Annotated in this window: 111 protein-coding genes and 1 pseudogene (2 of these 112 cut by a window edge); 87 read left to right on the forward strand and 25 right to left on the reverse strand. The window is 28.9% G+C overall.

Translation table 11 applies throughout. The features are described from left to right. The 4 genes from U881_RS0107920 to U881_RS0107935 all read left to right on the forward strand — a co-directional run. Positions 1-780 carry the 3' portion of a BMP family ABC transporter substrate-binding protein gene (locus U881_RS0107920; protein ID WP_024653891.1) on the forward strand. Its footprint begins 249 nt before the window's first position, so 780 of the gene's 1,029 nt are visible here — the last part of the coding sequence; its start codon lies off the left edge, out of view; it ends in the stop codon at positions 778-780. 279 nt (positions 781-1,059) lie between these two features. Then, a complete protein-coding gene (locus U881_RS0107925) occupies positions 1,060-2,484 on the forward strand; it encodes an MGH1-like glycoside hydrolase domain-containing protein (RefSeq protein WP_024653892.1) in 1,425 nt (474 codons plus the stop codon). Positions 2,485-2,536: 52 nt separating this feature from the next. Next, positions 2,537-3,898: a magnesium transporter gene (gene mgtE / locus U881_RS0107930; RefSeq protein ID WP_024653893.1), complete on the forward strand. Its 1,362-nt coding sequence runs from the start codon at positions 2,537-2,539 to the stop codon at positions 3,896-3,898. 61 nt (positions 3,899-3,959) lie between these two features. Further along, positions 3,960-4,379: an HIT family protein gene (locus tag U881_RS0107935; RefSeq protein WP_024653894.1), complete on the forward strand. Its 420-nt coding sequence runs from the start codon at positions 3,960-3,962 to the stop codon at positions 4,377-4,379. 72 nt (positions 4,380-4,451) lie between these two features. Here U881_RS0107935 and U881_RS0107940 read toward each other — a convergent pair whose 3' ends face one another. Genes U881_RS0107940 through U881_RS0107955 form a run of 4 tightly spaced genes read right to left on the reverse strand, consistent with a single transcriptional unit; the run spans position 4,452 to position 7,978 of the window. Then, on the reverse strand, positions 4,452-4,925 hold the full coding sequence (locus tag U881_RS0107940) for an S-ribosylhomocysteine lyase (protein WP_024653895.1): 474 nt from the start codon (positions 4,923-4,925) through the stop codon (positions 4,452-4,454). Continuing rightward, positions 4,922-6,091, reverse strand: coding sequence for a methionine adenosyltransferase (metK, locus tag U881_RS0107945; RefSeq protein ID WP_024653896.1), 1,170 nt, complete (start codon positions 6,089-6,091; stop codon positions 4,922-4,924). The genes U881_RS0107940 and metK overlap by 4 nt, the downstream gene beginning before the upstream one ends. Positions 6,092-6,107: 16 nt before the next feature. Beyond that, complete coding sequence (locus U881_RS0107950) at positions 6,108-6,821, reverse strand: 5'-methylthioadenosine/adenosylhomocysteine nucleosidase (protein WP_024653897.1); 714 nt, start codon at positions 6,819-6,821, stop codon at positions 6,108-6,110. An 11-nt stretch (positions 6,822-6,832) separates the two neighbouring features. Then, positions 6,833-7,978: an HD-GYP domain-containing protein gene (locus tag U881_RS0107955; protein ID WP_024653898.1), complete on the reverse strand. Its 1,146-nt coding sequence runs from the start codon at positions 7,976-7,978 to the stop codon at positions 6,833-6,835. Positions 7,979-8,113: 135 nt separating this feature from the next. Between U881_RS0107955 and U881_RS0107960 the strand changes: the two genes are divergently transcribed. From U881_RS0107960 to U881_RS0107985, 6 genes are read left to right on the forward strand one after another with little or no spacing between them, the layout of a single operon-like run. Further along, positions 8,114-8,893 carry a hypothetical protein gene (locus U881_RS0107960; protein ID WP_024653899.1) on the forward strand — a complete coding sequence of 260 codons (780 nt, stop codon included), beginning with the start codon at positions 8,114-8,116 and terminating at the stop codon, positions 8,891-8,893. Then, positions 8,862-10,394, forward strand: coding sequence for a glutamate--tRNA ligase (gene gltX, locus U881_RS0107965; RefSeq protein ID WP_152520714.1), 1,533 nt, complete (start codon positions 8,862-8,864; stop codon positions 10,392-10,394). The genes U881_RS0107960 and gltX overlap by 32 nt, the downstream gene beginning before the upstream one ends. 9 nt (positions 10,395-10,403) lie before the next feature. Continuing rightward, positions 10,404-11,741 carry a glycine--tRNA ligase gene (locus tag U881_RS0107970; protein ID WP_024653901.1) on the forward strand — a complete coding sequence of 446 codons (1,338 nt, stop codon included), beginning with the start codon at positions 10,404-10,406 and terminating at the stop codon, positions 11,739-11,741. Beyond that, a complete protein-coding gene (gene tyrS / locus U881_RS0107975) occupies positions 11,738-12,958 on the forward strand; it encodes a tyrosine--tRNA ligase (RefSeq protein WP_024653902.1) in 1,221 nt (406 codons plus the stop codon). Before U881_RS0107970 ends, tyrS begins: the two co-directional genes overlap by 4 nt. Positions 12,959-12,968: 10 nt before the next feature. Further along, a complete protein-coding gene (locus U881_RS0107980) occupies positions 12,969-15,257 on the forward strand; it encodes an AAA family ATPase (protein ID WP_024653903.1) in 2,289 nt (762 codons plus the stop codon). Positions 15,258-15,281: 24 nt separating this feature from the next. Next, the gene (locus U881_RS0107985) at positions 15,282-16,334 is read left to right on the forward strand and encodes an NAD(P)H-dependent glycerol-3-phosphate dehydrogenase (protein WP_024653904.1); all 1,053 of its coding nucleotides are present in this window, start codon (positions 15,282-15,284) and stop codon (positions 16,332-16,334) included. A gap of 20 nt (positions 16,335-16,354) precedes the next feature. Here the strand turns inward: U881_RS0107985 and U881_RS0107990 are convergent, their stop codons facing one another. The 5 genes from U881_RS0107990 to U881_RS0108010 form a co-directional block, all read right to left on the reverse strand. Continuing rightward, positions 16,355-16,618 carry a PTS transporter subunit EIIB gene (locus U881_RS0107990; protein ID WP_024653905.1) on the reverse strand — a complete coding sequence of 88 codons (264 nt, stop codon included), beginning with the start codon at positions 16,616-16,618 and terminating at the stop codon, positions 16,355-16,357. 4 nt (positions 16,619-16,622) lie between these two features. After that, positions 16,623-17,996, reverse strand: a complete 1,374-nt coding sequence (locus U881_RS0107995) for an aminopeptidase (RefSeq protein WP_024653906.1) — start codon at positions 17,994-17,996, stop codon at positions 16,623-16,625. A 129-nt stretch (positions 17,997-18,125) separates the two neighbouring features. After that, entirely contained in the window at positions 18,126-20,123 is a 1,998-nt protein-coding gene (locus U881_RS0108000; protein ID WP_024653907.1) for an EAL domain-containing protein, read from the reverse strand. A 37-nt stretch (positions 20,124-20,160) separates the two neighbouring features. Then, positions 20,161-21,135 (reverse strand): prolipoprotein diacylglyceryl transferase, encoded by a 975-nt coding sequence (gene lgt / locus U881_RS0108005; RefSeq protein WP_024653908.1) that lies wholly within the window; start codon positions 21,133-21,135, stop codon positions 20,161-20,163. Between the two features lie 9 nt (positions 21,136-21,144). Then, entirely contained in the window at positions 21,145-22,278 is a 1,134-nt protein-coding gene (locus U881_RS0108010; protein ID WP_024653909.1) for a P-loop NTPase, read from the reverse strand. Positions 22,279-22,773: 495 nt separating this feature from the next. Here U881_RS0108010 and U881_RS0108015 point away from each other — a divergent pair, with 495 nt between their 5' ends. Genes U881_RS0108015 through U881_RS0108040 form a run of 6 tightly spaced genes read left to right on the forward strand, consistent with a single transcriptional unit; the run spans position 22,774 to position 28,893 of the window. Continuing rightward, positions 22,774-24,240: a S41 family peptidase gene (locus tag U881_RS0108015; RefSeq protein ID WP_024653910.1), complete on the forward strand. Its 1,467-nt coding sequence runs from the start codon at positions 22,774-22,776 to the stop codon at positions 24,238-24,240. Positions 24,241-24,243: 3 nt separating this feature from the next. After that, positions 24,244-24,972, forward strand: coding sequence for a 16S rRNA (uracil(1498)-N(3))-methyltransferase (locus U881_RS0108020; protein ID WP_024653911.1), 729 nt, complete (start codon positions 24,244-24,246; stop codon positions 24,970-24,972). Continuing rightward, a complete protein-coding gene (locus U881_RS0108025) occupies positions 24,965-25,558 on the forward strand; it encodes a hypothetical protein (protein ID WP_024653912.1) in 594 nt (197 codons plus the stop codon). The genes U881_RS0108020 and U881_RS0108025 overlap by 8 nt, the downstream gene beginning before the upstream one ends. Before the next feature lie 42 nt (positions 25,559-25,600). Beyond that, complete coding sequence (locus tag U881_RS0108030; protein ID WP_024653913.1) at positions 25,601-26,086, forward strand: CarD family transcriptional regulator; 486 nt, start codon at positions 25,601-25,603, stop codon at positions 26,084-26,086. Positions 26,087-26,112: 26 nt separating this feature from the next. Then, positions 26,113-27,054 carry a hypothetical protein gene (locus U881_RS0108035; protein WP_024653914.1) on the forward strand — a complete coding sequence of 314 codons (942 nt, stop codon included), beginning with the start codon at positions 26,113-26,115 and terminating at the stop codon, positions 27,052-27,054. Between the two features lie 15 nt (positions 27,055-27,069). Continuing rightward, on the forward strand, positions 27,070-28,893 hold the full coding sequence (locus U881_RS0108040) for a hypothetical protein (RefSeq protein WP_235048164.1): 1,824 nt from the start codon (positions 27,070-27,072) through the stop codon (positions 28,891-28,893). Here U881_RS0108040 and U881_RS0108045 read toward each other — a convergent pair. Beyond that, positions 28,866-30,002 carry a hypothetical protein gene (locus U881_RS0108045; RefSeq protein ID WP_024653916.1) on the reverse strand — a complete coding sequence of 379 codons (1,137 nt, stop codon included), beginning with the start codon at positions 30,000-30,002 and terminating at the stop codon, positions 28,866-28,868. The genes U881_RS0108040 and U881_RS0108045 overlap by 28 nt on opposite strands. A 100-nt stretch (positions 30,003-30,102) precedes the next feature. On the opposite strand from U881_RS0108045, the gene U881_RS0108050 reads away from it, so the two are divergent. Together U881_RS0108050 and rpmB are read left to right on the forward strand one after the other, a co-directional pair. After that, positions 30,103-31,689 carry a hypothetical protein gene (locus U881_RS0108050; RefSeq protein ID WP_038364128.1) on the forward strand — a complete coding sequence of 529 codons (1,587 nt, stop codon included), beginning with the start codon at positions 30,103-30,105 and terminating at the stop codon, positions 31,687-31,689. 10 nt (positions 31,690-31,699) lie between these two features. Beyond that, positions 31,700-31,978, forward strand: coding sequence for a 50S ribosomal protein L28 (gene rpmB, locus U881_RS0108055; protein ID WP_024653918.1), 279 nt, complete (start codon positions 31,700-31,702; stop codon positions 31,976-31,978). Between the two features lie 19 nt (positions 31,979-31,997). Here rpmB and amrB read toward each other — a convergent pair whose 3' ends face one another. The 3 genes from amrB to U881_RS0108070 form a co-directional block, all read right to left on the reverse strand. Then, a complete protein-coding gene (gene amrB / locus U881_RS0108060; RefSeq protein WP_024653919.1) occupies positions 31,998-32,738 on the reverse strand; it encodes an AmmeMemoRadiSam system protein B in 741 nt (246 codons plus the stop codon). A gap of 17 nt (positions 32,739-32,755) precedes the next feature. Continuing rightward, positions 32,756-34,189 carry a pyruvate kinase gene (gene pyk, locus U881_RS0108065; protein ID WP_024653920.1) on the reverse strand — a complete coding sequence of 478 codons (1,434 nt, stop codon included), beginning with the start codon at positions 34,187-34,189 and terminating at the stop codon, positions 32,756-32,758. Positions 34,190-34,303: 114 nt separating this feature from the next. Continuing rightward, positions 34,304-35,713: an NFACT RNA binding domain-containing protein gene (locus U881_RS0108070; protein WP_024653921.1), complete on the reverse strand. Its 1,410-nt coding sequence runs from the start codon at positions 35,711-35,713 to the stop codon at positions 34,304-34,306. Positions 35,714-35,873: 160 nt separating this feature from the next. Here U881_RS0108070 and U881_RS0108075 point away from each other — a divergent pair, with 160 nt between their 5' ends. The 9 genes from U881_RS0108075 (at position 35,874) to rpsI (ending at position 44,759) form a co-directional block, all read left to right on the forward strand. Beyond that, complete coding sequence (locus tag U881_RS0108075; protein ID WP_024653922.1) at positions 35,874-36,530, forward strand: LolA family protein; 657 nt, start codon at positions 35,874-35,876, stop codon at positions 36,528-36,530. A 10-nt stretch (positions 36,531-36,540) separates the two neighbouring features. Next, on the forward strand, positions 36,541-37,743 hold the full coding sequence (locus U881_RS0108080) for a helix-turn-helix domain-containing protein (protein WP_024653923.1): 1,203 nt from the start codon (positions 36,541-36,543) through the stop codon (positions 37,741-37,743). Further along, positions 37,743-39,836, forward strand: a complete 2,094-nt coding sequence (locus U881_RS0108085; RefSeq protein ID WP_024653924.1) for an ATP-dependent helicase — start codon at positions 37,743-37,745, stop codon at positions 39,834-39,836. Before U881_RS0108080 ends, U881_RS0108085 begins: the two co-directional genes overlap by 1 nt. Before the next feature lie 9 nt (positions 39,837-39,845). Next, positions 39,846-40,121: an Asp-tRNA(Asn)/Glu-tRNA(Gln) amidotransferase subunit GatC gene (gene gatC, locus U881_RS0108090; protein ID WP_024653925.1), complete on the forward strand. Its 276-nt coding sequence runs from the start codon at positions 39,846-39,848 to the stop codon at positions 40,119-40,121. An 11-nt stretch (positions 40,122-40,132) separates the two neighbouring features. Next, complete coding sequence (gene gatA, locus U881_RS0108095) at positions 40,133-41,578, forward strand: Asp-tRNA(Asn)/Glu-tRNA(Gln) amidotransferase subunit GatA (protein ID WP_024653926.1); 1,446 nt, start codon at positions 40,133-40,135, stop codon at positions 41,576-41,578. Next, the gene (gene gatB, locus U881_RS0108100; protein WP_024653927.1) at positions 41,568-43,025 is read left to right on the forward strand and encodes an Asp-tRNA(Asn)/Glu-tRNA(Gln) amidotransferase subunit GatB; all 1,458 of its coding nucleotides are present in this window, start codon (positions 41,568-41,570) and stop codon (positions 43,023-43,025) included. The genes gatA and gatB overlap by 11 nt, the downstream gene beginning before the upstream one ends. Further along, entirely contained in the window at positions 43,018-43,803 is a 786-nt protein-coding gene (locus tag U881_RS0108105) for a hypothetical protein (RefSeq protein ID WP_024653928.1), read from the forward strand. The genes gatB and U881_RS0108105 overlap by 8 nt, the downstream gene beginning before the upstream one ends. A 79-nt stretch (positions 43,804-43,882) precedes the next feature. Next, the gene (gene rplM, locus U881_RS0108110; protein WP_024653929.1) at positions 43,883-44,332 is read left to right on the forward strand and encodes a 50S ribosomal protein L13; all 450 of its coding nucleotides are present in this window, start codon (positions 43,883-43,885) and stop codon (positions 44,330-44,332) included. A 10-nt stretch (positions 44,333-44,342) separates the two neighbouring features. Continuing rightward, positions 44,343-44,759 carry a 30S ribosomal protein S9 gene (gene rpsI / locus U881_RS0108115; protein ID WP_024653930.1) on the forward strand — a complete coding sequence of 139 codons (417 nt, stop codon included), beginning with the start codon at positions 44,343-44,345 and terminating at the stop codon, positions 44,757-44,759. A 66-nt stretch (positions 44,760-44,825) separates the two neighbouring features. Here rpsI and eno read toward each other — a convergent pair whose 3' ends face one another. Further along, positions 44,826-46,124, reverse strand: a complete 1,299-nt coding sequence (gene eno, locus U881_RS0108120; protein WP_024653931.1) for a phosphopyruvate hydratase — start codon at positions 46,122-46,124, stop codon at positions 44,826-44,828. A 127-nt stretch (positions 46,125-46,251) separates the two neighbouring features. Here eno and U881_RS0108125 point away from each other — a divergent pair, with 127 nt between their 5' ends. Continuing rightward, on the forward strand, positions 46,252-47,007 hold the full coding sequence (locus U881_RS0108125; protein WP_024653932.1) for a hypothetical protein: 756 nt from the start codon (positions 46,252-46,254) through the stop codon (positions 47,005-47,007). A 74-nt stretch (positions 47,008-47,081) separates the two neighbouring features. On the opposite strand, the gene U881_RS0108130 is transcribed toward U881_RS0108125, so the two are convergent. The 6 genes from U881_RS0108130 to U881_RS0108160 all read right to left on the reverse strand — a co-directional run bounded on the left by U881_RS0108130 (position 47,082) and on the right by U881_RS0108160 (position 54,950). Next, on the reverse strand, positions 47,082-48,065 hold the full coding sequence (locus U881_RS0108130) for an ABC transporter ATP-binding protein (protein WP_024653933.1): 984 nt from the start codon (positions 48,063-48,065) through the stop codon (positions 47,082-47,084). 17 nt (positions 48,066-48,082) lie between these two features. After that, positions 48,083-48,940: an ABC transporter ATP-binding protein gene (locus tag U881_RS0108135; protein WP_024653934.1), complete on the reverse strand. Its 858-nt coding sequence runs from the start codon at positions 48,938-48,940 to the stop codon at positions 48,083-48,085. 10 nt (positions 48,941-48,950) lie between these two features. Beyond that, a complete protein-coding gene (locus U881_RS0108140) occupies positions 48,951-50,009 on the reverse strand; it encodes an ABC transporter permease (protein WP_024653935.1) in 1,059 nt (352 codons plus the stop codon). Between the two features lie 9 nt (positions 50,010-50,018). Further along, positions 50,019-50,939 carry an ABC transporter permease gene (locus U881_RS0108145; RefSeq protein ID WP_024653936.1) on the reverse strand — a complete coding sequence of 307 codons (921 nt, stop codon included), beginning with the start codon at positions 50,937-50,939 and terminating at the stop codon, positions 50,019-50,021. Between the two features lie 452 nt (positions 50,940-51,391). Further along, the gene (locus tag U881_RS0108150) at positions 51,392-52,975 is read right to left on the reverse strand and encodes a peptide ABC transporter substrate-binding protein (protein ID WP_024653937.1); all 1,584 of its coding nucleotides are present in this window, start codon (positions 52,973-52,975) and stop codon (positions 51,392-51,394) included. 385 nt (positions 52,976-53,360) lie between these two features. Further along, on the reverse strand, positions 53,361-54,950 hold the full coding sequence (locus U881_RS0108160; RefSeq protein WP_024653938.1) for a peptide ABC transporter substrate-binding protein: 1,590 nt from the start codon (positions 54,948-54,950) through the stop codon (positions 53,361-53,363). A 188-nt stretch (positions 54,951-55,138) separates the two neighbouring features. Here U881_RS0108160 and U881_RS0108165 point away from each other — a divergent pair, with 188 nt between their 5' ends. The 3 genes from U881_RS0108165 (at position 55,139) to U881_RS0108175 (ending at position 60,095) form a co-directional block, all read left to right on the forward strand. Then, positions 55,139-56,032 (forward strand): 1-acyl-sn-glycerol-3-phosphate acyltransferase, encoded by an 894-nt coding sequence (locus U881_RS0108165; RefSeq protein ID WP_024653939.1) that lies wholly within the window; start codon positions 55,139-55,141, stop codon positions 56,030-56,032. Positions 56,033-56,047: 15 nt separating this feature from the next. After that, on the forward strand, positions 56,048-58,912 hold the full coding sequence (gene flcA, locus U881_RS0108170) for a periplasmic flagellar collar protein FlcA (protein ID WP_024653940.1): 2,865 nt from the start codon (positions 56,048-56,050) through the stop codon (positions 58,910-58,912). Between the two features lie 67 nt (positions 58,913-58,979). Next, complete coding sequence (locus U881_RS0108175) at positions 58,980-60,095, forward strand: VWA domain-containing protein (RefSeq protein ID WP_024653941.1); 1,116 nt, start codon at positions 58,980-58,982, stop codon at positions 60,093-60,095. A 9-nt stretch (positions 60,096-60,104) separates the two neighbouring features. Here the strand turns inward: U881_RS0108175 and U881_RS0108180 are convergent, their stop codons facing one another. Both U881_RS0108180 and U881_RS0108185 read right to left on the reverse strand, forming a co-directional pair. Beyond that, positions 60,105-60,488: an outer membrane protein assembly factor BamD gene (locus U881_RS0108180; RefSeq protein WP_024653942.1), complete on the reverse strand. Its 384-nt coding sequence runs from the start codon at positions 60,486-60,488 to the stop codon at positions 60,105-60,107. A gap of 93 nt (positions 60,489-60,581) precedes the next feature. Continuing rightward, positions 60,582-61,703 (reverse strand): LysM peptidoglycan-binding domain-containing protein, encoded by a 1,122-nt coding sequence (locus U881_RS0108185; protein ID WP_024653943.1) that lies wholly within the window; start codon positions 61,701-61,703, stop codon positions 60,582-60,584. Between the two features lie 591 nt (positions 61,704-62,294). Between U881_RS0108185 and U881_RS0108195 the strand changes: the two genes are divergently transcribed. The 5 genes from U881_RS0108195 (at position 62,295) to U881_RS0108215 (ending at position 67,872) form a co-directional block, all read left to right on the forward strand. Continuing rightward, entirely contained in the window at positions 62,295-63,302 is a 1,008-nt protein-coding gene (locus U881_RS0108195; protein ID WP_051374065.1) for a hypothetical protein, read from the forward strand. A 332-nt stretch (positions 63,303-63,634) separates the two neighbouring features. Then, on the forward strand, positions 63,635-64,675 hold the full coding sequence (locus U881_RS0108200; protein WP_024653945.1) for a BMP family ABC transporter substrate-binding protein: 1,041 nt from the start codon (positions 63,635-63,637) through the stop codon (positions 64,673-64,675). Between the two features lie 3 nt (positions 64,676-64,678). Beyond that, positions 64,679-66,136 (forward strand): ATP-binding cassette domain-containing protein, encoded by a 1,458-nt coding sequence (locus tag U881_RS0108205; protein WP_024653946.1) that lies wholly within the window; start codon positions 64,679-64,681, stop codon positions 66,134-66,136. Then, on the forward strand, positions 66,133-67,065 hold the full coding sequence (locus U881_RS0108210; RefSeq protein WP_024653947.1) for an ABC transporter permease: 933 nt from the start codon (positions 66,133-66,135) through the stop codon (positions 67,063-67,065). The genes U881_RS0108205 and U881_RS0108210 overlap by 4 nt, the downstream gene beginning before the upstream one ends. Beyond that, on the forward strand, positions 67,066-67,872 hold the full coding sequence (locus tag U881_RS0108215; RefSeq protein ID WP_024653948.1) for a membrane protein: 807 nt from the start codon (positions 67,066-67,068) through the stop codon (positions 67,870-67,872). Here U881_RS0108215 and U881_RS0108220 read toward each other — a convergent pair. Both U881_RS0108220 and U881_RS0108225 read right to left on the reverse strand, forming a co-directional pair. Then, positions 67,804-68,541: a tetratricopeptide repeat protein gene (locus U881_RS0108220; protein WP_024653949.1), complete on the reverse strand. Its 738-nt coding sequence runs from the start codon at positions 68,539-68,541 to the stop codon at positions 67,804-67,806. The two genes, U881_RS0108215 and U881_RS0108220, sit on opposite strands and share 69 nt — an antisense overlap. Continuing rightward, complete coding sequence (locus U881_RS0108225; RefSeq protein ID WP_024653950.1) at positions 68,538-69,584, reverse strand: polyprenyl synthetase family protein; 1,047 nt, start codon at positions 69,582-69,584, stop codon at positions 68,538-68,540. The genes U881_RS0108220 and U881_RS0108225 overlap by 4 nt, the downstream gene beginning before the upstream one ends. Before the next feature lie 53 nt (positions 69,585-69,637). On the opposite strand from U881_RS0108225, the gene U881_RS0108230 reads away from it, so the two are divergent. From U881_RS0108230 to U881_RS0108475, 50 genes and pseudogenes are all read left to right on the forward strand, one after another. After that, a complete protein-coding gene (locus tag U881_RS0108230; protein WP_024653951.1) occupies positions 69,638-70,219 on the forward strand; it encodes an SAM-dependent methyltransferase in 582 nt (193 codons plus the stop codon). 32 nt (positions 70,220-70,251) lie between these two features. Next, complete coding sequence (locus U881_RS0108235) at positions 70,252-70,779, forward strand: chemotaxis protein CheW (RefSeq protein ID WP_024653952.1); 528 nt, start codon at positions 70,252-70,254, stop codon at positions 70,777-70,779. After that, the gene (locus U881_RS0108240) at positions 70,769-71,608 is read left to right on the forward strand and encodes an NAD(+)/NADH kinase (protein WP_024653953.1); all 840 of its coding nucleotides are present in this window, start codon (positions 70,769-70,771) and stop codon (positions 71,606-71,608) included. The genes U881_RS0108235 and U881_RS0108240 overlap by 11 nt, the downstream gene beginning before the upstream one ends. A gap of 46 nt (positions 71,609-71,654) precedes the next feature. Then, on the forward strand, positions 71,655-73,319 hold the full coding sequence (locus U881_RS0108245) for a DNA repair protein RecN (RefSeq protein WP_024653954.1): 1,665 nt from the start codon (positions 71,655-71,657) through the stop codon (positions 73,317-73,319). Between the two features lie 18 nt (positions 73,320-73,337). Next, positions 73,338-74,096 (forward strand): hypothetical protein, encoded by a 759-nt coding sequence (locus U881_RS0108250; RefSeq protein ID WP_024653955.1) that lies wholly within the window; start codon positions 73,338-73,340, stop codon positions 74,094-74,096. Positions 74,097-74,125: 29 nt separating this feature from the next. Then, on the forward strand, positions 74,126-75,196 hold the full coding sequence (locus tag U881_RS0108255; RefSeq protein ID WP_024653956.1) for a hypothetical protein: 1,071 nt from the start codon (positions 74,126-74,128) through the stop codon (positions 75,194-75,196). 4 nt (positions 75,197-75,200) lie between these two features. Beyond that, a complete protein-coding gene (locus tag U881_RS0108260) occupies positions 75,201-76,031 on the forward strand; it encodes a hypothetical protein (RefSeq protein WP_051374064.1) in 831 nt (276 codons plus the stop codon). Then, on the forward strand, positions 76,024-76,917 hold the full coding sequence (rsmH, locus tag U881_RS0108265; protein ID WP_024653958.1) for a 16S rRNA (cytosine(1402)-N(4))-methyltransferase RsmH: 894 nt from the start codon (positions 76,024-76,026) through the stop codon (positions 76,915-76,917). The genes U881_RS0108260 and rsmH overlap by 8 nt, the downstream gene beginning before the upstream one ends. Beyond that, positions 76,910-77,188 carry a hypothetical protein gene (locus tag U881_RS0108270; protein WP_024653959.1) on the forward strand — a complete coding sequence of 93 codons (279 nt, stop codon included), beginning with the start codon at positions 76,910-76,912 and terminating at the stop codon, positions 77,186-77,188. The genes rsmH and U881_RS0108270 overlap by 8 nt, the downstream gene beginning before the upstream one ends. 22 nt (positions 77,189-77,210) lie before the next feature. Further along, positions 77,211-78,602: a UDP-N-acetylmuramoyl-tripeptide--D-alanyl-D-alanine ligase gene (gene murF, locus U881_RS0108275; protein ID WP_024653960.1), complete on the forward strand. Its 1,392-nt coding sequence runs from the start codon at positions 77,211-77,213 to the stop codon at positions 78,600-78,602. A gap of 14 nt (positions 78,603-78,616) precedes the next feature. Then, positions 78,617-79,672, forward strand: a complete 1,056-nt coding sequence (gene mraY / locus U881_RS0108280) for a phospho-N-acetylmuramoyl-pentapeptide-transferase (protein WP_024653961.1) — start codon at positions 78,617-78,619, stop codon at positions 79,670-79,672. Positions 79,673-79,690: 18 nt separating this feature from the next. Continuing rightward, the gene (gene ftsW, locus U881_RS0108285) at positions 79,691-80,785 is read left to right on the forward strand and encodes a putative lipid II flippase FtsW (protein WP_038364135.1); all 1,095 of its coding nucleotides are present in this window, start codon (positions 79,691-79,693) and stop codon (positions 80,783-80,785) included. A gap of 30 nt (positions 80,786-80,815) precedes the next feature. After that, on the forward strand, positions 80,816-81,559 hold the full coding sequence (locus U881_RS0108290; RefSeq protein ID WP_024653963.1) for a cell division protein FtsQ/DivIB: 744 nt from the start codon (positions 80,816-80,818) through the stop codon (positions 81,557-81,559). Next, positions 81,559-82,800, forward strand: a complete 1,242-nt coding sequence (ftsA, locus tag U881_RS0108295) for a cell division protein FtsA (RefSeq protein WP_024653964.1) — start codon at positions 81,559-81,561, stop codon at positions 82,798-82,800. Before U881_RS0108290 ends, ftsA begins: the two co-directional genes overlap by 1 nt. Before the next feature lie 20 nt (positions 82,801-82,820). After that, complete coding sequence (gene ftsZ / locus U881_RS0108300; RefSeq protein WP_024653965.1) at positions 82,821-84,005, forward strand: cell division protein FtsZ; 1,185 nt, start codon at positions 82,821-82,823, stop codon at positions 84,003-84,005. Further along, a complete protein-coding gene (locus tag U881_RS0108305) occupies positions 84,006-84,695 on the forward strand; it encodes a hypothetical protein (protein WP_024653966.1) in 690 nt (229 codons plus the stop codon). 5 nt (positions 84,696-84,700) lie between these two features. Further along, entirely contained in the window at positions 84,701-85,645 is a 945-nt protein-coding gene (dprA, locus tag U881_RS0108310; RefSeq protein WP_024653967.1) for a DNA-processing protein DprA, read from the forward strand. A 9-nt stretch (positions 85,646-85,654) separates the two neighbouring features. Next, positions 85,655-86,197: an ATP-dependent protease subunit HslV gene (gene hslV, locus U881_RS0108315; protein WP_024653968.1), complete on the forward strand. Its 543-nt coding sequence runs from the start codon at positions 85,655-85,657 to the stop codon at positions 86,195-86,197. Next, a complete protein-coding gene (gene hslU / locus U881_RS0108320) occupies positions 86,197-87,549 on the forward strand; it encodes an HslU--HslV peptidase ATPase subunit (RefSeq protein WP_024653969.1) in 1,353 nt (450 codons plus the stop codon). Before hslV ends, hslU begins: the two co-directional genes overlap by 1 nt. A gap of 33 nt (positions 87,550-87,582) precedes the next feature. Then, positions 87,583-87,990, forward strand: a complete 408-nt coding sequence (gene flgB, locus U881_RS0108325) for a flagellar basal body rod protein FlgB (protein WP_024653970.1) — start codon at positions 87,583-87,585, stop codon at positions 87,988-87,990. Between the two features lie 26 nt (positions 87,991-88,016). Then, positions 88,017-88,475 (forward strand): flagellar basal body rod protein FlgC, encoded by a 459-nt coding sequence (flgC, locus tag U881_RS0108330; RefSeq protein WP_024653971.1) that lies wholly within the window; start codon positions 88,017-88,019, stop codon positions 88,473-88,475. A 15-nt stretch (positions 88,476-88,490) separates the two neighbouring features. Then, positions 88,491-88,820, forward strand: a complete 330-nt coding sequence (gene fliE / locus U881_RS0108335; RefSeq protein WP_024653972.1) for a flagellar hook-basal body complex protein FliE — start codon at positions 88,491-88,493, stop codon at positions 88,818-88,820. Between the two features lie 13 nt (positions 88,821-88,833). Continuing rightward, entirely contained in the window at positions 88,834-90,540 is a 1,707-nt protein-coding gene (gene fliF, locus U881_RS0108340; protein WP_024653973.1) for a flagellar basal-body MS-ring/collar protein FliF, read from the forward strand. Between the two features lie 15 nt (positions 90,541-90,555). Further along, positions 90,556-91,590: a flagellar motor switch protein FliG gene (gene fliG / locus U881_RS0108345; RefSeq protein ID WP_024653974.1), complete on the forward strand. Its 1,035-nt coding sequence runs from the start codon at positions 90,556-90,558 to the stop codon at positions 91,588-91,590. Between the two features lie 14 nt (positions 91,591-91,604). Beyond that, complete coding sequence (fliH, locus tag U881_RS0108350) at positions 91,605-92,525, forward strand: flagellar assembly protein FliH (protein ID WP_024653975.1); 921 nt, start codon at positions 91,605-91,607, stop codon at positions 92,523-92,525. Between the two features lie 17 nt (positions 92,526-92,542). Next, complete coding sequence (locus U881_RS0108355) at positions 92,543-93,850, forward strand: FliI/YscN family ATPase (protein ID WP_024653976.1); 1,308 nt, start codon at positions 92,543-92,545, stop codon at positions 93,848-93,850. Beyond that, positions 93,847-94,278: a hypothetical protein gene (locus U881_RS0108360; protein WP_024653977.1), complete on the forward strand. Its 432-nt coding sequence runs from the start codon at positions 93,847-93,849 to the stop codon at positions 94,276-94,278. Before U881_RS0108355 ends, U881_RS0108360 begins: the two co-directional genes overlap by 4 nt. Continuing rightward, positions 94,271-94,885 carry a periplasmic-type flagellar collar protein FlbB gene (locus tag U881_RS0108365; RefSeq protein ID WP_024653978.1) on the forward strand — a complete coding sequence of 205 codons (615 nt, stop codon included), beginning with the start codon at positions 94,271-94,273 and terminating at the stop codon, positions 94,883-94,885. Before U881_RS0108360 ends, U881_RS0108365 begins: the two co-directional genes overlap by 8 nt. 3 nt (positions 94,886-94,888) lie before the next feature. Further along, positions 94,889-96,049 carry a flagellar hook-length control protein FliK gene (locus U881_RS0108370; RefSeq protein ID WP_024653979.1) on the forward strand — a complete coding sequence of 387 codons (1,161 nt, stop codon included), beginning with the start codon at positions 94,889-94,891 and terminating at the stop codon, positions 96,047-96,049. Positions 96,050-96,061: 12 nt separating this feature from the next. Continuing rightward, entirely contained in the window at positions 96,062-96,496 is a 435-nt protein-coding gene (gene flgD / locus U881_RS0108375; RefSeq protein ID WP_024653980.1) for a flagellar hook assembly protein FlgD, read from the forward strand. Positions 96,497-96,500: 4 nt separating this feature from the next. After that, complete coding sequence (gene flgE, locus U881_RS0108380) at positions 96,501-97,829, forward strand: flagellar hook protein FlgE (protein ID WP_024653981.1); 1,329 nt, start codon at positions 96,501-96,503, stop codon at positions 97,827-97,829. 17 nt (positions 97,830-97,846) lie between these two features. After that, positions 97,847-98,068: a flagellar FlbD family protein gene (locus U881_RS0108385; RefSeq protein WP_024653982.1), complete on the forward strand. Its 222-nt coding sequence runs from the start codon at positions 97,847-97,849 to the stop codon at positions 98,066-98,068. Next, a complete protein-coding gene (locus U881_RS0108390) occupies positions 98,065-98,850 on the forward strand; it encodes a motility protein A (protein WP_024653983.1) in 786 nt (261 codons plus the stop codon). Before U881_RS0108385 ends, U881_RS0108390 begins: the two co-directional genes overlap by 4 nt. Next, entirely contained in the window at positions 98,850-99,638 is a 789-nt protein-coding gene (gene motB, locus U881_RS0108395) for a flagellar motor protein MotB (RefSeq protein WP_024653984.1), read from the forward strand. Before U881_RS0108390 ends, motB begins: the two co-directional genes overlap by 1 nt. Before the next feature lie 43 nt (positions 99,639-99,681). Then, positions 99,682-100,215, forward strand: a complete 534-nt coding sequence (fliL, locus tag U881_RS0108400) for a flagellar basal body-associated protein FliL (RefSeq protein WP_024653985.1) — start codon at positions 99,682-99,684, stop codon at positions 100,213-100,215. Positions 100,216-100,244: 29 nt separating this feature from the next. Further along, on the forward strand, positions 100,245-101,303 hold the full coding sequence (gene fliM, locus U881_RS0108405) for a flagellar motor switch protein FliM (protein ID WP_024653986.1): 1,059 nt from the start codon (positions 100,245-100,247) through the stop codon (positions 101,301-101,303). A gap of 46 nt (positions 101,304-101,349) precedes the next feature. Continuing rightward, positions 101,350-101,694 (forward strand): flagellar motor switch protein FliN, encoded by a 345-nt coding sequence (fliN, locus tag U881_RS0108410; RefSeq protein ID WP_024653987.1) that lies wholly within the window; start codon positions 101,350-101,352, stop codon positions 101,692-101,694. Further along, a complete protein-coding gene (locus U881_RS0108415; protein WP_024653988.1) occupies positions 101,687-102,319 on the forward strand; it encodes a flagellar biosynthesis protein FliZ in 633 nt (210 codons plus the stop codon). The genes fliN and U881_RS0108415 overlap by 8 nt, the downstream gene beginning before the upstream one ends. Before the next feature lie 9 nt (positions 102,320-102,328). Continuing rightward, positions 102,329-103,093: a flagellar type III secretion system pore protein FliP gene (fliP, locus tag U881_RS0108420; RefSeq protein ID WP_024653989.1), complete on the forward strand. Its 765-nt coding sequence runs from the start codon at positions 102,329-102,331 to the stop codon at positions 103,091-103,093. Positions 103,094-103,100: 7 nt separating this feature from the next. Beyond that, a complete protein-coding gene (gene fliQ, locus U881_RS0108425; protein WP_024653990.1) occupies positions 103,101-103,364 on the forward strand; it encodes a flagellar biosynthesis protein FliQ in 264 nt (87 codons plus the stop codon). A 15-nt stretch (positions 103,365-103,379) separates the two neighbouring features. After that, the gene (fliR, locus tag U881_RS0108430; protein ID WP_024653991.1) at positions 103,380-104,168 is read left to right on the forward strand and encodes a flagellar biosynthetic protein FliR; all 789 of its coding nucleotides are present in this window, start codon (positions 103,380-103,382) and stop codon (positions 104,166-104,168) included. Next, entirely contained in the window at positions 104,165-105,286 is a 1,122-nt protein-coding gene (gene flhB / locus U881_RS0108435; protein ID WP_024653992.1) for a flagellar biosynthesis protein FlhB, read from the forward strand. The genes fliR and flhB overlap by 4 nt, the downstream gene beginning before the upstream one ends. 11 nt (positions 105,287-105,297) lie before the next feature. After that, complete coding sequence (flhA, locus tag U881_RS0108440; protein ID WP_024653993.1) at positions 105,298-107,385, forward strand: flagellar biosynthesis protein FlhA; 2,088 nt, start codon at positions 105,298-105,300, stop codon at positions 107,383-107,385. Positions 107,386-107,389: 4 nt separating this feature from the next. Next, entirely contained in the window at positions 107,390-108,556 is a 1,167-nt protein-coding gene (gene flhF / locus U881_RS0108445) for a flagellar biosynthesis protein FlhF (RefSeq protein ID WP_024653994.1), read from the forward strand. 12 nt (positions 108,557-108,568) lie between these two features. Then, positions 108,569-109,456 (forward strand): MinD/ParA family protein, encoded by an 888-nt coding sequence (locus tag U881_RS0108450; RefSeq protein WP_024653995.1) that lies wholly within the window; start codon positions 108,569-108,571, stop codon positions 109,454-109,456. 7 nt (positions 109,457-109,463) lie between these two features. Next, positions 109,464-109,955 (forward strand): hypothetical protein, encoded by a 492-nt coding sequence (locus tag U881_RS0108455; protein WP_024653996.1) that lies wholly within the window; start codon positions 109,464-109,466, stop codon positions 109,953-109,955. 2 nt (positions 109,956-109,957) lie between these two features. Beyond that, positions 109,958-111,856 (forward strand): FapA family protein, encoded by a 1,899-nt coding sequence (locus U881_RS0108460; RefSeq protein ID WP_024653997.1) that lies wholly within the window; start codon positions 109,958-109,960, stop codon positions 111,854-111,856. Positions 111,857-111,879: 23 nt separating this feature from the next. Next, a complete protein-coding gene (locus U881_RS0108465; protein WP_024653998.1) occupies positions 111,880-112,191 on the forward strand; it encodes a hypothetical protein in 312 nt (103 codons plus the stop codon). Positions 112,192-112,212: 21 nt separating this feature from the next. After that, positions 112,213-112,768 (forward strand): annotated as a pseudogene (locus U881_RS11200) (DUF6115 domain-containing protein). Next, positions 112,710-114,215, forward strand: coding sequence for an Hsp70 family protein (locus tag U881_RS0108475; protein ID WP_024653999.1), 1,506 nt, complete (start codon positions 112,710-112,712; stop codon positions 114,213-114,215). The pseudogene U881_RS11200 and the gene U881_RS0108475 overlap by 59 nt, the downstream one beginning before the upstream one ends. A 39-nt stretch (positions 114,216-114,254) precedes the next feature. Here U881_RS0108475 and lepB read toward each other — a convergent pair whose 3' ends face one another. After that, entirely contained in the window at positions 114,255-114,758 is a 504-nt protein-coding gene (gene lepB / locus U881_RS11205; protein ID WP_038364145.1) for a signal peptidase I, read from the reverse strand. A gap of 69 nt (positions 114,759-114,827) precedes the next feature. On the opposite strand from lepB, the gene U881_RS0108485 reads away from it, so the two are divergent. After that, positions 114,828-115,343: the beginning of a peptidoglycan DD-metalloendopeptidase family protein gene (locus tag U881_RS0108485; RefSeq protein WP_024654001.1), read on the forward strand. The gene runs 753 nt beyond the window's last position; only the first 516 of its 1,269 coding nucleotides appear in the window; the start codon lies at positions 114,828-114,830; the stop codon falls past the right edge of the window.

A 115,343-nucleotide genomic window follows, 5' to 3' on the forward strand; every position in this document is an offset into this window, starting at 1 on the left:
ATCTGGTTAATTGGATATAGGTTTAGTGATGTGGCTGTTAGTGTTGCTTTGGAAAATCCAGGAATTAAATATGTGGTTATTGATCCTGTATATAATACTGATTTAAGCATTCCTAAAAATTTGTCGGCCATAACTTTTAGATCAGAGGAAGGAGCATTTTTAGTAGGTTATATTGCTGCTAAAATATCTAATACGGGTAAGATTGGGTTTTTAGGTGGAATGGATGATGTAATTATTAATGCATTTAGGTATGGATACGAGGCTGGTGTTATTTATGCTAATCGTAATATTAGTATTGATAATAGATATATTGGCAGTTTTGTTGATGCTAAGCGTGGAGAGATACTGGCAAATGAGATGTATGTGGGTGGCGTAGACATTATTTATCATGCTTCTGGTTTATCTGGACTTGGGGTTATTGAGGCTGCAAAGAAATTTGGAGATGGACATTATGTTATTGGAGTTGATCAGGATCAGTCGCATCTTGCACCTGAACATGTTATTACATCTTCTATTAAAGATATTGGAAGAATCATAAGTATTCTTATGTCTAATTATTTGAAAACTAGAGCTTTTGAAGGAGGACGATTATTAAATTATGGGTTAAAAGAGGGTTTGATAGATTTTGTTAAAAACCCTAAAAAAATTTCTTTTAAGCTTGAAAAGGAATTAGATGAAATTTCTGAAAAGATCATTAATGGTAAAATTGTGGTTCCAAATAATAAAGATACTTATCATAGATTTCAAAAATATTTTTTAATTAATACGAATTTTGATTGATTATTAAAGAATTTATTTGAATATTTTTACAGTAACCCATCAATTTGGGTGTATGTTTTTAGTGACTAAATTTTTTTGTCTTAAATGTATCAATTTGTTTTTTGCAATTTTAATTATTGTAATTTATTTAACGAGTAGTAACTTGTTTTAATTAGATATTGCTTAACTTTTAATTTATGTTTAACACTAAAATTTTTGGTTTTAAATCTCATTTTATTATTATAATTAATGTATAATAGATAGGAGTCGATTGATATATGTTTTTCAGAGGTTTTAGCATTGAATAAGAGTGTATTTCCCAAAATTTATTATTACGATCAGGATTTTATTGATATTTACAATAAGAGTCTTTCTTGGATTCGAGACAAAATTGTTTTTTCACAATCTTTGGAAAAAGGTAAAAAGGATAAAAACTATTTTTCTGAAAATCTTGAGTTTATAGATCAACTGCAAGCTTGTCTTTCAAGCTTTTTTCTTGTTTACAGTAATGGGGAATATTCTCCCACATCTACTATTGATAAATTTTATGAACTTCAAGAATCGTCTGGTGCAATTAGATCGCGTTATGATCACAATAATAATATTGTTCATTTGGATGGTAATGATGATGGTATTGGATTCCCAATTTTTGCTTGGGTTGAGTATAATTTATATCATAAAACAGGCAATAAAAGGCGTATTTATGATGTTTTGCCAGTTCTTGATAAGTACTATAAATGGATAGAAAAAAAGTTTTTAAAATCAAACGGTCTTTATTCAATTGATGTGAATAAAATTTTTTATAAAAATTCTCCGAGAACTAATGTATGTTATCCTATAGATTTCAATTCATTTCAGGTGCATAGTGCATATTGTATTGCCAAGTTAGCAGATATACTAAATGATAAGAGTTTGTCATTGGAATATAAGAAAAGGTTTTTTTCTCTTAAGGCTAAGATTAATTCGTTGATGTGGGATGAGAGAGATGGTTTTTATTATGATCTAGATAGTAATGAAAATATTATTAGACTTAAGACAATAGTAGGATTTTTGCCACTTCTCTCTGAGATTCCAAGTGAAGATAGAATTGAGAGAATGGTTTTATATCTAAAGAGTCATGAACACTTTGGAACGCCGAATCCTTTTCCTACTCTTTCAGTTAATGAGCCTAACTTTAATTTGGATGGAAATGGGTATTATGGTTCTGTTTATACTTATATGAATTTTTTTGTAATTAAGGGACTTGAATATTGCAGACGTGCAAATATAGCAAGAGAGTTTACCATAAGACATTTGTATTATATCTTAGATACTTTATTACCAGATGGTAAAGTTAAGGGACATGTTTGGGAAGCATATAAGCCAATGAAAGAGGGGCCTGCATATGTTGATATTGAAAAAAAAATTCTTCCAGAAAAAGATGTTATTTGTTATCTTGCGATTTTTAGTATTAGCCTTATGATAGAAAATATTATTGGACTTACAATTAGTTTGCCAGATAAGACGGTTTATTGGAATATTCCTGCTCTTGAAGTTATGGGAATAGAGAGTTTGTCACTTAAGAAAAATCAGACCACAATTATATGTAATAAGGGAAAGAGAGGATGGGAGATCAAAATGGAATCTGAAAAGCTTTATTACTTTACAATAAACATATTAAACAAAAAGGAGAAGACTCTACCTATACCTTCAGGTAGATGTTCAATGCTTTTAGATAAACTTTAATTAATAGGTTAGGTAAACATTTACTTTAAATTGAAATCTTGGAGATATTGATATGATCGATGTTGTATTTTTAAAAACCTTGCTTAAAGAAAAGAAATATTCTGATATAAAGGAAGAGCTTTTAAAATACGATGCTTTTGATATTAGTGAAGCTTTAAAAGAGCTTAGTGGTTCTGATTTGATTTTAATTTATAGGTTTCTTCCCAAAAAAGTTGCCGTTGAGGCTTTTTCTAATTTTGATCAGGTTACAAAAAATAAATTGGCCAATTCTTTTACAAATAGAGAAATCAGAGAAATGGTGGATGAATTAAATCTTGATGATGTGATTGATCTCTTAGAAGAAGTACCGGCAAATGTTGTACAAAGATTTTTGGCAAGTTCTACTGAAGAGAATAGAGAGATCATTAATAAGTTTTTATCTTATAGTGATGATTCTGCTGGTTCAATTGTAACTATAGAATATATTGAGCTTAAAGATCATTTTCGTGTTAGAGAAGCTCTTGATTATATTAGAAAGGTTGCAAAAACCAAAGAAGATATTTATACCTACTATATTACAGATGAAGAGAAACGATTAAAGGGTGTTGTTAAGATTGAAGATTTGATGTTATCTAGTGATGATGTTGTTATTTCTGCAATAATGAAAAATAGTGGATTTTATATTGTAAAAGTTAGTGATGAAAAAGAAGATGTTGCTCTTCTTTTTCAAAATCATGATATCTCCAGTGTTCCTGTTGTTGATAATGAGGGGCGAATGATAGGAGTCATTATTATTGATGATATGCTTGAAGTAATTCAAAATTTAAATACCGAAGATTTTCAAATAATGGCTGCGGTTACGCCTTTGGGTAAATCTTATCTTGATACTTCTATTTTTGATATGACAAAAAATAGGATAATTTGGCTTTTAGTTCTTATGATATCTTCTACTCTTACTGCTACTATAATTACTAATTATCAAAATTTAGTTTTATCTTTAGTTATTCTAACTAGTTTTATTCCGCTCTTAATGGATACTTCTGGTAATGCTGGTTCTCAAGCATCTGTATTAATTATTCGTGAGCTTGCTCTTGGAACTCTTAAGGTAAGGGATTTTTTTAAAGTGTTATTTAAGGAAATATGTGTAAGTGTTTTAGTTGGTTTGATTCTTGCTAGTATTAATTTTTTAAGAATTGTATTTTTTGTAATTCCTGAACATAATGAAAGATTTAGAATAGCTTTTGTTGTCTCTGCATGTTTGATGATTGGTTTGATGGTGGCAAAAATATTGGGAGGTCTGTTGCCTATTTTAGCTAAGCTTGTAAAAATCGATCCGGCTTTGATGGCTGGGCCTTTAATTACTACTGTTGCCGATGTTGTGACCTTAATTGCTTATTTTAATATAGCAAAATTGGTATTGGCAAATCATTTTTAATAATAATTTTTAATAGTAATAGTTTAATGATCATTAAAATAAAATTAATTTGGAGGCAATTTTGAGTGATTGTATTTTTTGTAAAATAGTAAAAAATGAAGTGTCATGTTATAAGGTTTATGAGGACAATTTAATACTTGCTTTTCTTGATATTAATCCTTTAAATATTGGACATACTCTTGTTATTCCAAAACAACATAGCAATGATGCTTTGGATATGAGTGATGAAATTAATGGACGAATATTAGGAGTTTGTAAAAAAATAGCATGCTCTTTAAAAAAATTGGATTTAAGTATTTGTCAGGGAATTAATATTTACAGTGCTATTGGTTCTGATGCAGGACAAGTGATTTTTCATACTCATTTTCATGTAATTCCAAGATTTCAGGGTGATAATTTAGGTTTTAAAAGAAATAGCAGTATTGAGCTTTCAGGAGATGAATTTTTAGATTTGTCCAAAAAAATAGTTCAGAATATTTAAAATATTTTGTCATGTACTATGAGTTTTATAAATGATATGGCATTGTTGTTATAACATTAATGTTAAAATGTATTAAGGATAAATTAGATTTTCCTTTTTGATGTTTTCTAGTGTTTCTAAATACTTATTAGATTCATATTTTGCCATGTTTAAGTTGTGATCTTGGTAATTGCCACATTCTTTTTCAGTTGCACCTGTGACATTTCCTTGAAAACTTACTATTTCATGAAAAAGCCAAGATATTAAATCAATTAAATCTTTGCTTTCATAATCACCAAAAAGTATTAGATAAAAGCCAGTTCTACAACCCATTGGTCCAAAGTATATTATTTTATCTCCCCATACTTTATTGTTTCTCAGTAGCGTTGCTCCTATGTGTTCAATTGTATGAATTTCTGCATTGTTCATTACGGGTTCTTTATTGGGGGCTTTCATTCTAATATCTATGGTAGTTAGTGTTAAATTTTCAAATACATCTTTTCTTGAGATATATATGCCAGGTTGTAATTTTGTGTGGTCAATTGTAAAACTTGATATTTTATTCATATTTTGAACTCCTTTTTTATTATGTCTACGAAATCTAATTTTTCCCATTCTAACTCATTCTTTCCAAAATGTCCGTATGTGCATGTTTTAGAGTATATGGGTTCTCTTAAATTTAATTTTTTAATTATTCCACTAGGAGTTAGGTCAAAGTTATTTATTATAAAATCTAATATTTTCTTTTCATATTCATTATCATTAATTCCTGTAGTTATTTTAATAGATATTGGATTAGAGATTCCAATGGCATATGCAAGTTGCATTTCAAATTCTCGAGAAATACCTGCTGCTACCATGTTTTTGGCGATATATCTTGCCATATAAGCTGCTGATCTGTCAACCTTAGTAGCGTCTTTGCCGCTGTAAGCACCACCACCGTGTCTTGCAAATCCGCCATAGCTATCAGCAATAATTTTTCTTCCTGTAAGGCCCGTATCTCCAGTAGGGCCACCTATTACGAAATTGCCTGAAGGGTTGATATAATATTTGATATTAGTATCAAACATTGATCTGCTCTTTAAAACAGGTTTTATAATCTTTTCAACAATCGTCTGCTTTAAAAAATCGTAAGGAATGTCAGGATCATGTTGATGAGATACAACAATGTTATTGACTTTGATGGGATTTTTATTAGAGTCATATTCAATGGTTACTTGGGATTTTGCATCCGGTCGTAACCATTTAATTTCTTCTGATTTTCTAAGTTTACTTGCTTCTTTTAATATTAAATTAGACAATTCGTATGCTATGGGTAAAAAATTTTCAGTCTCATTGCATGCATAACCAAAAATTATCCCTTGATCCCCCGCTCCTATATCCTTTGTATTTTTTTTCTCGACTGCATTTGTAATATCAACTGATTGAGAACCAATAGCATCAATGATTGTGGCAGATTTGTAGTCAAGTCCATATTCGATATTTGTGTATCCAATATTTTTTATTGTTTGTTTTGCAATTTCTTTGATATCGATATCTTTTTTTGCTTTACTATTTATTTCGCCTGCTATGACTATTAAATTTTGTGATACTAAAGTTTCGCATGCTACTTTTGCCATTTTGTCTTTTTTAAGCATTTCATCAAGTATAGCATCAGAAATTTGATCGGCAATTTTATCAGGATGTCCTTCAGATACGGCTTCAGATGTTGATGTTAAATTGTTATTATTCATATTATTACCTTACATATTATATGCACTTAATTAGTTCTTTTACCATTTTAGCTGAATTTATTGATGCATTTTGTAGGAATTTATTGAAATCCATGTGATTATTTTTGTTGCTTGGAAAGTCAGATATTGCACGAGTGACAATAAATGGTATGTTGAATGTGTGTGCTACTTGGGCAATTGCTGCACCTTCCATTTCTACGGCCAAAGCATCTATAAAGTCATTTTTAATTTTTGCTAATTGTTGTTCATCTTCAATAAATTGATCTCCTGTAAGTATTAAACCAATATGTACATTAATATTTGTAAGCTTGTCTTTGATAATATTGACAACGCTTTTAAGTAAGGTTTCATCTGACTTGAATTTTTGTGGGAAGCCTGGTACTTGTCCTATTTTATGGCCAAATTGAGTCAAGTTGAAATCATGAAATGCTGTTTGTGATGATACTATGATATCTGATATTTTAATATTTGGAGATTCTTGCAGTCCTCCAGCAGTTCCTGAGTTGATTATGTGGGTAATTTTGTATTTTGCTATAATATAGCTATTCCACATGGTGGCGTTTACTTTTCCAATGCCGGTAGTTAAAGATATTATTTCTCGTCCTTCAATTTTTCCTTTATAAATTTTCTTCTTACCTATGTAATCATCTACTATAATTTCTTCTTTGTTTTCAATAATCTTATGTATTTCTCTTGCTTCTTCATCCATTGCAGATGTTATTAAAATCATGTTTTTCTCCTTTATATTTCTTTTAAACCATATTTTTTTATAATAAGTTCTATTTCATCTTGTCTTAGTATTTTTTTTATTCCCGTTTCTGTTTTGGGTATGGATTTAACATAGTTTTGATTGTCATCAGGAGGTATGATTTTTCCATCTTTGATTATGTATTTTATGTATGGAACATTAATATTAATTTCGTTAATTTTAATGATTTTAGCAATTGAATTGTCGTTAAGTTCGACTATGAAATCTAGGGGACATTGAGATAAAACTTTAATTATTAATTTTAAAACCCGTTTATCAAATTTTTTGTCAGCATCTTGTATGAGTTCAATAAGAGATGCACCAGAGCTTGAGGCGCTTTTATATATCCTATCTAAAAGGATTGCACTATATGCACTGGCAGTACCTATTATATTGGCTTCAATGTTAATTTGTTCGCTTTTAAGTTTATTGGGGTATCCTGATCCATCTAAATTTTCTTTATGTGTGAGTATTGCTAAACAGATAGATCGTGAAAAATTAGTGGTTGAAATTATTTTATGACTAAGTACGGGATATTTTTTTATTATTTCAAATTCTTTGTCACTTAGTTTTTCTTTCTTTTCACTTATGCTTGCTGGTATAAATAAAAAACCTATTTTATGGAGTAAAGCTGTTGTACAAAGCTCAACTGTTTTATGATTATTTAAATTCATTTCATTGCCAAGTGCTACAGTTAGTATTGCAGTATTGATTGAATGAACAATATGATAATCAGATAGGAGCTTAGGTATTTTCATATATTTGATAAATGTTTGTTGGGTTTTTTTGTAAAATTCCATTACTTTTTTTACAATGGGAATGACATCTTGATAATAAATTTTTTTATTTTTTTTGCAGGTTTCGTATATTTCTTCTAAATTGCTTATTAGTATATGATAATTGGCAATGCATTCTTCATCGTATTCTTCATTAGTTTTGATAAATTTTTTTGTTTCCTGCATTGATGATTCATTAAAGAAATTTCTTTCTGTTTTGAGTATATTTTTAAGTCCCCATTTTTCAATAAGTTCAGTGTTGATAGGTTGTAATAATGAATTTCTAGGCCATACTAGAAAATCTTTTTCTAGTATGTATGAGAAATTTTTTACGTCTTTTGCCAGATTGTCAAAGATTTGCATTTGTCTCCTTAAGCGTAAGATTTAATAATAAATATGTAAAGCACATTATTTATTAATTTTCTTATCTATTTAGTATAATAGTACTACATGTATACGTAATTTTAAAATTGAACTTCATTATAAGAGATTTTTTTGATGGTTGACAGAATACTTTTTATATTTAATGTTGTGTTTTTTTGTGCTTTTTTGTTTTTTCTTTATTTATTAGGAATTTTTAATTTTTTTAATCTTGTAGATTTTATTATTTTAAATAGATACTTTATTGCAACTTTTATTGTGTCTGTATGTGTTTTTAATCTTGTTTATTCTAAGTTTTTGTATTCAAGATTATATTCTATATTCAATAGTGTAGATAATACTTATACTTTTTTAAGACTTAAAGTAATTCGCAAGACACTTAAGAGTGTATTTGATATTTCTCTTCTTTTGAAAATTACTTTAATAAAGCAAGATAAAAAAAGTTTTGATGATATCTATCTTTATTTAAAAGATACTAAATTGAGTAGTAAGACAATAATAGAACTTTATGCTATGTGTGTTAGTTTTAGGGAACAAGAAAAAGCTTATAGTTTGATTATGAATCATGTACATAGTAAGAACAAATGGGTAAGATATTGCGTTGCACTGCATGCTATTGTTGATGAAGAGTATGAAAAATTGCGTAATGAAATAGATTTTTTAAAAAAATACCTTTTAAAAAGAGATTCTATTTTTAAAATTTATTTTTATTATCTTATTAAGAAATCAAATTTAGGGCATCATTTAATTGAAGAGAAACGACTTGAAATTAGAAATAAATATTTTAAACGTAAAGATAGACTTAATATTGAACATACAAAATTACTTGGTTCAAGTTTGTTTTTTATAGTTTTCTATTATATTTATGATATTTCAAAAAAGGACATTTTTTATTAAAAGAGGTTATGTTTTGAATGTAAGAGTTAGATATGCACCTTCTCCGACTGGCTTGCAACATATTGGGGGAATTAGAACAGCTTTATTTAATTATTTTTTTGCTAAGTCTTGTAATGGGAAGTTTTTGGTTAGAGTAGAGGATACTGACCAGACTAGATATTACAGGGAGGCAGAGGAAGATTTATATCAAAGTTTAGCGTGGCTTGGTATTGATTTTGATGAAGGTCCTATTTGTGGAGGTCCTTATGCTCCTTATGTTCAGTCGCAAAGGACTGCAATGTATCAAAAATATGCTAAAGAGTTGATTGAATCGGGCAATGCTTATTATTGTTATTGTTCTCCTGATCGATTAGAGAGAATCAGAAAAATTCAAACCATTAATAAGATGGCACCAGGTTATGATAGACATTGTAGGAATTTAAGCGAAAGTGAAATTAAAGATGCTTTGCGTTTAGGAATTAATCCCGTTATTAGATTTAAAATTCCTTTTGATGGCGAGACTTCTTTTAATGATATTTTGCTTGATAAAATTACATGGGCAAATAAAGATATTAGTCCTGATCCTGTGATTTTAAAATCTGATGGGCTTCCAACTTATCATCTTGCAAATGTTGTTGATGATCATTTAATGGAAATTTCACATGTACTTAGAGCTCAAGAATGGGTTTCTTCAGGGCCTTTGCATGTGCTTCTTTATAATGCTTTTGGATGGAATCCCCCTATTTATTGTCATCTTCCAATGGTAATGGGAAGTGATGGACAAAAATTGAGTAAGAGACATGGTGCTACTGCTTTAAAGCAATTTATTGATGATGGATATCTTCCTGAGGCTATTATTAATTATATTACCTTGCTTGGTTGGTCTTATGATGATAAGAGTGAGTTTTTTACAAAAGATGAACTTAAAAAATTGTTTTCTATTGATAGGATCAATAAATCATCCGCAGTTTTTGATTATAATAAATTGGATTTTTTTAATAGTCATTACATTAGAGAAAAGGAAGATCATGACTTAGCCGAACTCTTAATTCCTTTTTTGCAAAAAGCAGGTTATATTAAAGAGAATATAAGTACTTGTGACAGACAAGAATTGATGCTTTTAATTCCGCTAATAAAGCCAAGGATTAGAAAACTTAGTGAAGCTGTGGGGATGCTTAGATTTTTTTATGAAAATATTGAAACTTGGAATTTAGATGAGTTTTTGGGTAAGAAAAAAACAGCGGATGATATCTATTTATTATTAGAAAAAATTAAGCCAATATTAGAAGGATTTGAAACGAGAATATTGTCTGAAAATGAACAAATTTTTTATGATTTTGCTAGAGAGAATAATTTGAAGATAGGAGAGGTTCTTCTGCCAATTAGAATTGCAGTTCTTGGAAGTAAGGTATCACCACCTCTTTTTGATTCTTTGAAATTACTTGGCGAAGTTAAGGTTTTTGATAGAATAAATCAAGCACAGCAGTTTTTAAAAAATATTAATTGTAAACTAAGTTTGTAGGATGTTTATATGAATAAAATGGAAGATATTATTTCACTTGCTAAGAGGAAAGGTTTTGTATTCCAATCTTCAGAAGTTTATGGGGGTCTATCAGGTGTTTGGGATTATGGGCCTTTAGGTATTGAAATTAAGAAAAACATACAAGAAGAGTGGTGGAAAAGCATGGTTTACCTGCATGAAAATGTTGTGGGATTAGATAGTACTATATTGATGAGACCTGAAGTTTGGAAAGCCTCAGGACATGTTGATAATTTTGTGGAATTATTGGTTGACTGTAAAAATTGTAAAAGTAGATTTAGGACAGATTTGATTGATTTATCTAAGGAATGTCCCAAGTGTGGTTCTATGGGAACTTTTACTGCGCCACGAAGTTTTAATTTGATGTTTAAGACTAATATTGGAGCTGTTGAAGATAGTCTTAGTGAAATTTATTTAAGGCCAGAGACTGCTCAGGGTATTTTTGTTAATTTTCGTAATGTATTAGATTCTACAAGACTTAAGATTCCGTTTGGAATAGCGCAGGTTGGTAAGGCATTTAGGAATGAGATAATAGCAAAAAATTTTATATTTAGAGTTTGTGAATTTGAGCAGATGGAAATGCAGTTTTTTTTACATCCAGATCAGATGGATGAGTGGTATTTATATTGGCAACACAAGCGAATGCATTTTTTTACAGATATTCTTGGAATAAAATTTGATAATCTTAGACTTAAAGCTCATGATCATAATGAGCTTGCTCATTATGCTAAATCTGCAATTGATATTGAATATCAATTTCCATTTGGTTTTCAAGAAATTGAGGGAATTCATAATAGGGGTGATTATGATTTAAATCAGCATGCTAAATTTTGTGGTAAGCCTAAGTTGTTTGAATATCATGATTTGGTAACTGGTGATAGGTATGTTCCTTATGTAATTGAGACTTCTCTTGGGCTTACAAGAAGTGTATTGATGACTCTTTGTGATGCTTATTCTAATGAAGAACTTGATGGAGGAGATAGACGAATAGTTTTACGTTTGCATCCTAAAATTGCTCCTTATAAGGTTGCAATACTTCCTTTAGTAAAGAAAGATGGATTACCTGAACTTGCTAGAAAGGTATTTATGCAATTTCGTGATGATTTTTACATGATTTATGATGAGAATGGTACAATAGGTAAACGTTATAGACGCCAAGATGAAATTGGTACACCTTATTGTGTAACAATCGATTATGATACCATTAAAAATGGAACTGCAACTTTAAGGGATCGAGATACTATGACTCAAACAAGGATTCCTGTTGATGAATTGTATTCATATATTAAAACCGAAATCCTAAATTACAGGGGAGTTTCAAATAGATGAATATTGCCCTAAAAGTTTTAGCAAAGAGAGGGTTTTTAAAACAGTGTACCAATTTGGAAGCTTTAAGTACATTGATGGATAGAGAGAAGATAGTTTTTTATGTTGGGGTTGATGCTACTTCTACTTCTTTGCATATTGGACACTTGATTCCTTTTATGGCAATGGTGCACCTCCAAAAACAAGGTCATATTCCAATTGCTTTAATTGGTGGTGGAACTACAAAAATAGGAGATCCTTCGGGTAAGGATTCAATGCGTAAGATTTTGTCAAAAGAAGATATAGATGAAAATGTTAAGACAATAAGTTCTCAGTTATTTAGAATAATAGATTTTGGTGGTGGTGGAAGTATTCTTAATAATGCCGAGTGGCTTGATAATATTAATTATATTGAGTTTTTAAGAGAGATTGGTATTTACTTTTCTGTTAATCGTATGTTAAGTTTTGAAACTTACAAAAGAAGATTTAAAGATGGTCTTTCATTTATTGAGTTTAATTACCAGCTTTTACAGTCGTACGATTTTTATATGTTAAGTTGTATGAAAAATTGTAAATTGCAGATTGGGGGTGATGATCAGTGGGGAAATATTGTCTCAGGTGTTGATTTAGTTAAGAAAAAGTTGGGAACAGAGGTTTTTGGACTTACATTGCCACTTATTACAAGAAGTGATGGTAAGAAGATGGGTAAATCAGAAAAAGGGGCTGTTTATCTTGATTCAAAACTTTATAGTGTTTATGATTTTTATCAATATTTTAGAAATATTCCAGACTTGGATGTTAAGAAATTTTTATATTTATTTACTTTTTTAGAAGATGAAGAGATTGAACGTATATCAAGTTTTAAGGGGCATTTATTAAATGATGCAAAAGAAATTTTGGCATTTCAGATAACGAAGATTGTTCATGGTAAAGATGAGGCTTTAAAAGCATCCTCAGCAGCTAATGCGGCATTTAAAGGAGGTACAGGAAGAGTTGATATTCCTTTCTTTAAATTGCCATTGACTAACTTAGAAGGTGGTATTTTATTAATTGACTTGATGTTTTTATCAAAAATTGTGTCTAGTAAATCAGAGGCTAGGCGACTTATTGATTCTGGTGGAGTTTATATAGATAAGGTAAGGGTATTAGATCAAAGTTGTTACCTTAGTAAGAATGATTTTATCAATGGTGAAATTGAACTTAGAATTGGCAAGAAAAAGATTCTGAGAATTATTTTGTAGTTGGTGTTTCATGTATGACAGAAGAGCTTTAAATAATTTATTTTTTAAATCATTTCTGTTTTTTGTGGAACGTAAACATCTTTTTTTTACTGAAGAACATATTTTTTATAGCTTAATTAGTGGTGAGGAAATTAAAGAGTTACTTAGTTTGTGTGCACTTGATTTTTATAGTTTTAATAAAGTTTTAGAAGAGTTTTTTAAACGACTTCCTATAAGAAATTCTGGGCTTCATGATCATCTTTTTACAATGAATGATCTATATCAAGAAATAATCGATACAATTTTTTATTATAAAAAACCTTATAGATTACAAGAAAAAGATTTGTTATGGGTATTAATTAGGAAAAGAAAAAACACAATTTTAGATACTTTATTAAAGTCGGGCTTTAATTTGACTATCTTTGATAAGATAATGGAAGTTTATGACTACTTAGGTTCAAACTTGGATTTAAACTTTTTTGAAAATGATAGATTTGTTACAAATGATCTTTTTAATAAGGATATAGATAAGTATGGAGGTTTAAATATTTTTGAAGAAGATTATTGTAAATTAGAACAAGATGATGACTCATTGAATGATAACAATTTAGTTGATGATTTTTTAGTTAATGTTATTGATACTTTGGATCCAAATTTAGATGCAAATCCTTTGATTGGTCGTAAAAAAGAATTGTATACATTGATTCAAATAATGCTTCGTAAACATAAAAGTAATCCAATTGTATTTGGAGAGCCTGGAGTTGGAAAGACAATATTGCTTCAAGGACTTGCTTATATGATACGAGAAGGTCAGGTGCCTCAGGAATTGGTAAATTGTGAGGTTTATTCTCTTGATATTGGTAGGCTTATATCTGGGACTAGATATAGGGGAGATCTTGAAGATAGAGTTAATAAACTTTTAGATTTCTTGTATGTTAAGAAAAAAGTAATTCTTTTTATAGATGAGATTCATATGATAGTTGGTGCTGGTGCCACATCTTTTAGTAATATAGACGTTTCAAATTTATTGAAACCTATCTTGACTTTGGGGAAAGTAAAATTTATTGGAGCTACTACCAAAAAGGAATATAAAAAGTTTTTTTTAAAAGATAAAGCTTTGATAAGAAGATTTCATAGCATAGAACTTAGAGAACCAAGTTTAGAAGATACGTATCATATTTTAAAAGGTTCTAAGGAGAAATATGAAAGGCATCATGGTGTTGAGTATACAGATGAAGCTATATGGCTTGCAGTTACTATGTCTAAGTATATTAAAGATAGAGCCTTGCCCGATAAAGCTTTTGATCTCTTAGATGGTCTTGGTGCTAAATTTAAACTTGAAGATAATAGAAAAATTATAACGGGTGATGATGTTAGAGATTTTGTCAAGTCTATGATTGGGACTAATATTTTTAATTTTGATGATTATGATCAAAACTCACTTATGAATTTAGAGCATAAAATAAGGACAAGTATGATAATTGATGAGGATATTTTATCTGCATTGATTTTACATATCAAACTTTTAAGAATTAAGTTTTTCTTTAAAAATAATACTCTTGGTATGTTTATTTTAGTTGGTCCTTCTGATGTAGATAAGAATAAACTTGCGTGTATTTTATCAGAAGAACTTAATATTCCTAAATTGACTTTGGGAATGAGTGAATATGGTGATTTTGATGGTATTAATCGACTTATAGGACCAATATATGGTTCTGAATCTTATGATGAACCTACTAAATTTTTTAAATTTCTAAATAAGTCTTTAAGTTCAATTATTGTTTTGTCGGATTTTGATAAATCTTCTAAGAGAGTTATAGATTTTTTTTTTGAAGGGTTCAATACTGGTAGGCTTTTTGATAGTCTTGGTAGAAGTGTAAGTTTGGCACACAGCATAGTAATAATTGATATTAATATAGAATATAGAGAGCTTGATAGCATTGGATTTAAAAATGAAATAGTTGACAGCAAAAGTTTATTAGAAAAACGTTTTTCTACTCAGTTTTTGGATCTTGTAGATCATGTTTTTTTCTTTAGGCCTGTTAGTGAGGATGATTTTAAAAAAGTTATTCTTGAAGAAATGAATAATTTTGTTAAAATGCTAAAACATGAAAAAGTTGATCTTTTTTTTGAAGAAGAAGTTATATTGTATTTTCAAAGAAAAATCTATGAAAATGGGCTTGGTATTAAGAGTGTGCGTAAAATTGTAATTAAAGAGATTGGGAGTTTATTAGTTAATGATTTGATTCTAAAAAAATTTAAAGAAAATGCTAAGATCAGGATTTTTCTAGACGAGACAATAAAATATGAGTTATTATAGTTTTATGGTTATAAGGAGGTATGTATGAAAATATCCATAGTGGGAGCAGGAGCTTGGGGTACTGCGGTTGCTAGAGTTTTAGCGGATAAGTTTAAGGATACTGTTTTAATATGGTCTTTTGAAGAGGATGTTAAAGAAAGTATTAATAATAATCATGAAAATACTAAGTATTTAAAAGGTATTAAATTGCCAGATAATTTGGTTGCAAATTGTGATTTAATTGATGTTGCAAAAAAATCTGATTATATTTTTGTTGCAACACCTTCTATTTATACTTTAGATGTATTTAGCAAACTGAAGCATGTGTGTAGTATTAATAGGTTCAAATTGGCAGTACTTACAAAAGGCTTTATAACAATTGATAATAAGCCTTGTCCTATTATAGAAGTTGCAGAGAGTGTTTTAAGCGAATATAAGGGTAAAATCACTTATATTGCAGGACCAAGTCATGCTGAGGAAGTTGGACTTGGGGTTATTACGGGGCTTGTTGCTGCTAGTGAAAATAGAGACAATGCTTTTGAATTTATTAATTTATTTAGTGGTACTTGTATTTCGATGTTTTATAGTGATGACATTCTTGGTGTTCAAATAGCATCGGCTTTGAAAAATATATTTGCAATTGCATTTGGAATTTTGGATGAATTGAAGATTGAAAATCCTAATTTAATAGGTCAAAATACAGAATCTTTCTTATTTTCAGTTGCTTTAAATGATATGAAGGATATTGCACTTAAGCTTGGAGCTTGCAATGAGGGAACATTTTTATTTTTAGCTGGTTCTGGAGATTTAGATGTTACATGTAGAAGTATTTTTGGTAGAAACAGACGGTTTGGTCGTGAAATTGTTAGTAAAAATATTTTGGAGTGCTTTAGGGATGTGGATGATCTAATTAATAACATTAATAAAATTGGTTATTTGCCTGAAGGGATAATTGCTGCTAGAGAAATTGCTTTGCTTTCTAATTTTTTAGGCATTAGTTCGGATTATCAAAATTTGGTAAATGTGGTGTATAAAATTTTAAATAAAAAGTTACAACCGGAAGCAGTTGTTGATTATATCAAAAGTTTTAAAGTTTAGAGCCCAATTATTTGGGCTTATTATTTTTTGTTGTTTAGCATATACATTATGTTATTGTAAACATCATCAATGATTTCCGAATTCATTACAATTTCTGTAACTTCATTAGATTTAATTGCTCCTATGATATTTTTGTTTTCTGTTAGGTTTTTTCTATTAACTAAAGAATTACTGTCAACCAATATTTTTATTCTAGTTAGATCTTTAACTACCTGTTTGATATTTGCAGTTCCTCCAAAACATTCTAAAATGTGTTCTGCTATTTTTGTTGTTTTTTGATTCATTTTATCATCCTTTAAAGAACGCTTTATAGGCCATATAAGAAGTATATACGTCGAATTTAGATGTTATTTCAAATGGTGAGTGCATGCTAATAACACCAGGTCCCATATCTATTGTTCTAATTCCATAATGTGCTAAGAATTTTGCGACAGTTCCTCCCCCACCTTCGTCTACTTTTCCAAGTGTAGCTATTTGCCAAGCTATGTTATTTTCATCTAATAAATTTCTAATATAAGCTACAAGTTCAGCATCAGCATCACTTGCCATAATTTTACCTCCATGACCTGTATATTTTATTATAGGTATTCCATATCCTAGCTTTGGTGCGTTTTGTTCATCATGAACCTTAAATAGTGGATTTATTGCAGCGCAAACATCTGCAGATATGCTTTTTGAGTTCCATAATACTTTATGTACAAGAAGGTTATTATATGCTCCTTTTTCAAGTTTTGCTACTATGTCTGATACGAAATATGAAAGATATGTTGATTGCAAACCAGTTGATCCAGTTGAACCAATCTCTTCTTTATCTACTAAAAAGCATACAGCAGTTTTCTTTGGTGTTTCTTCTAAGTTTAGGATGGCTTTTAATGATGTGTATGCACAAACTCTATCGTCTTGTCCATAAGCTCCAATTAGTGCTCTGTCAAATCCTACATCTTTTGCTTCTCCTGCTGGTACTATTTCTATTTCTGCTGAGGTAAAGTCTTCTTCTTCTATATTGTATTTTTCTTTTATTAATTTAAGAGTTGCAAATTTTACTTTTTCTTTTTCTTTATTTTCAATAGGTAGACTTCCAATTATGATCTTTAGATTTTCTCCTTCAATGATCTCATCAGCTTTTTTGTCTCTTTGTACTTTTCTGTCAAGATGTGGTAGAATGTCGGGAATTACAAATACGGGATCGTCATTATTGTCGCCAATGTTAATTTCGACTTGAGTTTCATTTTTTAAACATATTATTCCCCTGATTGATAATGGAATAGAGAGCCATTGATATTTTTTAATGCCACCATAATAATTTGTTTTCATAATTGTAAGTTCATTTTCTTGGGTAATTGGTGATGGTTTGGCATCAAGTCTTGGGGAATCTGTGTGTGAAACAATAAAATGGATTCCATTTTCAATTGGTTCTTCTCCTATAAATACAAGAGCAACATTTTTGTTACGACATGTGTATAAAATTTTATCTCCAGCTTGAAGTCCTTGTTTTTGGGAAGCGCAGATAAAACCTTTTTCTTTTGCCTTTTGTATGGCATACTTGGTAGCTTCTCGTTCGGTTTTTACTGTACTTAAGAAGTTTTTGTATTTTTGAGCAAATTTGAAGATATTATTTTTCTTTTCTTCGTCTAAAGAAAGCCAAGGATTTTGTTTGGTCATAAGCTTTTTCCTCCTAATTACTTATTATAACATTCTAACATTTGTAAATTTATTTTGATTTAATTGTGTTGTCATACGAATGACATTTTGTGATGCAATTTGAGTTGTGCATAAAAATTTCGTGTATTTTTATATTGGTTCTGGTTTATGCCATAAGAATCCTTGACCATAATCTATTCCAATTTCACTTATTTTTTTAAAAATTTCTTCATTAGATACAAATTCAGCTATAATTTTTATTTGTTTTGTATCGGCAATTTCTTTTATTGATTTTATTATTACAAGATCTATTTGACTAGAATTTATTACTTGAATAAAAGAACCGTCTATTTTGATTATGTCTATTGGTAATATTTTGATGTATGAGAGGGATGTATATCCGCTCCCAAAATCATCAAGTGCAAGTTTGATACCAAAAGTTTTAAGTTCATTAAAATATGTTTTGATTAATTCAAAATCTTCTACAATGCCGGTTTCTGTTATCTCTAAGCATATATTTTCAAGTGGAACATGACTTTGGAGAAGTGTTTCTTTTAAAAATGTTCTAAAGTTTTTGGATTTGAGTGAATATGGGGAAATATTAATTGAAAAGACATGAACACCGTTTTTTGCTACAAAGTTTGTATATTCTCTTAATGCTTTGGTGACTACTAATTTATCTACTTCGACAGTTAAATTATATTTGTCTATTAAATTAAAGACATGATTGTTGGGGATAGGAGTTCCGGTGTAATCAAAGAGTCTTGTTAATATTTCAATTTTAGGTTTTAAATCTTTTTTAAGAGGGGTAATTTTTTGGTAGTACAAACTGAAAAAATCATTCTTTATTGCCTTGATTATGTATTCAAATATTTTATTTTGATTTTTAATAAGTATTGTTTCTGGCAATTCATCTTTATATAAAATAGGCATAGAATCTCTGTATTCATCAGATATTTTTGTTGCTATTTTTAATTTTGAAATTTTTGTTTCTATATTTTCTTTTAAGTTTACTTCTATTATGCCTATATTAAATTTACGTATTATGAAACCTTCTTTTTTAAGTTTGCTATAGATAGTTTTTTTCATTTCTTCTGCAATTGAAATTACTCTTTTTTCTCCTCCACTTGTAGATATAATAACTATTAAATTATTGTCTTTTAATTTAAATATGTATTCTGAATAGAATGACATTATTCTAGAAGTAATTTTTTTAAGTATTTTTGAGTCTAAGTTATTCCTATTCCCTTTATATTCGTATTCTGTATTTATATGTAGATCTAAGTCAAATAGATATGTCTTTTTGTGAGAGGAGTCAATTTGGTTTGTCAATAACTTTTTAAGTCCTTTAATATTATATAGGTCAGTTTGTTGATCGATTATTTCAAGATCTTGAATATTGTGTTTGGATTTTAAATCAGACATATCTTTTATTGTAATTAATTTATCAATGTTATTTTGAGCAATTGTACTTATAAATAAGTCTACGATTAATTTTTTGTTATTTTTGACTTTTAAGAGACAATCGGTTATCAATATATTTTTAAATTCAGGGATATCATTTATCTTATAACTTAAATCTATTTTAATTTCTGTTTCTAAATCTATGATATTTATATCACTTATTTTGTTTGTTTTTCCCATAATTTTGATTGGGAGTTCAAGTTCTTTGCTACCTTTTTCATTGATATAGATGATTTCATTCTCGATATTTGTAATGATTACGATTTCTTGAATAAGTTCAGATAAATTTAAGAAAAAATCAAGATTGGCATTTTTATTATCATAGTAAAATTTTTTTTGTTGTATTAGTGTGTTTTTGTCACTAAGTTCTTGTATGCTTTTTAATATTTCTATGTAATTTGGTCTATAAGTTGATTCGTCTATGTATTCGTTATTTATGATAATTGAATAGATATTATTGATGCTTTTTAAGTCATTTGCCATATTGATTGAGAAATCTATTGGTCTTTTATGATTATAAATGACTGCAAATTGAATATTGTTTTGCTTGATATAGCTGCTAGAGACATTTTTTCTGGATTTGATTATTTGTGATATTGTAAAAATAGATTTTATCTTTACAATATCATTATCACTTACAGTTTCTTCAGATATTACAATTGCATTTGGGTTTTTATTCCTCATCTTATTTAAACAAATTTATATTACTTTTTAGATAAATCTATGTTTTTTGTTTATTTATTTGGTTTTTCTGCGCTTGTTTTTTATGCCATATAAGCCAAATTATTCCTGATAATATCAAAATTAATGAAAATATTTGTCCCATTGATATATTTAGAAATGAAAAATCAGATATGCTTTCAAGTTTTCTGTAAGTTATAACAAATCCTATTTCTTTATCAGGTTCTCTTAAGTATTCAATCAAAAATCTAAATGTTCCATAAAGGATTATGTATACACCAAAGATAAATCCGTCATATTTTTTTATTTTTCTAAAGATAAACCATAATAGTAAAAAGATTACAGGTCCTTCAAATAGTCCTTCAATAAGTTGTGATGGAATTCTTGGTAGATTGATAAATAGATCGTGAGGTGATATTTCAAGTCCAACTGCTTCTGCAAATTCTTTGACACCATTTTGGCTTATTTTAAAAGGCTCTGCATTTGGGAATATGATACCACCTTTAATCGGTCTTCCATAAAGCTCTGCATTTGCAAAGTTGGCAAATCTTCCAAGTATGTATCCTGAAGAGAAAGCTATTGAGCCATAATCTGTTATTTTTTTAAAATATTTTTTCACATTTGTGTGTTTGAGTTTTGTATTTATCATTATTAATGGTGCAATGATAACTCCAAAAAATCCTCCGTGTATTGCCATTCCTCTAAATCCTGTAAAATTCCAGTTTTGGTCGAATGGTAGGAAAATCATCCATGGGTGTGTGTAATAAATGCCACTTTTGTCATAAATTAAAGTGGATGTTAGTCTTCCTCCAATTATTGCACCCAGTACAATTGCAAACATTAATTTTTCATAATCATTTTTATCTATATCAAGTTTGTCAGTTTTGATTTGGTACCAAATAAATTTGTAAGAAATGATTATAATGATAATATAAGATAGGCTATACCATGTAATTGGAATTCCTTTAATTATTTCAGGGTGTAACCAACTAGGATAATTTATATAATTTGGCATTTTTTTTCCTTAATCTTTGTTTAATTTGGCAAATAATTTCTTTTTAAACATCATATTTTGTTTTCTAAGTGTTGTAATTTCTTTTTGTTGTGATTTAATTATATCAATTATTGAATTGTTGTCTATTGTTTTATTCATCAATAATGATTCAAGATATGCATATTTTTCTAAATATTCATCTTGTGCTTCTTTCATTACAAAATGGTAGCTTTCATTTAAATCTTCTTCGCTTAAAAGTTCTACATCATTCATTACGGCTTCAAGTCCAATTAATTTTTTTGCTATTTTTTTCATGCTTTTAGAAGTTAGACTTCTTGGTTGATAAATGGTAATTGGTATTTTATGATTTAATGCTTGGTCGACAAGTTCATCTTTATAAATTGAGCCTATGCTTTGTAAATTTATATTTAGATAATCTTTTGCTGATTTTAGTATTCTTTCAGTTTTGATAATATCATCGGGTTTGTTTAACATGTTAAATATTATGAATGGACTGAATCGTGCAAGTGTTTGCATAAGTTTTTCATAATTTTCAGGATCGCATTCCTCTATTTTCAGTAGTAAGTTGGGTATGTATATTTTTTGTAAGTCGATAGAATCTTTTCTTATGTCTGATATTGTTTTGTATGCTTTTGTTTCTTTTTTAAATATTTTTGATATAATCCTAAAAATTGTGTTTTTTAAGAACAGATAGGCATTCATTGTTGCTGTTATTGTTGGAATTGTTACTATTATTCCTCGATTTGACATTAAGAAGAAATCTATTGTATTAAATGTTGTTCCTGCACCAAGGTCAATTATTAGATAATCGTAGTTTAAATTTTTCAAATTATTTATTATTTTTTGTTTTTGAAAGATGGCTATATTTGCAAGTTCTGGTATGTCTGAATCTCCTGCAATAAAACTTAAATTTTTTATTCCCGATTCAATAATAATATCTTTAAAGAGAGTTTTTGTTTTAAGAAATGTTCCAATACTTTTTTTTGGTATTATATTGAGCATGGCGTGTAAGTTTGAACCACCAAGATCAAGATCTACGAGTAATACTTTTTTTTCTTCGTGTGCAAGACAAATTGCGATATTTATTGAAAAAAAAGATTTGCCAACTCCTCCTTTTCCGCTAGCTATAGGAATTATAATCAATCTTTACTCCGTTATTTTATCCTTTAATTTAAGTAACATCAAAATTACTAAGTTAAATATGACGTAAGTGATTATTATTGTTGCTAAGAAAATAAGTAACCATGCTTGACTTATGTAAAATAAATTGAGGATTAACATCAATGTAATAAGCAAAATGTTCATTATTATTTGCAGGCTTTTTGTTATGTTAATTAAATTGTTTAGGATTTTAAACTGATCGTAGAGTACATAGTGTATTGTTAACATTGCTACACATAATTCTGGTGAAAATATAATAGATGCTATTAAAAATTTTATAGAAGAATTGTTTATAAATACTGTACTCTTAACAAGTTCATATAATGCTGTTAAGATTAACATGCTTGCAATTGTTTGCAGTGCAATAATGAGAGCCATAATTATTCTTTTTATTTTCAAGCTATTTATCTTTAACATAATCTTAAAATATTATATTATGAAGATAAAATCAAGTTTTATTTGTGTAGGAATTTGTCAATGAAGAAGAGATTTTTGGTATTTTTATACTTTGTATTAGCTTTAATTATTAGTTCTTCAGCTATTGGAGAGTCTATCTTTGCGCAATCTAATTTTTCTAAGAGTAAGTTGTCTGCGTCAAATTATGGGCAGATGATGATGGAAGCTTTTAACTTTATTAGTAAAAATTATGTTGAACCTGTCGATGAAGAGGCTGTTTTTGAAGGGGCTTTGCAGGGTATGTTTAAGGCATTAGATGATCCTTATTCTCAATATTTGACAAAAAAAGATTTAGTAGAGATTTCAAAGACTACTGAGGGGAATTATGTAGGAATTGGAGTTGTTATTTCAAAAAAGGAACTTTCTGCAAAATCTGGCAATACTGCTTCTAATGTTCCTTATATAATGATTGTTAATGTTTTTGAAGAGGGACCTGCTTATAAGGCTGGTGTTCGTCCTGGTGATTATATTATAGCTATTGATGGTAAGAGTACTGATTCAATGACAATGGAGCAAGTTAGTGATCTCTTAAAGGGCAAAGTGGGTACAAAAGTTAAAATTTCTGTTTTGAGAAATAAAAGTTTAGAACTTGAATATGAACTTGTTAGGGAAAAAATAGATATAGAGACAATTAAATATGATGTTATTAATGGTGATGTTGGGTATATTAGGATAATAAGTTTTAATCCCAGCACCAATATTTATTTTAAAAAAGCTTTTGAAAAACTTAAATTGCAAAATATCAAATCTTTAATTTTGGACTTAAGACTTAATCCTGGAGGTTATTTTAATGATGCAATAGAAATTGCAAATGATATTTTGACTGAAGGACTTATTGTTTCAACAAAGTCAAGAGATTTTAAGACACCTTTAGAATATGTAACTAGAGAGTATAGGGCTAATTCTTCACATGTAGTACCTTTAGATATGCCAATTGTTGCTTTGATTGATAGATATTCAGCATCAGCTTCAGAAGTTTTAGTTGGGGCTTTAAAAGATCATCAGAGGGCTTATGTTATAGGGGAAAAATCTTATGGTAAAGGGGTAATCCAGCGTATATTGCCTTTCCATACGGGAGGATTTAAGATTACACATTCAAAGTATTATACTCCTTCTGGTCAGAGCATTCATAGTGTTGGCATTAAACCTGATTTAGAGATTAAAGAAAAAGAATTATCTGAAGCTGAATTGGGAATATATGCTAAAATGATTAATGATAAAGCTGTAGAAAAGTTTTTAAATAGTAGTAAACGAAAAAGATCAATTTCTGAGAAAGAGATAGATATTTTTGTGGATAAATTTCTTAAAACTTCTTATGTAACGTCTGGTAATGATAGTGATAATATAGATAAAAAAGTTTTAGGGCGTTATTTATATTTGCAGGTTTATCAAGATATATACAATTATCAGCCACTTTATAATTTGCATTATGATGAGGTTTTAAAAACTGCTTATGAATATCTTGTAAAAAAAGGAACCTTAAATTAATTTGTGAAACAAATAGTCTTAGATTATAGTTGTCTATTTGATGATGATATCATTATTGATGATGTTGGGATCTATCACTATCTTGTTAATGTAAGGAGATTAAGAGTAGGTGATAGCTTAAATGTTCTCTTGGGGAGGAGAGAGGTCAGATTTGTTGAGGTTGTTAGTATAAAGAATAACCAAATTAGGCTCTCTACTTTAAGGGTAGAGGAGCTTCAGATGTGTCGTTTTGAAATAAGTATGTTCATATCAAATCTTAAGGGTAGAAAATTAGATTTAAGTTTAAGACAAATTGTTGAGATTGGTGTTAGCCAGATAAATATTGTTAATGCTGATAATTCTATTGCTAGGTTGGATATAGATAATTTGGAATTTAAAAGTTCAAGATTTTTGAAGATAATTGATGAAGCTTTAAAGCAAAGTGGAAATACTCAAATACCCAATGTTAACTTTTATAATGATTTTTTTAGTATTCCTTATTCTTCATCTGTTAATTATTACGTTGCTCACAGTAAGGGTGATTTGTTGCGTTGTGGCGATAATATCAGTGCTTTTGGCAAAATTGGAATTTTAATAGGTCCTGAGGGTTGTTTTTCAAATGCAGAGATTGATTTTTTTAAAAAAATGAATTTTAGATTTGTAAGATTTAATACTTCTATTTTAAGAGCAGATACGGCTATTGTTTATTCACTTGCTCATTTTAAATTATTATTAGAGGGTAGTAATGGCTAATTTAAAAGATATATATTCAAAACCAGATAGAATTTATTTTTTTGGAATGCCAATAGATGTTTTTAAAAATAATGATAAATTGATTAGCCGATTTGAATATCTTATATCTCATCCATATCATTCAATGGTGATTTTTATTGATTGTAAATCCTTATTAAAATTTTTGGTTTTTAAAAAGTATAGAAATCTTGTTAAAAATGCTTCTCTAGTTTTTTCAAATTCAAAATCGCTTAGATCATTTTGTAAATTTTTTAAAAGAACTGATATTGGTTGTTATGATTCAAATTCGATTTTACTTGTTTTAATGAGTGTATTGGAAAATACGTATAAAACATGTTATATTATTGATAAAGATAAAATAATTTCTAAAAAAAATTTTTTAAGATTAAAAGAGTCACATAAAGAAATTAATTTTATTGGTTATTATGACTTGAAAGCTGTTAAGAGAAACAAGGAAATGTTTTTTGCCAATATTAATAAACTTACTCCTAGTATGATAATAAGTTTTTGTAGTAGTAATTATCTTGAAACTTTGTTTTATATAAATAAATTTGGCATTAGAACAAATTTAAGTGTTTTTTTGTGATTGCTTTTATTTTAAGTACTATAAGTTATATGAGGTAAGGAAATGGCATTTGTATTAGATCAAGCTGTAGTTTATCCAATGCAGGGAGTGGGAAAAATCAAGAATATTCAAAATAAGGAATTTAATGGTGAGTTTATTGATTATTATGAAATATATTTTCCATTTAATGAAATGACTTTTATGGTTCCGGTAGCTAGGGCAGATGATCTTGGAATTAGGGCTTTGGTTAGCAAGGAAAAGGTGGAAGAAGTTTTTGGTGTTATTAAAGATTTTGAGGGTCAAATAGATCAAAAAAAGATAAAAGATGGTAGTCATGATTTTTATAAGCAGAGTGATATATTGAGTACTGCTAAGTTGTATAAATTCTTGTATACAAAATCTATGCAAAAAGAGTTGCCTTTTTATGAGAAGAGGATTTTAAATGATTTTGAATTAATTTTACAACATGAAATTAGTTTGGCCTTGCAAATTAGTTTTGAAGAAGCTAAAGAGAAGATTAGAGAAGTTATTTCTATGGGACAGTCTTAGATTGTTTATAACTTGTAGGAATCTATATGTTAAATGTTTTAAGGTTTATTTTTTTAATTTCTTGCAGATTTATTTTTATGTTTTTTTTCTTTTCGTTTATTTTTGTTTGTACATATTATTTGAAATATACTTTTTTGCATGTAGATTTTTCTTTTTTAAGTTTTGAACTTTATTATGATGCTTATCTTTATGCGTTTCCTTTATCTTTAGTTGCTACTTTTATAAGGATTGCTTATCCTTTTAATATAAGTACACTTAAAGTTTCTAGGACTTTATATGTTGTTGTCTTTATTTTTATATTGTTTTTATCTTATTTTGGATTTTTAGCTTCTGTTAATTTTAATACTATCTTTTTTGATTTGCATAGAAAGGGTGATAAGAACATTAAAGATGGGATTGTGCATTTTTTTGATGATCAAATAGTCTTTTATAGTAAGGATATTAAATCGTTTGGTTTTAAAGGTGTTTTAAAAGTCAAAGATAATGAGTTTGATGATGAGGATTTTAAATCTTTTTCATATCATTCAGGGTTTTCTGAATCTGATACCATGAATTTTAATGAAAATGCGTTTTTTACTCAAAAGCTTTATAGTGATTTGGTTAGTTATGTTTTTAATGATTTAGATATTTTAAATAATTTTTTACTTTCTTTAGAATTTCTCAGTTTGATGTTTAATATATTTGGATTTGTTTTGCTTTTATTTTCATTTTCTTATGTTTTTAATCTTATATTTTTAGATAGTTTATCTTTGTTTCTTTATCCCATTTTTATTATACTGTTTTTTAAGGTTTATAATATTTATGCGATTGAATTTCCTGAGAGTTTGGATTTGATTATAGGTGAGAATGTAATATCTGATTATCTTCCTTTTATTTTTTGTTCACTTACATTCTTTTCTACTTATTTGATTAGTTTTATTTTTGATTATATTAAAGTTAACGAAGGATTAGATAGTAGGTTACATTAAATTAGTTTGTTAGATATGAAAAATTTGTTAGATGTGAAAAGAGAATTGTATACATTTTTAAGTAATTTTATTGTTTTTTTGTTCTTATTTGTTGGTTTAGTTTTTGGTTATACATATTTTTTTGGAGTTGCCTATTTAGACAAACATGTATTGATAGCTACTTTTTTTGATACTGTTTTGAGTATATATCATTATTTTCATGGTTTTTTTATTTTTTTTGTTTTGATCTATTTTATTTTTTTGGCTAGACCTGAGACACGGTATTATTTAAGAGAGTATAAGGGGTATTTATTTAAAAAATTTTATCCTTTTATGTTCTTGTTTTTCGTAATAGGTATTGTTTTCGTATTAGTTTTCAACTCTATTCTTTATTATATTCTTGCTCAGAGGAGTGAATATAAGTATAACTATGAAAGATATCATCTTCTTGTAAATCAGGTAAATACAATAAATAATGAGGTTAAAAACATAGATATGAATTTGTCTTCAAATAATACATTAGATGTTGGTGAATTGGTAGAGATTTTAAAACATAAAAAAAAGTATCTCGAAGAATTACTTAGAATGTATGAAAAAATGAGACTTATTTCTGATAATGATGAACTTGCAATTAATTATTACTTGGTTAGATCTGAATATGATAGAATGCCTGTTTATGATGTTGATTTAGAAAAAGTTAGAAAAACGCTTAAAATGTATTTGATTAAAAATTTAACCAAAAAAGATTTTCAAGATATTGTTAATGGGTTTATTGATAAGGGTGATTATCCTACTGCTAATTATTTTGCTTATATGGGATTGGTTGCAACTAAAGATGATGAATTTTCTGCGCTTTTAAATTTAACTTTTAAAGCTATTAATGAGTATAAAAATAATGAACTTAAGAGAGAAGCTTCGATTTTTGGAGAGAAACAAAAAAATTTTTTATATCTGAATACGGAAAAATTTAAATCTGCATACTATGGTTTTTCAAGACTTCATAATTTATTTCCAAACGATAATGAAATTTTAAACTATAAGAATAAGTCTTTGGAGAAACTTAAACTTCAGTATTTCTTTTTTGATGAGATTGAAAAATATTATGAACATTATGGCATCAATGATATATTTTTATTGCAGGTCAATGCTGGTGATAACACATATGATTATATTTATATGCAAAAGGTTGTAAATACCATTTTTTCTGATGTAAAGATGATCAAAAATTTTGAGTTAATGAGGTTTAATAGATTAGGTAATGTTGTATTGCATATAAAAGTACCGTTTGCCACTATTAAGGGCAATACAGTTTATCGAAATGTCTTGGATAAGAAAAATGAGAATAGTGATATTACTGCTACTAGGGTTTTTGTGTTGCTTCAAGAGTTTGATTTAAATGATACAAAAATCATTGATCTAAGTAGTGATGTTGATAATTTACATTTATTTGCCAATTCTGTTAAAGGTAATATTTTTTTACCTATTCAAGTCTTAATAAGTGCGTTTAATCAAGTTAAAATGCTTAATTTAAGATTGATATCCATTTTTTCTTCAAGTCTTTTTTTAATGATGAGTCCTATTTTATTGGTTTTTTTTGGTGTTTTATTCATTGCTGTGGCTTCTAGAGTAAATTTTGAATTTGATCTAAAATTTATGGTATTTCTTGTATCTATAATAATAGCTATTTTTTCAGGTATTATGTCTATGTTAATAAATTATTTATTATTAATTTTAATAGCACTCTTCATTCAGATATTTGTTAATATATACGTGTCTTTCATTTTGATTTTTTCTTTTTTATTTATTATTGTGTTATATGTAATGCGAGTTAATTATAAGGAAGATAAATCGTTTGTATGAGAATTTGCATTATTTATGTTAGATAATAATAGTTGATTGAGCATTTTATTTTCTTTTTCTATTTGCTCTTGATTAAGTATGTATGAATCTTGATTTATATAATTTTCATCTATAATAAATAGAGGTATTTCTTTAATTACATGTTTTAATTTTAAGTTTAATCCTTTATATGGTGTAAATCCATTGGCAAATCCAAAATGTTCATTAAATTTTGCTTTATCTTTAAGTGTAATTAATGATTGTTGTATTTCTTGATTTAATATCCATCGAATAAATTTTGATATGGGTTGTGATATTTCTTTAACTCCCATAAAGCTGATATTACATATTGACGATTTTTTTTCTTTATTTATTAAATATGAAAAATTGAGTTTATTTTTAATATCTTGATTTAATTTATTGTAATATGCTAAGTTAGTTAAACCTGCAATTAAAATAGTTTTTTGTTGTAGCAGTATTTTTTCTAAATTTAAATATTTATATTTTTCTGTAAAGCTTTTGTGCAATGTAAGTTCATTTGCATTTATGAAAGATTTAAAGTGATTGATTATATCTAACATTTTTTGCTTATCGTATTCTGGTTTGTTGTTTTCAAAACGAATATTGATGTCGTTGATTTCAGATATTGTGTAAAGTAAGTTTTCAGAAATATAGGGAGAGATAAAAATTTTTTTCTTTTTGTTGAAATTTGTGTATATTTCTTTGATTGATTCTATATCAAGGTATTTTTGTATGTTATATTCATTTTTGTATATTAAGATTGGAATATCAAAACTTAGAGGCACAATTTTATATGCAAACTTTTCTGATATATTATTTAATATTGGATAGTCGGAATAATAATATTTTTGAATACTTTTAAAGTTTTTAGTTGTATTTATATTATCTATATTTTTTGCAATGATGATTTGGGCATTTTTTTCATTAATAGTTTGTGCATTAATATTTTCTTTGTATCTGATAATAAAGTTTGTTTTATTTTGAACATTAAATTGATTTATATATAGAGGAATAATTTTATTGTCAGTTAATATGGTGATGGTACTTTCTTTTGAACAACTAAAAATTAAAGTTAAAACTGTGATTAAAAATATTTTCTTTATATTCATAAAAAATAGTTTGTTATATTGACTTTCATTTTACACTAAATTATGTATAATTTTTATAGTTATTTTATAATTTTAGGTATATTTGATAACTTTGAATTTTATGTTAAAAAGGAGAGTTGTTAATTTGGGTTTGGTTGATTTTTTAGTTTCTATCTTTAGTCGAGAGCTTCTTCCTGAACAAATAAAACAAAGAAGGCTTAAAGAGGTAAAAACTAATCTAAGTAAGGTGAGTAACTTTTTTAATGCTTCTAAAATTCAGGCTTTACCTCAGTTTGCTAAATTTATTTATAATCTTTACAAAACTTTTGTGCCTTTTAAATTATTTGTACAAAGATATCGAACTTCAAATGAAGTGATTCACTTTGTGGTTGAAAAGTATTTAAATGATACTCAAAAGCAATCTTTAGAACATATTTATTCTTTTTCTGCTAATAATGTGGTTAATTTTACATCCGATATAAGTAAAAATTTGGATACTAATTTAAATTATCTATTGAAAAATATAACTCAAGAACAGGTCAGATTGATAGATGAAACTTGTGGGGCTTTGGAGATCTTTTTTGATTTAGTCTCGTATCAGTATTATTTGGTTCTTAAACATTTTGATGCTTTATTGCCTGAAGATGATTTTATATATAAACCTAGATTTGGTGCTGTTAGTTGTGGAGTAATTTTGGATGATATTAAAGATTTTTTGGAATGTATATATTCTATTAGAGATATTGCTATCTGGAGAAATCTTTATGATATTCTTTTAAAAATATATGGAGATGCAGACAACTTTCCTATGAGCCCAAATGTTTGGCTTAAAATGATAACATCTATAGTTGAAATAAATAGAAATAAAGAGATTTTATATCTTATAAAATATGTTAGTGGTGATCCTGATTATTTGCCCATGTCTGGTGTTCAAAAATCAAGAGCAAAAGCCAAGTCGTTTTTTAATGATCTCTCTAAACATGTTTCAAATGAGATATTAAAAATTAAAGTTTTGCAAAAAAATAACAAAGCTCATATTTTGGCAGAGAAGTTATTTCGAGGAATTACTTTTGTAACTCTGGATAATTATAATGAACAGGTGAGCTTGAAAATTATGTCTAAAGTTACAAGTACTACTGGATATGTTTATGCTGGTATTTTAGGTTATCTAAAAATGCATGCGATTAACTTTGTAAAAAAAGATTTGAATGATATTGTTAATATCCTTATTATTAAGGGACAGTGGAAAGATATGGAAATTGCTAGGTATGTTTCTAATGACATTCATTCCTTGGTTAGTATTTATTCTAATCTTGTTGATTTGGATAATAATCTCGGAGAACAGGGTATGTATGGAAAGAGAATAAATGCGCTTTTGCATAGGGTTTCTACTGGAAGAGACAAATCGTCAGAAAAATTGTTATTGAATATAATAGTAGACGTTAATAAAAAGGCCTTAGTTTTATTAAATGATTATTATTCAAAAATTCATTCTTTAATAAAACGCTTAAACGATTGTTTGGAAGATTATGTCAAGCCTTCTTCAGAGAAGGAGCTTATTTATAATTGGAAAGAACTTGATCTTGATCTTTTAAAAAGTTATGGCAATAACGTAAACTTTGGTAGTATAATTAAAAACATGGTTGATGGATTAAGTTTATTTTTGAGATTAATGGATTTATATTTAGATAAGGAAAATACAGTTTAGGAGATTTTAAATGGGAAGAGAATGTGAAATAACAGGTAAAAAGACAATGTTTGGAAACAATGTTCCAAGAAAGGGACTTGCAAAAAAAAAGGGTGGGGCAGGACAACATATTGGTGTTAAAACAAAGAGAACTTTTAAGGTGAATTTAATAAATAAGAAATTTTTTATTCCAGAACTTGGCAAAAATGTTAATATTAAAATTTCTGCCAGTGCTCTAAGAAGTATTTCAAAAATAGGTTTGAGTGTTTTTTTGAAAAAAAATAATAAAAAAATAGGCGATTTTATTTAAATCGTTAATTCTGATTAATTTAATTTATCAGTATATTTTCTATTATTCTATATTCATTGTTATTGTTGATGATTTCTTTGTTTATGAATTCAAATTTGTTGAAAAGTTTATGAATTATAATAATTGCTATTATATTTTCAGGAAATATTTTGCGTGATTTGTAATGTTCGAGTAAAATTGATGGACTTGAATAAGGCGTGTTTAATAATTGCTTTAATGTTGTTTCTGATTGAATAGCCTTATTTAGGTTTGTAGAGTGTGAAATAAAATGAGATAAAAAAATAAAAGAATTTTCTTCTTTTGTTTTTAATGGGTTTAAAAATGTACAAAATTCTTTAATAGTTTGGCTTTTAAAATCACCCAAAATGATAGGAATAATTTTGATATTTTGTTTTATATCTTTAATGAAATTTAATACAATTTCAATCTTATGATCACTTTCTATCATTTTGTTTTCTATGTTTGCAAATTTGAAATTTTTTATTGAGTTTATTATGTCTAAATTAACATCAATTGTTTTATTAAAAAATTTCCAAGCTGTGTGATTTGATATATTAAGCTTTGAGTTTTCTTTTGTGTGTGAAAATATAAACACGTTTTTTGTGTTGTAAGTTATTATTTTTTTAAATATAGCAATTTTATTCACGAAAAACTCATAAGTTCCATAACTAGTCAGGAGTGCTTTATGAGTCTTTCTTTTATATAGCTTAAATAATTTTGGTTTTAAAGTATTAGTTGAATAAAAGATGTTATCAACCAAACTATTTCTTATGTTATTTATAAATCATGTCCCTTAATTGCTTCTGCTACTGTATTTATTTCCATAAATTCTGTACCCTTATTGGTGTCTCTATTGGGATTTCCAGAAATAATTGCTATAATGTCTGAATCTTGAACTATGCCTTGTGTTTTGAGCATCTTAAGAGAAGTTGCTACAAATTCATTTGTTACTTTAAAATTATGATCAACAAGATTAGAATAAACACCATAAGATAGTGATAATTCTCTTGCTATTCTTTCATTATTTGTCGTAATAAATAAAGGTACGCTTGCTCTATATGTTGCCATTATTCTGGCAGTTCTTCCTTTAAGTGAATCAACAATAATAGCTTTAATAGGCATTATTTTAGTTGCATCAATTGTACATTTGATAATATAATTTCTTATTATCTTTTTGCTGCAGAAAATTTCATCTTGAAATAGTGTTTTTTCTCTATATTTTTCAACTTCTTTGGCAATTTTGGTCATCATTTTAACAGCTTCAATTGGATATTTGCCATAGGCTGTCTCCCCAGATAACATTATAGCGTCTGTGCCATTGAGAATTGCATTGGCAACGTCCGACACTTCTGCTCTTGTAGGTCTTGGGTTTTCAATCATTGTGTGTAACATTTGTGTTGCTGTAATTACTGGTATTCCATATTTTATGCAAGTTTTGGTTATTTTAATTTGTGCTAAAGGAACGTCTTCGGCAGGTATTTCAACTCCCATGTCGCCTCTTGCAACCATAATTCCGTATGAAGCTTTAGCAATTTCTTCTATATTATCAATTCCTTCTTGATTTTCAACTTTGGCAATGATTTTGACTTCTGGATTTCCTGCTGCATGTAATATGTCTTTAACGTCTTGAATATCTTGTGCATGTCTTACAAAAGAATGAGCAATAAAATCGATATTTTGTTTTGCTGCAAGCTCAATAAAGCCCTTATCCTTTTCAGTAACAGATTGTAATTTAAGTGAAATTCCTGGTGTATTTATTGATTTTTTGTTTTTAATTTGTCCAGAATTTTTCACTTGACAAACTAATTTGTCTTTAAATTTTTCAATGACAATCATTTCAAGTTCACCATCATCAATTAGGATTTTTGCTCCATTTGGAACTTCATTTACAAATCCATCATAATTGGTTTGCAATGTGTAAGGATTATTCATAGGTTCTGTTGAGATCGTTACTTTGTCTCCTATGTTAACAGTAATAGGCTCTTCAATATTAGCCGTTCTCACTTCTGGTCCTTTTGTATCAATCATTAATGCTATTTTATTTGAGACTTGTCTAACATTATCTATTACTTTTATTGCGTCTTCATGTGATTGATGAGCAGTGTTTAATCGTATTACATTTACACCTGCTTCATATAGCTCTTTTATATGATCTGGATCACATCTTAGGTCCGATATTGTTGCTACTATTTTTGTTAATTTTTGTATCATATTTATTTTTCTCCTACAAGTATTTAAATTTTATGCTTTTTAAACCCCAATAACAATATTTTTTGAAGCACTTGTCATTTAATTTTTGAGATTAAATTAAAATATATTATAAACCTAGTTTGTGTTTTTGAGTTTGTTTAATATATTGAGATCTAATTTGATATTTAAGTTTTTTTCTCTGTGAGGTATTACAAGTCCTTTTTTTTCTCCTTTAATTCTTCTTAGATGTTTGACATTAGTATAGTAAAGATCAGCTTTTCCCGATTGTTTTGCAGGTTTTGTATAAAATACACATAAATTGCCAGCGTCTATTAAAACGTCAAGAGGAGGTGTTTTTTCTTTTTTGTTTCTAATAAACACATAAGCACCAGGATAGTCTCTTGTGTGTAGCCAGTAATCATTGCCCTTTGCCCAATTTCTTAAGAGTTCATCATTTTCTTTTGCATCTCGGCCTACAACGATTTCAAATCCGCAAGATATAAAATGAAGACCGGTTGATGGTTTTTTTATGATTTTTTGTTTTGGTGTTTTTTCATTGGTTAGTATTATATGTTTTTTTTCGTCTGTATAAGCCATTTTTGATATTAATGCGTCGTATTGTGTTTGTGCATATTGTAATTGTTCTTGCAGATTCTTAAGAGAATTTTTGTTTTTTTTATATGCTTTAAAATATTTTAGAGCATTGTCTTGAGGGGACAATGTTTTTTCTAATTCTATTTTAATTTGTTTTCCATTGTCATTTTGTAAAATAATTTCACTCATTCCTTTTTGAATATTGTTTATATTTGATAAAATCATTTCACCTTTTTTTCTTTGAGTTTCTATTATTTCAATTGAATTTAGTTGCTTATTTAGAGAGTTTATTTTTCTCTCTAAGTTGGTTTTTTCTTGTTCATATTTTTTATTAAGCAATTCTATATTATGTGTTTTAGTTTCTTTTATTTCTAAATTGTAATAGTAATTTTCAATGAATTGTGAGTAGGGTAATTCATTATTGTATTCGTCCTTAAGTTTGACCTTTGTTTTATCATTGATATCATTATTTTCAATAATTTTTTTGACTTTTATAAATATTTTACCTGTGATTTCTTGTGATTTTGGTCTTCTGTAGTATGCATCAAGAATTTTAAGATTGCTGTCTGTTACAATTATATTGGGGGATGATGGCCATAATTTTATAAAGATGCAATAATGATTTTTATCTTTGTTTACTTTGATTAAAATTATTCTTTCATTTTTTATTTGGTATGCTTCAGATATTTTGCCATTTTGAACTTTTGATTTTAAAAATTCAAAGAATCTTAAAGGAGGTTTAATATTTTCAAATTTTTTGCTTGTTTTATGGATTCTTGTTTTTTGTGGGTCTAGCGATATTAATACACTAAAATTTTTTTCATCTATTGATTTATTATAAAGTTCCATAACTAGGTTTTTATGATTGGGTTGTTTTATCTTTCTTAAGAATGAATTTGTTAATGGCAATTCTTCAAGTAAAATGTTTATTTCGCTATAGTTTAATGACATTTTATCTCCTTTGATCTTTTGCTAAAGTATGTTTATTATTAGTTTGTAAAATGGTATATTATTATAAATAATAGCTTATTATAACAAGTTATACTATTGGTATAAATGTATCTGTTATTAACTTGAGCTTAAGTAGTGTATGAGTTTTATAATGAATAAAATGAAAAAGATAATACTAATTTTATTTCCTTATTTGCTTTTTGCCCAAATATCTGCCAATCAGTATTTTGAAGAGGTTTATTCAAAATATCAAAGTGTAAATGATATGCAGGCTAAGATTAGTCTTAACATCAAAGGTCTTAAACAAACAGGAACTTTGTTATATAAATCTCCCGATAAATTTATTATTAATTTAAGTTCAAATAATCAGGTTTTTGTAAGTGATGGTGAATTTTTAACCATTTATGTTCCGTCTCTTGGTACTTCTTTTAGACAACAGTTGACTTTGGGGAAAGCGGGAAGTGGTTTTATGAAAATTTTGAATACTGAGTATAGTGTATCTTATACTAATTCTCCCAATTTGGAACCTTTGGATGAATCTGTTGGAGTTGGAGGATTTGAAAATTTTATGAAACTGACTTTTTCAAGACGGCTTTATAAGGGTGCTGCTACAATTGATTCTTTTATGATTGCGTTTACACCAAATGGTGTAATTAGAAGGGTAATTGCTTATCCTACGGGTGGTGGTCGAGAAATAGTTATTGATCTTTTATCTGTCAAGTTTAATGTTGGAATTCCAGATAGTAAATTTCAATATGATTTACCCAAAAATGCAAATAAGGTGGATAATTTTTTATATGATGTTAAGAAAACCTGAGGTGTAAGATATGAACAGAAGTAATTTCATTAGATTTGGAGATTTTTTAAAGAAAACCCGAATTGATAAGGGTTTTACTCTGGAGATGATAGCTGATGATATTCGGATTTCCGTTAAATATCTTAAAGCACTTGAAGATTCTAATATTGAATTATTTCCAAATGAAGTTTTGGCTGTAGGTTTTTTAAGAACTTATAGTGAGTATTTGGGAGTTGATGTTTGGTATGTTTCATCTCTCTTTAAGGAATATAAGAGGAGACTTAATAGTAATTATATTGGTATTAAGCCTGATAATCAAAATGGCAATGTAGATTTTGTAAGTGAGAGTAAACTTGGAGATAAGTGTTTTGATATTACGAGAATGAATTTTTCTAAAATAACTAAAATATTGCTGGGAATAGTGAGCATTTTTTTGCTAGTTCTTTTGATTTTAAATATTAGTGAACTTAAGCAAGTTTTAGGAAAAATTTTTAAGGTAAATCATGTTTCAAAGAGATCACCAGAAGTTCATGAGGTTTTATTTGATAAAGAAAATTTTTGGAATGTTGCGCTTGTTGATGGTGATTTTTTATCTTTAATTGCTGGAAATGCTATTGAAAAATATAGGGTTTCTTTTATGAACGATGATTTGGTTATTACAAATGATTTAGAAAATGGACAATATGTTTTCAAGTTAGGTAATTTTCGGGAAATAGATTTGGGTGATAATATGAGAGTTAAGATTGTATATGATAATTATTCTCAAGGTAAAATTCGAAAGGCTCATTTAAGTTTAGAATCTTTTATGTTTAATGTTGAATATGTGCTTGAGACCAATCTTTCTAGTAGATTTAATATTTTAAATTGGGGATTTGAAGTTAATGGTCCTAAGAGTAGAGTTATTAGTGAATATCCTACAGTATATTCTTCTACAGATATTTCTAATATTGATTTAGTAGTTAATTTTTTAAATAATACGCTTTTAAGATATGTTGATGAAAATAATCTTTATGGTAAATCTTTGTTTGTATCTAAGGGCAGCGCTCCTTTGAATTTAAATTTTAAAAAGTCTTTAATTTTGTTTTTTTCAAGACTTTCTGATGTGAGTATTCTTGTTCAAGGCAAGGATATTACTTCGGTTTTAAAGAATTATGGAAGGGAAATAATGGCAATTCAATTTTTTTGGTTAAAAACACCGGGTGGTTTTGATCTTAAAGTTTCTGAAGTTTATTAATGAATAAGATACAAGAATTTCTTTTTAGTTTAAATTCTTATCAAAAACAAATTGTCTTAGATGACGCTAAAACTCCTATTCTTGTTTTAGCAGGTCCAGGTAGTGGTAAAACAAGAGTTATAACTGCTAAGATTGCACATTTGATAAATGAAGGTAAAGCAAAACCAGAAGAGATCCTTGCTTTGACGTTTACAAATAAAGCGGCAAGTGAGATGAATTTTAGATTAAATTCTCTTTTTAATTTTAATAGGGCTTTACATATTCAAACTTTTCATTCTTTTGGTGCTTGGCTTTTGAGACTTTACTTTAAAGAATATGATAAAAATTATGATTCAAATTTTACAATTTGGGATATTAATGATGTTGTTAAATTTGTCAAACAAATTGGACTTGCATCAAATGTTGAATGTGCAAAGTATGTAACATCATCGATATTAAAACATAAAGAAAATTATTCTTTGGGTAATAGCTTGGTTCTTGATGAAAAAACCTATGCTGAGATTGAATTTTATGAGCAAGAAAAATCTAGGAGTAATGCTTTTGATTTTGCTGATCTTGTTCTTAAATCTGTGTTGATGTTAAGAAATTGCGAAGATATTAAGATGAGGGTACAGAGGAGATTTAAGGCTATTTTTGTAGATGAATATCAAGATACCAATTATTCCCAATTTTTATTTTTAAGAGAACTTTATTGCAAAGATATGTATTTTATGGTAGTGGGAGATGAGGATCAGTCTATCTATTCTTTTAGGGGTGCTAGAGTTGAAAATATTCTTGAATTTGAAAAAACATTTGATGATGTGTCTAAATATTATTTGGTACAAAATTATCGTTCTAGTTTAAGTATTGTTAATGTTGCAAATGACGTTATTTCAAAAAATAAAAATCGGTATGATAAGGTGATAGTTACAGAAAACAAGATGGGTAAAAAGATAAAATTTTTTGTCTTTCAAAACCCTATAGAGGAAGCTGAATATTTTGCAAATTTTCTTCTTGAAAATAAGCTTGAAACAGCTGTTCTTTATAGGTTTAATCATCAATCTTTACAATTTGAAAAAGCTTTCTTTAAAAATAATATTCCACATAAAATATTAGGTTCAATTAGATTTTATGAAAGAGAAGAAATTAAGGATGTAATTTCTTTGTTAAGACTTTTTGTAAATAAAAGAGATAAAATTTCTTTTATAAGAATAATAAATAAGCCTGCAAGGGGTCTTGCTAAAACTACTACTGATAAGATAATTGCGGTATTAAATGATCCTGATGTTAATCTTGATTTAATTCTTGCAAGTAGAAAAGTTGTTGCAAATCTTAAGGGAAAGGCAAAAGATTCTCTTACTGCTTTTTTAAGTTTATATGATGAGTTAAAAGAAAACATACAAAAACATGTTTATGTAAATTTATCTGAATTTATTAAAGATGTTGCAATGGAATTTGGACTTTGGAATTATTATCAAAAATTTGATAAGGATGAAAAATCAAAAAATATTGATGAACTTATTAGTAGTGGAGTTGAATATTCTGGTAGTTTTGAGGGTCTTGTGATATTTCTTGAAAATTCATCCCTATCTCCTTTAGTTCATGGAGATTTTGCGTCTAGTGTGTTACTTTCTTCAATTCATGGAGTTAAGGGACTTGAGTTTGATAGGGTAATAATATCTGGTCTTGAGAAAGGTTTATTACCTGCTGAGATTGAAGAATTGACTAATGAGAGATTGGAGGAAGAGAGAAGACTTTTTTATGTTGCTATTACTAGGGCTAAATCTGAACTTATTGTTACAATCAATTTGCAGAGATTTTTTAGAGGAATACTAAAAAATACGGCCATATCAGTTTTTTTTCAAGACATTCATAAAGATAATTATGATGTTGTTTTTGTTCCAGAATATTTGAAGGATAATTTTAAATATTTTTTTACAAAAAGTCTTAATAAGAACTTTAATATTGGTGATTATATAATTTATAATGGTGAGAATGGCGTGATTGTTGACAAGTGGTATCAAGACGGTGAACCATTTATTAAAGTTAATCTAAAAAATGGTAAAAAAGCTATTTTAAGTTCAAGTTATATTAAAAAACTTTCTAAAGCATAGAGGTGAAATTTGGAAGATATTCATTTAGAGAATAGTTTAAAATTGAGTTTATTAAAGTTGAGCGATGATGAAAAACAACAATTTATAATGAAATTTGAACAAGTTGTTTGTATGTTGGATAAAATTTCTGCATTTGAAATTAAAGATGGATTTCATAAAACAATATGTGATCTGTCTGATTTAAGAGATGATGAAGTTTTACCTTCTTTGACAATTGAATCTATTAAAAATTTTAGCAATGTTTTTGTTGATGGTTATTTTTCATCACCTAAAGTACTTGAATAGGGAGTAATGATTTGGACTTAAGTGGTTTGAGTTTAATAAAAATTAAAGAATTAATATTGGCGCGTAGATGTAGGATTTATGACATTATTCTCTATTATAAAAAGGTTTATGAAGCAAATAAGGATATTAATGGTTATGTTGAATTTTTTGATGATGCATTGGAAGTAGCAAAAGAATATGATGAACTCTTGAGTATAGGTAAAGGACAAGATTTTCCTTTGCTTGGAGTTCCCATTGCTGTTAAGGATAATATTGCAATTAAAAATAAAAGTTTAACTTGTGCATCTGAGATTTTGCAAGGATATGTTTCTCCTTATGATGCAACTGTTATTAAGAGATTAAAAGATAATGGTGCAATCCTAATTGGAAGAACTAATATGGATGAATTTGCAATGGGTTCTTCTTGTGAATTTTCTTATTATGGAGTTACTCGTAATCCTTTAAATAAAGAATATGTTGTGGGTGGTAGTTCTGGTGGTTCTGCGGCTGTTGTTGCTGGCAATCAAGCTCCTTTTTCGCTTGGGAGTGATACTGGTGGATCTGTTAGACTCCCTGCATCATTTGCAGGTTTGATTGGGTTTAAACCTTCTTATGGAGGGCTATCTCGCTATGGACTTGCATCTTATGTTTCATCACTTGATCAGATAGGATTTTTTGCTAATTATATTGATGACGTGGCTTTAATATTAAAATATACTTGTGGAATTGATACAATGGATTCTACCAGCATAGATATTGTTCAAGATCCGTATCCGCTATTAAATAAGCCTTTAAAGGGTACTAAATTAGCTGTAATTAAGGAGTTTAGTGAAGATTTGATGGAGGGTGATATTTCTCGTGAATTTGCAAGATTTAAATCTGAGCTTTTAAGTAAGGGTGTTGAGATACATGAGATTTCAATAGAAGCAGTTAATTTTGTGCTTTCTCTTTATTATTCAATATCTTCTGTTGAAGCTACATCTAATCTTGCTCGTTATACTTCTCTTCATTATGGAAAAAGATTGAATAATGAGTTGAGTCTTGATGATTTTTATTATAAACATAGGAGTGCATTTTTAAGAGAAGAGGTTAAAAGGCGTATTGTACTTGGTAATTATTTGTTGTCAGAAGGGTATGATTTGCAATATTATACGAAGGCTTGTAAGATTATTGAGAATGTATTAATTCCAAAATTCGATGAAATTTTTAATAGTTATTCATATATTATAACCCCTACAAGTTTTTTGAAACCTTTTAAAATAGGTGAGAATTTTGATAATCCTGTAAAAATGTATTATTCTGATTTGTGTACTGTTATTGCCAATCTTATTGGATTTCCTGCGCTCTCAATTCCATTTGCTCGAGATGATAGTGGACTACCTATTGGTATGCAATTGATTGGCGGAGTTAAGAGAGATTTTGAACTTTTAAATTTTGCAAAAAATGTAATAGAGGAATTAGAATTAGATGGAATATAAATTGCTTATTGGATTAGAAGTACATGTACAATTAGGATTAAAGACTAAGGCTTTTTGTGGTTGCAAGAATGATTTTGGTGGAATTCCAAATTCTCGTGTTTGTCCAACATGTCTTGGCCTTCCTGGTGCGTTACCTAGCATAAATAAAGAACTTATTAATAGTGCAATTTTGGCAGGACATGCTACTAATTCTACAATTAACAATATTATTAGGTTTGATAGAAAGCATTATGCTTATCCTGATTTGCCTAAAGGATATCAAATATCTCAAAATGAGGAACCTATTTGTAAGAACGGATTTATTGTTATTAGAACTAATTTGGGTTTAAAAAAAATTAATATTTCAAGAATACATATGGAAGAGGATTCTGGGAAGAGCTTACATTTGCTTACAAGTGACAATCAAAGTTATATTGATTTTAATCGTGCAGGAGCGCCATTGCTAGAGATTGTATCACAGCCTGATATACGTAGTGGAGAAGAGGCGGTGGCTTATTTGAATGCTTTAAGAGAAATTTTTAGATATCTTGGTTTGTCTGATTGTAATATGGAAAATGGATCGTTTCGTTGTGATGTCAATGTTAATTTGCTTGTTAATGAGGATGATATTAATTATAAAACACCTATTTCTGAGATAAAAAATTTAAATTCTTTTAAAGCAGTCAGGTTGGCAATTGATTATGAGGAGTCACGACAAAAAGAAGAATGGGATTTGTACAGAAAAACTTTTGAAAGTGTGGGTAAATGTACTATGGGATTTGATGATAAGAAGGGTGTTACAGTTCTTCAAAGAAGCAAAGAGACAATATCTGATTATCGTTATATCAAAGATCCTGATTTACCTCTAATTAGAATTGATAATGATTATATTGAAAGCATAAAATCTGAAAAAATGGTGGAGTTGCCTTTTGATGCAAGAATTAGATTGCAAGATCAGTATGGGCTTAGTGATTTTGATGTTGTAACTTTAACTTCGGATAGAAATTTAGTTAAGTATTTTGAAGAGGCAGCTGTGGCTTCAAGTGATCCTAAGAAGGTGGCCAATTGGATATTGTCTGAAGTGTTGAGTGTATTGAATGAAAGAGAAATAGGTATACTTGATTTTAATTTACCACCGTCATATATTAATGAGCTTGTTGAATTTATTGTTAGTGGGAAAATAAGTGGTAAGATTTCTAAGGAAGTATTTTTAGAAATGGTTGAAAGAAATGTTTCTTCTGCTACTATTATTAATGAAAAAAAATTAGAACAGATAAATGATAGATCTTTAATTGAATCAATTGTGCTTGAAGTTTTAAATGAAAATCCTAAATCAATTGAGCTTTATAAAAAGGGTAAAAGTCATGCTATTAAATTTATGATGGGTCAAATTATGTGTAAAACTTCTGGTAAGGTCAATCCCGTTCTTTCAAATGAAATTTTAATGAGCAAATTGCAGGATGTGTAGTGAAGTTTTGTTTAATTGTTTGCCAATAATTAAAAGAGCAAGATTTTTCTATCTTTATGATATTAAGGGTAATCGTTATTTAGATTTATATTTAAATGAAGGGTTAAATTTTTTAGGTCATAGGGTTCCAGGATTAAATCTGATTCTTAAGCAAACTTTTTCAAGAGGACTTACAGCATCTTATCCATCTGTATTTAAAAAGCAATTTGAAAATGTTTTTTTTTCTTACTTTAAAGAAGCAGGGTTTGTGCGTGTTTTCCGGTTTGAAAGGGATGCTAAAGATTTTTTGTTGTCTTTAACGGGTCAGGATTATTTTAGTGAGCCTTGGGAAGATAGGCAAGGTATATATAAGTTTAGATTTGGATTTGATAATCTTAGGTATCCTATGCTTGTAAAGCTTCCAATACCTGGGTGTATGTCTATTAATATTGTTATAGTGGATAATTTATCTAAGAAAATGGAATTTAGAGATCCTTTTGATGCTTTAACTTTGGCAGTTGCCAGGCATATGCTTGTTAAAATTTTATCTTATGAGAAGAGTTTGAAAATTAATTTTAATATTTTTTCTACTCCTATGTTTAAATTGGTTAATAGGTATATGTTTCCCCTTTATAAATCCGAATATCATAATGAGGTGTTTAAGGAGTATTTAAGTAATGGATATCTAATTAGTCCTTTTTTTGATTTTCCTTCACTTGTTCCTTTAAAATTTTCTAAAGGGGATTTAGATGGTTTCCGCAAAGTTTCTGTTAAGCTTCAAGATAAATTTTTCTGTTAGTATTGACAGGTTAACTTACAAATAATACAATAGAAAGGTGTAATTTTGTAAAATATCTAAGCGAGGACTTTATATTATTATGAATAGGATAACTAATAATAAGACAATATGGGTTAAACCAAAATATGTAGAGAAAAAATGGTATGTGATTGATGCTTCAGGTAAAGTTCTTGGTAGGATTGCTACAGAAGTTGTTAAGATTTTAAGGGGCAAGCACAAGCCTTATTATACTCCTCACCAGGATTTGGGCGATAATGTCGTTGTTATTAATGCTTCAAAGATTAAGCTTACTGGTAAGAAATATTCGCAAAAGATCTATTACAGACATTCAAGATATCCTGGAGGTCTTTATTCTGATACTTATAGGACATTATCTGAGAGAAAGCCAACAGCTCCCCTTGAAATTGCTATTAAGGGTATGTTGCCAAAAGGACCTTTGGGTCGTGAGCTTTTTAGGAATCTAAGAGTTTTTGCTGATGCTAATCATACACTTAAATCTCAAAATCTTTATAAATTAGAAGCAAATTAAGAGAGGAAAAATGGCAAAGTCAGATGTTAATAAGGGTATTAATTTAGGGATGGGTACAGGGCGTAGAAAGTCTTCTGTTGCTAGAGTTTATATTAGAGAAGGGAAGGGTGATATTAAGATTAACCGTAAGGATTGTGATTCTTATATGCAGCTTGAAAAGTTAAAAGCAATTGCTTTCTCTCCATTAGTCTTAACTAATACTTTTGGAAAATATGACCTTTATATTAATGTTTATGGTGGCGGTATTTCAGGTCAGGCTGGTGCTATTAGGCATGGTATTGCAAGGGCTCTTCTTGATCTTGATGAAAAGCAGTATAGAATGGTTCTTAAATCTAATGGACTCTTAACAAGAGACTCAAGAAAAGTTGAGCGTAAGAAGTTTGGAAAAAAGAAGGCTAGAAAGAGTTTTCAGTTTTCAAAGAGATAGTTATTTATTTTTATATAAACAAGATAATATAAAAATAAGCCCTTTTAATGAGGGCTTTATTGCTTATTATTTTTTAATTGAATAAAATACATCTTTGCCATGATATTCGGCAATGTTACCTAATTCTTCTTCTATTCTTAATAGTTGATTGTATTTGGCAATTCTGTCTGTTCTTGATAGGGAACCTGTTTTGATTTGTCCTGTTCCAAGTGCAACGACAAGGTCGGCAATTGTTGTATCTTCTGTTTCTCCCGATCTGTGTGACACTATTGCGGTGTAACCTGCTTTTTTGGCCATTTCTACAGCTTCGAAAGTTTCAGTTAATGTTCCAATTTGATTTACTTTGATTAAAATTGCATTTGCAACTTTCATTTCAATTCCTTTTTTTAAGAATGATGTGTTTGTTACAAACAGATCGTCTCCTACAAGTTGTACCTTGTTTCCAATCTTATCTGTAAGTTTTTTCCATCCATCCCAGTCTTCTTCAGCCATTCCATCTTCAATTGATATAATAGGATATTTTTCTACCCATTTTGCCCAATATTCAACCATTTCTTCGGATGTAAGTTCTTCTTTTGTTGACCATTTAAGTACATATTTTTTTGTTTTTGGATCGTATAATTCAGATGTTGCTGGATCTAAAGCAATTGCAATGTCTGTTCCAGGTGTATAACCCGCATTTTGTATGGCTTCCATAATAACTTCACAAGCTTCTTCATTTGATTTTAAGTTTGGTGCAAATCCACCCTCATCTCCCACTGATGTTGCATAACCTTTTTTGCTTAAGATGCTTTTTAGTGTATGAAAAACTTCAGCAGACATTCTTATTGCATCACTAAATGTTTTTGCTCCAATTGGCATTATCATGAATTCTTGAAAATCGACAGAATTATCAGAGTGTGCACCTCCGTTTATGATATTGCACATAGGTGTAGGTAAAATATTGGCTTTGTATGTGCCAAGGTATTGATAAACTTTAAGTCCAAGGTGTTCAGCTGCTGCTCTGGCTGTAGCCATTGATACTGCAAGAATGGCATTGGCTCCAAGTTTTGATTTATTAGGAGTTCCATCAAGTTCAAGCATTTTTCTGTCGATTTCAACTTGATTTAAAGCGCTCATTCCTTCAAGTTCTGGAGAGATTATATTTATTATATTCTCAACCGCTTTAAGTACTCCTTTTCCCATGTAAACAGACTTATCACCGTCTCTTAATTCAACGGCTTCATTAATTCCTGTTGATGCACCTGATGGCACAGCTGCCCTACCTAGAGTGCCATCTTCAAGTATTACATCTGCTTCTACAGTTGGATTTCCTCTAGAATCAATTATTTGCCTAGCTTTTATTTCATAAATATGAAAGCCCATTTTTTCCGCTCCTTATTGGTTAATATTTGTATATTTACTTTAGTATATATTTTTAGTATAATAACAAACAAAATAAATGTGTAGTATTTTTATAAAAGAATTGTTTAACAGGTTTTGCAGATAAATCATGAAAAAGACTTTGCAATGGTTATTTTATCTTTTATTTTTTTTCGCTCATGTTGTTAATATTTTCTCAACTAGCTATGTAATTAAAAATTTTGATTTGTCTTTAAATGAATTTTTAGAAGTTTCAACGAGAAAAGATAATTTGTCACCGATTGTTGACTCTAAGAGAGTTATTATGTTTTATCCTGCAAATAAGAATATTAGAAAAATTTTTGTTGCTTGTGATTTTGATGATTATGCAAAAAAGTATTTGTTTAAGAAGAACAAGTATGGACTTTTTTTTGTAAAAATTAATCTTCCTCATGGAATTGATAGAATTAAGTATAGGCTTGTTGTGGATGGTATTTGGACAAATGATGAGTATAATAAGAATGTAGCATTTAATAAGGATTTAATACCATTTTCTATAATTGATATAGGTGTGGATTATGGTTATTCTTCTCTTCGAAATCCAATTGATTCTTCTGATGGTAGGGAAGTTGAACTTTTTTATATAGGTGCTCCTGGACATATTGTTACAATAGCTGGCAATTTTAATAGTTTTAATCCGTTTTTAAATAGATTGGTCGAAAAAAAATCACATAAGGGTGTTTATACTATTAAACTTAAAGATCTTCCCAAAGGTAGGATTTATTATTATTTTGTAGATTCTGGAAATAAAGTTATAGATAAGAATAATGTAAATAGAATTAATTTGTATTCAGTTGAAAGTATTGACAGTAAGATGGATTTTGAAGTTTCTTATTTTGATAATTAAATGTTGAAATTCTCACTTTGCCAAGTTTAACGAGCAAAAGTAAAATAAAAATAAGTTTATTCATTTTAGTATTTTCAATTTTTATTGAGTAAGTTATTCATTTCGTCAAAAAGATATTTAGATACAAAATGATCTTTTTCTACTTCCTCAAGAATTTCATTTTCTGTTGGTGAATATGTATTTCGTATATTTGTTAGAGATGGCTCATCAAGCTTAATAGTTTTATCCCTTATTTTTTCTGGATCAATTTCCGGAATAGATGCTATTAGTGTTTTTGTATACGGATGTTTAGGATTTGAAAATAAAATTTCCCTAGGTGCAATTTCTAAAATGATACCTTGATACATTACAGCAATCTTATCACTCATGTATTTGACTACCGATAAGTCGTGTGAAATAAAGAGATAAGATAGGTTTAACTCTTTTTGTAAACTTTTAAGTAAATTTAAAATTTGTGCTCTAATTGATACATCTAATGCAGATACGGCTTCATCTAGTAATAAAAGTTTAGGATTTAGTGCAAGTGCTCTTGCTATTCCTATTCTTTGTCTTTGTCCTCCTGAAAATTCGTGTGGATACCTAGATAACATGCTTTTTGCAAGACCGGTAATATCCATTAATTCATTTACTCTTTGCTCTATTTCTTGTTTTGTTTTTGGAAAAATCTTGTTTTCATTGTATATCACCAGTGGTTCTGCTATTATTTCTCTTATTGTCATTCTTGGATTTAGAGATGTGTGTGGATCTTGAAATACCATTTGCATGTCTTTTTTTGTCTTTAAAAGTTCTTTTCTTGATAGTTTTGTTATATCTTTACCATTGAAATATATGCTGCCAGATGTTGGTGTATAGAGTTGCATTATTGTTCTTAATGTTGTTGATTTCCCACATCCAGATTCGCCAACAAGTCCTAGTGTTTTGTTACGTTCAACCTCAAAACTTATGCCATTTACAGCATTGACTTTACGTTTATTTTTCCAAAATAAAAAATCTTCTCCAAGTGTAAATGTTTGTACCAAATTTTCTACTTTAAGAATTATATCTTTTTCATCTTTCATTTAAAATACCCTCAATATTAATTTGTAGTAATCTCAATAGGATGATCTTTCATTGAATAAAGTTTTTCATTTGGATTTTGATCAAGAGTTAGTATTGATTTTAAAAGTCCAATTGTGTATGGATGTTTAGGATTTTTAAATATTTCTTGTACTGTTCCTTCTTCAACAAATTTTCCTTGATACATTACAGAAACTGTATCGCATATTTCTGCTACTACTCCTAAATCATGGGTTATTAATATGGTGGAGGTATTGAATTTTTTAGATAGACTTTTAATTAGTAATAGTATTTGTTCTTGAATTGTGACATCAAGAGCCGTTGTAGGCTCATCGGCAATTAGTAATGATGGGTGGCAACTTAATGCCATTGCAATCATAACTCTTTGTCTCATTCCTCCTGAAAATTGATGTGGATAATGTTCTATTCTCTCTTCTGCATTTGTAACACCAACTGTTTTTAGCATTTCTATTGCTTTTTGTTTTGCTTCTCTTTTATTTAATTTCTGATGTAGCATTATTGTTTCTTCAATTTGTGTGGATATTTTTAGATATGGATTTAGGGAGGTCATTGGATCTTGAAATATCATTGCTATTTTATTACCTCTAATATTTTGAAGTTCTTTTTCTTTAAGTTTAAGCAAATCTTGACCTTCAAATAGTATTTCTCCAGCTTTATATGCTGTTGTTGTTGGGGGTAATAATTTTAGTATTGCCATGCTTGTAACAGATTTTCCACTTCCAGATTCTCCAACAATAGCTCTGATTTCTCCCTTTTTCATTTTTAAATTTATTCCATTTACAGGGTATATTGTTGTATGTTTCAACCGGAATTCAATTTCTAAGTTTTTTATTTCAAGTATATAGTTTTCGTTCATTATTGTCTCCTTAGAGATTGTCCTTTGGATCAAACGCATCTCTTAATCCGTCGCCTAAGAAGTTCATAAATAATAAGAATATTGTCATGACTGATGCTGGTATGAAAATCTTCCATGGATATTCAATAAGTGTAGGAATTCCATTTTTAATGAGTTCGCCCCAACTAGTCATTGGTGCTGATATTCCAAGACCTAAGAATGATAGAAATGATTCAAGTATAATAAACGACGGAACATTCATTGTTGTAATGATTACTATCATTCCAAAGCTATTTGGGATTAAGTGTTTGAATATCATTCTTTTATTTGTGGCACCTAGTGTTCTGGCGGCTTGTATGAATTCAGATTGTGAGAGTGATTTTACTTGTCCTCTTACAATCCTAGAAATTGTTAACCATGATATTATGCTTATTGCAATAAATAATCCGATAATATTTCTTTCCATAAGAGTCATTAAAGTTATTATGACAAGCAAGGTAGGCAAAGAATAAAGCACTTCTGTTATTTTAGTTATAACCCTATCGATAATACCACCAAAGAAACCTGCTGTTGCGCCTATGATGGTTCCTATGAGCATTGATATTAATGCTCCAATAAATCCTATAGATATTGATATTTGACTTCCTTGTATTATTCTTGCAAGTAAGTCTCGTCCAAGATTATCTGTACCTAGTAAATATATTCTTTTGTGTACCTTAGTTTCTTTTCCTTCAATTATTTGGATCTCGGTTTCTATTTTTCTTTTTATTTCTTCAAGCTTTGCTTTTTCTTCTTCATTCATTTCTCGATTTTCTTTTTTACATAATCGTTTCATGAAATTAAGTTCTTTTTCATACCAAAGTTCTCCAGCATACCTAAAAGATGGAGGTAAATCAGTATGTTCTACAACTTGAGTATAGTATTTATATATTGGTAATATTGGCTGCAGTATTGCGATTAACATGTAAAATCCAATGATAAAGATTCCAATAAATGCAAGTTTATTTTCCTTAAATCTTAACCATGCTCTTTTGTTTGCTGTTTGCATATCAATTTCGACATGTTTATTTTGTTTTATGTGTTTGTTCATTTTATTTTCCTATATTCTTGGGTCAAGTTTTTTGTAGATAATATCAGATGCCAAGATGGAAATTAGTAGTATTGTTGAGTATACTAATAATGAACCCATGAGTAATGGATAATCTCTATTTAGAGATGATTCTACTGTAAATACACCCATTCCAGCAATTCTGAATATTTGTTCGATAACCATACTGCCAGAAATTATGCCAGCGAATGCAGGGCCTATATAGCTTACAAGAGGAAGTATAGAGCCTATTAGTACATGCTTTCTGATTATTACGTTAAAGCTTAAGCCTTTAGCTTTTGCTGTGCGTACAAAATCGCTGTTTAGTATCTCTAGCATAGAACCTCTAATTATGCGTGTAAAGATAGCTATCCACGGCAAACTCATTGTTAATATTGGCATAACTAAATTTGATAGACCCCCCCGTTCTGAAATCCATCCAGAAGTGTAAAATAATTTTAATTTGACAGATAAGATATATTGTAAAATAGGACCTGTTACAAATGTGGGTACAGAGATTCCGAATATGGCTATCGTTCTTATTATATAATCGATACGTGTATTTTTTTTAATTGCAGCTAATGATCCCAGTACAATTCCAAATGTAAGAGATATTATTAGACTTATTATTCCCATTGTAAGTGACTTAGGAAATCCTAATTTTATGTATTGATTTACACTAAAGTCTTTCTTTGTTAATGATGGACCAAAGTCTCCTTTTAATACATTTTTGATATAGTAATAAGCTTGCATATAAAAAGGTTTATCAAGATGATATTTTTGCATTAGTTTTTCTTTTATTTGAGGATCAATTGGTTTTTCAGAATTAAATGGATTTCCAGGAGCAAGACTCATTATTAGAAAACATAAAAAAATTATTATTATTAAAGTTGGTATTGTTTCTAATAATTTTTGTATACTAAACTTTAACATAATTGCTCCTTACTATAAAACATAAAGATTTACATGTTTGACATAATGAACCATTGTAACATATAAGATGAAATATTATTCAAAAAAAATTGAATTTATTTTCATTGATTTGTAAATAACTATATTTTTTTGATGCATATTTTGATCTGTGTTAATTATTACTCATTAAACTTTATAAATTTACAATATCCTCCATTTTATAAAGATGGCATTATCTTTGATGTTTTTTACTCTTAAAGTAAGTTTAACATTTTTTATTATTTTTGTCTTGCTTATATTTAATATTGATCTGGGTAATATGTTGCATATGTGATTAATTTATTTTCGAATTGTTTTTTTGAGATTTTTTGTTTTTAAATCAGGTTGTTTAGTATTTAATATATGGTTGATTTTTAACTTTTTTAAGTTAGTAATTTAATGTACAGACATCTAAAATTTAGATGTCTGTTTTTTTATTTGATTTGTTTAAGTTCAGAAAATTGAAATCTTTCTGAAATATTAGGTTCCCAACCAGTCCATTTATCGTTTCTAAATAAATAATTTCCTGCATATATGAATATTGGAGCTATGGGAAAATCTTGTTCTATAATTATTGATTCAGCTTTTCTTAATATATCTTGTCTTTTAATCGGATCTTGTTCAAGATCAGATTGTTTGATTAAATTTTCATATTCTTCATTAAAATAATTGTATGAGGAAAAATGTGAAAATTCTTTTTGGAGTAGCTTTAGGAATGTTGCTGGGTCTGCATAGTCGCCTATCCAACCAGTTCTTGATATTTGATAATTGCCTTTTCGTCTGTTTTCTAAAAATGATGCCCATTCTTCATTTTCTAATTCAACATTGATATTCAAAATTTTTGACCATTGATTTTGGATAAATTCAGCAATTTTTTTGTGAGATTCGTTTGTATTATATTTGATTTTTAGTATAGGAAAACCTTTCCCATCTGGATAACCAGCTTCACTCATTAATTGTTGTGCTTTTTGTGGATCAAATAGTGTTAATGATTTTTTGTAGGAATAATTACTGAAATTTGGACTTGCATTTCTTGTTGGAATGGAACCGTTTTCTATAATTTTGTTTGTTAATGTTTCTCTATCAATTGCAAGAGTTAAAGCTTCTCTGACCTTTACATTGTCAAGGGGTTTTATGTGTGTGTTAAATGAATAGTAATAAAGGCCATTAATAGTTGATGAATAGTAATCATTTCTTAATTTTATTTCTTTTATTAAGTCAGGTGGAATTACTGAGAGAATAGCATCCATTTCATTGTTTTCATACATTCTATATGCAGTTGATGCATCATTTATTGTATGAAATATAAGTTGTTGCACTTCGGTATCTTTAGCATTAAAGTGGTAATCATTTTTGACAAGTGATATTTTTTCATTTGGAATTCTTTCTTTTAGTGTGTATGCACCACTTACTACTATATTTTCAGGTTCTATCCATTTGTTTCCATGTTTTTCAATAACGTGAACTGGTACTGGAATGAATGTTTGGTGTACTAACATGTCAAGGAAATAAGGTGTTGGAGCAATAATTGATATCTCTAGTGTTAGGTCGTCTATAGCTTTAATACCAAGTTCAGAATCTGATATTCTATTTTCGAAATAGTCTTCCGCATTTTTAATTATTGATTTAACCATGCCGACGTAATTTGATGCTGTTTCTTTGTTTAAAATTCTAAGGTAGGATTTTCGAATACCTTCAGCGGTAATAGGTACCCCATCACTCCAAACAAGGTTTTCTTTTAAGTGGAATGTATATACAGTTCCATCTTGAGATATGTCCCAAGATTTAGCTAGTCCTGGTTTGTATCCTCCTGTTTTTGGATCACCATTTAAGATTCCATCAAACATTTGTGCAACTATAATTGCACCTACTTTATCTTCAGTTAATTGTGGGTCTATTGATTTAGGTTCTCCTGCTACACCTATTTTAAATGTTATGTTTTTTTTATTGCTTTCCTTATTACAGGATAGTATAGTTATTAAAAAAAACATCGTAAATATGACTTTTTTTATTTTCATTATTTTTATCTCCCATTTAAAGTTAATCATATTTATCAACTTTAATTCCATTTTAATTAAAATAGCTAGAAGTTCTAAAGAATTTTTTTATAATTTTTGTCAGGTTATTTAGTATTATTTTTCAGTGATTAATTGTAGCATAAAGTGTATTCAATTAATAGATTATAAAGAAGTCTAAGATTAAGAAACTAGGGGATTAATATTTTGTCAAAATTAGCAAATGATCTTAAATGATATGTTAATTGGAAAATTTTATTATGCTTTTAATTTTGTTTTTGTATTAAAAAACCACTTTGATAATTTGTTTATCAAAGTGGTTGATTTTTAAATAGTTATTAATATTTGAAAATCTATTAATTTTGTTATTATCAATTTTAATTGCATTTTATATTTTTTCTTTTTGTTGTTTTATATCTTCATAAAGGTAAGCTTCTGCAACATTGGGCTTCCATTCAGTCCATTTATCATGTCTAAATAGGGCATACGATTTTAGTATTGAAAGTGGAGCTACGGGGAAATCTTGTTCTACGATTATTGCCTCAGCTTTACGTAAGATTTCTTGTCTCTCTATAGGATCTCTTATAAAATTGGATTGTTTGATTAAATTGTCGTATTGTTTGTTTGAATAACCATATGATCCAAATATTTGATTTTCCGTTGTAAATAAGCTTTCTAGGAATGTTAGCGGATCTATATAATCTCCTGCCCATCCCATATATGATATTTGATAATTACCTGTGCTTCTGCTGGTTAGAAATGTGCTCCATTCTTCAATTTCAATCTCGGTATTGATGTTTAATATTTTTTTTAATTGTTCTTGTAGAAATTCTGCAGTTATTTTCATTATATTCTGTTGTGAGGTTTTATATTTAAGGGTAGGGAAACCTGCGCCATTAGGGTATCCAGCTTCAGCTAGTAATTTTTTTGCTCTTTCTGGATCAAACAATCTGAGTTGTTTTCCATAAGAATAATTTTCAAATGATGGGGTTAAATTTCTTGTTGGCTTTGCTTGACCTTTTAGAGACATCTTGTTTAGTGCTTCTCTATCAATGGCAAGGGTTAGAGCTTCTCTGACTTTTACATTGTCGAGTGGCTTAACGGTTGTGTTAAATGCCATGTAGACTAATCTATTTAAAGGATGAGAGTAATAGTCATTTCTTATTCTAGCTTCATCTAAATATTCTGGTGCTATTATTGTTAAAAAATCAAGTTCATCGGTTATATACATATTATAAGCAGTATTTCCTTGTACTTGATAGATTACTACCTCATCTATTTCGACATTTGCTACGTTATAATATTTATTATTCTTTTCAAGAACTATTTTTTCGTTTGGGATTCTTTCTTTTAATTTATATGCACCACTTACTGCTATATTTTCAGGGTTTGTCCAACTTCGTCCATGTTTTTCAATAATGTGAATTGGTACTGGAATGAATGTTTGGTGTGTTAGCATGTCAAGGAAATAAGGTTTTGGAGTAATTAATGTTATCTCTAAGGTTGAATCGTTTATAGCTTTAATACCAAGTTCAGAGTCTGGTATTTTATTATCAAAATATTCTTGTGCATTTTTGATTGTTGTTTTTATAATATCAACATATTGTGAACCCGTTTCTTTATTTAAGATTCTAAGGTAAGATTTTCGAATTCCCTCAGCAGTAATAGGAACACCATCACTCCAGGATATATCTTCTCTTAGGTGCATTGTGTATACAGTTCCATCTTTAGATATGTCCCAAGATTTAGCTAGTCCTGGTTTATATCCTCCAGTTTGTGAGTTTTTTATTGTTAAACCTGCAAACATATTGATGATTGCCCTAAATGCTTGAGATGTAGTAGCAAGTTGAGGATCAAGTGAATCAGGTTCAGAGTCAACTGTTGTCCTAAATATTATTTTTTCCCTTTGTTCATCATTGGAACAAGAAATTATTCCTATAGTTAACAAAGATAACAAAAATATGACTTTATATTTCATGATTTATTCTCCTTTATGAAAATATTTTGTATTTATTTTTATGAGTTATTCTTGTTTCATATACTTGAATGGATTTTACTTTAATTTGCTAAATAAATAAAGTATAATTTATACAATTGTATGTTACATTTAAATATTTTTGGATTTCTAGTGTGTTATTTTTCAAAAACTTTAAAGGATGAAGTTTTATGTTTATACGGAATGAGAGTTTTAATAAGTATTTTAAAGGTATTGAGAATGAATTCTCTAGTAGGTTTGAAGCCTGTGAAAAGAGGGATTGTTTAAATAGTTCGTATCATGAGGCTGATTCTGTCAGCAGAAAATTGGTTGATACAATGATTGAAAGACTCCTTAAGAGTAATTCTACCATTGTTGGTATTCAAAATATTTTTAAACTTTATGAAAAATCTAAGTCTGGTAAATCTTCAATGATATTAATGGAACATTATAGTAATTTTGATTTTCCTTGTTTTCAATTTTTACTTGATAAAATGAATTGTAAAGAAATTGCAGAACATGTTATTCCTGTAGCTGGTGTGAAACTTTTTAAAGATAATTTATTAATAAAAAGTTTAACTTTGGGTTATAACGTAATATTTATTTATCCTCCACATACATTTATTGGTGCTGAGCGTGAAACTGTGAGAGAGAGACGAATTTTTAATGCTAATTCTATGAGATATGTTGCAGATAAGAAAAATAATGGGTATATGATTCTTATTTTTCCAACTGCTACAAGATATAGAAAAGGTCGACCTGAGACTAAAAAGATAATTTCAGAAATTGTAAATTATTTTAAGCTTTTTGATTATTTTATTATGGTTGGTATTAATGGCAATATTCTTGAAGTGTCGTCGAATGGTGATATGTCGTGTGATGTTTTTAGAGAAGATACTCTTGTATATAATGCAACCGAAGTATTTGATATAGTTGAATATAAGGCTTTAATTTTAGAAAAATTGCGACAAGATGGTTTAAGCCCAACAAAAGAAATTTTAGGTTCTCAAATTGCTGATGATTTAGAGAGACGTTTTGAACTTCTTCACAAAGATGGGGCTAAAATATATAATGACTTAATTTAGGATTTTGATTGTAATATGCCTGATATAGATAAAATAAATAAGTTTAAAAAAGAAATAATAGATAATATTGCTGGAGAGAGAGCTTTAAAGAATAGCTTGGGCATTCGCATGGATATTGAACCTCCAAAGGATGGAGAACTTATTGTTCCTTGGGAAGAACAGGAAGATATTTTTGATTTGGAAGAGGTACGTGATGAAGAGCCAGATTTGGATGCTATTCTTGGTGCTCTTGATAGCGAAGAAAAACAGGAAAGTGAAGTTGATGAGAATGATATTAGCAATGCAATTAATGTTTTAAATAATTCTGAAAATGTAGAAATTGATCCGGAATTTAATGGTTTAGATGATGATTTTGATGTTTTAAGTTCTCATTTTGAAGAGACTTTAGATAGAGTTCTTGATGATAATTCTGTTAGTTTAGATGATGCTATGAATTTGAATTTAGATAATTCTGATAATGATGTTGATAATGATAATTTGCAAAATTCGAATGTAGAGGATGATGTAAGTTCAGATTTATTTAATATTGAAGAACCTTTTGATAATGAAAATAATAGTTCTACTCAAGAATCTCCAAATGATAACAATGATGATTTTGATCTTGAATATATGATTAGTAGGATCAATGAGGTAGACGATGAAATTCCTTCTGAGAATTTTGCTTCTAATGAGAGTGCTTCGAATTTTGGTTCTAATGAGGAAAATGATTGGTCGAAACTTGCAGGTGATTTTGAATTTCCAGAGGATCAGGAAAGCAAATCTTTTGAGGAGCTTGATTTTAAGGTTAATCACAATCTATTTTTTCAACATTTAAATTCTTATCCTAGAAATTTAAGAATTGCTATTGCTGAAGCTTTAATGTTAAAAAATGTTCCTAGACATAAAATTGAGGCATTAGTTGATCTTGTTGAGCACAATCAAAAGGGACTTAGTTTTATTGCTAAGTTTGTTGGAGACATTATTGGCCGTTCTGTTCAATTGCCCGTAATGTATGCTAAAGCAGAAGAATTTAGCAAGCTGGAGAAGCACTTTAGTTACAGATTATCAAAAGCCTTAAAGCCAATATTTAAAATGGCATTTATGTCTATTGTTTTCACATTTTTATCTTTTTATCTTTTAGTCGATGTTATGTTTTTTTATATTGCATCTGATAGAAAATATAGAGAAGGAATTTCGTATATACATGAGAATAAAAGAGAACTTGCTAAGGCTACTTTTAAGGATGCGTATTATATGCGTCCTAATAAAAAGTGGTTTTTAACTTATGCTAAGGCTTTTGAGAGTGTGAGAGATTTTGATAGTGCTGAAGAAAAATATGAAGAGTTGTTTACTCTTGATCCTTTCTCAGAGGGTGCTTATGCAAGGAGACGTAAAAGTTTTGATAAGAATGGATATATATCTTATGCTTTTATGAAAATGAAGCTTGGTGAATATTCTGATGCCAATTCGATTTTAGATGAAGTTATATCTTACAATATGTATGATTATGAAGCATTAATGGCTAAGGGTGATAATTATTTTCAGTGGGCGCAAACAGATTCTACGTATTATAAAGATAGCATAAATAGTTATACTCTTTTGCTCTCCAAATATGGGCATAAAAAAGAAATTTTGTTTAAGCTTTTTGATGCTTACATTGAAGCTGGCGCTGAGAGAGAAGCTGAGAGTTTAAATGCTTTTATTAAGGCAAATAAGAAATTAGATATTGATAAGGTAGTTTATACTAAATATGTTAAGAAATTGATAGATAAATATATCGAATTTACAGTTTATAATAAACGAATAAATGCTCTTTCTAGAAATTTGAAATATTTAAGTGCTCAAATGAATTTATTTAATAGGGAGTTTTCTAATTTTAAAATAGCTAGTGCTAAAAATGTTTCCGATGTTTTAACTGATGTTAATCTTAATTCAGAAATTGAATACATTCTTAGAAGAATTTTGTTAAAAAATCCTGATTATGATAAAGCATTATTTGAGAGTGGTAGATATTTTTATTATATGGGAGATTTTAAAAAGTCAGAAGGATATTTATTAACAGCTATAAATAGCTTTAGACAAAAAGATTCAATTGATAATGCTTCTGAAAAGATTATTGCTTATAAAATTCTATCAGATATTTATGATAAGGGAAATGATACTCTTAAGGTAAGCAATATTGTTAGTTTGGCTTTAAATGAATATGATTTTTATAAAAAAAATGGCCTTATTAAAGGTTCTAAAGAACTTGCTTTAATTTATGAAAAGCAGGGAGATATCTTGAGGACTTTAAATGGTTTTAAATCGGCCATATCTTCTTATAAAATGGCAATAAATGAAGGGGTTAATTCACCAGATGTTTACTATAAATTGGCATTACTTAATTATAAGGAACAGGATTATAAGGATGCATTAACTTATTTATTTAAAGTTGAAAATATGTCTGGATTTGCAAATAGTAATAAAGTTTTAAATTTAACTGCATCTGTTCTTTATAAAATGGATGATTTCGAGGCTGCTAGGAGTTATTACTTAAGGGTATTAAGAAATTTGGAATCAGAGAAGTCTAGCATTTTAAGTTTTAGACCTAAGGTCAATGATCATCATAGAGCTTTATTGTTAAGAGAGATTGAAGTTTATAATAATCTTGGTGTTGTAGAGATAAGAGCATCTCTTGGTGATAGGGTTGGCTCTGGTGTTGTTGTAGATAATGATCTCTTTGATTCAGGAATTGCAAATTTAACAAAGTCGTCTAGAATATTTGATCTCTTAAATCGTGATGATGACATGGTAAAAAATGTTAAAAGAGATCTTGCCAGTTTAAATCTTAGAAGTGTTTTTAAGAATGATTTTGCTGGTTTGAAAATTTTATTTTATGATAATTTAGCTGATAATCTTTAGATTTTTTATAGCTTTTATCAGCTAAAGGACATGTGAGTTTGTCCAATTAATGATGTATAGGGTCTATATGAAAAAAGCTTACTTTATTATTTCCTTGTTTATCGTATTTAACTTGTTTTCTGAAGCAAATGATCGCTTGAGTATTAGTGTTGAGGATGTTTATGTTGAAGCTCATGATGATGGCTTTCATCTTTTTATCCGAAAAAAACCAAGTATTAAGTCAGTGATTTTAACTGAATCTTTTGAAATTCCAGATAAAAATAAAGATGCTTCGACTTATTCATTTAGAACATTAGAATATAATCATGTTAATGGTGATGAGATTAGGATTTTAAATGGTAGAGTTATTCAAAATAGAAGTCTTTTATCTTTAACATCTTCTACGCCTGTGCAAAATAAAAAATTTGGAGAAGCTTTTCATATTTTAATACCTAAGAAATTAAGATATGGATTTCCTAATTTCTCAACAAGAAGTGGCGATATTGATTTGGAAGTTTTAAAACATAATAGGGAACCTTTTTGGTTTTCAATTAGAACTTTTGAAAAAAAGTATAATGATTATTTAGGTCGATATAAAGATAATGCTTATGAGTTGTTCTTTGGAGATGTGCAACGAGAGACTGCAGTTGAGAATAGTGTTTTAGAGGAAGGATTTTCTAGATTTGCTGATGATGTTGTTGCTGCAAAGAAGGGAATTGATATTGTTGATAAGATAAAAGATATTTTAGAAAAATCAGAAGATCCGCTTGCTGATTTAGATCTTGTTTTTGTTATTGATGTAACTGATAGTATGAAAAATCATGTTGAAATCTTACGAGAACATCTTTTTGATATGGTAGAACCTCAATTGAGTCAATTTAATTCTTATAGAGTGGGTTTTGTATTTTATAAGGATTATCTTGAAGATTTTTTAACTAGATCTTTTGATTTTAATAGCAGAGAATATTTAAATAATGTTCTTGAAAGTATTAATGTTGGAGGTGGAGGAGATTATCCTGAAGCGGTATTTGAAGGAATCAATGCTGCTGTTACTCAATTTGATTGGAAGGCAGATAATAGGTTTATTATTGTTCTTGGCAATGCACCTCCTCATGAATATCCCCGAGGTCCCATAGTTTATGAGGAGGTTATTAAATCAGCTAAGGAGAAAGATATTACAATTTATGGCATATTGCTTAAATAGTGATTTTCATTAACTTTCTTTTGTTTTATCTTTTTGTTGGGTTTTTATCTTTTGTAATATTTTTTGAGATAGTGGTACGATCCATTTAGGTGTGTTTATGTCAGATTGTATTAATTCTTCAAAAAGTTTTTTTGCAATTCCTTTTTTATTGTTAAGATAATATATGAATGCAATTTCATATTTTCCAGTGGCAACAATTTCTTTATTATCTTTGTAATTTTCGATCATTTTTTCGTATATCTTTAAAGCACTTTGATAATCATTTAAATTTGTTGCTTTTTGAGCTTCTTTTAAATAAATCCTGTAGGGAGTTTCTTTTGTAAGTTGTTTATCTAAATGAGCTGTTGAGTAACAGGAGAGTAATAAAATACTTGTTATTATTAATTTATTCATTTTTTATTCTCTTGCTTATAAGAAATGTTTAGCTTAATTTTATTAGATATAAAAAAAGAAAACAAGTGTAAACTCGTTTTCTTTTTTTGTGTTTTATTTAGAAGGAATTATTATTTTCCAATCTTGAAGTATTAAATCTGGGTTTTGAATTTTTTGTCTGTTAGCAAACCAAATTTTTGGCCATAAATAAGGGTTTTCATATAATTTTTGAGCAATACCCCATAATGTATTTCCAAGCTTGATTATGTAGAGTTCTTTACTTGAATAACTTTGATAAGCTGTTAGATATCTTGCAGAATTTATAAATAATTCGTTAGCAAGTCGCAAATTATTAAGGTTTTTAGCTTCAAGTCCTTGTTCCCATAGCTGTCTGGCTTTTTCAATCAGTTGAAGTGTTTTGACTTGACTTGCTTCTGTTTGTTTGTTCTCTTCGATGTTCTCTTCATAAGGTAATACTAATGCATCTATTTGTCCAAGTAAATAAGTGTCAACTTGAGAATCTAAGAGATTGATTTTTTCATGCTTGTCTTTAAGTAAGCTTCTCCCATTCCATGGTGATGGCTTAATAAGTTTGTCATTGTTATAAATAGGGAGATTAGAAGCTGCTTCCAATGCTTTTAATTGTTTATACATCCTTTCTTCTGTTTCTTGAAGAGCTCTTGCTTCTTTTGCTTTTTTTGCCGTTTGTTGTGCTTTGGTAAATGCTTTGCTATACATTCCAAGAGCGCTTTCGATATCATACATTTTGTATTTTCGTGTTGCCTCAAAATATAAATTATTTACTTCATCGATTTCTAATGGAATCCATATGTATGCTTCATTAAGTTCAGCATCATTTAAATATTTTTCAATGTTTTCTTTTAAATAATTTATTTTTTCTTTCTTTTCTATTGTATCTCTTACAATATTTCTGTATCGTTCTAAGACTTTTAGGGCGAGTTCATTGCCTTCCTCAAATATTCCCTCTGAAAATTTATCATTCATTTTGTTTTCAAGCTTTTCAGCTTCATTAAATTCTTTAGAATAAAATAAATTGCCCCTTTCTCTGATAACTCCATTTTTCATTTCTTCAATGTCTTTTTTTATATCTCCAGTTTCCTTAATTGAGATCTTGGAATTGTCATTTTTGTGATCTTCTGGTGTGCTTTTACATGAAATTAGGGAAAGAGCAAATACAAATAACATCAAAAATAATAATTTGCTTTTTTTTATCATAAATACATCCTTTTTATGTGATATTGATTACATAAAACTAAAAACTTTACCCTTTAAATACAATCTTTATCATTGTATAAAGTCTCTAAGTAGTATCTTATTACACAATTTGGTATTATACAATTTTTTGTTGCATATTATGTTTAATTTTTATTCAATCAATGTTTTAATTTTCATTTTTAATCTGCCTTAAAAATTATGGGTTCTACACATTTTTCTTCTTGAGGTGTAGTTTGGCATGAAGCTAGGACAAGTGTAAATATAGATAATATTAAAAATAAAAGTTTGTTTTTTTTTGTCATAAGTACATCCTTTTGATATAAAATTGGCTACACACGGTGCAACTTTTCTAATGCCTTAGATTCTTGAAAAGAATAGGCTCAGCATAAAATATCATTTTTTATCCTTTTTGATGAATTATAACGTATTTTTCATTTTTGTTAAAGTTAATAAATCTCTTTAAAAAAGGTATAATAAAAATTATAAGAGTTTGTCTAAAAGGGAAATTTGGTTTTGAAATTATATATTGTTGTTCTTTTATTGTTCTTCTCTCAAGTAATATTATTTTCTCAAATAGCATCTATTAAGGAAATGGAAGGACAAATCAATGTTATACGAAATTCTGTTTCTGTTACATTGGACTTGGGAGATGAAATTTTTGAATATGATTTTATTGAGGTGGGTAATAATTCTAAGATCAAAATAAACTTATATGGAATAAATGGCATTGAGGCAGATTTGACCTTGCATTCTAACACTAATAGTCTTGTTTGTTATTCTTCTCTTAAAGATATGCAAGATGCAAAAATATATTTATTTAAGGGAAGTTTAGATGTGATAATTTATAAAGTTGTTCCAGGTTCTTCATTGTCTGTTGATGTTAATAATTATTTTTTTAAAACAGATGCTCCGGCGAAATTTTATGTCAATTGTGAATATTTTAATAGTTATTTTGTCAGTGTTTTTGATGGTGTTCTTAAACATTACAATAAGGATGCGTATTGGGCTTTAGCAAACACTAGTATTTTACTTTGGGATAATAATTCTTTTTTGTATAAGACTAGTGATACTGTGCCACAAAATGTGATTCAAAATTTAAAAGAAATGTCTCGTAAAAACTTTATTGCTCTAAATAATAAGCGTTCAACTTATGTATTTTCAAATTATGTTGAGGATAGCTTTAGATTTGATTTTGTATACGATTATTTAGTAAGAGATCCTAAATTTAATGTCATATATTCTAAATGGAGCTTGGAGGATAAAAATTATACTTTAGGCAATAGGGTTGATATGATAAATGATGTTAATTATTTAAAGGGAAGAATGGGTATTCTTTTTAATAATTTTATTTATTTGGCCAATGTTTTCTTTTTTATAGAAGATATTGTTAAACATACTTCTGATATGTTTGCTCAAGTGGTTGTTCATGGATCTGTTTTGAAATTTTTTGAAAATTATAAAAAAAATAGATCAGCTCTATCAAAGAAATTTTTTAAGACAATTCATGCTTTTAAAATGTATTTAATTCGTACAAATGGTGATCTTCCTAGTAATTTGAGTGTTAATGAATTTTATTTATTAACTCCCAAAGAATTTTAATATTTAAAAATGCTTTTGAAATAAGAAATTAAAAATTTAATTTGCAATATATAGTAAGCTTTTTAAGCTTTAATAAAATTTGTCTTTTCTTTATTTGATGTTGAATTTATAGATGAACTTTTTGTCTTTTTGATATTGATATTTTTACTTAAATTTAGGCAAAATTGGCTGTAAAGTTGGACGTAATAGTGGATTTATGATATCTTTTTACAAAGAAGCTTTTTATGAAAATGATTGGTGTGTTGTGAGTGTGAAGTTTTTAATTTTGTTCCATTTTTTTATTATAGTATCAGGATTTGTTGTATTTTATGAGAAAAAGGTGTTTTATTTTTGTGAGTAGAGCTTTTTTCTTTAGAATTTTTTGGGTTTCTATTTCATTAGTTTGTTTATCATTATTTGTTTATATTAATTTTTTTAAAGTTAGAGAACTTAAATTTTCATCTAATAAAAAAATTGCTTTATTTATTCCTGGATGTGTTAGTGGTTCGCCCTCTTATAAAGCAATGTATGATTTTTTAATTGAATTTCAAAGTATTAAGAGTGATATTGATATTGAATTATTTGAAGCTGGGTTTAATCAGCATGAATGGATAGAATTACTTGAAAAATTATTAAATTCTAAAAATTATGATTTTTTGATAACAACAAATAATGCTATGCAAGGAATTATAGACATAATTTCTAAAAATTATCCCCACACTAAATTTTTGCTTTTTGATTCTTTGGTTAAGAATACTAATCCTCAAGTGTATTCTCTTTCGTATAATGTTGCAGAAGAAGCTTATTTATTGGGTTATTATGTTGGTTTGTTTTTAAAAGATTCAAATTTAGTAAATAAGAATGTTGCTTTAATTGCTGGACAAGAATATCCTATTATGAATAATTATATTTTTCCTTATTTTAAAAGTGGTATTAGAGAAGTGTTAGATTCAGAGGTGTTTTTTAGAACTTTGGGAAATTGGCATGATAGTAATAGAGTTAAAGTTTTGACTGAATCTTTAATTTTAGATTCAAAGGTGTCTGTAATTCTTCCAATTGTTGGGGCGGCTATTAAAGGAGTGCTATCAGCAGTTCGTAAACATGGTGTTTTTGTTGTTCTTTTTGATGGTGAAGATTATTTGGATAGTAAAGATAATATTATTGGGTCAGGTATTACAAATCAAAGGTTGTTTTTAGAAGAAGTTTTGATTAAAGCTATTGGGGGTGAGATTCAGTATGGAACTTATAAAGTCCTTGGTTTTAGAGAAAGGGGGGTTTCATTTAATTTGTTAAATAAATTTTATTTAGAGAATATAGATTTGAAGCTTAAAGAAAAGCTTGAGGAAAAGATGAAAGAGATGAATGATACTGAAATCAAAATAGATTTAGAATGATTTATGGTAGAGTTTAAGAATATAGTCAAATCTTTTCCAGATATCGAGAGACCTATCTTAGATAGTGTTAATTTAAGAATTGAAGAATCTAAAATTTTAACTGTAATTGGAAGAAATGGGGAAGGTAAGAGTACTTTATCGAAAATTATATCTGGTCTTATTCGTTTTGATAGTGGTGATGTGTTTGTTAATAATGTTAAACAAAAAACTTGGAATGTGGATGTGGCAAAAAGTAACGGTATTTATGTTGTGTCACAAATTCCGAAACTTAATGTGAACTTGAAGGTTTGGGAATATCTTAGTATTTATTGGTTTGATTCTAAGTTTTTTATGCCAATGAATAAATCTGCAACCTATAGATATTATAAATGGCTTAGACAATTTTATAATATTGTTTTTGATTTAGAGACAAAGATACAAGATTTGAATATTAAAGAAATATATTTTTTACTGATTATTTCTTCCCTTAAAAAAAATGCAAAGATTATTATTTTTGATGAGAGTGTTGCCTATTTTTCTCAAAAAGAGGCAAAAGAGTTTGTGAAATTGCTTCAAGACCTTAAAAGAGTGGGTATTACTTCTCTTTTTATTACGCATAGAGAGATTTGCGATGCCATACAATTTAGTGATGAATTTATTATTTTACAAGAAGGCAAATGTTTTAGGACAATAAATAAAGAGATTATACTTAGTAAACTTGGAATACCTACCGATAAATTTATTGCTACAAGTGTTAAACGTGGTGACTCAAATGAAGATTTTATAAAATTTAATTTGTTTTTTGAAGATTTTTGGAAATATGATATCAATTTTTCTTTAAAAAAGAGAGGGGTTTTAGGCATTGTTGCAGAAGAGGCAGCAATAAAAACATGGGAAAAGTTGTTCTTAGGAAATATACCATTTGTAGGATGTATAAAAATGAATGGACGGAGATATGAACATATTAATTTTGATGAGCTTAAGGCAGGTTTTTTGCCTTTAGGAATTGGCAATTTATTTTCTGACAACACTACTATATTGGATAGTTTTTTAGCTAAAATAATGAGTTTTGAAAATGAAATTTTTATTAAGCAATCTACTATTAATAAACTTCAAAAATTTTTTAAAAAGGATATGGAATATTGTGATAGTAAGATATTAAAAACTTTTTATTCTAAATCTTTAGCATTCTCTGGAGGAACTTTAAAAAGACTTGCTCTATTTAGAGAAAAATATATTACAAAGAGCTTTTTAATTTGTTTTTCGCCTCTTAGTAATTTAGATTGTAGGGCATATATTGAAACGTCTAATTTTATTCGTAATTTTGCTAATGAAAAGCCTGTACTACTGATTACTCCCAATTTAGATGAATTGCTCCTTTTATCTGATGACATTTTGGCAATAAAAACAGGTGAAGTTGTCTTGAGATTGGAAAGAAAATGTGTCGATAAGGCAACTTTAAAGGAAATGTTGTTTGTATGAAGTCATTTAAAAAAGAATATATTTTATTGATATTTTCACTTAGCGTATTATGCATTAGTCATTTTTTTAATGAATTTTTTAGTTTTTCTTATATAAAAGTGATCTTATGGAATTTTATTTTGTTATTATTAGTAGCAACGGGAATTTCAACTTGTGCTAAGAGTAATAGTTTAACTCTTGGTGATGAAGGTCATGTTTATTTTGGAGCTTTTTTGTCTTATTTGTTTTGTGATTTTTGTGGGCTTACATATTTTAATTTTATATTGATAATGTTACTGAGTTCATTGTTGGTTGGGTTCATAGGGATTGTTCCTTTTTTATTAACATTTTTTTTTGGAGTCAATGGGATGCTTACGGGTCTTTTAATGTCTTATGGAAATCAGAGATTGGTAGATGGATTTATATCAAAGCTTTTAGGTTCGGATGGTCTTTTAAATCAGACGAGGAGTATTAATAAAATATTTGCTCTTGATGTTGCTTTGCCATATTTGCTTTTATTGAGCATTTTAATTTGGGGATGTTATGTATTTATTCATAAGAGAACTATTTTGGGATTAAAACTTGAGATCTTAAGTGATCGAAAAACATTAAGTAAATTTTTTAGCATTAATGAATTTAAATATAAGTTTTGTACAGTGTTTACCAGTGCTTTTTTAAATGGTCTTGTAGGTTCAATATTTGTGATTTTTTTTAAGAATTATTTGTTTTTAGGATTAACCTCTGGACTTGGTTGGAATGGATTTGTTGTTGCTGTGGTTTCAGGGTTTAATTATATTTATGTTTTATTTTTTAGTTTGTTTTTTGCAATGCTTAATGAATTTAATCATTATCTTAAAATAAATTATTCATTTAAATATGAATTTATTGGTTTGTATCAAGCCATTTCTATTTTTATTTCATTGTTTCTGTTTAATACGGGTCGAAAATAAATGTTTAGTATTTTTTTACATTCTATAATATTTGCATATTTGGCTCTTGGGATTCTTTATACTGAGAGAGTGGGGCTTTTAAATATATCTATTGAAGGAATTTCTTTTTTATCTGTTTTTTTGACTTCGCTTTTTATATATTTAGGTTATGGAATATTTATTTCTGTTATTATGATGATTTGTATGAATTTGATTTTTGGTTTTTTTTTATCTTTTATTGTAAAAAATGGTTATAACATTTTTATAGCGGGTATAGGAATTAATATATTGTGTTATTTCTTAGTTAAAGTGTTAATGAGAGCCAATTTTAACTTTGTTCCAGGATTTAGTTTAAATATTTCCAATAATATTGCCATTGTTTTTTTTGTTATATTTTTTTTCGTTTTTTTAAGTTTGACTATTTATGTGATCAATTATTCAAAAGTTAGAGTGGTATTTGAATTTATTCGTTCAAATGACTATGAAAACGTATTAGGTGAGCAAATTAGTAATTATTTTAAGTCTTTTGCAATTTTTGTATCTGTAATATCAGCAAGCATTGCAGGTTCTTTACTTGCTATAAATTTTAATGTTTATTCTTATGATTTGGGATTGAATAATGGTTGGCTTGCTATTTGTATATTATATATTGCGTTTGCAAATCCTTGGCTTGTTTTTCCAAGTTCATTTTTTATGGTATTTATTGAATATAAATTTTTCAATCTTCAGGATTATGTTAATTCTTATTTTGCTCTTTCTTTACCTTTTTATATGGCTATATTGGTTAATATATTTGCTGCCCTTTGTAGAAAAACCAAATTGTTTTAATGATATATCATTATTTTCATTTTTAAGCTTTCTTAAAGTTTTAATTTGCAGTTCTAAATCTTTGATTTTAGTTTGATTGAATTCATAAAAGGGAATTTGTTTAATGATATCCAAATTATTTAAAAAAATTGTGAATATGGTGTCATCATGTGTTTCTATTTGAAAAATGGTATTCATTATTATATTAAACATTAAATCTTCATCTTGCATTAGATGATAAAATCCTTTTTTTAAAATGGTGTCAATCAGTACGTATATATTATTGTTTAGTAGTTCTTTATTATCTTGAATAAATTGCATTATATAATCCATTGAATTTCCTAATTCTCCAATAAGAAAATATGCCCATGATATGTCAAGATAATTTTTTGTATCTTTAAAATCAATTATGTGTAGATAATCGTTTGTTTGTTTAATTGCTTTTAGCCAGTTGTTCATTAGGTATTCTACTTCTGAGAGTAGTAAGTATGCATCAACTTGTTTTGGATCTTGATTGATAATTTGCTTTAATAGTGCTTTAGATTGTTTATATTTCTTGAATTCTTTAAGTAATATCGATTTTGTATAAAGTTCTTCTATTTGATTTATACTTGCATCTTGCGTAGGAATTATTGCATAAATAGGAGTAATGATATTGAGCCAAATTAGCATTATTGTACATTTTTTCATAAATTATCCTCCCGTATTTTTTCTACAATTTTTATGATCATATCTTTGTATTTGGTAATCAGTGTGTATGAATTTAACTCTTCTATAAATTTATTAAGATATGACATTGCAATAATTGAAGAATTGTGAATTGCATTTGATGAGTTTATCATATTGCTAAATTGTAATATTTTTTCTTTTACTTTATCTATAGGTTGATTTTTGATTTTTGATAGTTCGTGAATAATTTTTTCATCAAAATTTTTTTCTCTTAAAAAATATATTATTGGTAAGCTTTTTTTTCCTTCAATAAGGTCGTCTCCAAAGTCTTTTCCAGTAATGCCATCTTTGATATTTTTAATATCATCTATTATTTGGAAACATGTTCCAATATTTAAAAACGTATTGTAAAGATTTTTTGCTTGATTATCATTGTTTGTAATTATTCCTGCTAAAAATCCAGCCATTCCAAAAAGCGAGCTTGTTTTAAGTTCAACTAAAGATATATATTCTTCAATATTTGGAATATATGTTCCATTATGTAATGCAATATCAATTCCTTGTCCTAAATGGAGATTTGATAGAGTTGTAAAAAAAATTTCATAAATTAGTAATTTTTGCCTTGTCTTTAAATTTGAATTTTGTATTAATTTTGCCGGCAAAAAGTAAATAAGATTTGCTGTGTTAATGCTGTTATCCAGTCCATAAATCAAATGAACAGCGGGCTTTCCACGTCTTCTAGTAGCACCATCTTCTATGTCATCAATAATGAGACTTCCAGAATGAGGTAATTCAAGTAGCATACTTAGTTTGTATAGATTCTCAGTATCTGTGTCGTTATATCCTAGTGCATGTGCCAATAGAATCATTAGCATTGGTCTTATTCGCTTTCCCCCTCTACTGATTATTTCTATTATTGGTGCTTGAATTGTATTTATTGTATTTTCTTTTATATCAAATTTTAATTTAAAATTTTTGTCTTTAAACAAATTTAGGAAGTGATCTTTTGAAAATATATCATTAATATTTTTTTCGATTTTATCTAAAAATGATTTATTTTGCATAATTATAATTATAATAAAAAGTATGATGATTAAGTGTATTTGCGAGAGTTAATATGTACGATGTTGTTGATGAATATTCACAAAGAGCTAAAAAAGAAGGGTATCTTGCTAGGTCTGTTTATAAATTAATTGAAATTGACAAAAGATTTTCTTTATTCTCTTCTGGTAATATATTAGATATTGGAGCATCGCCTGGTAGTTTTTCTCAGTATGCTTATTCCAATCTGAATAATGGAGTGCTTGTTGCAGTTGATCTTAATGATATAAGTTTGAATTTTAATAGTAATTTTTATTTCATCAAAGGCAATATATATTTTGATGAGGTTTGTCACAAGATTAAGACTTTTGCGCCTTATAGTTTAATTTTAAGTGATGCAGCTCCTAAAACTACTGGTAATAGATTGGTTGATACTAGTAATTCGTTTAATTTAAATATGAAAATATTTGAGTTAGCTTCTATGAGTTTGAAGGGAGGTGGTAATTTATTACTTAAGGTTTTTCAAGGAGGTGAAGAAGAGCAGCTTTTTTGTAAGCTTAAGAGTTGTTTTAAATCTGTTAAAAAAATTAGGCCTAAAGCTGTTCGTAAAAATTCCTTTGAGATTTATTTTTTGTCCAAAGGTTTTGTTAAAGTTTAAGTGATGTTGAAATTTTTTAAGGTTATTAAGGTATGTTTGTAAAAGATAAAATTATTGAAAAAAAATCTCTACAAGTTGCATGTTTTAAAATAGGCAAAGAGAGTTATGGCGTTTCAATAGATCATATTCAAGAAGTGATTAAGGTTCCTTTGGAAGGTGTTTATGCAATACCCAATGTTCCTGATTATATTACGGGTATTTATAATCTTAGAGGGAATGTTATTCCTTTGATCAATTTGAATATTAGGTTTAATATCCCTTCCGTTTATGCCACAGAAGAAGATAAGCTTTTGGTAGGTTATTTGATAGTAAATATTCAAAATAAGCTTTTGGGAATATTTGTAGATAAAGTTTTAAAGGTTATTAGTTTTAATGTTTCCAAAATTCAAGAACCTCCTGCAACGTTGCAAACTTTAGATAAGAAGTACATATCTGGTGTTGTTAAAATTGATGAAGAAGAAAATTTTGAGAGTGAGTATTTGATTTTAATTGATATTGAACGCATCTTTGATAAGAGTGAGTTTGAAAAGATTCCATATAAGGGGAATAATGAAGAGTGAGGTTTTAATTTACATAAATTATTCAAATTCAGATGCTGAGATTCTTGCTTTTGAAATACAAAAATATCTTGAATTTAAGTATGGTGTTTTAAGTTTATTTGCAGGAATGGATGAGTCTTTGTTTAATATATCAAATAAAGATAATTTACTTTTTGCAGTAACTTTGGGTGGAGATGGTACAGTTTTATTAGCCAGTAACTTACTTTTAAAAAATGATATTGATATTCCAATTATTTCAATTAATTTGGGTAAGGTGGGATTTTTAGCAGATATAAAACCTAGAGATTTTAAAGATGTTATAGATAAGTTTTTTGATAATTCTTTAGTTATTCATAAAAAATATCTACTTCGTATTAGTGCTTATGAAGATGGGAATGATTTGTTTACTAAATATGCTTTAAATGATGTAATTATTCGTTCTAGTGTTCTTAATAAATTGATTTATGTAAATCTTAAAGTTAATTCAGAAGATTTCCTTTCATATAAAAGTGATGGAGTAATATTTGCAACTCCAACAGGATCAACGGGATATTCTTTTTCATCGGGAGGAGCTATTTTAGAGTCGGATCTTCAGGCTTTTATTTTAACCCCCATTTCACCGCATTCTGTTTATAATCGTTCTTTTGTTTTTTCAAGTAAAAGTAAACTTTCGCTTGCATTTCAAAAAGGATATTCATTAAATTCAGCATCAATTTTTATTGATGGTATTAGTATTGGTATATTTGGAGTTGAAATTGTTTTTGAATTGGGACTTGCTAATAAAAGTTTACGTTTTGCCTCATTTTGTACAGATACTTTTGTTAGAAGACTTAAAAATAAGTTATTATAAAGTATGGATTTTATAATGTTAAAGATAATTTATTTTGAAGTTTTGTATGTTGATTGAACTTTTTATAAAAAATTTTATTTTAATTAAAGAGGTATCTATTAGGTTAAATATGGGGTTAGTTGCACTTACGGGTGAATCTGGTAGTGGAAAGAGTTTATTGTTGTCTTCGCTTTATTATTTATTTGGTGGAAAAATTAAGAATAATATAATTACTGATGGAGAGCGTAGAGGTGTTTTGCTTGCTAAATTTAAAGCAAATGATGATGTTAGAGATTATTTGTATCTTAAAGGAATTTTGGTGGAGGATTTTATTATTATCAAGAGAGTAATAATATTTGAGTCTTTTAATGTAATTTTAAGTAATTATTATATTAATGATGAGCCAATTTCTAATTCTGTGTTAAAGCCGCTTTTTAATATGTTAATTGAGGTTCATTCTCCAAGTCAGGAATATTGGATTTTTCAAAATCCTTTAAATAATCTTAAGATTTTGGATCATTATGCCAATTTAGGTGTTAAATTAGAAGCATATAAATTGGAGTATGAGTCGTATATTGCGTATTTAAATGATTATGATGGTTTTGTTTTAAAACAAAAATTGCATAATGATAATAGAGAGAAATGTGAAAGCATAATTAATGAAATAGATTTTGTTAGTCCTAAGGTTAATGAGGATGAAATCTTAAATATAAAATTGAATGAACTTAAAAGTTGTAAAGCTATATGTAGTTCACTTTTAAACTTAAGAAGTGTTTTAAGCTTGGATAATAGTGTTTCTGCTTTAAGTGAAATAAAGGAAGTGATTTATGATGCTGAATATCTTGCAGGAATAAATGCTAGTTACTTTGAACTTGAAAATCGTCTGAGAAATTCTTGCTATGAGCTTGAAGATGTTGGTCAAGCTTATAGTAGGTGTTTTTTTGAAAGAGTTTATGATGAGGGTGAACATGAATTGATAGAAGCGCGTTTATATTCTCTCTCTCGTCTTAAGAGAAAATATGGACCAAGTCTTGGGGATGTTATTGCATTAAGAAAGAGGTGTAGTGAGATTATTAATTTGTCATTTGATTTTGAAGCTGAAAAATTAGCTATAGAACAAAAATTAAATAGTTTGTTTAAAAATTTAGAAAAATTGGCATTTGATATTTCAGATATTAGAAAAACAGCTGCATTAAAATTTGGGTCCGAGGTAACTGCAGTGTTGCATAAACTTAATATGAGTAATGCAAAATTCTTTGTATCAATATCTGAAGGTAAAATGAAACCAACAGGTATAGATGATGTGAAATTTTTGATTTCTAGTAATATTGGTTTAAAAGCACAGCCAATATATAAAGTTGCATATGGAGGTGAGATTTCAAGAATAATTTTGGCTATTAAAAGTATTCAAAATACTGATGATAATAAACTTATAATATTTGATGAAATTGATTCTGGCATAGGAGGTGAATCTGGTGTTAGTTTGGGTAAGTATTTGAAGGATTTATCAAAAGATATGCAGATATTTGTTGTCACTCGTCTTGCTAATATTGCAAGCCTTTCGGACTTTCATATTTTAGTAAAAAAAGAGTGGATTAAAGAGAAGACCTATGTTCAGGCTTCTTTGTTATTGGGCGATAAGCGTGCTTTAGAGATTGCTAGAATGCTAAGTGGTCACATTAATGATATTAGCTTTAGGCATGCAGAAGAGCTTTTGAAAAGTAATAATTGATTACAAGTGTAGGTATTTATGGATCTAGTGCATAATGAAAATTATCACAAAATTTTGTTTATTGATGATCTTATTTTGCAAACTTTAAATGAAATAAAAAGTATAAAAAAGTTAGGTAAGGTTGGGTCAAGTTCAAGTGTCACCGTTAGTTATATTAATTTAAATTTAAATGTTCTCAGTTATATTTTGTCGTTAAACTACTTTTATACAAGACCTAGGTTAAAGGTTAATTATGATTTTCGAACAAATCTTTTTAGTTTTATTTCTGATTTGTCATCATTTGTAAGTCCGATTTTGCTTATTTCTATTAGTGAGCTTATGTCAATCGAATCTGTTATTGATTTGAATCCTGAAGAGAGATTTTTAATTATTAGAAAATTGGGATACCTTATTGATTTGGGAATATATTTTAGTAAAGGTGATTCCAAATCGATTCTTTTCTTGGAAGATATATATCTTAAGTTTATTATTTTAGCTAAAAATTTTATTGACTTTAAAAATTTAGCAAAAAACTTGGTTATTGATAGTCCTTTTTATAAGGCCCAGTTATCACATCTAGTTAAATCTCTAGAACTATTAGAAGAAGGAGCATTCTTATTGAGAGCAAGATATGAAGCAAATGGGGCTTATGGATTATCAGAAGAAATTTTAAATTATATTCAGGCTGGAAAAATTTTAGCTACAGTTACTGCTCAAAAGGAAATGGCTGAAAAATTTTCAAAATTTCATGAAGTTTGGTCTGTTAAATTTCAGTCAGATTTGAGCAGAAATAAATAATTAAATTGGGGGAAGAGGATATAATAAAGATGGATCTTTATAGAGAAGATTTAACGGGATTTAGAAAAATTAGATTTTTTTTGTTGTCGTTTTTTTTATTGATATTTATAATATTGCTCAATTCTTTATTTCAATCAAAGATTGGTATTTCGGTTTCTTATAAGTTTAGTCATTTTTCAAAATATGATGGTTTGGTTGAGATGCCTTCAAATAATATTGTTTTTGTTCAAGATCAAATTTTAAATTTAGATTTAGATAAATACTATTATCATGTTTTAAGTGATCGTTTAGTAAGTGTTTCAGAACTTTATTATGTGCTTGGTAAGTTTCAAAATAGTTATTCTGTATATTCTAAAAAAACAGATAAATTTTTGTTTTCCTTATCATATAGAGATCTTGTCTTTACGAAAGGTAATGCTATTTTTGCTTTAAATAATTTGTATAAAATTTTGGAAGTTTATGGAGAAGATGGAAATCAAATTTCATCTTTTAAGTTTGTAGCTTCAATATTGAGTGTTGATTATAATAATGATGTTTTGGTTGTGGGACTTTCTGATGGAAATACTTATGTATATAAGCATGGTAAGATGATTTATAGTGGTGATTTGTTAGATCGTGGTTTTTTGCCAATTATATGTGTTAAATTAAGCTTTGATAATAAATATTTATGTATTTTAAGACAGAATGAGCTTTATTCTTTGGAAGTGATTAATTTAGAAAATGGATATAATCAAGTCTTGTATGTGACAGATTTAAAGCTTAAAGATTTTAATCCTTTTTTGAAGATAGATAAATTTTATAATTTGTTTGTTAAGACCGTAGATTCATTTTTAATACTTAATGTTAGGAGTGGTCGAACTTTTAGAATTAATAATGAAAATTCTGTTTTGAAAGCCTGTTACGATTCTTTATCTAATGTATATAGAGTATATTTTTATGATTTAAGTAGTAGTATGATCAATATAAGAACTTATTCTGTAGATTCTTATAATTTATTTGATAATATCTTTTTTAAAGACAGGATAAGATCGTATATTGAATTTGATAAAGGAATTTTATATTTTAATGATAAGAATGATTTAAAATATTTGGGGCTGTAGAATCATGAAGATTGTTTTTCTTTTTTTATTTGTTGTATCTAATTTGTATTCATTTCTCGAATTTGGGAAGGGTGAAAAATTTGATTTGATTAGTGATTTTGGAGAAATTAAAGATGATGCTTTAAATATTGGAATAAAATTGAGAGCTTTGGGTACTCATTTTTCTGTTTTTTCAAATAATTATAAAATCTTATACTATAAAAATAAGGTAAATGAATATGATAAGAGTGTTTTAATTCTTTTGGATAAAGACTTGGGTTTTAATTTGGAACTTTTTGGTGATTTTGTTTATAAGGACAATCAGGTTTTTCTGAATGATAATAAAGTTTTTGATGTGGTGGTAATTGATCAGCATATTGGTCAGATAATTAATCCTTTATTTGTTATAAAAAATAGAGACAATTTGAATATTGTGTCTTCTTTTGTTGTGTCTGAGCTTTTTTTGGAAGGTAAGGATAATATTATGTTTGCATTAAAGGAAGGTGTTGTAGATCTGGATTTGGAGCTTGGGGATTATACTCTTGTTTTAAATTTTTCAAAAAGGGAGGTTGGCAATTCAAAAGTTCTTAGTAATATTTATTATTTTGAAGTGTTTTTAAATAACAATAGTGTTTTTCGTGCTGATTTTCAAAGTATGTCTTTAAATGGTAATTCATACGTTATTTCTAGAAGTCAAAATTATAATTTAGATGTTTTCAATATAAAACGAGATAATGGAAGCATTAAGATAGATAATCTTGAATTTACTAGTGGTATCAATGAAATTAAGATCAAATATGGAAGTGTTTATAATGTTAATAATAGTTTAACTTACAGGTTTACACTTAATGGATAATGTTTGCCATATTCCTGTTCTTGTTGATGACATTATTGACCTTGTAGAGACTATATATGTAGATGATGGGTTTGTTTTTGTTGATTGTACTATTGGAGAAGGTGGTCATTCAAAGGCTGTGCTTGGTAAGTATCGTAATATTCATGTGGTTGGAATTGAAAGAGATTATATTATTTTAAATAAGGCAAAAGAATCACTTGTGGAATTTGATGGAAAAATTTCATATTTTAATGCTTGGTTTGATGATTTCTTTGGTCAATATCCTTTACATGGTAGAGTTAATTTTATTTTAGCTGATCTTGGTATTTCTATGTTTCATTACAAAATGAGTGGCAGAGGATTTTCTTTTTTGGAAGATGAAAAATTAGATATGAGACTTTGTCCTGTTGAGGGGGGTCTTAGTGCTTATGATATTGTTAATACTTTCGATAAAAAAAAACTTGAAGACTTGATTTATGAGTTGGGTGGCGAATATTATTCTAGAAGAATTGTTAGAGCTATATTAGAGTATAGGAAAGTTAATAAAATTCAGACCACAAAAGAACTTCAGAAAATAATTTGTAAAGCTTATCCTAATAGAAAATTTAAAATAAACCCAGCGACCAAAACTTTTCAAGCATTAAGAATTTGTGTAAATGATGAGCTTGTTCGCTTGAAGAAAAGTTTGCCATTATGGGTACAAAATTTGTCAAAGAATGGGATTTTGGCCATTATTACATTTCATTCTTTGGAAGATAAAATTGTAAAAGAATTTTTTAAAAGTTTAGACAAAGAACAGTATTGCACACTTACTAAAAAACCTATAACTGCAGGTTTTAAAGAGAAGCAATGCAATAATGCATCAAGGAGTGCTAAGCTTAGAGCCATAAAAAGACTGTATGAGTGATATTAAACGATTTGAGATTGGATTTTACTGTTTATTGATTCTAATGTTAACTATTATACTATGTTTAAATATCTATCTCAATTTTAGCTATGTTGTGAAGTTGCGTGAATTTGATGAATTAAGTAATGAACAAAATGATATTATTGATGAAAATCTTAGATTGTTGACCATAATATATGAACTTCAAAGTATTGAGAGAATAGAAGATCTTAGTCAAAATTATTTAGATTTAGAAAAAAAAGATAATAAAGATATCAATGTTATTAAATGACAATATCTGATGAGGGTACTTGGTGCATATAAAAATTAAAGATATTTTAGATTCTCTAGGGGATGTTAGATTTGTTGGGGATGTACGTAATGTGCAAAGAATTGTATCATTTTACTCACTTGACAGTCGTGAGATAAATTCAAAAAATAGTGGAGTTAGTCTTTATTTTGCTTATAAAGGTGATAGAGTAGATGGATTTTCTTTTGTTGAGTATTTAATTGCTATTGGTGTTAAATGTTTTGTATGTTCTAAAGATTGTGAACCTTTTTGTGTTAAGTACTTAAATAGAGATAATGATTTAATTTTTTTACTAACCAGTAATGTTGTGAGTTGTCTTCAAAATTTAGCAGCTCATTTTATTAAAAAAGCACGTTTTAAAAGAATAGCTATTACGGGTAGTAATGGAAAAACTACAACAAAAGAAATGCTTTGTAGCATATTGTCAGAGAGATATAAGACTTGTAAAACTTGGGGAAATTTAAATTCGGATATTGGACTGCCTTTAAGCATTTTAAGGACTAGGGGAGATGAGGAGTATGCTGTTTTTGAAGTGGGAATTAGTTATGTTGGGGAGATGGATATTCTTGCTGGAATATTAAATCCCGAGATTGTCATTGTAACAAATGTTAGTTATGCTCATATGCAAGCTTTTGAGGAGCTCGAAATTGTTGCTTGTGAAAAGAGTAAAATTATGACAGAAAATACTCGGATGTTAATTTTAAATGAAAGTTGTCCTTATCATGTGTATTTGAAAGAAGTGGCTCAATCTTTAAATCCAGATATTAATATTTTTTATTTTGAGTTTCATAATCTTAAGATTAGATCATTTTCGTTTGTGAATGATAAATTTTCTTATGATTTTACTTATAAAGGATGTGATTATTCCATTTTATTACCCGGTAAACATAATATTTTTAATGCAATATCTTGTGTGAAATTAGCTTTGCTTCTTGGACTTAGTGAAAATGAAATTCGTAATGGTTTATTGCATGCTGATTTTCCAAAGGGTAGGGCAGAGCTTATAAGGGTAAAAGATTATTTAATTTTAAATGATTCTTATAATGGTAATTTAAGTTCATTTATGGCTTTAAAAGAAATGATTTTAGATCTTGAAATTAGGGATAAAAAAATTATTGTTCTTGGGTCTTTTAAAGAACTTGGAAAATTTGCATATGAAGTTCATAAAACGGCTATTGAAGAAGTTATTTTGATGAATTTTGATAAAGTGTTTTTAATTGGTGAAGAATTTCAAGAAGTTAAGAGAATTGAAAATTTAACTTCAGATAATTTATTTTACTTTAATAATTTTGAAAGTTTTATTGATCGTTTTATGAAAGCTTTAGAAGCTGGGTGTTTTATTGCAATTAAAGGTTCAAGGTCCAATAGGCTTGAGAGAATTTTTGACTATCTTTGAATTATGGGGGTTTTATGTTTTGTCTTTTAGGGCTTAGATTGCTGAAATATATTACTTTTAGAGCCGCTTATGCTACTATTTTTGCATTTTTACTTGCTTTAATTTTTGGTCCATTTATTATCGCAAGACTTAAAAAATTAAAATTGGATCAAATTTTAAGAGAAGATGGGCCAAAACGTCATTTAAGTGAAAAAATTGGAATTCCTACTATGGGTGGTATTCTTATTTTTTTTTGTGTTTTAGTTTCTTTGTTTTTTTGGATTCATTTTTTAAATGTTTATTTTTTAATTGTACTCTTTGTTATGCTTAGTTTTGCATGTTTGGGATTTATGGATGATTTACTTAAAATAAAAAGAAAAAATTCGGATGGACTTAATCCTAGATTTAAGATTTATGGGCAAGTATTATTTTCTTGTATTTCAGTTGCTATTCTTTATTATTTTGGTGGAGAACATGTTAGTATAATTTATTTTCCGTTTTTTAAATCTCTCAAATTAGATTTGGGAATTTTGTATATTCCATTTGGAATGTTTGTTTTAATATCTGCGTCTAATTCTTTTAATTTGACAGATGGACTTGATGGACTTGCTATTGGACTTAGCATTGTTGTAACTGGTGCTTTGATGATAATTGCATATCTTACAAGTAGAGTTGATTTTGCATTGTATTTAAATATTCCAAATATTAAGGGTTGTGAAGAACTTGTAATATTTCTTGGGGCGTTGCTTGGAGGTAGTTTTGGATTTTTGTGGTTTAATGCATATCCTGCTAAAATAATGATGGGTGATACTGGCAGTCTGTCAATAGGTGCAGTGCTTGGAATGGTAGCTTTGGTTTTAAAGAGTGAAATTATTTTTGCAATTCTTGCAGGAGTTTTTGTTTTAGAGACTTTGTCTGTAATTATTCAAGTTGTGGTTTATAAGAAAACTAAAAAAAGGGTATTTAAAATGGCACCACTTCATCATCATTTTGAGGAACTTGGGTGGTCTGAGATGCAAGTTGTTATTAGATTTTGGATAATAGGTTTAATATTTGCTATACTTGCTTTGAGTACTATTAAGATTAGATAAAAATCTAGATTAAGAGTTATGTTTGTAGAGAAAACTTCTCTTAGAAAATGTTATTTTATTGTTTTATTTTCACTTATTGCTTATGGTCTTGTTGTATTTTATACGTCTTCATTTTTTTTAAGTTTAGAACTTACGGGAGATCCCAATTTTTTATTTCTGATGCGTCTTAAATATCTTTTTTTAAGTGCTATTGTATTTTTTGTTTTTTTAAAGATTTCTTTAGATTTTTTAAAAGAAACGGTTTTTGTTATATTGCTTATAACTTTTGTATTGGTTTTGGCAACTTTTCTCTCTCCTAGTGTTTCTGGAGCACAAAGGTGGATATTTTTTAAGGGAATTAGTATTCAACCATCAGAGATTTTTAAGGTTTCTTTTACGATTTATCTTGCAAGTTATTTGAGTAAGTTTAAATTAAAATCAGATAATCATGTTTCTTATTGGATTAAGCCTATGTTGATTTTTGGTATTTTTTGGTTGCTTATAATTTTACAAAATGATTATTCAACAGCTATTTATTTTGCTATTCTTTTTTTTATTGTTTTATTTGTTGCTGGAATGCCATTAGGATATATTTTTGCTATTTTATTTACTTTTATTCCCATTTCCATGCTTTTTTTGTTATTTGAACCTTATAGAGTTGTACGAATTTTTGCATTTTTAAATCCTTATGATGATCCTTTGGGAAAGGGGTATCAAATAATAGCATCACTTAATGCTTTAAAGAGTGGTGGTCTTTTAGGTAAGGGTCTTGGAATGGGTGAAATCAAGCTTGGAAGGTTGCCAGAGGCCAATTCTGATTTTATTTTTTCTGTGCTTGGAGAAGAGTTGGGATTTTTTGGAATTTGTTTTGCTATTATATTATTTTTTTTGTTTTTTTGTTTTGGGTATTTTATTGCTATTTATGCTAAGACCAAGTTTAAATTTTTTATTGCATTTATTTCAAGTCTTACAATTTTTCTTCAAAGTATCATGAATATTTTAATTGCAATTGGTCTTTTGCCCCCCACAGGTATAAATTTGCCATTCTTTTCAGCAGGTGGTTCTTCTATTGTTGTTACTATGGCGCTTTCTGGGCTTATTGCAAATGTTTCAGGAGATATTGAGAGTAAATAGTGTTAGAGGTAACACTATAATCTTAAATTTATGATGATTTATAGAAAAATTTTGGTTGTTTATATTTACATAGTGATGTCTTTCATATTATTTGAGATTATTTTTATTATTTTTATTTCTCCTTATTTTTTAATTAGGTATATTAGTTTTAATGATGATATTCATATTTCTAAGGAAGATATATTAAATATTTCGGGAATTAAACCTAATACTTATTATTATAATGCCGATATTAGTGTTTACAGGAGTAATATTATGAAAGATTTAAGAGTAAAGAATGTTACAATAGAGCTTAGATTTCCTAATATGATTAGCATTAATATTGAAAAACGAGTTCCTATAGTTACTGCTTATGAGAATATTGATGGTGGTTTTATTTATTATTTTATTGCCTCAGATGGTATTATTTTAGAAAAATCTAAAAATTTAATTTATGATTTGCCTATAATTAGTGGACTGAATTTAGGTGGGAGTGAAGTTGGTGATTTTTTGGAAGATGGGATGTTAACTATTATAAAGAACCTTAATTATGTTAAAATAAATCAAAATACCTTGTATAATTTAATATCAGAAATTAATTTTTTAAAGTTGAATTTCTATGATTACAAGATTATTTTGTATATAAAAAGTATATATAATAAGATATTAATAACAATGGATATGGATTTAATAAGTGTGATGCATAAGGTATTCATGATATCTCATTTACTTAAGGATAGATTTGTTACTGTTGATTTGAGAAGTGGTGATATTATTTTGTTAGGAGAAGATTAGTGTCTAGGGATTTGATAGTCGGATTAGATGTTGGAACTTCAAAGATTTGTACTGTTGTAGCTGAGGTTAATTTGAATAATCAATTGGAAATAGTTGGTATAGGCACTAGTGTATCAAGAGGTGTGAGAAAAGGAGTTCTAATTAATATTGAAGCAGCTCTTGATTCAATATCAAATTCTATTGAGGCTGCTGAACTTATTTCTGGGTGTGATATTGCTACTCTTTCTGTTTCTATGTCAGGCAGTAGCATTGAGGGTACTAATTCTCGTGGAGTTGTGGCAATAAATTCAAAAACCAGAGAGATTGATAATGAGGATGTTGAACGTGTTATTGAGGCTGCTAAGGCAATTGTGATTCCAATGGATAGAGAGATTTTACATGTAATTCCTCAAGAGTTTATTGTTGATGGAATTCCTCATATCAAAAATCCAATAGATATGATGGGAATTCGCCTTGAAGGTGAAGTGCATATTATTACGGGATCTAGTTCTTCAAGTCAAAATTTAGTTAGATGTGTAAATCGAGCAGGGTTTTCTGTTGATGAGGTTGTGCTTGGAAGTTTGGCTTCATCTTATGCCACCTTGTCTAAAGAAGAGCGTGAGATGGGAGTTTTGTTTGTTGATATGGGCAAAGGTACAACCGATATAATTCTTTATATCGATGGTTCTCCTTATTATACAGGCGTGATTCCTATAGGTGCAAATAGAGTGACTCTTGATATTGCACAAGTTTGGAAGGTTCCTGAAGATGTTGCTGAGAATATTAAAATAACTGCTGGAGTTGCCCATATTGCTGCTCTTGAGAGTCAAATGGAGAGTGTTATTATTCCTAATCTTGGCACTAGACCACCTCAAGAAAAGAGTAGAAAAGAGTTGGCTATAATTATTAATTCAAGGCTAAGTGAAATCTTTGAAATTATAAAAGCCGAAATAGTAAAGAGAGGACTTTATAATAAGATTAATGGAGGAATTGTTTTAACTGGAGGGGGAGTTTTGTTTTCTGGCATTTCTAATTTAACAGAAGAGATATTTAAGTATCCATCAAGAATAGGATTTCCAATGAATATTAATGGAGTTGGGGAGGAATATATTGATCCTAAGTTTTCCTCGGCTCTTGGTCTTGTTCTTTATAAACATGAACAGCAAAAATTTAATAAATTAAAGAAAGGAAATAATAAATCTAAAAGACAAAGTAAAATATCTTCAAAATTGAAAGGTTGGTTTTTGAAGGAGTGGTTTTGATCAGTCATGGAGGCATTTAGATGAAAGATTATAATATTATTGATAGTCATTCAAAAAGGTTTGATTCTGCTACAAATCCTACAGTTCTTAAAGTAATTGGTGCGGGCGGTGGTGGTAGTAACGCTGTTAATCGTATGATTGAATATGGGGTAAGGGATGTTGAATTTATTGTAGCAAATACTGATCTTCAGGCCCTTCAGACTTCTATTGCTCCTATAAAGATTGCTCTTGGTGCTAAAGTTACAGCAGGTCTTGGAGCTGGTGGAAGACCTGAAATTGGACAGGCTGCAGCAGAAGAAGATATTGATGTTATTAAAAATCATTTAGCAGGTGCTGACATGGTATTTATTACTGCTGGAATGGGGGGAGGAACTGGAACGGGTGCTGCTCCTGTTATTGCGCAAGTTGCTAAGGAGCTTGGAATTTTGACAGTTGGAGTTGTTACTAAACCTTTTAAATTTGAAGGGCCTAAAAAGATGCGACTTGCTGAGCAAGGAATAAATAATTTAAGGAAATCTGTTGACACTTTGATCATTATTCCAAATCAAAAGCTTTTAACTGTTGTTGATAAGAGAACTACAATTAAGGATGCATTTAAGAGAGCTGATGATGTACTTAGAATGGGTGTACAGGGAATTGCGGGTCTTATTATTGAACATGGAGAAGTTAATATTGATTTTGCTGATGTTAAGAGTATTATGCAAGGGCAGGGTGATGCTTTGATGGGTATTGGTTATGGTAAGGGCGAGAATAGAGCAGTTGATGCTGCTACTTCTGCTATTAGCAATCCTTTACTTGAGGAAGTTAGAATAGAAGGATCTAAGGGTCTTCTTGTTAATATCACTGGAGGTGAAGATTTTTCATTGCTTGAACTTGAAGAAATTATGGGAATAATTACTGCTAGTGTTGATGATGAGGCTACTGTAATATATGGACATGCGATTAACTCAAATTTAGATGATGAAATTTATGTTACAGTCGTTGCTACTGGGTTTTCTGCTAAAAAACAAAAGGAGTTATCTGGGGTTGTTGAAAATAATACTTTAAGTTCAAAAGAATTTGATAGTTTGATGTCAGGTAGTCAGGATACTTATGGGGCTAATGATAACTTTATAGCGAAATCAAAGAATGCTAATTATTTTGAGGATGATATTGACGTTCCCACATTTCTTAGAAATTTAAATAAGAAAAATGGCGACAGTTGAATGAAAAAGTGTGTATCGGTATTTTTATTTCTATTGATTTCTTGTGGAGATGCAGCTAAAGAAAAATCAAATCTTGGACTTAGAATAAGAGAAATAGAATTATCCGGTGGTGGTTCAGCAGAAAAAATAGAAGTTTACAAAGAGTTTATTAATAGAGAAGAACACAATGTTTTAAAAATAATAAATTCTATTGACAAAAAGGCCAGATTTTTTAGTTTAATTGGGCTTGAACTGATTCGACTTGGTCAATATTTGCCTGCTATTGAGTATTTTAATAAAAATTTAGAGTATGGGCCCGATAATTATTTGTCTCATTTTTATATAGGAGTTTCTTCTTATAACTTGGCTAAAGGAATGCAAGCTAAGGAAAAGATAGATGAATATTTTACTCTTGCTGAAAATTCTTTTTTACAATCTATATCCATTAAAGATGATTTTAAAGAAGCAATTTTTGCTCTCTCTACCATGTATGTTTATGATCTTGATAAACAATTAGAGGCTAAAGGTTATTTAAATAAGCTTGAGTCTATGGGGGAGAATTATTTTGAATTTTTTATGTTAAGGGGTGCAAATTATTATTCTCTTGGTGATTTTAATAATGCTTTGTTGTTTTATAATAAGGCAAAAAGTGAAGCTTCAAGTCAAGAACAAAAGGATGGAGTTGCTAGAATAATAAATGATTTTAAATAGTTTTTATGTTTAAATTGCTTTATATTGATAATTTGAGGTTTTTAAAAAGTGAAGAAAAGCTAAAAATTTTTAAAAATTTTGATTTAAAAGAGCTTTGTAAGTTGAATTTAAAAGATATCGCTAATTATTTATCTAAAAATTTTAGAAAAATCCATAGGTTGCCAGATCTAAAATTAATAGAGTTGCAACAAAAGATTATTGACAGAGTAGGTGCAAAGATTGCGGTTCTTGGCTCTAAAGATTATCCTTTAAAATTAAAGAGAATTTACGATCCTCCATTTGCCATTTATTATAGAGGGAATCTTCCAGATTCTAATTCTGTATCTTGGGCTGTTGTTGGTTCAAGACAAATTAGTAGACTTTTGGCAGATAAAATTCAAGAATTATCATCCCATCTTGCTAAAAATCATGTAGAGGTAATATCTGGATTTGCAATAGGAGCTGATATTGCTGCTCATCTTGGTGCAATTAATGAGAAAAAAAGAACGTATGCGGTTATTGCTACAGATATTGATAATATTTATCCAAAACAAAATAGAAAATATGTTACTCGTCTTTTGGAAAATGGTGGGGGTATTCTTACTGAGACTTTGCCTTATGAGAAAATACAAAATTATTTTTTTGCAAAAAGAAATCGAATAGTGGCTGGTCTTTCAGATGTTGTTTTTATTACATGTGCACCAAAAAAGTCTGGAGCTTTAATTACTGCTGAGCTTGGACTTGATTTGGGTCTTGATGTTTATGTTTATAATATTAATTATTCTGGTGATGGTTCTAGGGATTTATATGATTCTGGAGCTTTAGAAATAAAATCAGTGCCAGATCTTTATAAGGTTTTAAATGTTGAGTATAATAAGCCTGCAATGAAGGATGACTTGAATAATTGTTGTATAGGTGAAGATATATCGAGTATGCTTATTAGTGAGTTATTAAATGAAATATCTAAATAGGGGGACATCATGGGTTTTAGAGGAACTACGGTTATTGCAATAAGAAGAGGAGGCAAGACTGTGGTGGCAGCAGATGGACAGGTGACTTTTGGATATACTGTTTTAAAATCTAATGCTGTAAAAATAAGAAAATTGCTTAATGGAAAAATTTTGGCAGGATTTGCGGGTTCAACTTCTGACGCTATTACTCTTTTTGAAAAATTTGAAGAAAAGGTTAAATCCAGAGAAGATGGAATTATTGATATTAAGAGAGCTGCTGTAGAACTTGCAAAAGATTGGAGATCTGATAAAATACTTCACAAACTTGAGGCGATGATGCTTGTTGCTGATTCTGATAATATTTTATTAATTTCAGGTACCGGAGATGTTGTTGAGCCTGAAGAAGATGTGATCTCGATTGGTAGTGGGGGAAATTATGCATATTCAGCAGCTCTTGCTTATATGGAAAATAAAAAATTAAGTGCTGCTGATATTGCTTCTAAGTCTTTAAAGGTAGCAGCAAGGGTTTGTATATATACAAATTCAAATATTGTTCTTGAGGAGATTGATTGATGAATAAAATTGAGGATCAAAGTATATTACCTAAGAAGATTGTTGCAGAATTAGATAAGTATATAATAGGACAGTCAGAAGCAAAAAAATTGGTTTCAATTGCTCTTGTTAATAGATATATAAGATCAAAGCTTCCTAAAGATATAAAAGACGATGTTATGCCTAAAAATATTATTATGGTTGGATCAACTGGAGTTGGAAAAACTGAGATTGCAAGAAGACTTTCAAAGTTTATTAAGGCTCCTTTTATTAAAGTTGAGGCTACAAAATATACTGAAGTAGGTTATGTGGGTCGTGATGTTGAATCTATGATTCGTGACTTGATGAGTATTGCAATTAATATGGTAAGAGAAGAGATGTATGCTTCTGTTAAAGAAGAGGCAAGTAAGCGTGCTGAGGAGAGAATCATAGACAAGCTTTTGAAAAATTCTGAAAATTCTGAGAATGATAATATCAGCGATGAAGAGAAGAGAGTTCGTGAGAAATTGAGAGATAAGTTTAGAAAGCAATTGAGAAAAGGGGAGCTTGATGAGAGTCTTATTGATGTTTATGTTTCAGGTAAAATGCCTGTGTCTACCATAGAAATATTCTCAGGTGGTAATTTGGAAGAGATTGATATGAGTATTGGAGGACTAATCAGTAATATATTTGATAGAAAGAAGAGAAGAGAGTTAAAGATTAAAAAGGCTAGAGAGATAATTATATCTGAAGAGCTTGAAAAATTGGTTGATTACGAGAATATTGTAGATATTGCCAAATCACGAGTTGAAAATATGGGTATTGTTTTTATTGATGAGATTGATAAGATAGTTACTAAAAATAGAACGGGAAATGATGTCTCTAGAGAAGGGGTTCAGAGAGATATTTTGCCAATTGTTGAGGGATCTAAGGTTAATACTAGATATGGAATAGTGGATACTTCTCATATTTTGTTCATTGCTGCTGGTGCATTTAATTTATCAAAACCATCTGATTTAATACCAGAACTTCAAGGTAGGTTTCCAATTAAGGTTGAACTTAAGAGTTTAAGCGTAGATGATTTTAAGAATATTTTAAAACATACTAAAAATTCTTTAATAAAACAGTATATTGCAATGTTTCAGGTTTATAATTTGACTTTAACATTTAGCGAAGAGGCAATTGATAGAATTGCTGAACTTACATTTAATATGAATTTTGAAGGAGAAAATCTTGGAGCACGAAGATTGCATGGAGTTATGGAAAAAATTCTTGCCGATCTTTTTTTTGATGCTCCTGGTAGTAAGTTGAAGAAAATAGAAATAAATTTGGACTATGTTAATGAAAAAATAAAAATTAACGAACAAAAAGACTTAAATTGTTATATAATATAGTAAAAAACAATTTGTAGTGTAGAGGGTATTAGTTTGGATATTTTTCAAAGATCAGTAGATTTAGCACATAGGTATTTGGATGTTTTGGGATTAAGACAAAGTGTAATAGCTGATAATATTGCAAATGTAGATACTCCAAATTTTAAAAGAAGTAAAGTTACTTTTGAGGCTGAGCTTGAGAGAGCAATTTTGAATGAAAAGACAAATCATTTGTCTTTAAAGAGAGGTAATGATAAACATTTAGATGGCTTGAAAGAATTAGGGTATTTGGATGTAAAACCCCAAAGGATGCTTGATTATTTCTCGACTTTAAATAACAATGGTAATAATGTCGATATTGATTCTGAGATGAAAAGTCTCGTTCAAAATCAAATGATGTATGGATTGTTTACAAATATTCAAGCTCATTATTTTAAAAGTGTCAATATTGTAATAAAATAAGTTGTAACCTCAAGGAATATTTATATATGGGATTATTTTCAAGTATTAATACTGCCTCAACAGGCTTAACGGCTCAAAGATTAAGACTCGATGTTATTGCAAATAATATTGCAAATGTAGAAACTACTAGAACTGCTGAGGGGGGAGCTTATAGACGAGAGAGAATAATTTTTTCTCCACGAGTTGTAAGTCCTTATTGGAAGGGATTTTTTGTGCCTGATTATCTTGATAATGGAGTTGGGCAGGGTGTAAGAGTTGCTGGTATTGAAAAAGACAAGTCTCCTTTAAAGTTACAATATGATCCAACTCATCCTGATGCAATAAAGTTTGGCGAATTAAAGGGATATGTTGAATTTCCTAATGTAAATGTAGTTGAAGAGATGGTGGATATGATTTCTGCTTCTCGTGCTTATGAAGCAAATTCTGCTGTAATTAATGGTAGTAAATCAATGTTTAGGAGTGCATTATCAATACTTCAAAATTAAGGAGGTTTGTGAAAAATGAGAGTAGATTCTTTTTTTACAGATAATAATGTTTATTTGATTCGTAAAAGTCCTTTGCATTTTGATAAAAGTTTTCCTGATTTTGATGTTAGGAGTGAAAAGCAAGCCAAAACTTTTAGAGATCTTTTCTTTAATTTAATATCTGATGTGAATAAGAGTCAGTTGGATGTGTATCAAATGTCACAGGAATCTATTTTACATCCAAATAGTGTTGATGTTCATGATGTTGTAATATCTATGGCTAAAGCTAATATGAATTTAAGTATCACAAAAGCTGTTGTTGAGAAAAGCATAAAGGCTTATCAAGATGTAATTAATATTCGTTAAGGAGCTATGCAGTTTGAGCAATTTTATCACTAAGTTTTTTGCATCAGTAAATAAAAGTTTTAAAAAAGCCAGTATGATTCAAAAAGTGGCTTTTGGTGTTATTGCTTTATTTATAATTTTGTCGCTTATTTTTTTGGTAAATTTTTCTACTAAAAAACAAGGTATTGCCCTTTTTGGTGTTGCAATTAAGGATCAGTATTTGTTAGATAGGATAGTGCAAAGATTGGATAGAGAGAATGTTAAGTATACTGTTACTGCTGATGGAAAAATTTACTTAAATGATGAGAGTGTGTCTAAAAGAATAAGAGCAATTCTTGTAAGAGAAGAGCTTGTGCCTATGCATATGGATCCTTGGTCTCTTTTCGATATTGATAGATGGACTATTACGGATTTTGAAAGAAATATTAATCTTAGACGGTCGATTACAAGGGCTGTTGAGCAACATATTGTTGCTCTTGATGATGTTGATGCTGTGAGTATTAATCTTGTTATGCCTGAGAAAGCTCTTTTTAAAGAGTCACAGGAGTCAGTTAGGGCATCTGTTAGAATTACTCCTAAACCAGGTTCTGATATTACAACTAATCGCAAAAAAGTAGAAGGTCTAGTTAAGCTAATTCAATATGCTATTGAAGGTCTTGAAGCAGATAATATTGTTATTGTTGATAATAAAGGAACTATCTTAAATGATTTTTCTAATTTAGATGGTGTTGATAGAATTGATTTGGCTGAGAAAGAAAGAAAGCTTAAATTAAAATATGAATCTATGCTTCGCGATGAAATTGATTTTGCTTTAAGTAGGGTTTTGTCTGGTGATAGATTTATGATTGCAAGGGTTAATGTGACGTTAGACACTTCTAAGCAAACTACAGAATCTAAAGAGTATGCTCCTATTGAACTTGAACCTCAGGATCCAAAAGTTTCTTATCCTACAAGAAAAGTGAGTGATTCGACATTAATATCTTCTCAAGTACATAAAAGAGAATATGAAGGGCAAGGTTATAGTCCATGGGGTCCACCTGGACAGGAGGGCAATACTCCTCCTGAGTACCGAGATATGAGTGATATTGTTGGGAAGTCAAGTGAATTTCAGGAAATAAAAAATGTTGCCCTTAATGAAAAAAAATCGTTAAGTGAAAAAGAGCCTGCTAGGGTTGCTGGAATTTCGCTTGGTATCTTTGTAGATGGTATTTGGGATTTTGTTTATGATGAGTCTGGAAATTTTGTTATGGAAAATGGCATGCGTAAAAGGGAATATAAGCCTATTTCTGATGAGGCTATAAAAAATATAACCGATGTTTTGCAGAGTTCTTTTGAATATAAACCAGAAAGAGGTGATTCAATTACTGTTAGAAATGTTGCCTTTGATCGAGTAAGCGAATTTAGAAAGATAGATGAAGCTTATTTTGCAAGTGAAAAATTAAAATTTCTTACTTTTGTTGTAAGTATAATAGCTGCATTATTGATATTATTGTTTACAATATTTTTCGTTGTTTCTAGAGAACTTGAGAGAAGAAGACGTCTTAGAGAAGAAGAATTTGCAAGACAAGCACATTTGAGGCGTCAACAGGCATTGATGGATAGTGATGATATTGGTGTTGATGATGTTGTTGGTGGATTTAGAGAAGAGGATGAACTTCAAAGTAATGCTGAAATTTTGGCTAGGGAGAAACCTGAAGATGTTGCTAAGCTTATTAGAACATGGATTGTGAAGAATGTATAAAGGATAATAATTTATATGGAAGAGCAAAATGAAAAAGAAATATTTGGTGTTTCTACTTTAACAGGAAAGCAAAAGGCTGCTATTTTGTTGGTTTCAATAGGGTCTGAGATTTCATCTAGAGTGTTTAAATATTTATCTCAAGAAGAAATAGAGTCTTTAACCTTTGAGATAGCAAGACTTGATGTTGTTACTTCTGAGCTTAAAGATAGTGTTCTTTTGGAATTTAAAGAATTGATGATGGCTCAAGAGTTTATTCAGAAGGGTGGTATAGATTATGCTAGAGAACTTCTTGAAAAGGCACTTGGGACTCAAAAGGCAGTGGATATTATTAATAATTTGGGTTCTGCTTTACAATCAAGGCCTTTTGAATTTGTTAGAAGGGCAGATCCTGCTAATATTTTAAACTTTATCCAACAAGAACATCCGCAAACAATTGCGTTAATACTTTCATATCTTGATCCACAAAAGGCTTCATTTATTCTTTCTAGTCTTCCTACTGAAATTCAAACTAATGTTGCACGAAGAATAGCATTAATGGATAGAACTTCTCCTGAAGTTGTAAGAGAGGTCGAGAGAGTTCTTGAAAAGAAATTGGCTTCTTTATCTTCAGAAGATTATACTTCAGCTGGTGGTGTTGATAATGTTGTTGAAATAATTAATATGGCTGATCGTAAGACAGAGAAATTTATTATTGAATCTCTTGAAGAAGAAGATCCTGAGCTTGCGGAAGAGATTAAGAAAAAAATGTTTGTATTTGAAGATATTGTTCTTCTTGATGACAGATCAATACAGCGTATTTTAAGAGAAATAGATGGTCAGGAATTGGCAAAAGCTTTAAAATCAGTTGATGTTCCTGTACAAGATAAGATTTTCAAAAATATGTCTAAGAGAGCTGCTGGAATGCTTAAAGAAGATATGGAATTCTTGGGGCCTACTAGGCGTAAGGATGTTGAGGAAGCTCAGCAAAAAATTGTTTCTCTTATTAGAAAATTAGAAGAGCAAGGTGAAATAGTGATTTCAAGAGGTGGTGAAGAAGATGTGCTTATCTAACAAAGGAGTTGTATTTGCCTAAGGTTTTATATAAATCAAAAGAAGTTGTAAATGCAGTAAAGTTAGAGTTTGTTGAAATTACAAATCCTATTTTTAAGTCATTAGAAATTAAGAGAAAGGAAAATGAGATTTCTAATGTAGAGGATCGTAATGTTAAGCTTCGTAGTGAGCTTGAAGCTTTAATGAGTCAAAAGGCAAAACTACAAGAAGAGATTGAACATGGACATGAGGTTGCTAGGACAGAAATAGATCTTGAATGTTCGAAAATTCTTGAAGAGGCTAGAGAACAGGCTAACCAAATAGTGAGTTTGGCTCATGAAAAAGCTGAGAATTTACAAAAAGAGGCTGAAAACAAAAAAGGAACAATTGAGAGAGAATCTGATTTAGAAATTCAAAGAATAGTTAAAGAACATGAAGAAAAATTAAAAAGAGAGCTTGAGATTGAGATTGCAAAGGGTAGAAATGAGGGATATGATGATGGATTTCAGAGGGGACGTGAAGATTTTGATAAAATACTTGGAAAATTAAATGGTATTATATCTTCTTTGATTGCCAAGAGAAAAGAAATTCTTGAGTCTTCAGGTGAACATATAGTGAATCTTGTGATGCAAATTGCGGTTAAAGTGGTTAAAAAAATTGTAGACACCCAAAAAGGTGTTGTTATAGAAAATGTAAATGAGGCTTTGAAAAAGATAAAAAGTAAAACAAATATTGTTATTCGTGTTAATCTTGATGATATAGATGTTGTAAGTCATCAAAAGCATGAGTTTATTTCTAAATTTGATTTTATAGAAAACCTTGAAATTGTTGAAGACGTTAATATAGGAAAAGGTGGGTGTATCATTGAGACTGATTTTGGAGAAATAGATGCACGAATTTCATCTCAACTTGATAGGATAGAAGAGAGATTTAAAAATTTTTCTTCTATATTCTAACGACTTAAGGAATTGTGATGAACAATTTTTTTGAAGGTTATTCAAAAATATTGGATGATATTAATACTATATCTCTTATTGGCAGGGTAAAAAAAATTAATGGTCTTTTACTTGAAAGCTTGGGTCCAAAATGCGGTATTGGTGATTTATGTTTGATTGAGCAGAGTAGTGGTAAAAAAATATATGCTGAAGTTGTAGGTTTTAATGGATCTTTCGTTAGTCTTATGGCTTATGAGGGACTTGATGGAATTGAAGTTGGTGATAAAGTTTATTCTTTAAATAAGAAACCTCAAATTAATTTGAGTGATGAATTACTTGGAAGGGTAATTGATTCTCTTGGAAGACCTATTGATAATAAAGGACCGTTTGTTGGCAATCATTACAAAGAATTGAGTTTTAATAGTATTAATCCTTTAGATAGAGGTGTTTTTGCTGAGCAAATAGTTACTGGAGTTAGAGTTCTTGACGGATTTTTGCCAGTGGCACGAGGTCAACGTGTAGGCATTTTTTCGGGTGCTGGTGTTGGAAAATCCACTTTGCTTGGTATGATTGCTAAAAATTCTAAAGCGGATATTAATGTTATTGCATTTATTGGTGAGAGAGGTCGTGAACTTAATGAATTTATTAAATATGAACTTGGAGATGAATGTTTTAAGAGAAGCGTTTTGGTTGTGTCGACTTCTGATGAGTCTCCTATTTCAAGATATAAGGGAGCTTATACTGCAACGTTAATAGCTGAATATTTTAGAGATCGTGGAATGGATGTTATGTTGTTATTTGATTCAATGACAAGGTTTGCAAATGCTAAAAGGGAAATTAGCCTTTCTATGGGAGAGTTACCTGCGACTAAAGGTTATCCTCCTTCTGTTTTTGTAGAAATTCCTATTTTACTTGAGCGTTCAGGATTAAATGGAAAGGGTAGTATTACAGGATTTTATACTGTGCTTGTTGAGGGTGATGATTTAAGTGAACCTATAGCTGATAATATGAGAGCTGTTTTAGATGGTCATGTTATTTTAGATAGAGATTTGTCTGATAGAGGAATTTATCCTTCGGTAAATATTTTAAGTTCAACTTCAAGATCTCTTCATAGGATAACAAATTTTGAAAAGCAAAAATTGATATCTAAGGTTAGAAATTTGTTATCAGTTTATAAAAATTATGAAGATTTAATTAAAACAGGGATTTATATGAAGGGTTCTAATAAAGAAGTTGATTTGGCTATCGCAAAATATCCAAAAATTGTTGATTTTTTATCCCAAGGCATGCAAGAAGAGTGTGATTTTGAAAATTTAGATAATGAAATGAGAGAAATATTGGCTTGAATGATTTACTTTTAAAGAAAAAAAAATTTGAAAAGATATTAAGTATTAGAACTCATAGTAAAAAATTTATTGAAAATGACTTGATGGGTGTAAATAATAAAATTGCAGCAACACAAGAATTTTTGGAAGGTATTGCTCAAAGTTGCAATAAATTAAGAAATTTGGATCCTTTTTTAAAAGGCAGTTATTTAGATTGTGTATTTTTAAAACAAAAAGAAGAATTGAAAAAACTTGAGGAACTTAAGAGAGAATATAATAAGTATTATGATATTTATTTAAAAAGATATGAGGAAGAAAAAAAGGTTGACATATTAGTAAAAACTTTAAATAATACTATAATTAAAGACAAAATAAGAAGTGAAATATTGTCTTTGGATGAATATCTTAATTATAAGATTTGTAAGAAGTTAGGGCAGAATAATGAATAATTATTTGTTGTTTTTATTTAGATTTTTTTTGTGGTCATTTTTGGTCGTTTTTTTCTTAGGACTTTCATTTTTTTTAACAGATTTGTTTGGTATCTATCATACTAGAGATTATATGCCTGAGTATATTAGATCTTTATTTTTTAAAGATGATGATCAGTCACTTGATTATACACATATTAGTCTTGATGAGATTAGGATGATAAAGGAAAAAGAGGCTATTTATATTAAGAGTCAGCAAGTTGAGAAATTGAGAGAGGAATTGAAGAAAAGGGAAGATAGTTTAAATAAATTGGAAGCTGAACTTAATCAAAAGCAAAAAGATTTGGATTTGAAGCAGAAGTTGATTGATGATATTGTGAATAAATATAGAGATGAGGATGCAAATTTTATGCAGGCTGCTTTGTATTTAATGAATATGCCACCAGAGGATGCTGTTAAGAGAATTGAAGAACTTAATGATGAAATTGCTATATCTTATATGCGTAAGGTAGAGGATATAGCTAAAAAAGAAGGGCGTGTATCTATTGTTCCTCATTGGTTGTCTCTTATGAATTCTAAAAAGGCCGCTGTATTGATTAGAAAGATGTCTGTTAGTTCATTGGAGTAGTGTATGAGTAATTTAAGTAAAATTATTGCTAATTTGTCAAATTTAAATAAAGTTTCTGGTTCTCTAAATGGTATTGTGTTTAATCAAGATAAGAAGGTTGGTTTTTCAGGTTTTATTTCTTCAAAAGTTCAAGATATATCTAAGTTGAAGAATTCATTACTAGAATTTTTAAATAGTAATAATCTTATAAAGAAAAATTCTAATAATATTTCTTTGAATCATTCTTTTGTTTTAGAAAAGTTTAAAGATAAAACTTTTATGTCTGATTTGAAATCTTTAGTTAAAAGAATGGGCGGTTTGTTTGACTTTGAGAGTCTTCAAAATTTAAAAGAAAATTTATCCTCTGATCCTGAATTTGTTAATAAAAAAGAAATATTAAATAATGTTGAAAAGGTTTTTTCTGAGCTTAATGTTTTAATTGGTGATTTAGGTTCGATTTTTAATGTTGATGTTCTAAATATTGATACTGGTTGGAAAAGTGAAGATTTGGGTATTACAAAAAAAAGTAAAGAAGACAATCTTATTAGTATTGATGTTAAGAATTTTAAGAAAAATGGTGGTGTTAAGGAATTATTGAATTTAAGTTCTAAATTTAAGTTAGTTGATGGTGATAATTGTGTTGGCAAATATGCTATTAAGGAAGCTTTTGATAGGTCTGGGGCTTTTATGGATGATCTCTCTAGTTCTAATATAAGAGATATGAAAGAATTTTTTTTAAACAAAATTGATGATAATTTGATATCAGAATGGAACTTAAAAGTTAATCATAATATTGTTAATAAAGCCAAAATTGTGTTAAAATCGAATGATACAGGAGAGATTAGGTTGATTTTAAAACCTAAGCAACTTGGTAGTATAAGAATTAATTTAAATCTTGATTCTAATAATAATTTATTAGGCAAGATAATAGTTGATAATTATAATGTTAGGACTCTTTTTGAACAAAATATGTATTCAATCAGCAAGATGTTAAATGATAATGGTTTTAATGCTAGTTTAAATCTTTCTCTTGCAGGCAGTGATTCTGGGTTTTCTTCTGGTGGTAATTTTAAGGATGATTTTCAGAATCATCGATCTTATTTAAATAATAATCAGATTTTTAGGATTGAAGATTATGTTGAATTTTCTGGTGATTTAGAGGAAAGTATTAATTTAATTGTTTAAAATGGAGGATAGATGAATACAATTAATAACATTGATAGTTTAGTTAACATGGGCCGTTCTAGAGAGGTAGTTAATGCTAAAGTACAAAGAGATATTAAAGGAAGTAATCTTGGTAGAGATGATTTTTTAAAATTATTAATTACTCAGCTTAAGTATCAAGATCCTACAGATCCAATGAAAGATAAAGAATTTATTTCTCAAATGGCGCAATTTTCAGCGCTTGAACAAATGACAAATATGAGTAAATCTTTTGAAAATCTATCATCTACCCTTGGTATAAGTAAAGATTTGGATTTTTTGGGTAAAATAGTTGAATTTGAAAATGGTGATGGAGAAATTGTTAAGGGTAAGGTTACAAATGTTAAGACAGGAATAATTCCACAAATTATGATTGATGGCAAATATTATATTTATAATAATATTTTGTCAGTAGGATTGGAGGAGTAAGCATATGATGAGATCTTTATATTCTGGTGTTTCTGGTCTGCAGAATCATCAAACAAGAATGGATGTTGTTGGTAATAATATTGCCAATGTTAATACCATTGGTTTTAAGAAGGGAAGAGTTAATTTTCAAGACATGATATCTCAAAGCATTTCTGGAGCATCTCGTCCTACTGATGGACGTGGAGGTGTTAATCCAAAGCAAATTGGTCTTGGAATGAGTATTGCTACTGTTGATACTATTCATACTCAAGGCTCATTTCAGAGTACTCAAAAAGCTTCTGATCTTGGAATTAGTGGTAATGGATTTTTTATCTTAAAGGATGGTAATAATTCTTTTTATACACGAGCTGGTGCATTTGATGTTGATTCTGATAGGCGTCTTGTAAATCCTGCAAACGGTATGCAAATTCAGGGTTGGATGGCAGAATCTGTTGGGGGGGAGCAAATTATCAATACATCTGCTGATGTTAATGATCTAATTATTCCTATTGGAGATAAAGAAGGTGCTAAGGCTACTGAATATATTACCTTTGCTTGCAATCTTGATAAAAGATTGCCTATAGTTGAAGAGGGTGCAAACGAAATAGATACTGCTCGTGGTACTTGGGTTGTCAACAAAACTGTTTATGATACTTTTGGAAATACTAGTACTGTTGAACTTCGAGTTTTAAGAGATGCAACTACCCCTAATACATGGAATGCTAGAGTTTTAATTAATGGAGAAGAAAATTCCAATTTTACAATAGGATTTGATAATGAGGGAGCATTGCTTTCTTTAAATGGTCAAGCAGGTCAGTCAGGTGATTTACTTGAGTTTCCCATAACTTTTGATGTTGTTGGTGCTAATGCTGGAGAGGCTGGTCAGCAGCAGACTATTAGTCTGAGACTTGGGACTGTAGGTAGTTATGCTGATTCAATTACTCAATTTGCTGATGTAAGTACTACAAAAGCTATTGTTCAGAATGGGTATGGCATGGGATATATGGAAAACTATGAAATTGATCAGAGTGGTGTCATAACAGGAATTTATTCAAATGGTGTTAGACGGGCTATTGGAAAGATTGCTCTTGCTTCATTTGTTAATCCTGGAGGTCTTGCAAAGGCTGGTGATACCAATTTTACTGAAACAAGTAATTCAGGCCAAGCTAGAATAGGTGAGACTGGTTTTGCAGGTCTTGGTACTATTAGGGCAGGAGTTTTGGAAATGGCTAATGTTGATCTTGCTGAACAATTTACAGATATGATAGTGACTCAGAGAGGTTTTCAAGCTAATGCTAAGACCATAACCACTTCAGATCAGTTATTGCAAGAACTTGTAAGACTTAAGAGTTGATTTTTTTGTTTTAGTTTATGATTTATGTGACAAAACTTAATGGAGATAGTTATTATTTAAATCCTTCTCATATTGAGAGTATTGAAGCTAATCCTGATACTACAATTTTACTTCTGAATGGTAAAAAATTGGTTGTAAAAGATAGTGTGTTAGAGGTGGTAAATAGAATCAAGATGTATAGGAGAGAAATTGCTTTGTTAGATAGACTTACACAAGAGAATAAGGGAGTTGGGCTATGAATTTGGCTAGTATAATTGGATGGGGAGTTGGATTTGGTGCTATTTTAATTTCTATGGCATTTACTCCTACAGGATTAGGGGTTTTTTGGGATTTAAGTTCTGTGTTTATTACTATTGTTGGTTCCTTTTCTGCGCTTATGGCTTCTTCAGAAGTTCCTATTGTTAAGAGAATCCCTACGTATTTAGGGTTTTTCTTTAAAAAAAATTCTTTTGGTAAAATTCCTATTATAAAGACTTTAGTAGAGCTTTCAGAAAAGGCTAGAAAAGAGGGGCTTTTATCTCTTGATGATGAACTTGATCAAATTAATGATATCTTTTTTAAGTCTGGTATGAGACTTGTTGTTGATGGTACTGATCCTGAGATAATTAGAACTATGCTTTTCCTTGAACTTGAACAGATGCAAGAACGACACAAGGTTGGTGCAGATCTTTTTGGAACTTGGGCAAAACTTGCTCCTGCTTTTGGAATGATAGGTACACTTGTTGGACTTGTGGCTCTTCTTGGAAATTTGGAAGATAGATCAGCACTTGGTTCTTCTATGGCTGTTGCTCTGATTACAACTCTTTATGGTACAATAATATCAAATTTAATGTTGATTCCTATTCAACTTAAATTAGAGTCTATAGATCTCGAGGAGGCGTCAGTGAGAGCAATGATAGTTGAGGGAATTTTATCAATTCAAGCAGGTGATAATCCTAGAATTTTAGAACAAAAACTTGTAACATTTTTAACTCCTAAGGATAGGAATCAACTTGGAAGTGGCGTTCTTGGGGGTGAGTAATGATACTTAAAATCAGAAAGAAGCGTTTAAAGTGTAAAGAGAGTGGTGCTCCTGAATATATGGTGACTTATGGAGATATGGTTACTTTGTTACTTGTCTTTTTTGTTACTATGTTTTCATTAAATGATGTTATTGTTAGAGAAAATGTATTACGAATAATGACAGCTTCATTTACGGGTTCTGGATTTTTGAAGGGTGGTAGGACTTTAGACATTAATAAACTTTCTTATTTAAGTAATAGTTTTATGTCTTTACCTTCTACTGAGAAAAACAAGCAGGCTTCTCAAGCATCTAAAAATAAATCTATTATCGAGTTTCTTGAAAAAATTCAGTCTAATAAAGTTATTATCAGACATCATGAGCGTGGTGTTATTGTATCTCTTTTAGCTGATGCTTTTTTTGATTCGGCTAGTGCTGAAGTTAAACTTGATGATAATAGAGACGTTATACAAAAGATAGCTTCTTTTATTGGGTTTTTAGATAATCAAGGATATAATTTTAAAATTGAAGGACATACAGATAATATTGATGTTAATATCAATGGGATTTGGAAAAGCAATTGGGAACTCTCATCAGCAAGAGCAGTAAACATGCTAGAGCAGATTTTGAATTACACTGATCACTCTAAAATACAAAGTATTGAGACTAAATTTGAGGTATCTGGATTTGCAAGTAGTAGACCAGTTTCTACTGATGATACTCCTGAAGGTAGAGCTTATAATAGAAGAATAGATATTTTGATTATTAGTGATGCTTCTTTGAGTTTTGCTAAAGGAATTAATGAGTGATAATACTTTTTTTCAATGAGATAAGTATTTTATAGGAGGTAATATGCCTGAAAAAGGTGATGATGGTATTGATGTAGGGGGTTCTGATAGTAAGAGAATGGGACTACTACCTGATGTGGTAATAAGGATTTTACAGATATTGTCAATAGGATTATTTACTGTTGTTATTATGATAATAGTTTCCTATTTTGTTTCTAAGATGGTAGTAAGTCAAAGTGGTGCTCCTAATAATTTTCCAATTTTTTCTAATGAATATTTGGGAAAACCTCCTATGCTTATATGGTATGAAAGTATAGATGAAATTAGGGGAACTACTCAAGATACTCCTCCAAAAACTTTTGTAATAAAGCTTGCATTAGGTTATGCTGAAAATAATGTCAATATTTTAAGTGAACTTGGAAGACAAAAAGTTCGTTTAAAAGATATTATTAGGGAATATTTTAGTCAAAGAACAGGTCAAGAGATAAAAAATGAAAGTCAGATTAAAGCAGAAATTAAGGCTAGAATTAATAGTATTCTTAGAAATGGTGAAATAAAAGAAATAGCATTGACGCAAATTGATATTTTTGATATGTGATTTTTAAAAGAAATTTTAAGGAATTTTAAATGGCAGGTAATCCAGGAGCATTATCACAAGATGATATAGATAATCTTTTAGAATCTATTAATTCGTCTGATAATTTATCATCAGACGATTCACTTTCTAATATTATCTCTAGTCCTATGGGTAAAAAACAGAAAGTTAAAGTTTATGATTTTAAGAGACCAGATAAATTCTCAAAAGAACAAGTAAGGACAGTATCAAGCTTTCATGAAGCATTTGCAAGGTATACTACAACTTCACTTTCAGCACTTTTGCGAAAAATGGTTCATGTACATGTGGCTTCAGTTGATCAGTTGACTTATGAAGAATTTATCCGATCTATTCCAAATCCTACCACTTTGGCAATAATTAATATGGATCCTCTTAAAGGTTCTGCTATATTTGAAGTTGATCCGACTATTGCATTTGCAATAGTTGATAGGCTTTTTGGAGGAGATGGTGATACTATTAAAGACAAGAGTAGAGATTTAACAGAAATAGAACAGTCTGTAATGGAAAGTGTTATTATTCGTATTCTTGCTAATATGAGAGAGGCTTGGTCTCAAGTAGTTGATCTGAGGCCTCGATTTGGACACATAGAAGTTAATCCTCAGTTTGCTCAGATAGTGCCTCCAACAGAAATGGTTATTTTAGTTACTCTTGAAGTTAAGATAGGTAAAGTTGAAGGACTTATGAATTTTTGTTTACCTTATATTACAATAGAACCTATTGTTTCTAAGCTTTCAACAAGATATTGGCATTCTTTGATTGGTGTGGGTACTACCAGTGAGAATCTTGCTGTACTTAGAGAAAAACTTGAAAATACGGATATGCCTTTAGTGGCTGAGATAGGAGAGGTAAAATTAAGAGTAAGAGAAATATTATCTCTAGAGCAAGGAGATGTTCTTAATCTTGAAAATTCTTCGATAGATAAGGATTTAATTTTAAAAGTAGGTACCAAAGAAAAATTTAAATGTAGAATGGGCCTTGTTGGAAATAAAATTTCAGTTCAAATTACAGAAAAGATTGGTGAAATAGAGGATTTTGATTTATTAAAAGAACTTACGGAAGAGGTTGAATAGCTTAAAAAGTTAAATGCGTTAATAAGTTTAATAGAGGGGTAAATTAATGGCTGTAGATGATGATAATTATGTTAGTGAGGAAAAACCTGAAATAAAAGGTGTTAAACTTCCCGATTTAATTGATACTTTGCCTGAGGGTGTTGATCCTAGTAATTTTGGTCTTTTGATGGATGTTTCTATGCAAGTTACAGTTGAACTTGGTAGGACCGAACGTAAAATAAAAGATATACTTGGCATGTCTGAGGGAACGATTATTACACTTGATAAACTTGCTGGTGAACCTGTAGATATTTTGGTAAATGGAAAAGTAATAGCTAAAGGAGAGGTTGTTGTGATTGATGAAAATTTTGGTGTCAGAATTACCGAAATAATTAAAATTAAAAATGAGTAGGTTAGCTTTATTTCGATTTTTGTTTTTAATTTTTATTATATTTTTTTCAAAAAATTTGTTTGCACAAAATGATAAAGATGTTTCTCCTTCTGGTTTAGAAAATGAAGTTAATTTGCCAATATTTGATGACGAGAAGGTTGTTTTAGATAATCAAGCTATAAAACAAAATATATCTCTTTTCAATATTGAAGATTTGGTTACTTTGTTTTTATTTTTTCTTTTTTTTCTTGTTTGTATTTTTTTATTTAAAAAATTAATTTTGAAAAAAAAAGTACAAAATAATAATACATCAGATTTAATAAGAGAGCTTGCTTTTTATGAAATAGATAATAAAAATTCTATAAGAATTATTAATGTATTGGGTACTGTTTATGTACTTTTAGTATCAAGTAGTTCTTCCGTTGTGCTAAAAAAGATAACAGGGAGTGAGGAGTTGGCTGATTTGGAATTTAAACTTAATAAGAGTTTTAGTAATATAAATTCATTTAAGTTAGTTTTCAATAAGATATTGCGTAATGATAAAAGAGAGAAATCATTGCTTGATGATCATAATGAATGTGCAGAGTTGGAAAATGATATTGAGACTTCTTTAAAAAGTAAACAGGATAGATTAAAAAAGTTTTAGAGGTTAAATTTGAATAAGAAATTAAGTCTTTTTTTGTTATTTGGAATTGTAAATTTTGCATTTGCTCAAACTAAGTCTTTGCAACCTACTACCGGACTGAATTTTCCATTTGTTGATTTTGTGAATTCTTTTGGCGGTGGTATAGCTTTTCCTTTGCAGCTTTTGTTGATATTAAGCATCATAACCCTTTCCCCGGCTTTTTTGGTCTTAATGACTTCCTTTTTAAGAATAGCAATAGTATTAGATTTTATTAGAAGAGCATTATCGCTTCAGCAATCACCGCCAAATCAGGTAGTAATGGGTTTGGCTTTGTTTTTGACCCTTTTTACTATGTGGCCAACTTTTAACATAATATATAAGGATGCATATTTGCCCCTTAGGGATTCTAAAATAGGTTTTAGTGAATTTTATGATAGGGGAATTGCTCCACTTAGAAATTTTATGTATAAGCAGATGTCTAATAGTAGACATGAAGAGATTAGGTTATTTATGAGTATTAGTAATTATTCAAAACCCAAGAATTTTAGTGAAGTTCCCACACATGTTCTTATTGCATCTTTTATTTTACATGAACTAAAGGTTGCTTTTAAGATGGGTATTTTGATATTTTTACCATTTATCATAATAGATATTATTGTAGCTGCAGTTTTAATGTCTATGGGTATGATAATGTTGCCACCCGTAATTATATCATTGCCATTTAAGCTTATGCTTTTTGTGTTAGTGGATGGTTGGACTTTAATTACTAGTGGGCTTATTAAAAGTTTTATGTGAGGTATAAGTGACAACAGGCCAAATCATTTATTTAATTAAAATGTCTATTGAAAATATTATTATTCTCTCAGCTCCAATGTTAATTACGGCTCTTATAGTTGGCCTTTTAATTTCAATTTTTCAGGCTGTTACTTCAATTCAAGATCAAACACTTAGTTTTATTCCCAAAATTATTATAATACTTTTAGTTCTTGTGATATTTGGTCCTTGGATTTTAAGAAAGCTTATGCAATTTACATTTTTGGTTTTTAGTCAGATAGAAAATATGTAATCTTTGGATTAGTTTATGAATATAGATTTCTTGATTTTAAAATCCTTTACTGTGTTGCCTGTATTTATTAGAATTTTTGTTTTTTTAAGATTTTCACCTTTTTTTTCAACTATTAAAATGGGTTATTTAAATTTTTTCTTTGCATTGATTTTATCTATTATTGTTGTAGGTAAGATAAATCTGATTTATCCTTTGGATAATTTAACTGCATTTGTATTAATATTAGCAGGAGAGGCTGTTTTAGGTTTAATTCAAGCTTTTTTTATAAGTATTATTTTTCATGTGTTTCATTTAATTGGTTTTTTTTTCTCAAATCAGATGGGACTTGCCTATGCAAATATTTTTGATGTTTTTTCAGAAGAAGATAATTTGGTAATATCTCAAATATTTACTTATCTTTTTTTGGTTATATTTTTATCAAATGATTTTTTATTTCGTTTTTTGGTGATTGGAGTTTATGATTCTGTTTTAAATGTTAGAGTTGAACATATAGTTAATATAAAAAATTATGAACTTATAAAATTAATATTTTATTCTTTTGCTTTTCTTTTTGAAAAATCTTTAGTAATGTCTCTTCCAATATTAGGAGTTCTGTTACTTTTGTATTTGATTTTAGGTATAATTTCAAAAACCTCTCCCCAGATTAATTTATTAATGATTAGTTTTACTGTTTCATTGGGATTGGGATTAATTGTTTTATATATCATTTTTCCAAGTTTTGTGCTGTCTGTTAAAAGAGTAATTGAACTTAGTCTAGAATCTATGCGTCATGCATTGAATTTGTTTTCTGAGACTGTAAGATGAATGTTAAAGATGAATTTTTAAATAAGAGTTGGTATATATCCCTTGATTTTTTTGCTGCAGAAGATGAGGGTAGGACTGAGGTTCCTACTGAACAGAAAAAGCAAAAAGCAAGACGTGAGGGGCAAGTATTAAAATCAACAGAGATTAATTCAGCTATTTCTCTTTTGATATTGTTTTCTGTGTTTTTTTTTATGTTATCTTATCTTGCTAAAGAATTGATGGATGTTTTTAGATGGCAGGCTAGTAAGTTACCAGAAGTAATGTCGATTAGTATTTATTCATTAAGTTTTGCTTATATTAGACCCATATTTGGATATGTGAGTATGTTTTTTATAATATCTTTTGTGGTTGGACTTTTAATTAATATTATTCAAGTTGGTTTTGTTGTAACTCTTAAGCCTATTGTGCCTCAATGGGATAGAATAAATCCAAATTTTTCGAAATGGATGAAAAATTCTTTTGGCTCGTTTGATGCTTTTTTTAATTTGTTTAAAAGTTTGTTAAAAATTGCTATAATATCTCTTATATATTATATTATGTTAAAAAGCAATATAGGTAAAATTTCTAGAATGCCTGAGTATAGTCTTGAAGGCGGTATTTCTGTTATATTAAACCTTGCTTATAGAATATGTTTTTTTTCATTAATTGTATTGATGGGTCTTAGTATACTAGATTATCTTTTTCAAAGAGCTCGTTATATTGACAATTTAAAAATGACAAAAGAAGAGGTAAAACAAGAGAGAAAAGAAATGGAAGGAGATCCTCTGCTTCGTTCTAGGATTAGGGAGCGAATGAGAGAAATTGCAAGTGTTAATTTAAGGACGGCAGTTCCTCAATCAGATGTGGTAATTGTAAACCCAGAACATTTTGCTGTTGCTATTAAGTGGGATAGTAATACTATGTTAGCACCAAAAGTTCTTGCAAAAGGACAAGATGAGATTGCATTGGTAATTAAACAAATTGCAAGAGAAAATAATATTCCTGTGATGGAAAATAAACCACTTGCAAGGGATCTTTATTTCAATGTTGATGTTAATGAAGAGATTCCAAGAGAGTATTGGGAAATTGTTTCTAAAATTCTTGTGAAAGTATATTCTATTGCTAAAAAATTTAATTAGGGGTTAATTCATTGGACTTAGGAAAAAATTCTGTATTAGGATATTTTGGACTTAATAATAAGGTGGACTTAATAGTTTCAGTCGGATTAATACTTATTGTTGCTGGCTTTATTTTACCGCTTCCTGCATTTATTTTGGATGCTTTGATTGCGATTAATCTGATGGTAAGTCTTTTAATTATTCTTATTGTTCTTTATTCTAAACGTTCACTTGATTTTTCAGTTTTCCCAACGCTTTTGCTTATTATGACTATTTTTGGTCTTGTTTTAAATATTTCTTCTACTAGATTAATTTTGATAAAAGGAATAAATTTTGATGGTCAAATGATAAGGGCTTTTGGAACATTTGTTGTTGGAGGTTCTGGACCACAAGGTCTTTTTGTGGGATTTATAATATTTCTTATTATAATTGCAGTTCAATTTATTGTTATAACTAAGGGCGCTACGAGAGTTGCTGAGGTTGCTGCTCGTTTTGCGCTTGATGCTCTTCCGGGGAAACAGATGGCTATTGATTCTGCTTATAGTTCTGGTAATTTGACGGAAGAAGAGGCCACAAGACAAAAAAATGATTTGCAAGCTGAAGTGAATTTTTATGGGGCTATGGATGGTGCTTCTAAATTTGTTTCTGGGAATGTAAAGGTTGGATTTTTAATAACCCTTATAAATATTTTTGGGGGACTTGTAGTAGGAGTTACTCTTCAAGGTCTTAATTTTAATGATGCAATCAATAATTACGTGTCTTTAACTGTTGGAGATGGACTTGTGTCTCAACTTCCAGCTTTATTGATCTCAACAGCAACGGGTCTTATTGTTACAAGATCAATATCAAAAAATAGTTTTGGAGGTGAGGTTTTTGAACAATTTACTTCCTATGCAGGGATTTATTGGATAGTATCTGTATTTTTGTTATTTTTGGCATTTCTGCCAGGATTTCCTACATTAATACTAATTATTTTGGGTTTATTGATAGCGTATTTTGCTTATTCACTTTCTACTTTATCTAGAAATAGAGAACTTCATGAAAAGCAAAAAGCCGAAGAGCAAGTATTAAGTTATGCTGATAAAGAAATGACACCTGTAGTTCCTCTAGATCCATTGGCTTTAGAGATTGGATATAATCTTGTTCCAATAGTTGATGATTCAAAAACATCAGAACTTCTTGATCGTATTGTGAAAATACGTCGTGAGATTGCTCTTGAGTTTGGAATGGTTGTTCCTAAGATTAGAATAGTAGATAATATGCGACTTGAACCTAATGAATATTCGTTTAAACTTAGGGGAGTAGAAATTGGTCGTGGGGAGATTAAATTAGGTAAGTTTTTAGTTATAAATGTAGGTTTGGATTCTGGTCTTGAAGGAGATCTTACAAAAGATCCGTCATTTGGACTTCCATCTCTTTGGGTAAATGATGATGTGCGAGAAATGGCTGAAAAATTAGGTTATACTGTAGTTGATCCACCTTCAATTATTGCTACACATATGACTGAACTTATTAAGAGACATTCTTATGAAATTTTAACACGTCAAGATGTCCAGAATATTCTTGATGTATTTAAAAAGGACTATGGAGCTATTGTTGAAGAAGTGTTAAAAGATTTTTCAGTAGGAGAAATTCAAAGAGTGTTACAAGGCCTTTTGCGAGAGCAAGTTTCAATCCGTAATTTAGTTACAATTTTTGAGACAATAGCTGACTTTACAAGTGTTACTAAAGATACATTTTTCTTAATTGAAAAGTGTAGACAGGCAATTGGTAGACAAATAGTTAATGGATATCTGGATTCTAATTTGGAACTTAATGTAATAACAATTAATCCAGAATTTGAACAAAAAATCATTGATTCAAGATTTGAGGCCAATAGTGAGCTTGTAAGTTCCCTTGATCCAAGTTTGAAATCCAAATTTCTTTATGAACTCTTTAGGCTTGTAAATGAAGTTCAATCGCAAGGGCATTATCCCGTTATATTATCTAGTGAATCTGCACGGCCTTTGATAAGGGTTTTAACAAGTAGAGAACTTGCAGATGTTGTTGTTATATCTGTTTTAGAGGTTCCTAAAAATGTTAAAGTTAATGTACTTAAAACAGTAGAGGTTGAAGAGTAGTATTATGGTTCAGTATTTTACAGAAAGAGGTCCTACCTATAATGAAGTTATAGAAACTGTTAAGAGAAAATATGGAAAAAATGCTAGGGTTATGACTTATAAGACAGTATCTCATGGAGGAATATTTGGCTTATTTAGTAGGGATTGGATTGAGGTTTCAGGTTATGTTAGATATGACATTGGACAACAGCAAATAAATGTTGAGGAAGAAAAGCGTAAGATTCTTCAAAGTATTAAAAAAGAAGAGAGTTCTTCAATTGAAGATGTGATTAAGGAAGTTAAGTCTCTTAAAAATGAACTTGCACATAAAAAGGAAGAAGTTAATCATCCGACGATTTTCAAAATAGAAGATATTTTACGTAGTAATGATTTTTCTGAAAGTTATATCAGAGATACTAATGATTTTATTAGAAGGGAGTTTAGTTTATCAGATCTTGATGATTATGATAAAGTTAAAGATAGTGTGATAATATATATTGCTAAAACTATCAAATGTTCGGGCTCTCTTATTGATAATCTTAAAAAAAGAATTTTTATTTTAGTTGGGCCAACAGGTGTTGGTAAAACCACTACCATTGCAAAACTTGCAGCTATTTATGGAATTAATAGTGATGATAAGAGTTTAAATATTAAGATTATTACTATTGATAATTATCGAATAGGTGCTAAAAAGCAAATTCAGACATATGGTGATATTATGGGTATTCCTGTTAAGGCAATTGAGTCTTTTAAAGATTTAAAAGAAGAAATTACACAATCAAAGGATTTTGATCTTGTTCTTATTGATACAATTGGTAAGAGTCCTAAGGATTTTATGAAGCTTGCTGAGATGAAGGAACTTCTTAATGCTTGTGGTCGTGATGCTGAATTTCATTTGGCTGTAAGCTCTACTACAAAGACATCTGATATTAAGGAAATATTTCATCAGTTCTCTCCCTTTAGTTATAAGACTGTAATTTTTACAAAGCTTGATGAGACAACGTGTGTTGGTAATTTGATAAGTTTGATTCATGAGATGAGAAAGGAAGTTTCTTATGTTACCGATGGGCAAATTGTTCCTCATAATATTAGTATTGCAGAACCGCTTACCTTTATTAAGAAAATAAATGGGTATCGAATAAGTGATGATGTTGAATTTATTCGCAAGCTAAAAAGTAAATCTTATTATTAAGGATAATATATGATGGAAGATCAGGCTCAAAGTTTACGTGATATTATGAAATTAAATAATAAGGCCAGTTTTATTGTTGATGAAAAAATACAAAATAATAAAACAAGATTTATTTCTGTTACTAGTGGTAAAGGTGGTGTTGGGAAAAGTAATATTGCTGTGGGTCTTGCTCTTAAATATGCACATCTTGGTAAAAAAGTTTTAGTTTTTGATGCAGATATTGGTATGGCTAATATTAATATTTTACTTGGGGTTATTCCTAAGTACAGTATTTATCATATGATTATGCAGGGTCGAGATATTAAGGATGTAATTACAAAGACTGAATATAATATTGATCTTTTAGCTGGTGCTTCTGGGACAACAGAACTTTTGGATTTATCAGAGGCTGAGATGAACCAGTTTATAAAAGAATTATTAAAAGTTTATGAATATGATATAGTGATAATAGATACCAGTGCTGGAATTTCGAGACAGGTTATTTCGTTTTTGTTTTCTAGTGATGACGTAGTTATTGTAACGACACCAGAACCTACTTCTATAACCGATGCTTATGGTATAATTAAGGTTTTGTCTCATAGGATGGAAAATTTGAAAAATTTAAGACTTATTGTAAATAGAGTTTCTAATGTTAGTGAAGGAAAAGTAGTGGCTAAGAAAGTTATTGATATATCAAGTCAATTTTTGAATTTAAATATTGATTATTTGGGTTATGTTTATGAGGATCAAAATATTAAAAATTCTGTTTTTAAGCAAAGACCTTTTATTTTATTAAATCCTAATAGTAAAGCTAGTTATTGTCTTGATTCTATTGTGGCTGCTCTTGAAGAGATTACTCTTGATCATAAAAAAAGAAGAGGTGTAATAGGTTTTATATCTAAATTTTTTGGCATGGAATAGGTAAATTATGTTATTTGGTAATAAAAGAAGTTATGTTTTATTATTTAGTTCATTTGCATTTATTCTTGCAATGATTCTTGGTGTTTTTGCTCGTGTATCTTTTGTTACAGTATTATTTAGAGCTTTTTTCCAATTTGTAATTTTTTTCGTTATAGGGCTTTTAATTGAATTTATATACAATAAGTATTTGTATGAACTATTTAGAGATGATAATTTGAGTGGTAATAAAGATGATGTTATTAAAAAAGATGATGATTCTCAGTCTGAATCTGGCAATGTAGATTCTGGTTCTAGAGATGATTTTTCAAGTAACGGTAATAAAGTTAATAATGACAATTATAGTTTTTCGGAAGAGTTGAACAAATACGAAGCTGTTGATGAGAGTCTAAATAATATTGATTCCGATAGTAAATTATCAGAACAAATTTCATATGTTAAGAGAAGTGATCCTAAAGTTGTTGCTGATGCTATTAAAACTTTGATTAATAAAAAGGAATAATTATGACTGATCTTTGTGATTTTTCTGATTTTAGGGAAAAAATAAGGCAATATTTAGAAAAGGAAAATAAAGTTAATTTAATAGAAATAGAAGCTGATACTCTTGAAGAGGCTTTAAACGATGCTTCTTTGGAACTTTCAGTTCCATATAAAGAATTAGATTATGAGATTTTAGTACGTGGGCATAATGGAATATTTGGATATGGTAGGAAAAAATGGAAAATAGTTGCTTATAAAAATTATTATTCAAAATTTGGTGTTATTGATGTTTTAAGTTCAAAACGTGAATCCGAAGAGGTTATGTCTTTGGATGGAAAGTTTTTTATAAGGCGAAGTGCTAAGGGAGCATTTTTAAAAGTTACACCTGCTCAAGGAGGTGGGAGTGTTGTAACTTTTAAAGATGTACTGGATAAATTTGCATCGTATAGTAATATTAAAAATTTGGATAAAAATTTTATTAGGACAGTAGTTGAAAATGCTAATGGTGAATATGAACGTGTATCTGATTTTGAAGCTGATCCTGCTGATAGTGTAACTATGATGGTTCATATATCAGAAGATTCAATGTCAGTAACGATTGAATTTACTACCCCTGGACCTAATGGTGCTGAAGTTTTAGAGAAGGATATTTATAATATTCTTAAAAAATATGGGATAACAGAGAAAGCATTTCTTAAAAATAAAATAAAAGAATTTGTTGACTATCCGTTTTATGGTGAACCAGTTGAGATGGCAAAGGGAGTAAATTCTGTTAAGGGAAGAGATGCTTATGTTAATTTTGTTGTTAAGAGTAAGTATTCAGCTGAATATGGTGCTGTGAGTAATGAGTTTAGAAATGTTAATGAGGGAGATGAACTTGCAGAAATTGTTCCCTTCTCAAGAGGTATTGATGGATATACTGTTTTTGGAAAAATATTGGGAGCAGAAAGTGGTCGAGAGTTAAATTTGGTTTTGGGAGATAATACTTTAAGGGAAGGAAATAAGATTATTGCAGGATGTGATGGATATATATTTATTGAAAATGGTATTATTTCTGTACATGATGTTTATGTTGTTGAGGGCGATGTTGGTCCTGCTACTGGAAATATAGTAAATAATGGTATGGTATTAGTTAAGGGAAGTGTTTTGGATGGATATAATATTATGGCTAAGAGCGGAATAGAAGTTACCGGACTTGTTGGTAGGTGTAATTTAAGTACGGATGGATCTATTGTTCTTCGCAGTGGAGCTAATGGAAAGGGTAATTCAGAAATTTATGCTAAGAAGTCTATTAAGTCTAAATTTTTAGAAAATGTAAATGTTCGATGTGAAGGTGATATTGAGGTTGTAAGAGGGATTGTTAATTCATTTGTTTCTTGTACAAAAAAAGTACTCTGTATTGGAAAAAAGTCTAAAATAGTTGGTTCTGATATTCGTGCAAGAGAAGAAGTTAGAGCGTATTCTATTGGATCTGAGGGTAATACTGAGACTTTTGTTTATGTGGGATGTGATCCTGAAATAAAAGCTTCATTATCTAATTTTACTGAGTATCTTGTAAAAATGGAGAAACGTCTTGAGGTTTTGACAAAAGATATTTCTGCTTTAAAGAGAAATATTCAGATTACTGTTGATAAAGCCGAAAAGTCTTTAAAAATTGACAGTTGTAATGAACTTGTTAATGAGAGAGATATTTTAATTTTAGAAATAAAGATGGTACGAGATAAGCAGGAAAGTTTGCAAAAAGCTCTTGAAGAGAGTAAAACTGATGGTAAGATTTTTGTTGAATATATAGCTTATGCTGGAGTTAAATTGTCTATTAAGGATGCTTATTATGAGCTTGTAAGAGATTATCATAATATCACTTTTGTAGAGGATGACGGTATGATTAAAATGGTATCTTATGTTCCTTTTGAATCTAAATAGGTTTAAATTATAGGAGTAGCTTTATGGATATTAATAATTCATCTGAAGTTACAAAGATAATTGTGCAAGGTGCTTTTAAAGCTAGTGAAGTTTCAAGTGAAACTTTAAGGAAAAAGAGGAGAAAAGAGAATCAAAATTTGAGTTTAAGTCATAGTAAAGGTCATCATGCTGAGGTAAATATTATATCTCCTACTGATGAGATCAAAGATAATGACTTTCATTTTTTTACAGTATCAAAGGTTAAGGATAATGGTGATGAGAAAGATTTATCTGATTCGTGTGACATTGATTTGCATGATCCAAAGATTGGAAAAAATGTTGATATTGAGAGATAATGTGACTATAGGACATTCTGTATGTTAGTTGTTTTTTGTTTCATTTTGATTATATTTACTTTTATATATTTTCATGTTTATATTAGTTTAAAAATAAAATCTAATAGTATACTTAGAAAATTTAAAAGTGAGGTAGACAAAACTATTATTGAAATTAATCAAGCCACTGATAGGAATATTAGTATTATTGAAATTAAGATTGAAAGTTTAAATAGGATTATTAAAGAAGTTGATGAGAGAATAGAAATACTTGATCAAAGATTGTTAGGATTTAATGCCCATTCAATTTCAATGGTAAATAATAATTTTGGAATTAAAGGTGATAATGGTTCTTATAAAAATAATTTAGATTATTCAATTCCTACTATTGAAAAAAATATAATCAAAGAAGGATATAATATTCGTCAGCAAGTTATTTCACTTTATGAACAGGGAATGTCTTTAGAAGTGATTGCTAAGAAATTAAAATTAGATTTGGGTGAAATTGAATTGATTGTTTCAATTCATAGGGGTATTTGATGGAAAAGTGGATAGGTATAGATCTTGGAACTACAAATACTGTAGCGTCTTATTTTGATGTTAATTCTAGATTGATATTAAATGATAGAGGTGAGAGAATGACACCTTCTATTGTTTCTTTTTCAGATTCTGGTGTTATTATTGGTAGTGTTGCCAGGCATCAGATATTAGTAAATCCGGATAAGACTTTTTATAATTTTAAAGTTAATATAGGTACTGAGGTTGTTTATAAGGTCGATGATCATGTATATAAAGCTGAAGACATTGCTTCTCATTTATTATTAAATATTAAGATGAATGCTGAAAAATTTTTAGGTGAGCAAGTGAATAATGCTGTTATCACTGTTCCTGCTTATTTTTCTGAAATTCAGAGAAGAGGTGTTGTTAGAGCTGCAAATATTGCAGGATTGCAATGTCGAGCAATACTTAATGAGCCAACGGCAGCTGCTTTGGCTTATGCATTTGAAAAGCAAATAGAAGGGTTATTCCTTGTATATGATCTTGGTGGTGGGACTTTTGATGTTACTCTTTTAGAAAAGCAAAATGATACTTATACTGTCCTTGCAATTAAGGGTGAAAATAGACTTGGCGGGAATGATTTTAATGAGGTTATAGAAAAACATGTTTTAGCTAGTTTTAAAGAAGAGTATTCTGATATCAATTTGGATGATATTGTGCTTATTGAACAGGTAAGAGAAAAAGTTGAAGAGGCTAAGAAAAATTTATCTATTATGGATGAAGTTAATATTGTATTGCCCTTTATTAATGGCAAGCATTTGAATTATAAGCTTACAAGAGATGATTTTAATTTGATGATTGGGGAGTTTATAGATAAGACTATTAGGCTTACAAATGAATGTATTGCAGATGCGGGTGTTGATCTTAAACGCATTTTAAAGATCCTACTCTCAGGAGGTTCAACCAGAATCCCTTTAATTAAAGATAAATTAAATGAGGTTTTTCCTGGAATTGAAGTTTTGGATTTTTTAAATCAAGATGAGGTTGTTGCAATTGGTGCGGGTATTCAGGCTTTTAGTCTTGCAAATAATAATACCCTTATTGATTTTAAAGATGTGACACCTTATTCTCTTGGAATTGAAACTTGTAATGATGGATTTTTTACATTGATTAAAAAAAATACTTTATTACCAGTTTGCGAAAGACAAATATTTACAACGACGAATGATTATCAAGAGGAAATTGAAATTCATGTGATGCAGGGTGAATCTAATAAGGCATCCCTAAATTATTCTATAGGTAGATTTTTTTTTGGTAATATACAAAATGCTTTAAAGGGTGTTCCAAAGATAGAGATACTTTTTAGTTTGGATGAGAGTGGTATTTTAAGTATTGCTGCAAGAGATTTAGATATTAATGTTTCTAAGTCAATTGAAATAAGAATGACAAGTGCTTCTTTTGATATTCAAGAAAAGGAAGGTATTCCTGTTTTGTTAGAAGATCTTGAATCTAGAGATGTATTAGACGATGAGATTGAATCATTATAATAGTATTGGTTTAGATATCAATTTTATTATTTGAGCATTTTACAGTTGATATATTATTTTACCAATAATATCGTTAATGTTTATAAATCCGTATTCTCTTGAATCAAGAGAAACTTTTTTATTCTCTCCTATTACGAGATAATGATCCTTTGGGATGTATATATCTTTTAATTTTTGTAGGTGTTCTTGGTTTATATTAAAGTTTAGATTGTGTATGGATATTACATTTTTTTGCAATTTGATAAATTTTTCTCCTGGTATTGCAAAAATTGTTTTAACGGATATTTTTTTTGTTATGGGATCTTTAATCAGCACTGTTTCATTTTTTTTAGGTTTGCTCCATAATACAACATATGTTTCTTTGCTTTTTAGTCTAATGCCATAAGCTAATTTATGGTTTATTACCCAATTTTTATCTAAAATTTTTGGTAACATTGAAGAACCCTTAACTAAATGAAAAGACAATGACGTTTTAATTATTATTAATAAGAATATGCATGCCAATGCCATAGGTATTAGTATCTGTTTGTGGATTTCAAGCATTATTCAAATTTCCATTTAAATTTTTATTGAATTGAAATTTCTATTGTATAGTGTATAATAAGGCATAATATGATTATACCAAAAAAAGATCAGAATGTATTTAAAAGAAACAAAAATTTTTTATTTAATAAAGCAATTAAAGGTAATTTTGAATTGAGAGATTTTGGTAATATTCGTAATTTTAATAGAGGGAAACGTAGAAGATGTTTGTGTTTCTTAAATATTTTTACGAGATTTTTTAATCTGTTTAAATTATTATTTATTGCTTTATTTTGTAGGATGATTAATATTAATGATTATAAATGTCGATCTTCTTATAGTAAAGTTCAATTTAAAATGGTTAATGCTTATGATGTCGGTTTTTCTTGTGATTTAACTTATAATTTTATTTTTAAATTTAATGTTATAGTTTTTATCTTAATATTAATGTTTTATTTAAATATATTTTCGTATTATGGTTCATATGTTTTTTTAACTAAGTTAAGCTTTCCCAAAGATTATTTTATAGATACTTTTTTGTATTATAGTGATCAAGATTTAAGTCAAATTAATAATTATTTTTTTGGTATAGATACTAATAATTAT

Origin of the sequence: Borrelia persica No12 (genome assembly GCF_000500045.1) — a bacterium.
Lineage (GTDB): Bacteria > Spirochaetota > Spirochaetia > Borreliales > Borreliaceae > Borrelia > Borrelia persica.

Bases quoted from the DNA above. Each gene is read 5' to 3' on its own strand.
- U881_RS0107970 (WP_024653901.1), top strand. From the start codon at position 10,404: ATGAATAAAATGGAAGATATTATTTCACTTGCTAAGAGGAAAGGTTTT.
- U881_RS0108145 (WP_024653936.1), bottom strand. From the start codon at position 50,939: ATGTTAAAGTTTAGTATACAAAAATTATTAGAAACAATACCAACTTTA.
- U881_RS0108195 (WP_051374065.1), top strand. From the start codon at position 62,295: ATGGAAGGACAAATCAATGTTATACGAAATTCTGTTTCTGTTACATTG.
- U881_RS0108045 (WP_024653916.1), bottom strand. From the start codon at position 30,002: ATGAATATAAAGAAAATATTTTTAATCACAGTTTTAACTTTAATTTTT.
- mgtE (WP_024653893.1), top strand. From the start codon at position 2,537: ATGATCGATGTTGTATTTTTAAAAACCTTGCTTAAAGAAAAGAAATAT.
- U881_RS0108220 (WP_024653949.1), bottom strand. From the start codon at position 68,541: ATGAAAAAATGTACAATAATGCTAATTTGGCTCAATATCATTACTCCT.
- U881_RS0107980 (WP_024653903.1), top strand. From the start codon at position 12,969: ATGTATGACAGAAGAGCTTTAAATAATTTATTTTTTAAATCATTTCTG.
- U881_RS0108270 (WP_024653959.1), top strand. From the start codon at position 76,910: ATGAGTGATATTAAACGATTTGAGATTGGATTTTACTGTTTATTGATT.
- U881_RS0108305 (WP_024653966.1), top strand. From the start codon at position 84,006: ATGAAAAAGTGTGTATCGGTATTTTTATTTCTATTGATTTCTTGTGGA.
- pyk (WP_024653920.1), bottom strand. From the start codon at position 34,189: ATGATACAAAAATTAACAAAAATAGTAGCAACAATATCGGACCTAAGA.
- U881_RS0108105 (WP_024653928.1), top strand. From the start codon at position 43,018: ATGTGTAGTGAAGTTTTGTTTAATTGTTTGCCAATAATTAAAAGAGCA.
- U881_RS0108215 (WP_024653948.1), top strand. From the start codon at position 67,066: ATGTTTAGTATTTTTTTACATTCTATAATATTTGCATATTTGGCTCTT.
- flhF (WP_024653994.1), top strand. From the start codon at position 107,390: ATGGTTCAGTATTTTACAGAAAGAGGTCCTACCTATAATGAAGTTATA.
- U881_RS0108080 (WP_024653923.1), top strand. From the start codon at position 36,541: ATGAACAGAAGTAATTTCATTAGATTTGGAGATTTTTTAAAGAAAACC.
- fliG (WP_024653974.1), top strand. From the start codon at position 90,556: ATGGAAGAGCAAAATGAAAAAGAAATATTTGGTGTTTCTACTTTAACA.
- U881_RS0108000 (WP_024653907.1), bottom strand. From the start codon at position 20,123: ATGAGGAATAAAAACCCAAATGCAATTGTAATATCTGAAGAAACTGTA.
- dprA (WP_024653967.1), top strand. From the start codon at position 84,701: ATGTTTAAATTGCTTTATATTGATAATTTGAGGTTTTTAAAAAGTGAA.
- U881_RS0108070 (WP_024653921.1), bottom strand. From the start codon at position 35,713: ATGTCATTAAACTATAGCGAAATAAACATTTTACTTGAAGAATTGCCA.
- U881_RS0108260 (WP_051374064.1), top strand. From the start codon at position 75,201: ATGAAGATTGTTTTTCTTTTTTTATTTGTTGTATCTAATTTGTATTCA.
- U881_RS0108015 (WP_024653910.1), top strand. From the start codon at position 22,774: ATGAAGAAGAGATTTTTGGTATTTTTATACTTTGTATTAGCTTTAATT.
- U881_RS0108390 (WP_024653983.1), top strand. From the start codon at position 98,065: ATGAATTTGGCTAGTATAATTGGATGGGGAGTTGGATTTGGTGCTATT.
- U881_RS0107950 (WP_024653897.1), bottom strand. From the start codon at position 6,821: ATGATTTTAATAACATCTGCAATGGATGAAGAAGCAAGAGAAATACAT.
- U881_RS0107995 (WP_024653906.1), bottom strand. From the start codon at position 17,996: ATGACCAAACAAAATCCTTGGCTTTCTTTAGACGAAGAAAAGAAAAAT.
- flhB (WP_024653992.1), top strand. From the start codon at position 104,165: ATGAATGTTAAAGATGAATTTTTAAATAAGAGTTGGTATATATCCCTT.
- U881_RS0108040 (WP_235048164.1), top strand. From the start codon at position 27,070: ATGAAAAATTTGTTAGATGTGAAAAGAGAATTGTATACATTTTTAAGT.
- U881_RS0107955 (WP_024653898.1), bottom strand. From the start codon at position 7,978: ATGCAAATCTTTGACAATCTGGCAAAAGACGTAAAAAATTTCTCATAC.
- flgE (WP_024653981.1), top strand. From the start codon at position 96,501: ATGATGAGATCTTTATATTCTGGTGTTTCTGGTCTGCAGAATCATCAA.
- U881_RS0108165 (WP_024653939.1), top strand. From the start codon at position 55,139: ATGTTTATACGGAATGAGAGTTTTAATAAGTATTTTAAAGGTATTGAG.
- U881_RS0108250 (WP_024653955.1), top strand. From the start codon at position 73,338: ATGGATCTAGTGCATAATGAAAATTATCACAAAATTTTGTTTATTGAT.
- U881_RS0108130 (WP_024653933.1), bottom strand. From the start codon at position 48,065: ATGAAAGATGAAAAAGATATAATTCTTAAAGTAGAAAATTTGGTACAA.
- flcA (WP_024653940.1), top strand. From the start codon at position 56,048: ATGCCTGATATAGATAAAATAAATAAGTTTAAAAAAGAAATAATAGAT.
- U881_RS0108355 (WP_024653976.1), top strand. From the start codon at position 92,543: ATGAACAATTTTTTTGAAGGTTATTCAAAAATATTGGATGATATTAAT.
- mraY (WP_024653961.1), top strand. From the start codon at position 78,617: ATGTTTTGTCTTTTAGGGCTTAGATTGCTGAAATATATTACTTTTAGA.
- ftsW (WP_038364135.1), top strand. From the start codon at position 79,691: ATGTTTGTAGAGAAAACTTCTCTTAGAAAATGTTATTTTATTGTTTTA.
- U881_RS0108370 (WP_024653979.1), top strand. From the start codon at position 94,889: ATGAGTAATTTAAGTAAAATTATTGCTAATTTGTCAAATTTAAATAAA.
- U881_RS0108035 (WP_024653914.1), top strand. From the start codon at position 26,113: ATGTTAAATGTTTTAAGGTTTATTTTTTTAATTTCTTGCAGATTTATT.
- fliL (WP_024653985.1), top strand. From the start codon at position 99,682: ATGCCTGAAAAAGGTGATGATGGTATTGATGTAGGGGGTTCTGATAGT.
- U881_RS0108160 (WP_024653938.1), bottom strand. From the start codon at position 54,950: ATGAAATATAAAGTCATATTTTTGTTATCTTTGTTAACTATAGGAATA.
- U881_RS0108385 (WP_024653982.1), top strand. From the start codon at position 97,847: ATGATTTATGTGACAAAACTTAATGGAGATAGTTATTATTTAAATCCT.
- eno (WP_024653931.1), bottom strand. From the start codon at position 46,124: ATGGGCTTTCATATTTATGAAATAAAAGCTAGGCAAATAATTGATTCT.
- lepB (WP_038364145.1), bottom strand. From the start codon at position 114,758: ATGCTTGAAATCCACAAACAGATACTAATACCTATGGCATTGGCATGC.
- U881_RS0108125 (WP_024653932.1), top strand. From the start codon at position 46,252: ATGAAAAAGACTTTGCAATGGTTATTTTATCTTTTATTTTTTTTCGCT.
- hslU (WP_024653969.1), top strand. From the start codon at position 86,197: ATGAATAAAATTGAGGATCAAAGTATATTACCTAAGAAGATTGTTGCA.
- U881_RS0108085 (WP_024653924.1), top strand. From the start codon at position 37,743: ATGAATAAGATACAAGAATTTCTTTTTAGTTTAAATTCTTATCAAAAA.
- U881_RS0108415 (WP_024653988.1), top strand. From the start codon at position 101,687: ATGAGTAGGTTAGCTTTATTTCGATTTTTGTTTTTAATTTTTATTATA.
- U881_RS0108455 (WP_024653996.1), top strand. From the start codon at position 109,464: ATGTTATTTGGTAATAAAAGAAGTTATGTTTTATTATTTAGTTCATTT.
- tyrS (WP_024653902.1), top strand. From the start codon at position 11,738: ATGAATATTGCCCTAAAAGTTTTAGCAAAGAGAGGGTTTTTAAAACAG.
- lgt (WP_024653908.1), bottom strand. From the start codon at position 21,135: ATGCCAAATTATATAAATTATCCTAGTTGGTTACACCCTGAAATAATT.
- U881_RS0108240 (WP_024653953.1), top strand. From the start codon at position 70,769: ATGAAGAGTGAGGTTTTAATTTACATAAATTATTCAAATTCAGATGCT.
- fliM (WP_024653986.1), top strand. From the start codon at position 100,245: ATGGCAGGTAATCCAGGAGCATTATCACAAGATGATATAGATAATCTT.
- rplM (WP_024653929.1), top strand. From the start codon at position 43,883: ATGAATAGGATAACTAATAATAAGACAATATGGGTTAAACCAAAATAT.
- U881_RS0108365 (WP_024653978.1), top strand. From the start codon at position 94,271: ATGAATAATTATTTGTTGTTTTTATTTAGATTTTTTTTGTGGTCATTT.
- rpmB (WP_024653918.1), top strand. From the start codon at position 31,700: ATGGGAAGAGAATGTGAAATAACAGGTAAAAAGACAATGTTTGGAAAC.
- U881_RS0108175 (WP_024653941.1), top strand. From the start codon at position 58,980: ATGAAAAAAGCTTACTTTATTATTTCCTTGTTTATCGTATTTAACTTG.
- U881_RS0108205 (WP_024653946.1), top strand. From the start codon at position 64,679: ATGGTAGAGTTTAAGAATATAGTCAAATCTTTTCCAGATATCGAGAGA.
- gltX (WP_152520714.1), top strand. From the start codon at position 8,862: ATGATATTTCAAAAAAGGACATTTTTTATTAAAAGAGGTTATGTTTTG.
- U881_RS0107940 (WP_024653895.1), bottom strand. From the start codon at position 4,925: ATGAATAAAATATCAAGTTTTACAATTGACCACACAAAATTACAACCT.
- U881_RS0108140 (WP_024653935.1), bottom strand. From the start codon at position 50,009: ATGAACAAACACATAAAACAAAATAAACATGTCGAAATTGATATGCAA.
- U881_RS0108210 (WP_024653947.1), top strand. From the start codon at position 66,133: ATGAAGTCATTTAAAAAAGAATATATTTTATTGATATTTTCACTTAGC.
- U881_RS0108460 (WP_024653997.1), top strand. From the start codon at position 109,958: ATGACTGATCTTTGTGATTTTTCTGATTTTAGGGAAAAAATAAGGCAA.
- U881_RS0108150 (WP_024653937.1), bottom strand. From the start codon at position 52,975: ATGAAAATAAAAAAAGTCATATTTACGATGTTTTTTTTAATAACTATA.
- U881_RS0108225 (WP_024653950.1), bottom strand. From the start codon at position 69,584: ATGCAAAATAAATCATTTTTAGATAAAATCGAAAAAAATATTAATGAT.
- gatB (WP_024653927.1), top strand. From the start codon at position 41,568: ATGGAATATAAATTGCTTATTGGATTAGAAGTACATGTACAATTAGGA.
- ftsZ (WP_024653965.1), top strand. From the start codon at position 82,821: ATGAAAGATTATAATATTATTGATAGTCATTCAAAAAGGTTTGATTCT.
- fliE (WP_024653972.1), top strand. From the start codon at position 88,491: ATGAGAGTAGATTCTTTTTTTACAGATAATAATGTTTATTTGATTCGT.
- fliN (WP_024653987.1), top strand. From the start codon at position 101,350: ATGGCTGTAGATGATGATAATTATGTTAGTGAGGAAAAACCTGAAATA.
- rsmH (WP_024653958.1), top strand. From the start codon at position 76,024: ATGGATAATGTTTGCCATATTCCTGTTCTTGTTGATGACATTATTGAC.
- U881_RS0108235 (WP_024653952.1), top strand. From the start codon at position 70,252: ATGTTTGTAAAAGATAAAATTATTGAAAAAAAATCTCTACAAGTTGCA.
- U881_RS0108475 (WP_024653999.1), top strand. From the start codon at position 112,710: ATGGAAAAGTGGATAGGTATAGATCTTGGAACTACAAATACTGTAGCG.
- hslV (WP_024653968.1), top strand. From the start codon at position 85,655: ATGGGTTTTAGAGGAACTACGGTTATTGCAATAAGAAGAGGAGGCAAG.
- U881_RS0108025 (WP_024653912.1), top strand. From the start codon at position 24,965: ATGGCTAATTTAAAAGATATATATTCAAAACCAGATAGAATTTATTTT.
- U881_RS0108075 (WP_024653922.1), top strand. From the start codon at position 35,874: ATGAAAAAGATAATACTAATTTTATTTCCTTATTTGCTTTTTGCCCAA.
- U881_RS0107990 (WP_024653905.1), bottom strand. From the start codon at position 16,618: ATGAATCAAAAAACAACAAAAATAGCAGAACACATTTTAGAATGTTTT.
- U881_RS0108450 (WP_024653995.1), top strand. From the start codon at position 108,569: ATGGAAGATCAGGCTCAAAGTTTACGTGATATTATGAAATTAAATAAT.
- U881_RS0108290 (WP_024653963.1), top strand. From the start codon at position 80,816: ATGATGATTTATAGAAAAATTTTGGTTGTTTATATTTACATAGTGATG.
- motB (WP_024653984.1), top strand. From the start codon at position 98,850: ATGATACTTAAAATCAGAAAGAAGCGTTTAAAGTGTAAAGAGAGTGGT.
- U881_RS0108030 (WP_024653913.1), top strand. From the start codon at position 25,601: ATGGCATTTGTATTAGATCAAGCTGTAGTTTATCCAATGCAGGGAGTG.
- U881_RS0108255 (WP_024653956.1), top strand. From the start codon at position 74,126: ATGGATCTTTATAGAGAAGATTTAACGGGATTTAGAAAAATTAGATTT.
- U881_RS0108465 (WP_024653998.1), top strand. From the start codon at position 111,880: ATGGATATTAATAATTCATCTGAAGTTACAAAGATAATTGTGCAAGGT.
- flgC (WP_024653971.1), top strand. From the start codon at position 88,017: ATGGGATTATTTTCAAGTATTAATACTGCCTCAACAGGCTTAACGGCT.
- U881_RS0108185 (WP_024653943.1), bottom strand. From the start codon at position 61,703: ATGATAAAAAAAAGCAAATTATTATTTTTGATGTTATTTGTATTTGCT.
- U881_RS0108180 (WP_024653942.1), bottom strand. From the start codon at position 60,488: ATGAATAAATTAATAATAACAAGTATTTTATTACTCTCCTGTTACTCA.
- U881_RS0107985 (WP_024653904.1), top strand. From the start codon at position 15,282: ATGAAAATATCCATAGTGGGAGCAGGAGCTTGGGGTACTGCGGTTGCT.
- U881_RS0108230 (WP_024653951.1), top strand. From the start codon at position 69,638: ATGTACGATGTTGTTGATGAATATTCACAAAGAGCTAAAAAAGAAGGG.
- flgD (WP_024653980.1), top strand. From the start codon at position 96,062: ATGAATACAATTAATAACATTGATAGTTTAGTTAACATGGGCCGTTCT.
- U881_RS0108245 (WP_024653954.1), top strand. From the start codon at position 71,655: ATGTTGATTGAACTTTTTATAAAAAATTTTATTTTAATTAAAGAGGTA.
- U881_RS0108050 (WP_038364128.1), top strand. From the start codon at position 30,103: ATGTTAAAAAGGAGAGTTGTTAATTTGGGTTTGGTTGATTTTTTAGTT.
- metK (WP_024653896.1), bottom strand. From the start codon at position 6,091: ATGAATAATAACAATTTAACATCAACATCTGAAGCCGTATCTGAAGGA.
- U881_RS0107960 (WP_024653899.1), top strand. From the start codon at position 8,114: ATGGTTGACAGAATACTTTTTATATTTAATGTTGTGTTTTTTTGTGCT.
- fliR (WP_024653991.1), top strand. From the start codon at position 103,380: ATGAATATAGATTTCTTGATTTTAAAATCCTTTACTGTGTTGCCTGTA.
- rpsI (WP_024653930.1), top strand. From the start codon at position 44,343: ATGGCAAAGTCAGATGTTAATAAGGGTATTAATTTAGGGATGGGTACA.
- U881_RS0108135 (WP_024653934.1), bottom strand. From the start codon at position 48,940: ATGAACGAAAACTATATACTTGAAATAAAAAACTTAGAAATTGAATTC.